A 115343-nucleotide genomic window follows, 5' to 3' on the forward strand; every position below is an offset into this window, starting at 1 on the left:
TACCACTTTGAGCTTTGTACGACTGAAGTCATGGGTTGTTCAGAGCATCCCTAAGCGGCAGTTCTCGGATAGCTTCGCTTAGCTTATATGCCTCCACAGGCATTTTGAGCACGCCGAGATTATCTCGGTCCATCCATCCCGGCGGCAGTTCTAGGGTGGATTCAATGGACCTTGCCATCTCGTCATCTATGGCCATATCTCCAGTGGCCATTTTTGAAAGATAATTAGCATTAGTCAGCGCGGACAATTTGTTGGCTGTGCTTTCATGCCCATAGTTGAGCCACCTTATCAGATCAAGGTTAGTTGATCGTATCGTTCTGGGCATCAAATTATCTCCTGTCTTCATATTTGACGCTGCCGCAATTCCGATGGCTACTGTCGGACGCATAACGCCGTGGTTTGGGGCCGTAGTGGAGCGCCAGCGGAACGGAGGTCCCAGCCGCAGGCGACAACACCACCTTGTTATGGCGCCCCATTTGATTCAGGTGAATCCGATGGTTTTCCAGATTTAGACTTAAAACCACATAAGTTGCCAACAACTTCACCCTGCATTGTTTCTAGCCACATGGCGACGCTATAGTCACCTAATTGGTGGCGAACGATGTAATTTACTCCGGCTTTAGATTCGAGCTCTAAACATACCCGAGCATAAGAGCCCCAGTAATAATACTGGACTTCAAATGTATGACTTCCTGGAAGAATATTAATCTCAGTTGGCCGGCTACCACTAAATGGCGGACCTAATTTATTTCCATTTAAGGTGTTGAAAGTAATTGTATTATTTCTGCCTTTAATTGTTGAATGATCGGCAGATATATCTGAAATTATTTTTGAATAAGAGGATGATTCAGATATGTTGATCCCTTCTTGTATGTGAGGAGGAACTGCACACGCAGTAAGCAAGCCAAAACAAAGAACAATAATAGAAAGTCTAAGCATATAATTCCCTTTTTGATCGTGTATCACAGGCCTACAGAGCCATAACAGCGTATTAGAAAGACCGGGCCGTATAATGCCGGGCCAGCTAACTCCCAAACATCTCGCCCAGACCTCGTAGGTTTTCCCATATATTCATATAGTTACCACACTCTTCCCACCCACAATCCAACGGGATTAAGAGGCCCTCGAAATGCGCTGCTCGCACTCACAACCTCCTAACCCCCACCTCCCCCAAATACATAAACCGCCCCGACGTACAGGTCAGCACCACCACCTGCGCATCCCTCCCCGCCGCAGCAATCGCCGCACCCATGCTCTGCAATCGGCTGGGGTCGGAGAAGCCCAGGGCGTCATCGATGATCACCGGTACGCCGCCCTCGTCGGCGACGATGCGGGCGGCGGCCAGGCGGGTGAGGATGCCCAGCTGTTCCTTGGCGCCGACGCTGAGTGAGTCGAAGGGTACGGTTCGGCCGCTGCGGGTGACGCTGAGGATTGTCCAGTCCTCGGCGAGCGCGATGTCGAAATCGCTGCCGAAGACGATCTTGCCCAGGTTCTGGATGCCCTCTCGCAGGGGGCGCACGTAGGCCTGGCGGGAGGCGTCGCGGTGTTCGTTAAGTGTCTCCCACAGCAGTTTGGCGGCGGCGCCGCGGCGCTCGGTGGCGGCCAGGGTGTCCTCTGCTTCCGCCTGCGCCTGCTCGGCAGCTTCCAGTTCTTCGAACAGGCCGTTGGCCTGGGCGCGGTCCAGGCGGCTTTTGAGTACGGCCTGTTCCTGCTGCTGGTCGATGATGTCGCGCTCGGCCCGGCGCAGGGCGTGGCTGGCGTTGTCCAGTTGCAGCTTTACGATGCCTGGATCTGCGGCTTGCAGCTCTGCCCGCAGCTGTTCCAACTCCTCGGTGATTGCCGCGAACTGCTGCTCCCGCGCCGTTACAGCCTGCTCCAGCGCCGCATCCGGCTCGGCCTCAACCGCCTGCGCCAGGCTGTTGCGCTTCTCTTCCAGCACGCTGGTCAGCGCATTCACCTCAATGCTGGCCTGATGCAGGCTGGCCTGGGCGCGGGTAAGCTCGGCGCGCTGTTCCTCCAGCCGACCATTTTCCTGGTCCAGCTCGGATTCGAAGGCATCCAGTGCTTCACCGGCGGTTTCCAGCTGCTGCTTGGCCTCGTGGGCGCTCGCGGGCAGAGGCTGGCTGGGGTCGCGCTGTTGCAGGGCCGCCGCACAGGCCTGCTGCAGCCGCGTGCAATCCGCCTGCAGGGATGCCTCATCCGCGCCTTGCAGCATGTCCTCGATGCGCTCGCGCAGGGTATTCACAGCCTGCTCCGCATCCACCCGCCGTTCATCCAGCGTGATGGCCTGCTCGACGCTGCCCACTTGGAAGCGCGCCAGCAGGGTATCCAGTTCCTGCTGCCGTGCCTCCACTTCCGCCAACAGTTCGCCGGCGGAGGCTGCGGGGGCGATGCGAATGCGCGCCAGCTCGGGAATCTCCAGCTGCAGGGCGGCCGCGACTTGCCGCTCCAGTGTTTCACCCGCGCGCAGCGCAACGGGCTCACCATCCAGCTGCCAGTCCAGCGCCTGCTGGGCCTCGATGGTAAGGCGGGTGGCGGCGTTGTCGCGGGTGCGGGTGGCCACGTCCAGCGCGCCGGCGGCAGCCTGTATGGCCTTGCGCCCCGCACGGGTAATGTGGATGCCCGCGAGGGTTTCGCGTGCAGCCAGCAGTTCGCCGCGTTGGGCATTCACCTTTTCCAGCAATTGTTCCACGCGTTTCAGTTCGGCGGCATCCTGCAGATAGTCGGCATCCCGTCGGGCCTGCTGCAGGGCCTGTTGCAGGGCGCGGCGCTGGATTTGCAGTTCCCGCTGGGTGGCCTCGGCAGCCTGCACGGTGCGCTCCAGTTGCGCCACCTGTTCGGCCAGCGGCTGCAGTGCGCCCTGCTGTTGTTGCAGCTGCTGTTCCCGGTGGGCGATATCCGCCGCCGCCTGCTGGCGCAGCTGCCACTGGTTGCGAGCGTTGTGCAGCAGGTCCTGCAGGGGCTTGGCATCATGCTCTTTCGCAGCCAGGCGGGACTGCAGGCCGTCGATGGCCGCCCAGCGCTGGGCGTGTTGCTCCTGCGCCGCTGTCAGTTCAGGCACCGCGCGCTGCAGGCGGGCAATCTCTCCTGAAACGTTCTCCAAGCGGCGCAGGTCGTCGTCCAGGTCGCGCAGGGTGGCCTGCAGTTTCTGCACGCGCTCCTGGTGTTGCTCCACCCGCTGCTGCGCGTCGGTGTAGCGCGGCTTGCCGCTCTTCAGGGTGAAGTAGCGCTCGTATTCGGCCTGCACCGCGTCGAACAGCGCGCTTTCCTCGCCGCTGACCCCGGCGCCGCCGGCGGCGTTGTCCAGGGCCCGGGCCAGGCCGTCGGAGTCCGCCAGTCTGACGCCGCCGATCTCTTTGCCCTGCTCCACCAGCAGGGCGTCCCACAGGGCCATGTCCATGTGGCCACTGAGGATTTCCCAGGCGCGGTTGTGGGCGTCGTCGCCGGCGAGCTGTTCTGCCCGCGGCGCGAGGATGCGCAGTTCGGTGCCGTGTTTGCGGTTGTAGGTTTTGCGGTACTCGAAGTGGTAGTCGCCGCAGCGGACTTCGGCGGCGACGCTGCTGCCCACGTCCTCGCCCACGGGCTGCACGGCCTGTACTTCCTTTTTCTTGGAGCCCGACTTTTCCCGGAACAGCATGCGCAGGGCTTCCACCAGGGAGGATTTGCCGACCTCGTTGGGGCCTTCAATCAGGGTGACGCCGCCATCGAATTCAATGTGGCTCGCGCTGACGCCGCGCCAGTTTTCCAGGGTGAGGGTGAGCAGCTTCATGCGCCGTCGCTCCTGCCCTTGTCGGCGGCGCCTTTCGCACCGCTGGCTGTGCCACCCGCCAGCCGGTACATCAGGCGTAGGGCGTCGGTGGCGGTGTCGTCGCTGGCGGCCCGGGCCAGCAGGGCCTTCCAGGTAGCGTCGGCATAGCCGCTAAGCGCAATGGCATTGTCGTCCAGGGCGTCAGGGATGACGGCGAGGTCCGTGGTGCGTTCCCGGCGCTTGAGGCTGGCGAACAGGGGGGACTGGGTTTCCAGCAGCGCGTCCAGCTGCGCCGCCAGCGCCAGGTTGACGCTGCCGGTGAAGCCCACCTTGAGCACGGTGCACTCCTTGCCGCGCACGGCGTCCAGCCCCTGGGCAAACGTGGCGAGGTCTTCCGGGCCATCGATATCCCGCTGCAGGGCCTGGAACTCCCAGAAACCGGTGGTGAGCGACGTCAGCCGGCAGGCCTCGTTGTCCAGCTCCACCAGCAGGGCCTGGTTGGGTGCCACTTCATCGAAGTCCGTCACCAGTGGCGTGCCGGAATAACACAGGCGGCCGCTGCTGCCGACCTTGGTGAGGGAATGGCGGTCACCCAGGGCCACGTACTGCACACGGCCTTCCGCCAGGGCCTGCTCCAGCAGTGCCTGGCTGATAACGCCCGGCTGGCTGTGGTCCGGCGACAGGGAATCCACCTGGCCGTGGCCGAGCAGGATGCGGGTGACGCCCGGGGCGGGCTCCAGGGCTTTCAGCGCCTGGGCGCAGAGGTCCACCCCCGGGCGCTTGCTGAACCAGGGCGCGCCCACCACCTCCACATTGGCCAACCCCGGCACGGGCATCGGCTCGCTGTTTTCTACAACGATGATGTGGCTGCGGGCCTGCTCGCGGAAGGCCTTGCTGCGGAAAAGGGTGGAGGCGTCCAGCGGGTCGTGGTTGCCGGGCAGCAGGAACACCGGCACCGGCACGCTGTTCAGCGCATCCAGCGCCCGGCTCAGGGTTTGCGCGGAAAGCTGGTTGGACTCGAACACGTCCCCCGCCACCACCATAAAGCCGGCCTCGTGCTCCTCGGCCAGCTGGCCCAGGGCACGAATGGCATCAATGCGCGCCTGGCTGTAGCGCGCCGCGGCTTCCTGGCTGAGGAAAGCCCGCGTCATGCCGATCTGCCAGTCGGATGTGTGGATGAATTTCACGTGTTGTTATGCCCCCCGATTGCGCGAGTATGGGGCAGATATTGACCCTTGCCTACGCACGCTGTGATTGACTTTGATGTCCGTCACAGTACTGGCGCTTGGGCGGGCTGGCCATGGTGGATGAGCGTACAGGTCGCGTTTTCGCGCAGGTTCTTTTTCCTCAACTGTTGGACTGTGCGCGTTGCCTGAACCTCACGGGGCCAACGCATTTGTCAGCGTGAGGGTGCCAGCGCATTTACTGGAAGGGCGAACGCGCGTTGTATCCAAAGCGTCAAACAGGGTCGGGTGGCGCAGCCCCGGGAGGAAATTCACTGAACTGCGGCAACGTGTCAGAGATCTCGTACCAATCGGCCTTTGAAGCGACGTGCATATGCGCCTGGGGCAAGCGTGTCGGGCTGCTGTTCAGAGCGCCGTATCTCACATGCACCATACCGGTAGCCGGCTTTTCACCATAGAGCGTGGAGCCACACAGTCGGCAGAAGCAAGACACGGTGTCTTTGCTGCGACTGAATCTCTTCAGGTGCTGCTCCCCCTTGGTAATTGAGAAAAGTGCCTTGGGGATACCACCTATGGCAGTTCCCGACGCACCGGATGCCTTTCTGCACAGCGAACAATGACAATAGCCCGAATACACAAATGCATCCTGAACACTGAACTCCACGCGTCCGCAGAGGCAACTTCCGCTGATCATGTCCATGTTGGCGCCCTTATATCGAATGCAGTAAAGCCAGCATCGTATCGGCGGACTCACTGTCGATATTTCTGAGGAGTGACTGTGACTTCGCATCAAGGGTGACGGTGGCGTTCCTGAACAGCTCTTCGCCCGCAGGCGTGATCTTCACCAGGCTCACCCGAGCGTCTCTAGCGTTGGTTTCCTTGCTGACAAGGCCGATTTTCTCCATCGGCATCAGCATTCTCGTGATCCCCGATGCCGTTCGCGCGAGCGATTCAGCGATGTCTATGCGCCTCAGTGCGTGATTGGGCGCCTTCATCAGATTCAGCAATACCATATATTCCGCTAAGCCAATGCCGTGAATGGCACCCAGACTATTGTCCAGATGTTTAGAGATCACGGCCGATTTCAGCCACAGGCTTTTGCTGATTGCGCCGTATTTGCCTTCAACGTTCATGACGATATACTTCTCATATACTTGATTAGTACAGTATATGTGATAATACTACAGTGTCAATACACGATTTCATTCCTACGTCGGTCGATCACATCGCGGTGATGAAAAGCAGGGATCTGACGCGTTTCGGGGGACTGCTTTGATGGTTTGCCGGGGCGTATTTGATGCACGTTTTCGGCGGTGGATTGGGCATGATTCAAACGGTTGATGCAAACTGCCTTGGCAGGTTCAGATCGGGAGGCTATGCTTTGTCGACACTCGCGTTCGATTCACTTAAGTATGCTCGACGCCTGAGAGACGCAGGCGTGCCGGAGTCCCAGGCGGAGGTGCAGGCGGAGCTGATGGCGGAAGCATTCGGGTTCTATGCGGAGAACATCGTCACCAGGGAGTACCTGGACGTTGCCCTGCGCGCGGCGTTTGCGGACCAGGATGCGAAGTTTGAGAAGCGGTTTGCTGCCATTGAACGGCGGTTTGCGGCCATTGATCAGCGGTTTGTCGATATTGACCAACGGTTTGCGGCGATCGATCAGGGATTCGCGGGGATCGCCCACCAGTTCGTGGATCTGAAAACAGAGCTGGCAACGATGATCAACACGCGCATGAATCAGCAGGACGTCAAGCTCGCCTCTATCGAAGCCACCATGAACGGCAACTTCCGGGTGCTCTCGGCGCTGATGGGCGTGACGTTGCTCGCGGTGGCGGTGCCGACCCTACAGGGCTTACTGTAAACGTCTTCCGATCCGCTTTATACCGCGCGGCATTGCCGCGCGGCGCGAACGGAATGATTACATCGTTTCCGGGGCTTCCACCACCAGGCTGATGGCGCGGTCCAGCTCGAACACCACAAGGTCGCCCACACTGGCTTTCTTGAGGTTTTCCGGGTTGCGCGCCGCGAACTCCATCACGTTGCCCTCGGGGCCCTTCAGCGAGAAGGTTCCGGCCTCCAGGTCGATGGCCTCCACCGTAGCGGTGATGACTTCGATGTCAGCCAGCACCACGCCGGGCTTTTCGCCCTCAGCGGCGGTGGCGGCAGCTTCCATACCGCCCTCCATGGCTGCCATGGGCTCGTCGGGGTGCACCAGGGACAGGCTGATTTCCTCCATGACCGTCATGGTGACGACGTCACCCACGGCGACCTGGTCGAGGTTGCGCACGTTGTCACCGGCAGTGAAGGAGACGGATTCACCCCCCTCGGTGGTCAGGGTGACCTCCCGCGTCTCGTGATTGATCGCAACCACCGAGGCCGATGCCTCGACCATGCGGCTGGCGGATACGGTGGGCAGCGCGTCGTCAGCGGCGGAAACCCATGTGGCGAAGGCGAGCAGCGCCGTGGAGAGTAGCAAACGGATTGTTGTCATTCGAGTCGTCCTGCGTTGAGTAAAGTCTGCGAGCGCGCACCATCACGCGCCCCCTCTGAAATTAGCACAAAACCGTGATCATGCCTTGTGCCGCGGTCACTGCGGCTCCACAACCGCCTGGCCATGCTGCAGGCGGTCGGCACCGCGCACGACAATGCGCTGGCCCTCCGCCAGCTCGCCCTCGACAGCCACCAAGCTGGCATCGCCCGCGCCCACGACAACACTGATCCGCTCGGCAATATCACCCTCGCTGACGCGGTAGACATAGCTGCCCTCGCTGCGAATGACCACCGCATCCCGCGGTACCGCCAGGGTCATGCTGCTCTCCGCCAGCGGAATCTCCACCTTGACCAGCTGACCGGGCATGATGCTGTCGCTGTTCGCCGAGGGAAGATCAATGCGCAGCTCAAAGGTTTGCGACACCGGGTCGCCGGCTGCGATGCGCGTGCGCACGACACCCGGGTGCACCCGGTCGCCTGCGACAACATCGAGGCGATCGCCCTGCGCCACCCGGGCCCGGTAGCGGATGGGCACGTCCACCCGCACCTCGAGCCGGTCCATGTCAACGAAGCGGCCGATCATCTCACCGGGCACTACGTACTCTCCCCCCAGTTTGTCCCGCTCCACCAGAACACCCGGAAAGCGGGCGCGGACTTCGGAACGTTCGATTTCGTGATCCAGCTGACGGATGCGGGCCTCCAGGATGGCCATATCCTTGCGCGCAATGTCCCGGCGCGACAGGGCTTCATCAAGCAGGAACACGGACAGGTTCTGTGCCTCGCTGAGCGCGGCATAACGGTCCACCACTTTGCCGTGATAGGCAGCGTTCACCGCCTCCCGCTCCAGCAGCCCCTGCAGTTCTTCCCGCCGCAAGCGCAGCGGTGCCTGGTCGAGCCGCGCGATGGCCTCCCCCGCTGCAAGTCGGGTACCTGGCTCGGCAACCCAGTCCAGTTCACCGGCGACCGCCGCAGTCACCGCCACGTCGTTGCGGCTGAAAACGCTGCCATTCAGAGGCAGGCGTGCGCCCATGGCTACACGCTCCACCCTGCCGGTTTCCACCACCGCGGGGTCTTGCGCCAGCCCCGGCTGCGACAGCGACATCAACAGCCACACCGGCGCCCACATCACCCGGCACCTACAATACTCCCGCAACCGCCTCATCACATCTGCCCCCCGGGCACGTTTGCCGCCTCGGCAGCAGCGTCTGGCAGTGACGGTGCCCTGGCCGCACCCATGCCCAGTAAACTCGGCATCAGCAGCAGGGTAAGCGCGCCGCTGGAGATCATGCCGCCCACAATCACCGCGGCCAGACCGCGATAGATCTCGGAACCCACCCCCGGCATCAGCATCAGTGGCAGCATGCCGAAAATGCTGGTCAGGGTGCTCATGAAAACGGGCCGTGCCCTGGTCAGCACCGCGTCGTGGATCGCCTGCCGGCGCGTGGCGCCTTCACGCTCCCGGCTGCGTGTCTGGTCGACGAGCAGAATGGCATTGTTGACCACCAGACCCAGCAGAATGATAAACCCCACCATGGTCAGCATATCGAGAGATTGGTACGTGAACAGATTGAAGGCCTTGAGGGCCATTACGCCCCCGGCAACGGCTGGCGGCATGACCAGCAGCACCAGCAGACTGTCCCAGGCGGAGCGAAAGACCGCCGCCATGATGGCAAACAGAATCAGGGATGCGATGGCAAAGTTCACCAGCATCTTGCTCACCGCCTCCTGCAGGCGGTCGGCGCTGCCGCGGTAGGCAATGGACGCGCCCGGCGGCAACATGGCCTGTAGTGCAGGGTCCAGCTCTGCGCGCAGTCGCTCTATGGCTTCCTCCAGCGTCACGTGCTCCGGCGGCAGGACGTTGATGGTGACGGTACGCAGGCCATCAACGCGCTGCAACTGCACCGGGCCCACGGTGTATTCAATGCTCGCCAGCTCACCGATGGCCTGTACGCCGGCCAGCGGCGTCGCAATCGGCGTGCTCCCCAGTTCTTCCGGTGTACTCCATCCCGGGCCGTGCACGAGCATATCGTAGCGCCGATTGCCGTCGAAATATTCACCGGCATAGAGCCCATCGGTCAGTGCGCGCACGGCGTCGGCCAGCATCATCCGGTCCAGGCCTGCCAGACCGAGTCGCTTGTCATCGGGCACGATGCGCAACTCCGGTTGATCCATGGTCAGTGCGGGCTGCGCGTAGGCACTGCCCGTTTCCCACATGCCCATGACCTGCTCCATGCCAGCGCTGGCCACCCGCATCAGGGTTTCAAGGTCTGCGCCGCGAATATCGATGGCGATGCTGCGACCACCGTCGTCAACCTGGATCATCGAAGCGCGACGCACAAACGGCCCGACGTCGGGCAAGCCGGCGAGGATCTCCTCGCGCATGATACGGATCAGGGGATCCGTGCCCTCCGGCTCGGCCGGATACAGAAACACCGTCCCGTAGCCGGGACCGACGCCCACGTTGTAGCCGCGCACCCTGGGCTCCCGCTCACCGCTGTAGTAAGGCTGCAGGCGCCGTTCGATTTCACCGAATACCTCACTTTCGATGGTATCCAGGCTGGTACCCGGCGGCAGGTCAAGATAGCTTTCCACGGCGTCCACGTCGGCTTTGGGCAGGAAATCGACCTTGGGTAGCAGCAGTACCACCACCAGCGCGGAGAAACCCAGGATCGACAAAACCCAGCGCATGCGGGCCCGATCTGTCAGCGTGTGTTGGTCAATCCAGTCCGCGAGCCGCAGCCAGAAACGCTGCAAGGGGTCCGCGGGAACTTCGGTCAGGGCGGCGTGTGCCGTGGCCATGGGGAGCACGGTCAGGGACACCAGCAGTGACATCAGCACAGCCGCGGAGAGCGTGATTGCGAGATCCTTGAACAGCTGGCCTTCCAGTCCCTCGAGGAAAATAATGGGCACGAAAATGGCGACCGTGGTGAGGGTCGAGGACAGCAGTGCCGGTGCCACCTCGCCGGCACCCGCCTCCGCCGCGTCACGCCGCCCCATGCCTTGCTGCCCGAGGCGCATGATGTTCTCCTGCACCACAATGGAAGCATCCATGGACAGCCCGACGGCAAAGGCCAGCCCCGCGAGTGAAATGACGTTCAGGCTGTGGCCGGTAAACTGCAGCGCCAAGAAGGCCCCCATCAGTGACAGGGGAATACTCAGCGCAATCACCAACGTCGCTCGCATCACCCGCAGAAACAGAAACAACACCACACTGGAGAGCAGCAGACCCAGCAACAGGTTGCTCTGCACCAGCGCGATTGCACGCCGGATATGCAGGGAAGAGTCGAAGCTCAACTCCAGCGTCAGCCCCTCGGCAGCCAGTGGCCCCTCATTCAGCTCGGCTATCACCTCTTTGAGCGAATCCAGCAATTCCACGGTATTGGCACCGTTGCTGCGATTGAGCCGAATGTAATACGACGGGTGGCCGTTGCGCCGCGAAAAGCTGTTGCGCTTCATGAAGCCCGCCTCCACAGCGGCCACATCCCGCAGGTACACCGGCTGTGCATTGCGCCAACCCACCACCAGATTGCCCAGCTGGTCGATACCGAAACTGCCTGCGATGCGGACGGTATACTGCCGCCGGCCGACGTCGGCAAAGCCTCCGGACACATTGGTGGCGCGGCGCAGCGCGCGCGACACATCATCAATTGAGACACCCATGCCCGCGAGCCTGTGGGGATCGATATTCACCGCGATCTCGCGCTCGCGGCGGGACTGCAGATTGACCTCGGCAACCCCCGGTACACGCGCCAGCCGCGGCTCGATGAGCGTGGTCACCAGGTCTTCGTAGGCACTGACATCGCTGTCGAGATCGTCAGCGCGAAACAACTGCAGTGTGGCCGCGGCGTTACTGCCGGTGGTCCCGGCGCCGGCACGCACGATCGGCTCATCCGCATCGGCGGGCAGGGGCGGCGCCTGGTTGAGATTGGTGATCACGTCAATCAGCCCCTGCTGCATGTCCCAACCGATCTCGAAGTTGAGTTCAATGTAGCCCTGGTCGCGGGCAATGGAGCTGACCATGCTGGTCACGCCCTGAATGTTGGCGAGGACACGTTCCTGCCCCTGAATGATCTGCTCCTCGATTTCCTCCGGCGCCGCGGCGCGCCAGCCGGTGAAAATGAAAATACGCGGAGGAGACAGCTCAGGGAGCAGCTGGATGGGCAGACGGTAAATGGCCAGCGCACCAAACCCGAGCACCAGCATGGCGGCAACCAGAGTCGCTGCGGGGTTGCGCACGGCGAGTTTTATTATGTTCACGGTATCGCCCCCTGCGAAACCGAGCTTTGGCCTGCAGTATAGACTCGCTCACTGCGGATTTTCAGCTTTTTTTCCCGTGACTAGCGCACCCTACTCAAAATGCGGGGTAGCGCTGCAACACCGCCTCATCCGGCTGCCAGTCAACGCAGTCCAGCAAATCGTCAGCGACCTGGGTAATCACATCGCGCAGCTCCAGTGGCTCGAGCAGCGCCGCGGGAATTGCCTCCTCGCCCCAGTGGGCGCCCAGCAGATTGCCTGCAATCGCGCCGGTGGAATCGGAGTCGCCATCGTGATTCACCGCAATCACCAGCGCCTCGTGCAGGTCCGTCGCCACCAGCGCGCAGTACACGGCAATGGCCAGCGCCTCCTCCGCCACCCAGCCTTCACCGAGCTGGGCGACGGCCTCGGCATACGGGGTGTCCGTTGCGGCGAGGTCTGCCGCGCGCTCCAGCGCTGCGGTGGTTTCCTCCGCATCCAGCTGCCCGGCCAGGTGATCCAGCGCGACATTCAGCGCATCGTCGATATCGCCCCCATCGCGCAATACGCTGATCATGGCGGCCAGGGCGCCGCCGGCATACCAGCCGCTGGGGTGACCGTGGGTGAGCGCCGAGAGCTCACAGCCCAGGGTGAAGGCTTCCTCCGCCGAGTCGGCGAAAAGGCCCACCGGCGCCATGCGCATCACGCCGCCACAGCCCTTGCTGTTGTTGCGCGCCGGCTCCCCGGGTGTTTCGGTGTGGGTGAGCGCCGTCAGGCAGGTAGTGCCCGGGCCGCGCCGGTTGTGCAGTGCGGCCACTTCATACAGCCAGCCGCTGTCCGGATGCAGGGCATCCAGTTGGAAGCGGTTGACCTGCCCCTGGGTGAGTAGCCAGCGCTGGTAGGCCCAGGCGGTGACCTGCGGGTATTCGATCAACCCGCTCTGGCGGTAGCGCATGAGGCCGCGAATCAGGCCCTCAGCGGTGAACAACGTCATCTGGGTGTCGTCGGTGATGGCGCAGGGCAAGCCGTAGGCCGGCGCGTAGTGGCGGATGCCGTCGGGGCCGAAGCGCGCCAGTATGGAGTCCCGACTGTCGAACTCCACCGCCGCGCCCAGGGCATCGCCCGCGGCACCTGCCAGCAGGCAGCCCCGGAAGCGACTGCGCAGGCTCGGCTGGGAGTCCAGGGAAAGATCGTCTTGCATGGTGCCTCTCGCGCATGTGGGCGGCACAGCATAGTCAAAAGCGCTGCCCGGCAAAAGCCTGCCGCAGCCTCCCTGCCACAGCCTGCCGTTGGCGCGCTCTGCGAGCGGCGGCCAATTCCTGTAGACTGTCGGGTTCTTCATCGGGTTTGCCTTCGCTACTCCGCTGCAAACCTGTCACTTCGCCGACCATTGGAGGCGCATCATGGACAAAGATCCGCAAAAGGGTTACATCGCCCTGCTGGGCTGGAGCCTTAACGCAGTTGAAGCCGCAGAAAATTTTGACCGGCGCTACGTCGTCGTCGCACCCTCATGGGCCGAGGACTACTGCACGCAGCACAACATTCCCTATGTGTCGTGGAACTTCGAGCGCCTCAACGACCGCTCGCTGGAAATCGCCGAAACGCTGAAATCGATGGGGGTGGACGTTGCCATCCCCCTGTACGAAGAGACCGTGGAATGGGCCGGCGCCATCAACTCGGTGCTGCTGGACAATCCGCGCCTGTACGGCCAGTCGCTGCTACTGCGCGACAAGGCGCTGATGAAACGGCGCGCGCAGCTGGGCGGCATCCGCGTGGGTATTTTCGAGGAGGCCCATGACAAGGGTGACGTCATTCGCTTCCTGAAGCGCGTCAACCAGACGCTGCTGAAGCTCGACGGCGACCCGAACGATCCCATCCACCTCAAGGCCTTCGACAAGGCCGGCTGCCTGGGGCACCGCGTGATCCGCACCCCCGACGAGGTGGACTCCATCCCCGACGAGGAATTCCCGGTGTTGATGGAGTCGCACCTGGATGGCTGGGAGTTTGCCGTAGAGGCATGGATTCACAACGGCAAAATCGCCTTCCTCAACATTTCCGAATACGTCACGCTGGGCTATTCCGTGTTTGTGCCCGCATCGCCGGACCTGGAGGCCTACCGTGCGCAGATCACCGCGCAGATTGAAAAACTGATCAAGGCCTTCGACATTGAGTTCGGCCTGATTCACCCGGAGTACTTCGTCACCAGCGACGGTGAGATGTACTTTGGCGAAGTGGCCTACCGGCCGCCGGGCTTCAAGGTGTTTGAACTGCTGGAGCGGGTGTATGGCTTCAACGCCTACCAGGCCAGCATGCTGGTGTTCGACCCGAAAACCACCGCGAGCGAGGTCGCCGCGTTTTTCCCGCGGGAAATCGAGGACGCCAGGGGCTACGCCGGCTGCTTCGGCGTGTACCCGCGGCGCCGCGTGGTGAGCACGCTGGAAATTCCGCAGGAAGTGGAAGATCATCCCTACTTCGAGTCGCACGAGCTCACGCCGCCGCTGGAGGAGACCGTCACCAAGCGCACCGCCTTCGGCACCCACTGGGGCCTGGTGTACTTCAAGGGGCCGGACGCTCACCAGCTGCGCGACCTGCTCAAGCACCAGGAAGAGCTGGATTATTACGTCTAGAGGGCGGCACCGCCGGCAGTGACAGCAACTGACGACATATTGAACGGCCTGCTGGCCAACCTGGATGAGGCGACCACCCTGCTGGCGACAGCGCGGGACTTTGCCAAACCCGCCAAGCTGCCGAGGGTGCTGGATACCGCGCGTCGCGTGATGATGCAGCCCGGGGGCTGTGCGGCGGTGGCGGCGCGTGCCCGCTCCATCGAAGAGGCCGGCGTATTTGCCGGCTCGGACTGGGCAACGCCGCAGATACTGGTGCCTGCGCTCACGCCCCAGGCACTGGGCAGCAGCAACGCGCATACCGTCGTCATCGAGGCGCTGTCCGAGCTGCGCCTGCTGGGTGTGGCCATGGGCGACTATCGCCACCCCCTGCTCACCGCAGAACAGGCGCACCATTACCTGACCCAGGTGATCGCCATCAATCTGAACCTGCTGTTCGGCGCACCCACGGAGGCGGAGCGCACGACACAGGGAGCGCTGGCCCAGGTGCCGCGCAGGCTGTTCCAGTACCTCACCGAACGTATCGGCTACGAGCATGTCATCGACCAGCTGATCGACGAAATCTGGCGCATTCTGCAGCAGCGACCGATTCAGGTGGACAGCGTGAAGCAGATGATCACCCAGATCGCCAGCTGCCAGGCAAACCCGGACATCGACCTCGGCAGCAGCGGACAGGGCGCCAACCGCCTGGTCAGTGCGCTGTTCAGCCCCACGCGCGGCTGCGCGGAGGATCCCGGTGTGTCGGTGTATCGGGAGCGCCTCGACAGCATGGACCCGAGCGGCCTGCAGAGTGAGGCCACCGGCTGCGCGCGCGCCATGCACGACACCGGGCTGGTGTCGCCCTATCACGCGGTGCTGCTGCGCTTCCTGCTGGAACACAACGATCACCTGCTGGCCGAGGCGCTGGGTCTCTCCGCCACCGGTCGCGACTGCCTGCTGTGTTACCGGGACCTGGTGCACGCACTGGTGCGCAGCTGCGTGCAGCCCGCCACCGCGCAGGCCGTGTATGGCCTGGCGCTGATGCTGGAACGGGGAATCCTCTACCAGCCCGCCGCCGCACCCGCCCTGCTGCGCCAATTGGGGCTGCAGTTGTCAGAGGCATCCCGGGCGCGCTTGACGCTGGCCTTTGGTGAGGAAGTCGCACCCGCCGCGCGGCTGCTGGAGGGCGTACTGTGCATGCTGGGCCAGCCGCTGGGCGTTGGCCAGGGTAACAACCCCACCTGCCAGTCGGCGCGCGCGCTGTCCATGTGGGCCTACAGCGACCCTGACTACCTGCTGCAGATGGTTGTCTGGGCGGCGCGTGACGACGAGATCATCATGCACTTCGAGGGGCAGCCGATTTCCTCCAGGGAAAGCGCTGATGGCCTCGCCACCGCCCTGCCGCTGGATCTGGACCCGGTGTCGCTGCTGGTCGTCCCGCACCTGGACCGCATCTACGCGGAAATGGGGCGCCGCTGCCTCGGCCGCGAGGGCGACCCGCACCGCTGGGTGAACCCGGAGTTCCACGGCTGGTGGTCGGGCCGCGGTTTCCGTATCAATGTCGATGTCGCCAGTGGGCAGCTGGCGGACCTGGACGCCTTTCTGCGCCACTTCTATGCCAGCTACCATCCCTACTATAATGGCGGCCTGCCGGTGATCCATCCGCAGCCCGCCGGCATCGCCGTCACCGACAGCGCCGCGCGTTTCGTTGGCTGGCACGCCATCACGTTGCTGCGCGTGAACATCGATCCGAGCGATACCATGCGCGTGTATTTCTACAACCCGAACAATGACAGCGGCCAGGACTGGGGCGACGGCGTGAAGGTGAGCACCGCCGGCAACGGCGAGCGCTTTGGCGAATCGTCACTGCCCTTCGAGGAGTTTCTTTCGCGCCTGTACATCTTCCACTACGACCCGCTGGAACCTGGAGAGCTTGCGGAAGTTGCACAGGAAGAGCTTGACCGGGTAACCGCACGGGTGCACCGCAGCTGGGGCGCCGACCGGATTCCACCCACCGCGCTTCAGGCCAGCGAGGGTGCGCATGTTTGAACAAGCACTACAGGACGACCTGAGCCTGCTGGCCCTGCCGCTGTACCTGGCTGCCGTGCTGCTGGAAGCCTGGTACGCCCACCGCCACCACCTCAACCGCTACCGCTTGGGCGACACGCTGGCCTCCTTGTCGATGCTGGTGGCGTCGGGCATTGTCGAGTTGTTGCCCCGACTGCTGGCCCTCACCGCCTTCGTGTACCTGCATGAAATCAGCCCCTTGCGGGATGTGGTGGGCCGCCAGTGGTGGGCCTGGTTGCTGCTGTTCTTTCTCGACGATTTCACCTATTACTGGTTCCACCGCGCCAATCATGAAGTGCGCCTGCTGTGGGCCGGGCACGTGAATCACCACTCCTCCCAGTACCTGAATTTCGCCACGGCACTGCGCCAGGGCGTGGGCGAGCGCCTACACAAGTTCCTGTTCTGGATGTGGCTGCCCCTGCTGGGCTTCGACCCGGCAATGATCATCACCGTCATCAGCCTGAGCCTGTTCTACCAGTTCTGGATACACACCCGCGCCATCGGCAAGCTGCACCCGTGGATCGAAGCCGTGTTCAACACACCTTCGCACCACCGGGTGCACCACGCCTCCAATGTGCGCTACCTGGACCGCAACCACGGAGGCGTGCTGATCGTCTGGGACCGGCTGTTCGGCACTTTCTCTGAAGAGCGCGATGACGACCCGGTGGTCTATGGGCTCACCACCAACATCGACTCCGATAACCCCTGGACGGTGTTGAGCCACGAATACCGCGCCATCTGGCGCGACCTGCAGCAGGCACGCAACTGGGATGAACGGCTGCGCACGCTGTTTCTGGCGCCGGGCTGGTCTGCGCGGGGGCCCGATAAACGCGCGGCCGTGCTGCGCGAACAGGCCGGCATGCACTAGGCGGGGCGGGTCGGCTCCACCGCGTCGTCGTCACCCTCTGGCGTAGCCACACCCAACAGTTCCGCTTCGGACTCTGCCGTGAGGTTCTGCAGGCGTTTTTTCCAGCGCCGTTTGGCGTGGCGGCGGAGGTTGGGGATGTCGTCGCTCTCGTCCATGATCGGCTGGCCGATCAGGGCCTCGATCACATCCTCCATGGTCACCACACCCAGCCAGCTGCCATACTCGTCGTACACCAGGAACATGTGCTGACGTTCGCGGATAAAGCGCGTCATCACCGATTCCACGTTCGCGCGGTCGGTGACGATGGTGGCAGGCTTCATCAGGTTCGCCACCCGCTGGCCTTCATCGGCGCGAATGACATCGTGGCGAAACAGGATACCCAGTGGCGCTTCATCTTCATCCAGCACCGGGTAGCGCGAGAACTGGTGCTCCTGGATCTGCTCGATAAACTCGGCGACCGTCTGGTCTGGCGACAGCGTCTGGCACACCACGCGCGGCGTCATGATCTGGCGCACGTTGACTTCGTGCAGGTCCAGCACATTGGAAATGACCCGCTGCTCGTCCTCGTCGATCTTGTCCAGCTCGCGGCCGAGCAGCGACAGCGCCTTGATCTCCAGGCGGATATCATGCTCCGGCGGCTTGCCACCGAACAGCTTCATGATCTGGTCGGACATCCAGATGGCCGGCTTGAGAATAAAAATCATGCCATTGAGGATGGACGGCAGCACCGGCGCCATGAACATCCAGTAGCGGGCACCGATGGTCTTGGGCATGATTTCCGAGAACACCAGAATCAACAGGGTCATGATGGCGGAGGCCACCCCGAGAAAGCCGTCGCCGTAGATTTTCACCACCTGCGCACCCACACCGGTGGCCCCCACCGTGTGCGCCACCGTATTCAGCGTGAGGATGGCCGCCAGCGGCTGGTCGATATGGTCCTTCAGCACTTTCAGCTGCTCCCAGCGCCTGGGGTGCTGCTGCTTTTGCTGGGCGATGTAACTGGGTGTGATGGACAGCAGCGCCGCCTCCAGGATGGAGCACACGAAGGACACGGCGATGGACAGAATGGCGAACGCGAGAAGCAGGGTCATGGACGGGTGTTGGATTCCAGCAGCGGTTGGGTCGGGGATACGCCGGACTGTACGCACTTCGCCGCAGCGCGTCCAGCGCCACACGGCGAGCGCGCAGGCATCAGTTACTCGACAGCGGCGCGCGCCTCATCCACTGCCTGAGCCACCAGCGGAATGATGTCGCTGAGCACCAGGTTTACCGGAGCGCCGGAATCGCGGCGGGTGTAGTCGTCAATGGCGACGTAACCGCCGATCTTGCGCTCAATATCAATCCACGACACGGCGCCAAAGGCACCCGGGTCGTAGAACACCGTGGGGGTTTCACCGGCGGCCTCTGGCGCCACAATCCACCAGCCCATGCCGTAGGGCACGCCGAAGGCACCGCCACGATCAACCTGCATGAACGCCACCGAGTCTTCAGACATCACCCGGTTGTCGCCACAGCGTCCACCGTTGAGGTGCATGAGCAGCAGCTTGGCATAGTCCTGCAGGCTGGAGATGGCGCCGCCCTCTATGTTCGGATTATCCAGCCCCTGCAGGCTGTCCGGGCTGCCGGTCCAGGCCGCCAGGTTTGACCACATATTGCCAAACTGGAAAACCTCGAGATCACAGGGCTCGGCAATGTAGGCATCAAACACCTGACGCCAGGTGCTGTTGCTGACCTGCTCCGCCACCGCGCCGGCCAGCTGCCACTGGGACCCACCGTAGTCAAAGGTACTACCCGCCGGCACCGTGCCTTCCAGTTCGGTGCTGTAAATGGTGCGCGCGCAGGCTTCCAGCGTGCCTGCGGGGGCGTACTGGCACAGGTGGGCACCGTAGACGCCCAGACTGCCAAGCCCCGGAATGCCCGAGGTGTTGCTCACCAGCTGGGCGACCGTGCGGTCTCCGTACACGCCCTCCCAGGGCAGGTAATCGGCGATGGGCGCTTCCACGGAAAAGTTCAGGTCCGGGTCGTCATTCAGGGCCATCAACAGCATGACCACCGGCACCTTGCTGGTGGATGCCAGCAGTACAACCGTGTCCAGCGTATGATCGCCGAACGCCGCCTCGTGCACAGTGCCCTGCCGCTGGTCCACCAGCGTCACCGAAATGCCGTCGAACACCGTACTGTCGTCGAGGAACTGCTGGAAACGCGCATCGACTGCGGAAAAATCGTAAGCCGGCAATACCTCGACCGGCGGCGCGGGTGTGTCGCTGCCGTCACTGCAGGCGCCGAGAGCGAGAGCGGCGAGCGGCCAGAGCAGCCGCCGCAGGGTCTTTTCTTGCATCACGTGGGGTGTCCCTTGTTATTGTTGGAGGGCAGCAGCTACCCGGTTTAGGGCCTGCGCACAGCCTGTAGATCGATAATTCAGCCCCAGAATTGACCGCGTGTAAAGCCGCGAATTCTCAACGCCGAAAATCCGCTGTGCTGTCCGCGGCCATCCAGGCGAAGACCACATAGGCGGCCACGTTCTGGTCCAGCGCGACCGGGTCGATCTTGTCCAGCGTGTCATCGTGGGTGTGGTGCAGGTCGAAGTAGTCCATGCCATTCTGCACCAGACGCAGGGAGGGCAGGCCCGCCTCCACCATGGGAATCAGGTCCGGGCCCGCGCCAGCGGTGTCCATGTCACCCGGGGCAATGCCCAGCGGCGCCAGCAGTTCGGCCATCAGGTCGACGACTGTCTGGCCGGCGGGCGAGACCTGCGCCGTGAGCTTCCAGATGCGCTCCGCGCCGAAGTCGCTCTCGGTGCCAATCACGTGCTGGGCGAGCTGCTCGCGGTGTGCCCTGAGGTACTCCTGGCCTCCCAGCAGCCCCACTTCCTCCGCGCCCCACAGCACCAGGCGCAGGGTGCGCCGGGGCCGCTTGCCGCTATCCAGGATCATTTTCGCCGCGGCCGTGGTGATGGCTACGCCGGCCCCGTCGTCGATCGCGCCGGTGCCCAGATCCCAGCTGTCCAGGTGGCCGCCGATGATGACGATTTCCTCCGGCCGCTCGCGCCCGACAATTTCCGCAATCACGTTGCCGCTGGGCGCGCCGGGGCTGCTCTGCGGGCGCAACAGGAGACGCACGCGCACCGGAAGCTCACGCTGCAGCACCCGCTCGATCTGGTCGGCATCCGGGTTCGACAATGCCGCCGCCGGAATCTGCGGCACGGCCTCGGCGTAGCGCATCTGGCCGGTGTGGGGGAAACGATGGTTGTCGGTGCCGATGGAGCGGATGAGAATCGCCTGCGCGCCCTTCTCTGCCGCGACACTGGCACCGACACGCCGCAGCTCGCCATAATGGCTATAGGACGAGCCGTCCTGCGTGCGCTGCATGGCGTGGCTGACGTAGGCAATCCTGCCTGCCAGGCTGCCCGGCTCCGCCGCGCGCAGCGCCTGCAGGCTGGGGAAGGCAACCAGCTCGGCCTCAATGCCCTCTTCCGGCGTGGCCACCGAGCCGCCGAGCGCGGTGATGGACAGTGGCTGGGGGAACGGCGCCAGCAGGGCCGCGCTCTCCTCACCGCGACGCCAGCCGGGAATCTCGAAGGGTTCAATGCGCACGTTGGCAAAGCCCATGCGCTGCAGGCGCTGCACAGCCCAGTCGCGGGCCCGGGCCTCGCTCTCACTGCCAGCCAGGCGCGGCCCCACTTCGGTGGTCAGCGCCTCCACAATATCCCAGGCCATGGTGCCACCGAGTGCACGGTCGCGCAGTGTGCGCGCATGCTCGATGCTGGACGCTGTGAGGCCCACGGCCTCGGCGGGTTGCTGCGCGACCACCGGCAGGGAGGTCAGCAGCGCCAGCACGACGGCGGCCGCGCTGTTCAAACGCCCTGAAAAAGCTGAAAAATTCATCAATAACGACCTAAAAACGCGAATCTGACAGCATTATCGCGCAATACGGCGGCCGCCGCACCCTGCCATCGACAACATTGCGCACGCAACCGAAAACCTTGTGCTACGCTGTAAAGATTCCACGAGACCCCATGCCCCGGGGCTGCCGCCATGACACGTACACCTGCACCACTGCGCTGGTTTGTAATCTGGCTTCTGGCCTGCGCTGGCTGCCAGTCTGCCTTCGCCACACAGCCAATCACCCTGCAGGCCAACACCGAGACCGCCGTCCGCCTGCAGCCGGAAAATCTTGAGCTGCTGTTCGATGCCGCCGCGGACGGTGTGCCCGAAAGTATCGCGGCGCGCTGGGCCGCAGGTGACTTCAGCCCGGCGAGCGCGCTGAATCTTGGCTTGCAGAGCCGCGGCGTGTGGGCCCGCCTGGTGATCGACAACACACTGGAACAGCCTGCCGCCATCGTGCTCAGCCACAATTACGCGCCCACGGACCTGGTCGAGGTGCGCCACCCCCGCCTCGACGGCAGCTGGTATCAGCAGCGCAGGGGCGATTTACACCTGGCGGGAAGCCGGGAAAGCCCGAGAACACCGTCCTTCCTGCTGCAACTGCCCGCGCGTTCAACAACGCCGATCTATATCTTCGTGGAAACGGAGTCCAACCTGAATTTCGACATGTCGGTGTACGCGCCCAACGCCTACAACCGCATTGAACAATCCCTCACCCTGATCTACGGCGCACTGTTCGGCGCCGTGTTGATTTCCGCGTTCTACCTGGTGTTGAGCGCGGTCATGGTGCACAGCGGTCTGGCCGTCATTCTGGGGGGTTACCTCGCGGTCTACGCGGCCTACGTGAGCTTCCTGATGGGGTTTGCCCACTACGCCATGCCCGATGCCCTGATCCCCTGGACCAACCAGCTGCACATGCTTGCACTGGCCCTGCTGATGTACCTGGGCGCGCGTTTCTACCGCGGTTTCCTGGACCTGAAACACAAGGCGGCGAAGGCCGACAAGGCGGTCGCACTGCTGCAATGGCTCGCGCTGGGGCTGGCTCTGCTGCACCAGATGCCGCCCATACTCGCGCTGGCGCTCAGCCTGGTCGTGATTGTCATCGGGCCGATCTGCACCACCTGCCTGGCCCTGTACCTGTGGCAGCAGGGGGTCAAGCAGGCTGGTATCTTCACCCTCGGCTGGGTGCTGGCACCTATCGCTGCTGTGTTAAGCACGCTACGGGTGAATGGCCTGCTGCCCAACGCCGACTGGCTGATCCACCTTCCTGCGATCAGCCTTCTGATGACGCTGGCCTGCTTCAGCTATGCTGTCCTGCGGCGTTTTTCCCTGGAGCGGGATCTGGTGTTCATCGATCCCCTCACCGGGCTGCTCAACCGCCGCGGCCTCGATGCGCAGGCGGCCGAGGAATTCGAGCGCCGCGAGCGTTTTGGCACGCCGCTCACGCTGCTCGTGCTGGACATCGATCATTTCAAGGTGGTCAACGACACCCACGGCCACGATGTGGGCGACAAGATTCTCTGTGCGCTGGGGGATTGCCTGACACGGGTATCGCGGGACCTCGACCTTGTGGCGCGCCTGGGTGGCGAGGAGTTTGCCATCCTCTGTGTGCAGACCGACCTGCGCGAGGCCACCGTGCTCGCGGAGCGCCTGCGACTCGCGGTCAGCGCACTGGAAGTGGCGGGCCAGCGCTTCACCGTGAGCATGGGCGTGGCGCCGGTGCGAGACAACGACAGCAGCGTCTGGGATACCCTGGTGCGCGCCGACGACCTGATGTACCAGGCCAAGCACGAGGGCCGCAACAAGGTCGTTGCCGCGGGGCAGGCCGCCTGAGCTGCCCGGCGACGCGCGCTAGCGGGTGCGCTGTGAGGCGATCGTACCGCCGTCCACCACCAGCTCCGCGGCGATGCAGAAAGTGGTTCGTTTGATCCGGACACCCGTTAATGTGCATTTAAGTGTACATTTAACAGTTGGATTGTGGCACAATCCTCTCAAGGCTGACGCATCGGAAATTGACCATGGAAAACCTCCTGACCAACAAAACTGCATCACTCACCGAATTGCGGGACCCCAAGAAAGTCATCGAAAAAGCGGGCGACAAACCCGTCGCAATCCTGAATCGCAACCAGCTGGAGGGCTACTTCGTACCCGCCTCAGCCGTCGCGAAAATCGCGTTTACTCCTGCTGATCCGAAAGAGGTTGCAGACCTGCTGCGCAAACGTCGCTCCAATCTCAAGCCGACGCTTGCCTACCTCAAAGACAAATAAACGTGATCTTCCTCTCACCGCGTGATGTGGTTGAGATTCATGAGTTCGTTATCGAGGGCCACGAACTCCAGGGCATGGCCGGCGATAAATCCATCGAGGCTATTATTGCCAGAATCGACAACCGTATCGCCTTCGGCATGATCCGTGACGTCTTTGAACTGGCTGCCTGCTATGCCTGCTACCTGTCCGTCGGGCATGCTTTTCACGATGCCAATAAGCGGACAGCATTCGCGGCAATGGACGTGTGCCTTTGCTTGAATGGCATATCGCTCGATTACGAGGCGGAAGATATCGGCGCTCTGATCGTGAAGGCGGCACAAGGCATAGTCGATGAATCCGAGCTCGCAGATTGGTTGCGGCGTCGGGCGGTGTAATGGGGAAGAGCCGCGGGGCAGGTCGCCTGAGCTGCCCGGCGACGCGCGCTAGCGGGTGCGCTGTGAGGAGATTGTGCCGCCGTCCACCACCAGCTCCGCGGCGGTGATGTAACTGGCTTCATCAGACAGCAGAAAACGCACCGCGGCCGCCACTTCGCGTGGTGCGCCCATCCTGCCCAGCATCACCGGGCGCTCGAAATGTCCCGGCTCCAGGTGGTCGACCACCGGCTGCATCATCGGCGTGAGGATGTAGCCCGGCGTTACCGAATTGATGCGAATGCCATCGCGCGCCAGATCATCGGCCAGCGAGCGCACCAGCGACAGCATGCCGCCCTTGGACGCCGTGTAGGCCGGGTTCATGTGATTGCCGAGCGTCGCATTGATCGACGCGATGCCGACCACCGCCGAGCCGGGTTGTTCCACGAGCGCACTGCGCAGCTGCTGCACCATGAACGGCAGGGCTTTCAAATTGACGCTCAGCACGGCATCCCACGCCGCTTCGGTCAATTCCTCGACGGGAACAGCCAATGAGATACCGGCGGCGTGCACCAGACCTCCGATGCGGGGCAGCGCCGCGCGGGTTTGCTGCAGGGCGGGGGCGATATTGCCGACCTGGCTGAGGTCAACGCCCACCCCGACCGTCGCAACGCCAAAGCGCTGTGCGATATCGGCCGCGACCGTCGCGCTGCGTTCTGCATTGATATCCCATATCGCCACAGGGCGGCCCACTTCCGCCAGCGCCTCGGCGCTCGCCAGACCAATGCCGGAGGCACCGCCGGTGACAATCACGCCACTGTCAGGGCTTGTTGAGTTGCTCATGTGCACTGTCTCTTTGTCATCGTCACGGGCAATCTAGAGCACTGGACCCCGCTAACCTAGTCGAGTCGGGCAGAAAGCGTCCGCCAGTTCAAATGTGTGAGCCTGCCTGATGATAGTGCCACCCCCTGTGTCTCGCGGCAAAACCCCGAACCCTGTACTGTGTTCTCTCCAATCTGATTGAGGACATCACCGTGGCAGATGCACCCGCCTACATCGTGGCCAACTTTATCGTTCATGACGCCGCTGAATACCGCAAATACGAAAAAGGCTTCTTCCCGATTCTCAAGCGCCACGGTGGCAGCTTCTTCACCTACGATGACAATCCAGACACCCTGGAGGGCCCGGAGCCCCGCGAGGGACGCATGGTGTTGTTCCAGTTCCCCAGCGAAGCGGCGGCGCGGGCCTGGTACGCAGACCCGGACTACCAGGCACTGTCTGAATTTCGCCGGGCCGGGACTGAACTTAAATTCCTGACGCTGCTGCACGGCCTGCCGCCGCGCGCGTAATCACGAAATAATGACGATTCCAGACCTGCCCATCACCAACCCCGACTACGGTACGGGAGTCTATCGGCGCCGCATCCGGCTGGTGCCCGGTGAGGGCACGATGCTTGCCGAATTGGAAGACAACAACCACGGCTTTCGCGTGTGCATTGAACACGATGGACAGCGTATCACGCGGGTCACTGGCGATGCGTTGCGCACGCCCCTCTCCACCTGCCCGGGCGCCCTCGCCCAATTGCAGCGGCTGGTGGGCGCTGATATCCACAGCGATGCCACACAACTGAGCCGGCGCGCGGACCCGACAAGCAATTGCACCCATTGGCTGGACCTTTGCATACTCGCGATCAACCATATCCCGCGTGGTGCCGCTGTCCGGCAATACGATGTCGCCGTCACCGATGAACGTGACGGCGTTTCGGAGCTCAGCGTGCACTGTAACGGCATGGTCGTGCACCGGTGGTACGCCAGTGGCCTTGCGCTGGCAGGCCCGGAACCGTTAGCCGGGCACACTCTCTTCCGCGGCTTTTCCAGCTGGGCGCGAGACTGTTTCAGCGGCGACGCCCTGGAGGCGGCGGTGGTGTTGCAGCGCGGTAATTTCGTGGCACAGGCGCGGCGCTTTGCCGACGTGCCCGGAACGGCAAATGAGCCGGTTGAAAACCACCGGAATGGCAATGTGTGTTACAGCTACTCACCGGAGATTGTCAAGCAAGCGATCTACCGGTCAAGCAGCGTGCGAGACTTCACCGCAACGCCGGAATTACTGTTGAAGTTTGTGTAACAAGCGGGTGGTCACGGCCGCTGGCAAGCTGCTGCGGCCCAATGATTGCTCACACCGCCTCTTGCGCTTCGCGCTGACGCGCGCGCACTTCCACTTCTTCCATTTCCTCAAAGTACGCGCCCTCGCTGATTACGTTGGACAGCTCCGGATAATCCACCGCCAACACATTGCGCATACCTATCACTTCACGCGCCGCCTCCGGGGTCAGGTGCAGAATGTCCTCGTATTTCAGCATGAAATAGGGCTCGGACGTTCGCCCGATCAACAGTCCGCGCTCCATGCGCTCGATGATAGCTGTCATGCACTCGGGGTAGTGCAGCGTAGCGCGCATCAGCTGGCTCGACACGAGCGTGCTGTTGATGATGGTCAACTTGCCCGCGAGCCCCGGACTGAGCACGCTGTGGACATTGGTGATTTTCATCGCCGTGGGCACCATTTCGTTGATGATGTCGAAGGGTGCCGCCGCTAGAATGTGCTCGAAGACGTCGTGGATCTGGGAGCTGCGCATCTGCCAGTAATCCAGGTCGCTTTCCGGCTCGTGCAACTCGATGATGTTGGGTTCAAACTGCCGGTCGTGCAGGTAACGGTAGTAGATGCCGCCCACGCTCTCCGGCGGGTAGTGCCTGAAGTCATCCCGCTCCATGGTGGAGAGATAGCGTTCCGACAGCCAGTCCGCGAAGCGCGGATTCACCTTTTTTTCCTCGTCGAAGAGTCGCTGCACCTCTTCGTAATCCTCCACTGCCCCCAGCGCTTCGTAAAGTGCGGGCAGGCTGTAGGTCGGGGGCAGGTCGCGCCCGTTGCGTCCGAGCATGCGCAGGGCGATGCCTTCCCGCACCCGCGCATCGTTCAGGTACCTCGAAGAGCTGATCAGGATGGAGCTCGCGGAGGTGGGTGCCGTGGCCCCTTTCATCAGGTAGGGTGTTTTCTTGTCTGTCATCAGTGACTCCGTCACATTGCCGGGGAGACGCGCCGCCTCAGGCCGCGGCCGGGCTAAGCATTTCGCCGGGTACGGCACCTGTGGACTTGCCATCGGCAAAGGTCACCTCGCCGTTGACCATGGTCAGGCGCATCGGCGCCGGGTCACGGGTAAAGCGCCAGGTGGTGCCACCGTTTTCGTCGGGCACATCGAAGGCCTTCCTCATCGGCCGTCGATCTACCTCTTCAAGGTTAAACACCGTGATGTCTGCGCGTCGGCCCACCTCGATCCGGCCCAGTTCCTGCAGGCCAAAGAAGTCTGCGACCTTGCCGGTCTGGGCGTGCACCGCCTCCTCCACGCTGATCCAGCCCTTCTCCCGGCAGTAGTAGCTCAGCAGGCGAATGTTTTCGCCGCCCCCACAGAGCATCTGCCCGTGGGCGCCGGCGTCGGAGATGTTGGGAACCGTCCACGGATCCTTGATCAGCCGCACCACCATCTGCTCGTCCTGCGGGAAGGGCGCCATGTGCACCGTGGAGTGGACAGAGTTCTTTACCAGCCATTCGGCCATGGCATCGGAGGGATGCACCCCCAGCTGCTGCGCATAGTCGGCGAGGGAGATATCCACCGGGCCCACGCCGTTTTCCGAGTTGATCAGCAGCAGGCTCTGGGGGTTGGCGAAGGGCGAATGCTTCCAGACTTTCTCGTCCCAGCTGGCCCGCGCGCGTTCGCGCCAATCCGCGTCCTGCAGCAGCTCGAGCTTCTCTTCCTCGCTCTCCGCCAGCACCACCTCGTGCCAGACATAGTCATTGGACTGGGCAAAAATCAGCGACTTCTTGATGCTGATAACACTGGTCGGGGGCACGTGGGCAAAGCCTGCCCGGATATCCCGCCCCTCGCGCTTGAAGCGCTCACGCAGGGGGCCGACCTTGTCCTCGATGTCTTTCTGAAACGTCAGGGTCGGCGCCATGCCTGCCACCTGCGCGCGAATCGGGCGATCGCCGATCAAGCGGTCAATGCGCGCAATGGAATCCGGGGCCGTCTTGCGCATGAAGGTATCGACGATCACCTGCAGCGTGGCACCTGGATACTTCGCCAGCACATCCAACAGCGCCTGCCACTCGGCGTCATCCGCTCTGAGGGTTGGCACCGGACGGTCCTGGCCATCGTGGTCCAGCAGGTTGGACGACATGCCCAGGGCACCAGCGGCCAGGGCCTCGTCCAACATCGCACACATGCGCTGCACCTCCTCAGCCGTTGCGACGCGCTCCCAGGCGTCCATGCCCATCACGGCCAGACGGATCGCGAGGTGGCCAACAAAAGCACCATAGTTGGCGGGAACCCTGACCTTGCTGGTCATGGACGCCTTGTACTCCGGCCAGCTGCGCCAGTCCCAGGGCAAATGCTCCAGGAAGGGTGCCACAGGGATGTCTTCAAAGAAGGAGAAGATGTTGATCATCTCCCTGCGCACTGCCGGGTCATCGGAGACCGGCGCTGCGGTAAAGCCGCAGTTACCGAGAATGGTGGTGGTCACACCATAGCCGGGTAGCGGATCGAGATCTGGCTGCCACCACATGTTTGCATCGAAGTGGGTGTGGGTTTCGATAAAGCCCGGCGACACATAGCAGCCACTGGCGTCTACAACCTGTTCATCGCCCTCGGGCTGCAGGCCACTCGCCACCTCGACAATGCGCCCGTCACGGACGCGCACATCCGCCGCAAACGCGGGGGCGCCGGTGCCATCAACAACCATTCCGCCAGAAATCAGGGTTTTATTATTCATATCATCATTCCTCAAAAGATGAATTGACGCATCCATCGGGCACCCGCGCGCACAGGAACGGTCGGTTTCCGGAAATGCGCCGTAAACGCCGGGCTCGGGACACCAATGAGCCTATCGAATATTTTTAGCAGCGATTATTAAATATCGTTGAGAATAAAAGGCCTGAGCGATGCGGGTCAAGCGTTGGCAGCTGAAGCTGACGTCGGCAAGGTGATCGCTTGATCTATGGGACGAAACAGCGTGGCCTCTTTCCGACGCGCGCTGCCGACAGCCGGGCTGACCGGGTACAGCGTCAGGTCAAACTTGAGCGTCGGCGCCAGCATCGGGTCACGCGGGTCGATGGGCCTGCGGTTATCCATCCACTGTGTGCATTCCTGCGGCGTCAGCATCACCGGCATCCGGCTGTGCCACGGACGAAAAGCCGCTGCGGCCTCCGTCGTCACCAGTGTGCAGGACAGCAGCGGCTCGGTACCGCCCTCCCACACATCCCAGAGCGCGGCCACGGCGATGGTCTGCGCAGCGTTGGTAATCACCCAGGGCTGTTTGCCGCCGTTCTCCACACGCCACTCGACAAAACTGGACATCGGCACGATGCCCCGCTGCTGCCGGAACGGGTGTTTGAACGCAGGGCTGCTGGCCAGCGACTCGGCGCGGGCATTGAACATGCTGTACCGGGTGCTTACCTCTTTCGCCCAGGAGGGCACCAACCACCAGCGGGCGCTATCCGCACGCCCCTCACGCAACAGCACCACGTCCTCCGTCGGCGCCACGTTGTAGCGGGGTTCCGGAAGCTCAAGATCAATATCCAGACGCTGCAGCAATCCCTGCAGGCCGGGCATATGGGTGATGTTGAAGCGGCCGCACATCGCTATAAGATAGTACAAAAGTGGTGCATCTGTGCTTAGTGCGGCTAAACAAGCTGTGACGCCGAGCGCAAAGCAAAGTATTTGGAGCAAGATTGAGGGCCTTAACCCACTGTGGCTGGGCGGTGCGGCGTTCCGATGGCATCATCAATCGAGTTTAGTGAGAACCGGTCTATCCCCCGTTAATTGGGGAGAGCCGCCTTGCTGGGGATATGGCGGAGAGAGAGGGATTCGAACCCTCGATAGGTTTTACCCTATACGCCCTTAGCAGGGGCGCGCCTTCAGCCACTCGGCCACCTCTCCGTACAGACCGTACCCGGGGTGGTCGCTGCGCGTCGGCAGCCCCTCAGGAACGGCGCGCATCATACCCCACACTGATCGCAATTTCAAAGGCTTGCCGCTGCAACGGGGCGATTATCGAGGCGCAGTGAGTGTGATGCGCGACTGCGCAGCCGCCTCCACGTCCTGCCGCTGGAACAGCACCGGGCGGAACTGTTTATTGCGGTACAGCTCGGTCTGGTCGGTAAAATGCGGTGAGGCCGGATCACCGGACTGACTGTAAGTGAGCAGGGCTTCGGCGACCGGGCCGCTGTCCTCGAAGCCGACGGTCAGAATAAAGCTGCTACCGTGCACCACCGGGTAGCCAGCGTCGGTAAGCAACCTGCTGCCGTCAATCGGCGTGGGCGTCAACTGGGCGATGGGGTGATGAGGAATGTCGGACACCATCAGGTTGGCCACACCCTCGTAGCGGTTCCCACCGTGAACCGGGATCCCGCGCTCACCGCGGTAGGCAAACTGGGCTTCTCGCAGGGGCGCATCCAGGGGGTAGCCTGCCGACGCCAGGACAGCCGCGGCATGTGCAAGTTTTTGCATAGCCAGGTCGCTGTCAGCCAGGGTATTGGGGGTGGTGACCGGTGCCGCTGCATCGAAGGGGACGGCAAACAGGTCACCCTGACGCAGGCAGTCTTCGTAGGTGTAGCCTGTCAGCCATTCCCTGAACAGCACAGCACCCCGGCTGTCGAGATCGAAACGGCCGTTGAAACCGCGCAACGCCGCACAGGCGTCAGCCAGGTCCGCCGCCGCGCTGCAGGCTTCCAGCAAGGGGGGCACCAGCAGCAGCGCCGCCAGGCTCTCGTTGTCGAACAGGAGTTCCTGCATGCGCGCAAGGGTGAACGCGCCCTCTTCAATCAGCTGCGCGTTCATGCGTGTGCGCAGACTGCGGGCAGTGGCCTCCGGGCCATACAACGGCGAATACCCGGTGAGGGGCGCGCTGACATTGCTCAGCCAGTAGCTGTCGTTGGCGTTGAACACGTAGTCTTCGCGCTCCAGCAGGGGCCGCCTCTCGAAGGGCTCGGTACCGGGAATCGGTGCGTCGCCCTGCTCCACCCATTCGAACCTAGGGTCACTGCCGTCGAGCAGTACAAAGCCCTTGCTGTCGTACACCTTCGCCGTCAGCGCGTCATTCTTGAGCTGCTGGCGCCAGAGGGCAATCGCCTCGTCACTCAACCGCCCCACCGTGGAGTTGTCGAGGTAAACGGCGCGGCCATCGGCGCTCGCCGCAATGGTGTTGACCCAGGGCATGGCGTTCCAGCGTTTGTGTGCGGCAATGAAACTGTCCATGTCAGTCGCCAGGTTCATGTCCCGCCACTGCGACAACAGGGCGTCGTTGCCGACGTTGGCGTCCCGCGCGGTGAAGGCAACACTGGCGTCCCAGGGCATACCTGGCAGGGTGAGCATCGGCCCGTAGTGGCTGAAATACAGGGTATGGGCTTCAGGCTGCAGGCTGCCATCCGCCTGCAGGACCGGCACGGACACGGCCACTTCACGCATGGCGCGCTCTTCGCCGTTATAGCGGTAGACCGTGGGCTTACCCGGCACCAGTTGCAGGCGGTAGAACACCAGACGCTGGCTGGCAGACACGGTATGGCTCCAGGCCACGCCGCGATTGAAGCCGATCGCCACGCCCGGCGCGCCGAGCAGATGCCCGCCATACACATCCAGCTTGCCGGGGATGGTCAGGTGTTTTTCCCAGAAGCGGTTGTCGCCGTACCAGGGATAGTGCGGATTGCCCAGGAGCAGGCCGCGGCCGTTCGCACTGCGCGCCTTGCCGAATGCCCAGGCGTTGGACCCCATGCCCTGCAAGGCAGCGGCGTCCGCCGCGCGCGCAAGTCGCTGCTGGCTCACCACGCGTTGTGCCAGAGCCGGAGCTGTAGCCGGGGGCTGCGCGGCCACGAGCGCATCGGCCATGCGCGGCAGGGTTTGCGCCATCAGCACCATGCGCGCCATCAGGTCGCTATCGGCAACCGGCTGCAACCAGGCGGCGCCATCGCACCAGGATCCAACACGCCCCTCGGGGTGTTCCGTCAGGAAGCGGTTATAGCCATCCGCATAGCCGCGCAGCCAGGCGCGGTTGTCGTCGTCCTGCCGCGCAAGCGCCGCTACGGCCTGGCTGCGAATGTCCAGCGCGGCGACGACCGCATCGCTGGCGACGTTCGCGCCTTCTTTACCGGGGCCCAGATAGCGCGCCAGCTCACCGCGTGCGGCCAGCAAGGCATGGCTGATATTGCAGACATGGTCTTCGGCCGCAGCATAGCCCTCACCGTAACCGAGGCTGGCAAAATCTGCTGCAGTAATATGCGGTACACCGTAAGGGCTGCGGAGTATTTCCACCGCGTAGCCCGCGGGTGGGACCACAGGTACTGGTGGGCGGGCCGGTACTGCGGCCTCACCCTGTGGTTCGTTCGCGGGAGCGGCGGGAGGGAATGCCGGCGTCTGGCAGCCGGCAACCATCAACAATGCCAGAACGGCAAGGGGGCGAAAACAACGCATCATGCAGGACGCACTCCTGTGCAGGGAAACAGGGGGTGCGGGTTACTCCCGGGAGTCGTCCTCCGGGGCCGCTGCCTCGTCACCCTCCTGGATGCGATTGTAGATTTCTTCACGGTGAACTGCGACATCTTTCGGGGCGTTCACCCCGATGCGCACCTGATTGCCCTTGACGCCCAGCACGGTGATCGTGATGTCGTCGCCAACCATCAGTGATTCACCGACCCGGCGGGTCAGTATGAGCATAACTCCTTGCCTCCTGTCGCCCGCCAGCGCGCTTCCGGGCGGCGCTAACCATGCGCTGCTGAACCCTAAGTGTTAGCCTAGATTGGGGAAAACGCAACTGCGGGTTTGTATCACTTTGCAATAGTCGCGGGGGGCGCCTGGTCGAGTTCAAAGGCCGAGTGCAGGGCGCGGACCGCCAGCTCCATGAATTTTTCCTCAATGATCACGGAAATCTTGATTTCCGATGTCGTGATCATCTGGATGTTGATTCCCACCTCGGAGAGCGCGCGGAACATGGTGCTGGCCACGCCGGCGTGGGAGCGCATGCCCACGCCCACGATCGACACTTTGGCGATGCGGCTGTCAGCACGCACCTCGCGCGCATTGAGGTCTGCCGCCACCTGTTCCAGCACGGCCTGGGCGCGCGGCAGATCGGCGCGACCAACGGTGAAGGTCAGGTCGGTGGTGTTGTCCTCGGCCACGTTCTGCAGAATGACGTCGACCTCAATGTTTGCCTCACCGATGGGACCCAGTATGCGGTAGGCCACACCGGGCATGTCCGGCACGCCGAGGATGGTGAGTTTGGCCTCATCGCGGTTGAAGGCGATACCGGCAATTGTCGGGGTTTCCATCACAGACGCATCCTCCAGCGTGATGAGGGTACCGGGGCCGTCCTTGAAGCTGTGCAGCACCCGCAGCGGAACTTTGTATTTGCCGGCGAATTCCACCGAGCGAATCTGCAGCACCTTGGAGCCCATGCTGGCCATTTCCAGCATTTCCTCGAAGGTAATGCGATCCAGGCGGCGTGCATCGTCGACCACTCGCGGGTCGGTGGTATAGACCCCATCCACATCGGTGTAGATCTGGCATTCGTCCGCCTGCAGAGCCGCCGCCAGCGCGACAGCGGTGGTATCCGATCCGCCGCGCCCGAGCGTGGTGATGTTGCCCTGCTCGTCCACCCCCTGAAAACCGGCTACGACAAGCACGAAGCCGGCCGCCAGGTCTGCCCGCAGGCGGCTGTCATCAATGTCGCGGATGCGCGCCTTGGTGTGTGCATCGTCGGTAAGGATACGCACCTGGCTGCCGGTATAGGATTTGGCGGCGATACCGCGCTGGTTCAGTGCCATGCTGAGCAGCGCGGTGGTCACCTGCTCGCCGGTGGACAGCAACACGTCCAGCTCACGCGCCAGCGGCTGTGGCTGGATCTCCCGCGCCAGGCCCAGCAGGCGGTTGGTTTCGCCGCTCATCGCCGACACCACCACAACCACCTGATGGCCGTCGGCCCGGAAGCGGGCCACCTTATCGGCAACCTGCTCAATGCGCTCGATACTGCCGACGGAGGTGCCGCCGAACTTCTGGACGATCAGCGCCATGTCAGGCGTTCTGGGCCAGGGTTTCCGCCACCCAGTCAGGCACTGCACCCAATGCCGCGGGCAGGCCGGCCACATCGCTGCCACCGCCCTGCGCCATGTCCGGGCGGCCGCCGCCCTTGCCACCCAGGCGCCCCGCGAATTCGCGCATCAGGTTGCCGGCACTGACCCGGTCGGTCAGATCCTTGCTGACGCCGGCCGCCAACGCCACCTTGTCGCCATCTACGGCTGCCAGCAGCACCACGGCACTGCCCAGCTTGTTCTTTACCTGGTCGAGGGTATCGCGCAGCGATTTGGCATCGGCACCCTCGACACTCGCGGCCAGCACCTTGATACCGGCCACCTCGACAGCCTGGGTGGTCAGGTCGCCACCGGCCGACGTGGCCAGCTTCTGCTTCAGCCGCGCGAGCTCTTTTTCCAACTCACGGTTCTCATTGCGCAGGGCTCCCACACGCGCCGCCACTGCATCGCGCCCGGCCTTCACCACGTCGCACACCGCGTCCAGCTGGGCCTCGGTGTGGGCGATGGAGGCCAGCGCACCGGCGCCTGTCACCGCCTCGATACGGCGCACGCCCGATGCGATGCCGGACTCGGAGAGGATACGGAACATCCCGATGTCACCGGTGCGGTCCACGTGGGTGCCGCCACAGAGCTCCACCGAGTAATCATCTTCACCCATGGTCAGTACGCGCACTTCGTCGCCGTATTTCTCGCCAAACAGCGCCATGGCGCCCGCCGCGATGGCGTCGTCCATGTTCATCAGGCGGGTGCTGACCGGCGTATTGGCGCGAATCTGGGCATTCACCTGATCCGCGATCTCGGCCAGCTCCGCGTGCGTCACGGCCTCGAAATGGGAGAAGTCGAACCGCAGGCGCTCGGAATCCACCAGCGATCCCTTCTGCGTTACGTGCTCGCCGAGCACCCGGCGCAGGGCGGCGTGCATCAGGTGCGTGGCCGAGTGGTTCAAGCGGGTGCGCTGGCGCACGCTGGCATCCACGCTGGCGTGCAGGCGGTCGCCGACCCTGACGCTGCCCTGCAGCACCTTGACGTGGTGCAGGTGCTGGCTCTGGGCCTTGGTGGTATCGGTCACTTCCAGCCGCACACCGTCGGCCTGCAGGTAGCCGGTATCGCCTGCCTGACCGCCGGATTCAGCGTAGAACGGCGTGCAGTCGAGCACGACCACGCCCTGCTGATCTGGCTGCAGGACCTCGACCTCGGCGCCGTCGCAGAGCAATGCCGTCACCCTGCCCTCGCCTTCCACCTGCTCGTAGCCGGTAAACTCGGTGCTGCCTTCCAGTTTGAGGACGGCGTTGTAATCCACCCTGAAGCTGCCGCCTTCCTGCGACCGGCTGCGCTGTGCCGCCATCGCGGCCTCGTAGCCCGCCATATCCAGTTCCAGGCCGCGTTCCCGTGCGATGTCGTTGGTCAGATCAACCGGGAAACCGTAGGTGTCGTAGAGCTTGAACACCACGTCACCGGGGATCACGCCGCTGCTGATGTCAGCGAGCGCGTCCTGCAGGATCTGCAGGCCGTTATCCAGTGTCTTGGCAAACTGCTCTTCCTCGGCCAGCAGCGCTTTCTCCACCTGTGGCTGCAGCTTCGCCAGTTCGGGGTAGGCATCGCCCATCTCGGCGACCAGTGTGGCGACGAGTTTGTGGAAGAACGGCGCGCTGGCGCCCAGCTTGTTACCGTGACGTATGGCACGGCGGATGATGCGGCGCAGCACATAGCCCCGGCCCTCGTTGCCCGGCAGCACGCCATCGACAATGAGGAAGGCACAGGAACGTATGTGGTCGGCAATCACCCGCAGGGAGTTGTGTGCCAGGTCGTCGACCCCGAGCTGCTCGGCGGCGGCGCGAATCAGGGCCTGGAACAGGTCGATTTCGTAGTTGCTGTGCACGCCCTGCATAACGGCGGCAATGCGCTCCAGGCCCATACCGGTATCGACCGAGGGCTTGGGCAAGGGGTGCAGCTCGCCGCTGGGGTCGCGGTTGAACTGCATGAACACGAGGTTCCAGATTTCAATGTAGCGGTCGAGGTCGTCGCCCTCACTGCCGGGCGGGCCGCCGGGTACCTGCGGGCCGTGGTCGTAGAAGATTTCGGAACAGGGGCCGCAGGGGCCCGTGTCGCCCATCTGCCAGAAGTTGTCCTCATCGAGGCGCGAGAAACGCTCGGCACTGACACCCATCTCCTGCAGCCAGATGTCTGCGGCCTCATCGTCGGACACATGCACGGTCACCCACAGGCGCTCGGGCGGCAGCCCCAGCGTTTCCGTGAGAAACGTCCAGGCAAACTGAATGGCCTCGCGCTTGAAGTAATCACCGAAGCTGAAGTTGCCGAGCATCTCGAAAAACGTGTGGTGACGCGCGGTATAGCCCACGTTTTCCAGGTCGTTGTGCTTGCCCCCGGCACGCACGCAGCGCTGGCTGCTGGTGGCGCGCACATAGGCGCGCGGCTCGGTGCCCAGGAAGGTGTCCTTGAACTGGTTCATGCCCGCATTGGTGAACAGCAGTGTGGGGTCGTTGCCCGGCACCAGCGAACTGCTGGGCACCCGGGTGTGGCCCTGAGCCTCGAAATAAGCCAGGAAAGCTTCGCGTATGTCGCCTGTTTTCATTGGAACCCTGCCATCTGTCCTTCAGCAAATCCGCGGCCCGCGAGGATATGCAGGTGCAGGTGGAATACGGTCTGGCCGGCGCCGGCACCGTTGTTGATGATGAGGCGGAAAGCTTCACCCACGCCCAACTGCTCCGCGACCTTGCCGGCGGCGAGCAGCAGATGCCCGAGCAGGGCCTGGTCATCCGGCGCCGCATCCACAAGGCGCGGAATGGCCCGCTTCGGAATCACCAGCACATGCACCGGTGCCTGGGGGTTGATGTCGTTGATGGCGATGCAGTGCTCGTCTTCGTAGAGCCGCTCCGAGGGAATCTCGCCGCTGATGATCTTGCCGAAAATGGTCTCCGTCATTGCCCTACCCCAGCTTCTCGTCGGCGGTGAGCTGGCGCGCCTCGCTCTCCAGCATCACCGGAATGCCATCGCGCACCGGGTAGGCCAGACCACTGGCCTTGCAGATGAGCTCGTCTTTTTCCTTGTCGTACTCCAGCGGGGCCTTGGTTACGGGGCACACCAGAATACTCAGCAGCTTCTCGTCAATCATGACCGGTCCTGAGGCATACAAAGGGCCTGCATTATACGGATTTTTACGGGCCGTAACATGCCGCAGGCCGGGCACGTCGGCCGCGCAGGTCGCGCCGCCCTCAGGGCGCGGCGGGAGCCTGCGCGGCGCGCATCGGCGGCACCAGCAGCTGCGGATCGATACGTGCATTGCGCCAGGACATGCGCCAGTCTAGGTGCGGCCCCGTGGCGCGCCCCGTAGCGCCCACTTCGCCGATGATATCCCCCACCGCAATCTGGTCCCCGACCTGCACGCTCACCTTGCTCAGGTGCAGGAATGACGACGACAGTCGATAGCCGTGATCGAGGATGATGGTGCCACCCGAGTAGAACAGGTCAGGCTCGGCAAGCGTCACCACGCCGGCGGCGGGCGCGCGCACGATGGTGCCCGTGGGTACCGCCACATCCACCCCGTAGTGCGGGCTGCCGGGCTGCCCGTTGTACACCCGCTGGCTGCCATACACCCCGGAGATGCGCCCCTCGACCGGCCAGTGGAAACCGGCCAGGGCGCCGGCCAGCAGGTCCGGGCGCCGCAGATGCTGTGCCTTGGCGGCGTTGACCAGCTCGCGCTCACGGGCGATGCGCGCCAGCTGCTCCGGCGGCGGCGTGACCGTGCGCTGCGGCACACCCTCCACGCGCTGGATATTGTATTCGCGGGCCGCAATCTCCAGGGTCTGGCGGCAGTCGCCCACCTGCAGCACCGCGCTGGGCGCGGCATCACGGCTGAAGCCGGCGACAAATGTGCCATCCGCCAGCACATCCAGCGCATCGCCATCGAGCAGGACCCGGGCACCGGGCGCGGCCTGCCCCCAGACCAGCCCACCCTGCTGCAGGTTGCCCTGCACATCCACGCACGCCGCCAGCGCGCCATTGGCACTCGATGCCACCAGGGCTGCCATCAACCAGGCTTTCATTGTCACACGCTCCTTTCCTGACAGGGTCTGGACGCTAGTGTAGTGAAAGCCGCACCGTTAGAATATGCCCAATGAGCCGTTATCGCCCACCCCGCCGCCGCGGATCGCCCTACATCACGCCCGAGGGCGAGGCGGTGCTGCGCGCGGAGCTGCACCAGCTGTGGAAAGTGGAGCGCCCACAGGTCACCGACGTGGTCCATGAGGCGGCAAAAAATGGTGACCGTTCGGAAAACGGGGACTACATCTACGGCAAGCGCCGGCTGCGGGAAATCGACTCGCGCGTGCGCTTCCTCAGCAAGCGGCTGGAGGAACTGACCGTGGTGGACCGCGTACCGGCCGACACCGGCAAGGTGTTCTTTGGCGCCTGGGTAACGCTGGAAGACGAGGCCGGCGCCGAACGCCGCTACCGCATCGTCGGCCCGGACGAATTCGACCTCGCGGCCGGCAAGCTGAGCATGGACTCCCCGCTGGCCCGCAGCCTGCTCGGCAAGCGTCTTGATGATGAGGTGCGCCTGCAGAGCCCGGCAGGTGAGCAGCACTTCATCATCGTGGACATCCTTTACGGCGAGGCCGCAGCGCGCGCGACCTGAGCCGCACGCGCCATTGGCAAGTCAGCCGCCCGGCGTATAGCCGTTGGTGAAGCAGGGCTGGTCCGGCGCGCAGGTATCCACAAAGCGGCCCTCACCCTCCGGACGCAGGAACGCCGATTTCTGCGCCTGGGCAGCGGGTTCCCGGCGCGGCAGGCTGTGCGGGTCGTTACCGAAGTCCGGCTCGACCGGCGGCGTATTGGTGATCGGTGGCGGCGCCGTGCCACCCTCCAGTGCACCACCCTCCACCGGGCCATCGTCCCACAGAGTCAACACCGAACCGGTAAAGTCTCCCGCCGGCACAGCTTCCAGCCCCACGTAGGGGTTGCTGTCAGGGTGACGCCCTGTCTCCAGTGCCGGAATCCGCAACCGGGCACCGATGCTGCGCGCCATGAACTCCGCAGACCACATGCTCACCTGATGGTCACCATAGGCCACCTGCAGTAGTACTGCGTGCTGCGGCGTGTTGGGCAGCGGGTGCTGTTCGATATGCACCGCGTAGCCGCTGGACTCCGCGCGGTCCCACAGCATCTGCGCCATGGACAGCAGGAAGCTCTGGTCTTTCACGCTGGGGTAGCCGCCGCCATCAGCGCCGGTGCCACTGCCGCTGAAAAACGGGGTGAAGGCGTTGAAGTCGACACTGCGGCGCAGCAGAAAGCTGTAGGACATGCCGGGGACCCCGAGCACACCGCGGGTCACATCCTGGATCACGCCCATCAACGCGCCACCGAGAATACCCCCCTGGCTGTTGCCGTCGTAATACACGGTGCTGTTGTCAAACACCGGCTGGCCAGCGGCCTGGAAGGCGGGGTCGGCAACAAAACCAGCGTCGCTCTTCAACAGCCTGGCGAGGAACATGAAATTCAGCAGGCCCTGCTGCTGGCGGTCGAAGAATGCCTGCATCAGGCTGAAGTCCTGCAGTACCTGAATCGCAAACGGCACGTCAGCATTGGCGAAACCCGCCCAGTCCGTCGCACAGAACATCATCTGGTGATCCAGCGCCATGATGTCGACGTTCTGCCGTGTGCCACCGCGTGCCTCGTTGGCGCTGCCGAGCAGACCGTGGCCATAGAGCGAGGGCCGCGCCTGCGCCTTGGGTAGCTGGCTGAAATCCTCCGCCACCGAGCGGGGAATGCGGCACACGAAGTTGGCGGCAAACAGGCTGTCGCCGTTCAGCCGGTCCGGCAGGCCATCGTCCGGCGTGGCGTAGTGGAAGGCTGAACCCGGCGCGCCGTCGTCGGAATTGAGGAAGTTCGGCACAAAAAACGTGCCGGCGATTTCCCGCGCAATCTGCTCGTCCTGGCCGTCGGCGCAGCCTGCCGGGTCGCAGGGTGCGTAGTCGGTCACGGTGCTGATGGCGTAGTCGGGGGCCGCTGCGCCCAGGTCGGCAAAGGCCTCGTCACGGATATGCAGCAGGCGTTCAGTGATATTGCGCACGCTGGCTACGGTGAAGTCCCAGGCCAGGTAGAGTTCGCTGCGCTCGACGCCCGCCTCCTGCAGCTCGCTGAACATCGCCTCCATGGCCGGACGGCGCTCCTCGATGGCCGCGTTGTCGGTCAGGATGTCGTCGCGAAAGGCGCGGAACACCTCGGGCGCCGGCAACAGGTCACCGTTGCTGTCACGCAGGTTGCGCAGCGCCACAATATAGCGCTCGCCGCGCTCGAACTGCACCATCGGGCGGATGATGAACATCTGTTCTGCGGGGTCATCGGTGTTGGCGTCAAGCTCGGCGAACACCAGGTGCTGCTCGCCGGTGCTGGCGCGGATCACCACCACCGGCGAATCCGGCGCCGTGGCGGCGGACAGATCCGTAATCGGTGGTGCGCCGGTCTGCGCCAGGTCCACGTCGGGAACCTGTGCGAGGATCATCTGCGACGGCGAGAAGCCGTCATTGCGGTTCCACTCGCTGGGGTCCACCCGGTCGCCGCGGCGGTTGGCGGGCATTGAGGCCTGGCTCAGGTTTACCCGGCGTCCGGTGTCGAGGCTGTCATCGGCCACCGTGAACACATCGCTGGGCCAGGGGAACATGCAGTTATCGGTGTCGAGCATCTCGCAACGGTCGGCGTTGGGAGTCGCGATGCTGATCGGCGGTGGCTCGGGGGGTGCGGGGCTGGTGTCGGTGCCATCAGAGCAGGCCGTCAGGCCCGCCAGCAAAGACAGGGAGAGGACGCTGCGCAGGATTGTCATGTAAACCTCCAGGGTCTCGTTTTTGTTATGCGACCCCCGGAGCCTAGCGCAGCCGCCGCGGCTCAGTCCAGCGCGGCGTAGACCATGGATTCCAGCTGCCCGCGCAGGTTGAAGGTGCTCGACGGCATAAGCTGGGTCATGAAGATCACCACCAGCTCTTCCTCCGGGTCCACCCAGAACAGCGTGCTGGCCAGACCGCCCCAGAAAAAGCTGCCCAGAGAGGCCAGGTTGCCGTTTTTCACCGGGTCCATCTTGTTGGCGAACCCCAACCCGAAGCCGACGCCCTCGTATTCGGTTTCGCTGAAGCTGCCCATCGCGTATTGCTCAAGATCGACATCGCCGGGCAGATGATTGGCCGTCATGTAGTCCAGGGTGCGCGAGCCCAGAATGCGCACGCCATCCAGCGTGCCCCCCTGCAGCAGCATCTGGCAGAAACGGAAGTAGTCCCCGACGGTCGACAGCAGCCCGCCGCCGCCCGAGTAGAACTCCCTGTCGCGGAACTGGCTGGCCTGGCCGTCGTCGTTGCACACCAGCTTTTTCGCCGCGTCGCGCTCATAGCAGGAGGCCAGCCGGTGCACCTTGTCGGGTGCGACGTTGAAAGCGGTGTCCACCATGCCCAGCGGGCCGAACAGGTGCTCCTGCAGGTAATCCGGCAGTGACTGGCCGCTGATCACCTCAATCAGGTAGCCCAGCACATCGGTCGCCACAGAATAGTTCCAGCGCGTTCCGGGCGAGAACTCCAGCGGCAGCTGTGCCAGCTGCTCGATCATGTGCTTCAGCGTGTAGCCCGGCGCCGGGTTGCCAACCTGCAGCTTGCGGTAGGCGTAGTCCAGGTTGGTCTCGCGAAGAAAATCGTAGGTCAGGCCCGAGGTATGCCGCAGCAGGTCGCGGATGGTCATGGGCCGCTCGCAGGGGGCCGTGGCAAACAGCGGAAACGCACCGGCGGTGCGCACCGCCAGGTTGCGCCACTCCGGGATAAAGCGGTGTACCGGGTCCTCCAGCGAAAACAGCCCGCGCTCGTAAAGCATCATCAGGGCGACCGAGGTAATCGGCTTGCTCATGGAGTAGATGCGGAAGATGGTGTCCTCGCGCATCGGCGTGTCGCGCTCGAGATCGCTGAGCCCCGCCACATCCAGCAGCCCCACGCGACCGTAGCGGGCAACCAGCGTAATGCTGCCCGGCAGCTTGCCGGGCTCGATGTAGCGCCCGCGCAGATGCTCTCCAATGCGCGCCAGCTGTGCGGCGTTGAGGCCCAGAGTCTCGGGGTTTACCTGTTCCATACAGTCTCCTGATCGCGTGGCAGATAACGGTGCCCGGCAGTGTGCCAGACTGGTCACAAGGGGTACAGAATATTGCCGCTCGGGTGCCCGGCTGCTACCATTCGCGCCTTCCTTCACACCCTGCTGCCACGCCCGCCCCGGAGCCGCCATGACCCGTCCTTCGCTGTCTGAACTGGAACATTCCCAGGAGTTTCTGGGACGCCACATCGGGCCCACGCCGGCGCAGCAGGCAGAGATGGCACGAACACTTGGCTTCGACAGCCTCGAGGCCCTGATTGACGCCACGGTGCCGGCGCGTATTCGCAACCAGGCCCCCATGGACCTTGCCGCACCGCAGACGGAGCAGGCAGTGCTGGCACGGTTGCGCGCCATTGCCGGCAAGAACCGTGTGCTGAAGTCCTACATCGGCACGGGCTACCACGACACCTACACACCGGCCGTCATCCAGCGCAACGTGCTGGAGAACCCGGGCTGGTATACCGCCTACACCCCTTACCAGCCTGAAATTTCCCAGGGGCGCCTGGAAGCGCTGCTCACCTTCCAGCAGGCCATCATGGACCTCACCGGCATGGAACTGGCGAATGCGTCGATGCTGGACGAGGGCACCGCCGCCGCAGAGGCCATGACCCTGCTGCAGCGGGTGAACAAGAAAAACCGCAGCAGCACGTTTATTGTCGCCGAGGACTGCCATCCCCAGACCATCGCCGTGGTCCGCACCCGTGCAGAGGCTCTGGATATCAACGTGGTGGTCGGCGACCCCGCGCAGCTCGCCGGCAGCACCGAGGCCTTTGGCCTGCTGCTGCAATACCCCGGCACCTACGGTCATGTGCGCGACCTGGAGCCCCTCATCGCCAGGGCGCACGACGCCGGCACGCTGGTCACCGTGGCCGCGGACCTGATGTCCCTGTTGCTGTTGAAGTCACCCGGCGCACAGGGCGCCGATGTGGTGGTGGGCAATTCCCAGCGCTTTGGCGTGCCGATGGGTTTCGGCGGGCCACACGCCGCCTTTTTCGCCACCCGGGATGCCTTCAAACGGTCTACACCCGGACGCATCATCGGCGTCTCCATCGATCGCCACGGCAACGAGGCGCTGCGCATGGCCATGCAAACCCGCGAGCAGCACATCCGCCGGGAGAAGGCCACCAGTAACATCTGCACCGCCCAGGCGCTGCTGTCCATCATGGCGGCGTTTTACGCCATGTACCACGGCCCGGTGGGCTTGCGGCGCATCGCCGAGCGCATCCACTACCTCACCGCTGTGCTGGCCAGCGGCCTGCAGGCAGCGGGACTGCCGGCAGACAACGACGCCTATTTCGACACGCTGACCATCAGCGTGGGGGACCGGCAGCAGGCCATCCTGCAGCGGGCTCTGGACGCCGGCATGAACCTGCGGATTATCGGCACGCACACGCTGGGCATAGCGCTGGATGAAACCACCACGGCCGAGGACGTGGACCGTTTGCTCGCCGTCATGACGGGCAAAGAGCCCGCCAACCCCTGCCGCGAGCAACCCGCCCCCGCCTCAGGCATTCCCCAGCCATTGCAGCGCGCGGTGGATTACCTGCAGCACCCTCTGTTCAACGACTACCACTCCGAGACCGAAATGCTGCGCTACATGCGCCGCCTGGAATCCCGCGATATCGCCCTCAACCAGGCGATGATTCCGCTGGGCAGCTGCACCATGAAGCTCAACGCCACCACGGAGATGTTGCCGGTGACCTGGCAGGAGTTCGCCGGCATCCACCCGTTTGCCCCCGCCGACCAGACCGAAGGCTATCGGGAGCTGCTCGCGGAGCTGGAGCACATGCTGAAAGAGTGCACCGGTTACGATGCCATTTCACTGCAGCCCAACGCGGGTTCGCAGGGCGAGTACGCCGGGCTGCTGGCGATTCGCCGCTACCATGAGAGCCGCGGCGACGACCAGCGCGACGTGTGCCTGATCCCCTCCTCGGCCCACGGCACCAACCCCGCCAGTGCCGCGCTGGCCGGGATGCGCGTGGTCATTGTGGAGTGCGATGCCGATGGCAACGTCGACCTCGACGACCTCAGCGCCCGCGCCGAGCAGTACAGCAATGAGCTCGCGGCCATCATGATCACCTACCCCTCCACCCACGGCGTGTTTGAAGAGACCGTGGTCGATGTCTGCGACATCGTGCACCGTCACGGTGGCCAGGTGTATGTGGACGGCGCCAATCTCAACGCCCTGGTGGGCCTCGCCTCTCCCGGCAAGTTCGGCGCCGACGTGTCGCACCTGAACCTGCACAAGACCTTCTGCATTCCCCACGGCGGCGGTGGCCCCGGCATGGGGCCGATCGGGGTGGGCGCGCACCTGCAGCCCTTCCTGCCGTCGCACCCGGTGGTGCCGGTACCCGGGCTGCCGGAAAGCAACGACGTGGTGTCCGCAGCGCCCTGGGGCAGCGCCTCCATCCTGCCGATCAGCTGGGCCTACATTGCGCTCATGGGCGCCGAGGGCCTGACCCAGGCCACCCGCGTGGCCATTTTGAGTGCGAACTACATTGCGCACCGCCTGAAAGATCACTACCCCGTGCTCTACACAGGCCGCAACGGTACCGTGGCACACGAGTGCATCGTGGACATTCGTCCGCTGAAGGAAGCCAGCGGCATTTCCGAAGAGGATATCGCCAAGCGTCTGGTGGACTTCGGCTTTCACGCGCCCACGATGTCATTCCCGGTCGCAGGCACTTTGATGATCGAGCCGACTGAATCCGAGTCTTTGGCGGAGTTGGACCGCTTCTGCGACGCCATGATCGCCATCCGCGAAGAAATCCGCGCGGTGGAAGAAGGCCGCCTGGACGCCGAGGACAACCCCTTGCGCAACGCCCCGCACACCCTGCTGGATGTCACCGCCGAGCGCTGGGACCACGCCTACACCCGGGAACAGGCTGCCTACCCCCTGCCCTCACTGCGCCAGCGCAAATACTGGCCGCCGGTAAACCGGGTAGACAACGTGTACGGCGACCGCAACCTGGTGTGTTCCTGCCCGAGCATTGATGCGTATCGGGAGCCGGTGGGGGTCTAGAGAAGCGGGTATATTGAGCGAGCCGACCCGAGTATTCCTACTTTGCGGCGCCCTCTAACGGCGCGAATTGGGGTGCTTGGGTCAACTCATGCGGGCTTTATCCATGCTTGCCCTGAGAGGTTGATCTCGATTGTTGATAACCAAAGAACGATGAGGATGTTAAATATCACCGTCACCCAGAATGTCACTCTGAATGACGACTTTTTGGACTTGTGTCGAAAAAATCTCTGAGCGAGAACAGCTCCCGGCCACCCTCCCAGAAAGGCCAGACAGTGCAAGGTATGCTCAGATGTCCTCCACCTGCCGCTGCGAGCCGCTGATTTATCCAGCCCATACACGGCAAATGTCAGAGCACTCACGAACACGTATGCGAGCAGGAAAACCGGGGCTAGCATTGTCGCCGCCGCAATGAAGAACGCCCCGACTGCCAGCAGCGGAAAAGTGACACTGCGACTGTTCTTGCGGTTACGCCGCTTCGCACCAGGGAGCAAGACGTGCGCGGCTCGAGAACGACCTTGCCTGTCTACACCTGCCTCATACGTAACGATCTGGCCTACCTCGGGACGGCGACTGCTCTGGCCACATGCAGAAATATGCAAGAAGACATCTTTCTCGCCCGTCATCGGCTCAATGAATCCAAAACCCTTCTCGTCATTCCATGACCGAATCTTTCCCTTTTGACGCATTAATTTTCTTCTTGGTGGTTGTTTATCGAAGTGGATGGCACATCTGCGGTAACGGTCAAATGTATCAGCGCCGTATTCACTGCGGCAAACTTCCGCAAACGTTGCCCTGCAATGCATCTGGTTTCCATTACTGGTATGTTGCCACCCGCTTCCCTCAAACCCATAGGAAAACTGCAATCACCAGAACCACAGCGGCCACAGAAACCCAGCGCGCATGCCGGCGGAATAGCGTCTCCGCCTGATCACCTGCCCAGTAAACCAGCAGAGCGAGTCCGAAGTAGCGCAGGCCGCGGGCCAGCGCAGAGGCCAGCATAAACAGCGCGAAGGAATAACCGGTGGCACCCGCGACCAGCATCGCCATCTGGAAAGGTACCGGCGTCACGCCTACGCTCAGCACAAACCAGAAACCGTGGTCGGCCATCGCCATACGTGCACGCTCGAACTGATCCGGGTTGGCGAACCACTCAAGCAGCTGATCACCGAGAGCGTCGAAGAACCACAAGCCGACGCCATACCCGACACTGGCGCCCAGCAAACAGCCGATCAGGGACAGCAGGGCAAGCAGAAACAACTGATGTCGCCTGGCCTGCATCAAGGGAATCAGCAGCGCCTCCAGGGGAATCGGCACAACTGTGGACTCCAGAAACGAGGCCAGCGTCAGCCCCCAGAGCGCGTGCCGGGACTGAACCAGACGCTGACCGAAGCGGCGCAGTCGGGAACCGTCAACCTGGCCTCGCTCATCGCTCACGGCTCCGGGCGCCACCAGAGCCAGGTGAGCACCACCACAAAGACCGTAGTGATGATAGCGGCAAACATGACCGGCGCTCCGGATAGCCACAGCAAGGTGGTGCTACCGCCCAGCATCAGCGTTGCCAGCCATTTTGCGCGTCGGGAGACGGCACCGTTGTCCTGCCAGGCAATGATGTGCGGCCCGTAGTCCGGGTGCTTGAGCAGCCAGTCATTGAGTTCCGGCCAGCCGCGGGACGCGGCCCAGGTGGCGACCAGCAGGAAGGGCACTGTGGGCATGATGGGCAAGAGGATACCCACCGCCGCCAGCAGCAGTGCGATAACCGCTATAAAGCGCCAGAAGAAGCTGTGCATTGCGCGCGCCCGGGTGGAAAGACTAACCAAACGCCGTGGCAGCGATCTCGAAGGACCTGAGCCGCTGCTGGTGGTCGTGGATGGATGACATCAGCATCAATTCATCGGCACCCGTCGCGGCAACAAAGGCCCCCATGGCCTCCGCAACGGTGTTGCGATCACCCACTGCCGAGCAGCGCAGCATGTCCGTCAGCATGTGCTGCTCCTGGGACGTCAGCGTGTCGAAGTAGCCCGCCTGCGGCGGCGCGAGTTTGCCCTGGGTGCCGCGACGCAGACGCACGAAGGTTTGCATCATCGTAGTCTGCAGCACCTGCGCCTCGTCATTGGTATCCGCCGCAAACACGTTGTAGCCCAGCATCACGTAGGGTTTGTCCAGCTGTTCCGAGGGTTCGAACTTTTTCCGGTAAAGCGCTATCGCCTGTTCCATATAGGCGGGAGCGAAGTGTGAGGCAAACGCAAACGGCAGGCCCAGCATCGCCGCCAGCTCGGCACCGTACAGGCTGGACCCCAGAATCCAGAGCGGCACCTCGGTGCCGGCGCCAGGGGTGGCGACCACCGCCTGCCCGGGCTGCGCCGGCTTCAGGTAGTACTGCAGTTCGAGGACGTCATTGGGAAAGTTATCGACGCTGCTGTTCATATTGCGGCGCAGGGCCTGCGCCGTGCGCGGATCCGTACCCGGCGCGCGCCCCAGGCCCAGGTCGATACGGCCCGGAAACAGCGTGGCCAGCGTGCCGAACTGCTCGGCAATCACCAGCGGCGCGTGGTTGGGCAGCATGATGCCACCCGAACCGAGGCGTATCGAGGTGGTGGCATTGGCCAGGTGCGCAATCACGATGGACGTTGCCGCGCTGGCGATGCTCTGCATGTTGTGATGCTCGGCAACCCACAGGCGGTGATAGCCCCAGCGCTCCGCGTGCTGCGCCAGATCGCGCGCGTTGTGCAATGCGTCCGCGGTGGTGCTGCCCTCGGGAACAGCGGTAACATCAAGTATGGAGAGTGGAATCATCGGCGGAGTATAGCGGGATGTATCACCCCGCGTCATTCTGCCGCGGCAATTCGCCAGCGCATGCGTTTGCCTCCTGGCATCGCCCCGTTGCGTGTCGCCCCCTCAGCCGCCCGCTTCCGGAAAAGGTCCCTGCCATGACGATCAGCCCCGCACTGCAAGCCATCATCGATGCCATACCAGCGGACTTCGCTGATCCGGCCGCAGACTATCGAGCCGTGCGCGCGATGTTTGCGCCGTTCCATGGCCGTCCGGTCAGCGCTGACCTGAAGATTACGCTGCGCCACTACGGCGGCGTTCGTTGCGGTGACTATGTCCTCCAGGGCCACCCCAGTGACCGCATCGCCTTCCACTGCCATGGCGGTGCTTTCGTGTCCACACCGCTGGATGAATACCATTTTTATGCGGAAATCATTGCGCGGCAAATCGATTGCCGGGTGATCATGCCCGACTATCGCCTTGCGCCGGAACACCCCTACCCTGCCGCGCACGACGACTGTTTCAATGCCTATTGTGGACTGCTCGATACCGGCGTCAGCCCTGGCAATATTGTGCTGATTGGTGAATCCTGCGGCGGCAGCCTCGCACTCGGGCTGTTGCTGCGGCTGCGCGACGCGGGCCTGCCCATGCCGGCCTGCTGCATATCGCTGACCGGCTGGTTCGACCTATCGGTTGCCGAGTCTCCGACCCGCGGGCGGGACCCTTTCCTTACACCCGAGTGGGTGCGCAACCGGGGCCGGGACTATGTCGTCGGTCAACTCGCGCTGGATGACCCCCGCGTGTCCCCGGCCTTCGCCGCGATGCACGGCCTGCCGCCACTGTATCTGCAGATTGGCGAGTATGACACCGTGCGTGAGGGCGCGCTGCTGCTCGCCGCAAACGCCCTGCGCAGCGGCGTGGAGGTCACGATGGAGGGCTGGCCCGGAATGATCCAGGGCTGGCATGGCCTGGTGAACGAGAGGGTGCCGGAGGCGATTGCCGCGTGGGCTGGGATTCGCAAGTTCGCCCATGCCAAAACGCGCGGCACAGCCGCAAGTTCGCACACGGGCTGAACCCGTCAGGGCAGCGCGGCCTCCTCGCTCTCCTGCCAACCGTAACGAACCGCCTTTGCGGTGAGTGAAGCACCGGCCGCCAACTGCACCGGGCCGGTGTAGAGCTGCCAGGGTCCATCGTCCACGCGGATTCCCAGGGATGCGCCTTCCGTCGCAGAATGCACCAGCACCCGGCCCTGTGCATCGTAGGAAAACGCTGGCATTGCGGTTTTCGGCTGCTCGAGATCCGGCCAGAACTGCCGCACCATGTCCTCCTCCGGCAGGGCTCCCCAATCCGTGGACTGCGCTTGCCAATCCGCAAGCGCGGCGCGCATGCGCTGCAGGACCGGTGCATGTGCCGGATCCTGCGCCAGATTATGCAACTCGTGAGGATCGTGTTGCGTGTCGTACAGCTGCTCAAGCGGGCGCGGTTGGAACCAGAGCGCCTGCGCTGGCGTCAGCTGGTCGGCAGCGTGCAGTTCCCACAGCGCCCGCATACTCTCAAGCTGATCCCGGAAGTCCAGGTGCACGGCGCCGGGGGTGCCCGGGTAGCCATTGAGAATGTATTTGTAGCGCGCATCGCGAACGCTGCGCTGGTGATCGACCTGACTGTCCACGCGGTCGCGGGCGGCGTAGACGTACCGGTTGGGCACATCCGCCAAGGGGCCGGCAAATGCGCGGCCAACAACGTACGCCGGCAGATCGACCCCGGCCATACCGAGGATGGTCGGCGCAATGTCCACAAAGCTCACCAGACGCTCATCAATCGTGCCAGGGGCAACATCCGGGGGGCGGTACCGCTCGGGCCAGCGAATAATCAACGGCACCCTGATTCCCGAGTCGAAAAGCTCGCGCTTGGCGCGGGGCAAGCCATCTCCATGATCCGTCGTCCAGATGACGATGGTATTCTCAGCGAGACCGTCAGCCTGTAACCGGGCGAGTACCTCGCCCACACGCAGGTCCATGGTGTGAATATTATTGTAGTGGCGCGCGATGTCACGCCTGACCGGTTCAACAGCGGGAAGGTAGGGCGGCACCGTCACCGAATCCGGCGTCACCACATCGTCAACGCCCCAGTTGAGATAGATATGCAGCGCCTGCAACATCATGTCCGGGATGCTGTCCGGCCAGCGCCAGCGGGGAAAGAGGCCGCTCTCGTGCGTTTCCAGAAACGTCATGAAACCAAAGAAGGGCGTGTCGCCTGGCACCTCATGCCAGGGAAATGGCGCGCGTGTTTCACTGTCCCAGATCGTAAAGGGGCCACTGCCCAGAGACGTGCCCGAAAACTGGTAGTCGAGCTTGTTGGTGACGAATGTGAAATAGCCTGCGCGGCGCAAAAGCTCTGGGTAGGCTTTCATGTCGGGTGGCGGCACGGCCTTGTATTGCAGTGGCCAGTGTGAACTCGCGGCGCGCATATGCTGGGCGCCAAAGCTGTTCTGGTGCGCGCCCATGATGTGGGCGGCGCGGCTGGGCGCACATACACCCGCGGTGGTGAAGGTATTCGGGTAGCGCACACCCTCTACTGCCAGACGATCAATATTGGGTGTTACCGCAAGCGCGTCACCGAAGGCTCCCACCCGCGCGCTCATATCCTCGGCCATCAGCAGGAGGATGTTGGGACGCTCATCTGGCATACCCTGTGCCGGCGACAACCCCCACGCCAACAACATGAATACGGCACATTGCACACCCGAAAGTTTTACCATCAGTTGTCTCCACTGCGGCTGTTATCCGTCGACAAAGCCGCCTATACTGGCCTGACCACCTTGCCAAAATAGCAGTCTGGCGCTCTGCGCGTCAATTCGCAGTGGGCACACGACCGCCACTGTTCAAACCTTGTCGGCGGGTTGAATCGGACGTATTGTCGCCGTTGAGATGGAAACCGGTTTATGAACAGAGAGACCCTGCGCCGCTGCCGTGTGCTACCCGTGATCACGGCCACCGACGTTGACACAACCGTGCAGTTGTCCCGCACACTCGCCGGCAGTGGACTGCATGCCCTTGAGATCACCCTGCGCACCGCGACCGGGCTGGACTGTATTCGGGAGGTCAAGGCTGAACTACCCGACATGCTTATCGCCGCGGGCACCGTCACCAATCCCGATGAACTTGACCGGGCACTGGCAGCGGGAGCGGACTTTGCCGTCAGTCCCGGGCTTACAACCGCTTTGCTGCGGGCGGCGCGGGATCGTGACGCCTTCCTGCTACCGGGCGTCGCCTCGGCGTCAGAGGTCATGCAGGGCATGGAATTCGGTCTGGACACGTTCAAACTGTTTCCCGCAGAAGCGGTTGGGGGCATCGCGTTGCTAAAAGCACTGAGTGGACCGTTTCCTGCGGTCTGCTTCTGCCCCACCGGTGGCCTCAACACGCACAACTTTCGTGAGTACCTGGCGCTGCCCAACGTGGTCTGTTGTGGCGGATCCTGGATGCTCTCTCCCGAACTGGTCAGCAGCGGTGACTGGCAAGGCATAGCAGCGCTCGCCGCAGACGCCATGCGGCCATGACCCGGGGTACAGCCATCTACGGGGCTGGGCTGTCGTGGTCACCCTGGATCAACCAGTGAAGCGCATTGCTGAGCAGCCGGCGATATTCGGGAATGGCGTAGGTATCGGCGCTGTGGCCGATCGCGGAATAGACTGCCGCACCCTCTCCCACCCTGCGAACCCAAATGATCGGATGGTCCCCCATGCGGAGTTGCTCTCGCACCAGTGCCTGCTCCTCGATGTAGCTGCTCTCATCCAGCGTCGCCAGCACGGTGGAGGTGTCCCGGGGTGAATTGGAGAAACTGTAGAACTCATCGTTCAGCCAGATCGACGCAGGCAGGCCACTGAGCACAGGGTGATCCCGGTTTTCAAACACCAGCTGCGCCCGGGGCTGCTGTGGAATCCGTGTGGCGCCGTTGAAAGCCGCACCAATCACCTCGTTTACATACCAATCCCAGCTGAAATGGTTGTCACTCGCGCTGTGCAAACCGAGCCATTTGCCGCCGTTTTCAAGCCACCGCCGGAAATGTGTCTGCTGCGGCGGCGACAGGACACTGCCTGTGTTGTTATTCCAGACCAGCACATCGAACTGACTCAACTGTTCGGGATTGATGACGGCACCGTTGTCCGTGACGTAGATGGCGTAGCCGAGTTCTTCGGCGAGCTCGACAAGCAGCGCGTTCGCAGCAGGAATTGCTTCCGTGTGCACATAGCCACTGGTCTTGTAGAACACGAGAATCGCAGGGCTGGCCAGAGTCGGCAATACGGGTGCCTGGGTGTCGTACTCCGGTGCGCGAAACAGTCCCATCGAGCGCAGGGTGAAGTATCCCGCGGCAACCAGCAGCACTGTCGCGGCGAGCAGTCCCAGCAGTACACGCGCAAGCCATGTTTTCATTGACGTCATCGTGTTTCCTCGCTGGACGCAGGCCGGTACCAGATCGGCGAAGACCACGCACGTTCCTGTACCGTATCCGGCACTGATTCGTCGCAGCAGCCCTTGAATCCGTCCGGCAAGGCTTCGACGTCATCACAGTTCACCGCGTTGGCCACGCAGATACGCCGGTGCCACCGACACGATGGCGTCTCCACCACCCTGGCATAATACAGTGCGCTCGTCGCGGGGCTGAACTCGGGGTCACGCCATACGGTACACAGCTTGCGATAGCCCCGGGCGAGCGGTTGACAGGACTTCAAGTCTACCTGCGCCCCGCTCTCTACCGAACCCGCCACATCATGAATCTCTTCCCGGCTTTCACCCTCGGCATCCACCCAGGCCTTGATCACCTGCAGCCGCTGCAGCGCCCCACCCGGCAGGCTGGCTGTTCCGGTGTCAGCCATGGCCGCCAGCAGAAACGCCGGCGCCCGACCGTTGCGGTCTGCCGCTCGCAGTTCTCCGCCCATCGGCACACCGTTGGCATAGCCCTGTGCCACCAGGTCCACGCGCTCACAGAGATCGTCCTCGTAGTTCCACCCACCGAAGAAGCGCAGCTGAATCCGCGGACCACTTGTGGCGTAGGCCTCACGTCGCTGCATGGCGCGGTATAAGGCGTCCCGGGAGTTCTCCTCTGCGTAAAGCACGGCAAGTCCACCGGGGTTTTGCTCCACCCGATCGGGCAGTTGCGCAGCCGCACCCGTGCCACTGATATGCTGCGCGCCGTGGTGTCCGGGATGATTGTCCTCTGCCACGGCGCCACCCGCAGCCACGTGGCTGTCCGTGCCGCCAATAAAGCCGATCGCAAAAGGATTCTCTCCGAGCTCGCGTTGCAGGCGCAGGCCTTCGCGCAGGGCCTCTCGCAGGTAACGGCTGTCATCGGCCGGTGCCTCGCCAAGGAAAGGCAGGTATTTCTGAACAAAGCTGCTATAGGGAAGCTTTTCGAAACCGCAGAGCTCATCCTCGGCGCCAACCCCGCCATAACACTCCGAGTCACCCTTGTGCTGAATCAATTCCGCGAGGCGTTCGTAGCGTGCGCGCTGCGCAGCGAGGGCGGGCGTCATGCGGACGCCGGCGGTCGTCATCGGTGAAAACATCCGCCCCTGGCTCAGATTGGCATTGTGGGGGATGGTAACTGCCTCGCAGCCGTCGATGCTGTCACGGCAATGCTCGTCCAGCGCTGCCCAAAGGGCCTCCGGCGTTCGCGCATCCCGCGCACTCACCGGCGCTGCGGGCACGGCACTGTTACGGAAAATCACATTGCGATGCAGGTTGGCGCCGCCGTCGAGCCCGCTCCATTCATAGCCGATGAAGGTGGAAAAGTCGCAGGGGGCATTGTGCTGCTGCGCCGATAACACGATGTCTGACCACACCTCGGCACCGGCCAGCGCGCACTGCACATCGCCGGGCCCACACAGCGTGTCGACAGGCAGATAGCGGCCAACCAGACCCATGGCCATGCGGGTCCAGGGGCTGCTGTGACACATCCAGGCACCGGGCCCGTCATAAGCGGGGTTCTCGCAGACACGCACGGCGTCCAGCGCTTCGGCGTGATCCGTGACGGCCAGAAAATCCAGCGGGCGCTGCAACTGCACGGAGCGCAGGCTCTCGCCCAGCGCATCGTAGGGCGGCAGGTCGATACGGTGACCGCGCGCGAACTGATACGCCTCATCGGGACCCAATCGCGTATTTCCCATGCGCCAGCTGGCGTCCTGGGAGAATCGGGTGTGGACGTGGAGATCGCCAAAATACGCACGCCGCTCGGCGCTAAAGTCATTGCATGCTGCAGCACACTGGGCGCTGCTGCCCAGCAAAAGGGCAGCCACGCCAAGACTGGCGGGAAGGCGCTTCACGCCGGAACACCCCACCTGTGCGTAACGCTAGAAATTGAATTTCACCCGGAGACCCGCATAGCGCTGGCTGTCGCGTGCCAGCACCTGCCCGAGCGCCAACTGCCCGGCATATAACTGTCCGAGGTTGGCCAGTGACATCACGTAATCGTCATCAAACACGTTGTTGACAAACAGCGTGACCCGATAGGCCGCACGCTCACGTTCCACAATGCCCACGCTCAGGTCCATCAGGTCGTAGGACTCGTATTGCGTCAGCGGGTCACCGGAGAGGCTGAAGTTCACCTCATCCTGCCAGCGGTAGGAGAAGTTGGCGAAGCCGTCGAAGGGCAGCGAGGAAAAGGGCACCGTGTACTCGCCCGACAGCGTCAGCTTGTAGTCCGGTGAGTTGTTCAGCTCGGCACCGGCCAGATCCTGCACCGAGGCGCCCGGCGCGATTTCCACGCAGCCCTGCTCAACGGTTTGCCCCTGGTAACAGCGGGCGTTAGGAAACTCCTTCACCGTTGCATCAATCCAGGCAAAACCGGCCCGCAGCAGAAAGTTCTCGCCCAGCAGCGCTACGGCATCCACCTCGATACCCTGTGTCTCCAGTACACCCACATTGGAGATATCGAGCACAACCGAACCATCTTCCTGGATCAAGGTGTTCTGCGACTGGAAGTCGTCGTATTCCGTGTAGAAGGCCACCACGTTGAACTGCAGCCGCTGGTCAAGCACCGTTGTCTTCAGTCCCACTTCGAAAGAATCGGAGGTTTCTGCGGCAACCGGGTTATCCGCCTTGTCCTGATTGAAACCCGTGGCAATATCATAAGCCTGGCCCTTGTAGCCGCGGCTGTAGCTGGCAAACAGCATGCTCTGTTCATTGAGGAAGTGCTGCAGGGACAGCTTGCCCAGCACCACGGAATCCGAATCGTCTGCGCGGTAACGTGCATCGCTGGGGAAATCTGTAAAGTCGGCCGAGATTTCCTCCCGATTGTAGCGCAGACCTGCTGTCATGCTGGTGGCATCGGTGAAGCGCCAGGTACCCTGGCCGAAGGCGGCATAGCTTTCGGTGCCGGCCTCGGCTTCCCAGTCTGCCGTAAGGATACGTCGCGAAAAGCTGCGATCCGTCTGCGCGTCGGCATAGTACAGGCCGAGCAGATAGTCAAAACGGTCATACAGTGGCGACTGCAGGCGCAGTTCCTGCGAGAAAAAATCGGTTTTCACCTCGGACGCCGAGGAGATGCCGCCCTGCAGCGCGCCACCGGTGAATGCACCGGCAACGTTCACGTCCGAAAAGTCCACGTCTTCGTTGTTGCTGAAATCCCAGCTGTCGAAGGCCGTGATGGAGGTCATGGTGTAGTCATTCACGTTGTAGGTGAGCTCGAGGCTGCCGGACACATCGTCACTTTCTCCCAGTGACTCGTCATCCTGGCGAATCAGGCGATTGCCCGCACCGGGCTCGATACCCACCGCCGGGTCACCGGGCACGAAACCGAACACCCTCGCCTCCGGGTTCAGCTGATTCCAGTTGATACCGCAGCAGTTTGCCTTCTCCTCGTTGTAAGCGAGGATGAACGAGGCGCTGAGATTCTCTGTCGCATCCCAGACAAACTTGCCCCGCGCTCCCGACGAACGGCTACCGTTGAGATCGTTGCCGGTGGTGAGATTGGTCAGGTAACCGTCACGATCGTCGTAGTAGGCCATCAGCCGGTACGCGAAGGTGTCGCTGACCGGGCCGGACAGCGTGCCCACAGTGCGCAGCTGGTCATCGTCTGTCGCCACCAGCTCCAGACTGCCCTCCAGCTCGTCTGAGGGATTCTTGGTGGTGATACTCACCAGACCTGCCGAGGCGTTCTTGCCGAACAGCGTGCTTTGCGGCCCGCGCAGCACTTCGATGCGCTCTACGTCGACAAGGTTGGCCAATGCCTGCCCCGGCTGCACCTTGGAGACATTGTCGATCAGTACGGCCACGCTGGGCTCAACGCTGATACTGAAAACATTGGTCCCGATGCCGCGGATGCTGATGGTAGTCTGCTGCTTGTTGTTGCCCGAGCTCATGGTCAGCGACGGCGATATGCGTGTGATATCGGCAAACTCCTGCATGCCCAGGGTTTCAATTGCGCTGGCACCCACCGCGGTCAACGCGAGGGGCACATCCTGTGCACTTTGCTCGCGCTTCTGCGCAGTCACAATCACCTCTTCAAGGGTCTGCTGTGCGAGCGCCGCCGGGACCGCCAGGGGAAGGAGTAGAGAGACGGCCAAAGTCGTCTTGCAGGAGGATTTCAAAGTCATAGTGTGCCCCATAAACTGCGTTATCGTTTTATATTGGTATTACCACCTTACCAGAATAGCCAACATTCCTGCCGCTGACAACACAGGTCCGGGATATTCGCCAACCCTGCGCGCTCGCGGCCAGGCGTTGTCTAGAAGGTCATACTCGCGAGGAACGCGTAAGAAGATTCAGCGCTCGCCAGCGGCTGCTGCGGTGCGTCGTGTTCGACAAAGAAGTGGCGCACACCCGCATCCAGCGCTGCCGCCGTCAGCACTGGAAAGTTCAGGGTGCCGGCTCCCACATCGGCAAACGTGCCATCTACCGCCATGTCTTTCATGTGACAACTGTTGAAGCGCTTGCCATGATCCCGGAAGTAACGCAGTGGGTCCTGGCCGGCCTTGCTGACCCAGTAGAGGTCGAATTGAAACTGTACGGAGTCGGGGTCCGTGTTGGTCAGTAGGTAATCAAACGGCAACATGCCGTCCACTGGTGTGAAGTCGAAGTCATGATTGTGGTAGGCGAAGGTCATGCCGTGGCTGGCGCACAAGGCACCTGCTTCATTGAAAATATCCACCAGGCGCGCCAGCGCTGCGCGGTCTTTCATGTCGGCCGGCGATACCGCCGACAGCACGATCGATTCGTAGCCCATCACCGCCGCTTCCGGCAACATTGCCCGCAGGTTGTCCAGTATACGATCGGTTCCGGAGAGCTGGAAAAACAGTTTGATCGCCTCGTCCCTGGGCAAACTGGCAATATCCACGTTGTCGGGTATTTGCGGCCGAAGCCGACCAAACGGTGCCCGCAGGCCCAGCTGCTTCAGTTGACCTTGCACCGCGTGCGGCTCGCGACCATAGAGGCCGCCCACGGTCGAAAACTCCACTTCGCGGTAGCCCATGTCTGCCACTGCACGCAGGGTGCCCTCGAAATCTTCACTCATGGGACCATGCACCGTGTAGAGCTGCAGTCCAATCACCTCCAGCCGGCGCTGGGGGGCCGCGATGGCGGGCAGCAGGCTCGACACATACAACCCGCTTCCCAGCGCAGCGGCCTGTGTCAAAAAACGTCGTCTATTCATTATTGTCATCCCCCCCGGAGTGCGCCTCTTCGTTGACGCAACGACTTATTTTGGTCTTACCACCTTGCCAATATGCACAACGGAGGACGCAAAGGCAAGCCCCGTCGACCTGAGGTACCGGTGGTACGGGGCCAGCGGTGTTGGCTTTCAACCCTTGCGGCTTGCCGGAATGCGTTGATCTCCCCGGTAAATGATCAGGGTATCCACGGTTCCGTCGCTCTCGACCACGAACTCCAGTTTCACGCTGTCTTCACCGCCACCCGCAACGAACACATTATCGTCCAGCTGCGTCAGAAGCCCCCCACCCTGCATGGTAGCCTCCATGTGCAGACCCTCAGCCTGTTCACTGATGGTGATGGTAATGAAGCTCACCGAGTACTCACCCAGGAAAGGCCCGAAGCCACGGTCCACCGGCACTTCGCGCAGTGCCTCCACCGTCCAGGGCTGGTTGCGCGCCGCACTGCTGGCGCGAATATTCGCCGCCTGCTCGACGGAGACCGCATCGGCTGTATTGCCCCAGGCGCGACGCAGGTAGGTCATCAGCCCGGCCAGCACCTCATCCGTCAACTCGGGCAGATGTCCGTGGGCTGGCATCACACCGTTAAAACTCTCACCGTTGACTTCCAGCGGGCCCACCAGGCCCTGCAGGATAATGCGCCCCAGCCACTCCGGCGGCCCTGTTACCCATTCTACGCCGGCAAGGGCGGGTGCCAGCCCGGCAATACCTGCGCCATCGGCGCCGTGACAGGATGCGCACTGGACGTAAAAGGTTTCACCGCGTTGCATCAACCGGCGCTGTTCCGCCGTCAACGGCTCAATGCCCTGCGCCAGCAAATCCCCGGGCCAGGTGAAGGCACGACGTCCAGACAGTCGCGCCTCACTCAGTGCATCATTTACCGTGTCGTCACCGACGGCAAAAATGGGGGGCACCTCGGCCAGGCGGGCCGGCTCAAAACCGGTTTGCCGGGTCAGGCCACGCAGCGCCTGCAGCATGGCAATCTGCTGCCAGGCTCGGCCGCCATCGGCGCTCGCCACGCGTTCCAGCAGCGTGTTCAGCTGGGGGTTAGCCAGCTCGGTAGACTGCATGTCACCGCGCAGGTGGCGGTAGGCATTTACCGCCAGGGTGCCCAGCGCCTCTGCCTTCGCGGAACTCTGGCCGACAAAGGCCGGATCGGTCATAAGAAGCGCGAGAAACGGCATTTCCTGACCCGTGACCGCGCGGATCACCGCCTGCCTGACGTACACGCTGTCGATGTTTGCAATGAGCGCCTGCCGCAACTGATCGCGCACCGCATCACGCTCGGCATAGCGACCGAGTGCGAGGGCCAGCTGCATCTGTACCCGCTCCGGCGCCTGCGCGAGACTGCCGGCGAGCGCCAGCATGTCCTCGGCGGAAAGCAGTTCGCTACCGGCCCTGAGCGCCTGTACCTGCCGCCAGGGGTCTTGCCCCTGTACGACCTCCAGCACCAGGTCGCGCTGCAGTTCTTCGCGGCCAGCCAGTGCCCACAGGGCATGAATGGCGGCCCTGCTGTCATTGCCACGTACAACCCGGCTGAGCGCTGCGGCGAGAGGCTCGTCGCGCGCTAGCAGGAGGCGCTGGGCCGTCTCCCGTACCCAACCGTTGCCACTTGCGAGCAGTTCGACGAGTTCCTCGCCGCTGGCGGCGGCGAAGTCCGGCACGCTACTGGCGGCTGCGCGATCGCTGCGCACGATGCGCCAGATGCGGCCCATGCCCAGGGGTTTGTCGAGCTTGCGATGCAGAATCTGCTCTCGCAGTTCATCAGTGAGATACTGGGTGTCCTGTACGATGCCGCGGTACATGTCGATAATGTAGAGATTGCCGTCGGGCCCGTTCATCGCATCGACAGGACGGAAACGCTCGTCCGTGGACCCCAGGAACTCGCGCTCGCCCCATTGCTCGTCGGGGTACAGGACGTGCTCTGCCCGCAGGTTGATACCCTCCTCCCGGATGCGCAGGTGGGCCACGACGTTTGCCGCGACTTCGGGCACGAAAACATCGTTGGCATACTCCGGGCCGAACTGGTCCCCCCGGTATACCGCGAGACCGCTTACCCCGGTCGCCTTGTGCAGCCGGCCATCGGGGCGCAGCGTCCCCTCGAGGTAGGCGCGGTTAACACCGGGGTTGACGCGCACGGAGAACACTTCACTGGGGTCCGTCAGGTTGACTCCGATTCCGGCGTGACCGGCAACCCCTTCCGAGGTGACCAGATCTTCACCGGTAACGAAGTCAGCCTGCAGCCAGGTGGAGTTGTGGTTATAGAAAAAGCGCCCGCGATCATCGAAGTCCATGCCCCACTGCCCACGGTTGGGCCCCTCGCGAACCGTCAGCCGGTCCCCGTGCAAGCGGAAGCTGCGACTGGACTTGGCGTTATACAGCCAGTTGTCGAGACCAACGATCAGGCCATTCTCGAGATGCTCAACATTACCCTCATCAAAGTTGGGGGCGTAGTCGCCAATGCGCCGGGGCTGCTCGCAGGTGGCATCTGCTGTCGGTAGCTCACAGAGCCAGAGGTTGGGTGGTTCGCCAACCAGGATACCGGCGTTGGTGACCGCGACCGCGCGCGGATTGACCAGTTTTTCCAGAAAGGCAACCGACTCATCCATGCGACCGTCACCGTCTGTATCCCTAAGGCGCACAACACGGCCCACGGGCTCATCCCTGCCATTGCCGTAGGCGTCCGGCATGTAGCCGCGCATCTCCACAACATACAGACGGCCGAACTCATCCCACGCCATGGCAACGGGATCCTCGACCAATGGTTCCGCGGCGACCAGCTCAACGTCAAATCCCGGGGCGATGCGAAACCGCTGCAAGGCCTCAGCGGGCGAGAGGACGGGCGCCGGATCGTTGTCCAGTGTCTTGTAGAAATCGTCGCGCCCTTCATCGACACCAGCGGCACCCCGCCGCAACTCAAACCACCACCAACCCCCCGCCACGAGGGAAGCAGCCAAAACCGCAAGCAGCACTTTTTTCATAAATGACCCATATCGTATTATTGGTTTCCGCTCTGCCTGCGGCGTGTCACGCGCCCAAGCGCCAAACCAGTGCCACGCGCACGGTCCGACCCGCTGCGGGAAAGCCAACCGCCGTTTGATAGCGCTCATCCAGCAGGTTGTCGATGGCAAGTTCGGCGCTCAGTGCTGGCCTTGCGCGCCAGTGGACACGCCAATCAAGGCGCTGGTAATCATCGAGCGTACTCACCACCGTCTGCCCCGTATGCAGAGAGGCGGCGGGGACCTCGCCATTCCACTCCAGATTGAACCCCGTGCGCCAGCGCGGCAGGAACGCCCAATCCAGCCAGGCGCCCCCCTTCCACTCCGGGCGCCCGAGTAGCGCGGTATCCTCACCGACAACGTCGATATCTGTGTAGGTCGCATGCACTTGCAGCGAAACGCGCTCATGCGGCGTCCAGTTGAGCAGCCATTCCACCCCACGGCTCTCTACCTCGCGCCGGTTCACGTTGGTGAACGCCTCTGGATCGAAATCGATCAGGCCCTGATACTGGTTAACAAACCCCGTTGCGGTAACACGCAGGGATGCAAGTGCCTGCCATTCAAGACCCAGGTCCCAGGCATCAACCGTCTCCGGCATCAGGTCAGGGTTCCCCACCAGCGCGTGCCCCAGGGCGAAAAAGCTGGGCAATTTGAAGCCCTGCCCCCAGTTTACGAGCACAGTCAGCGAGGGCGACACCATATAGCGGGCCCCCAGCCGTGTTGTGTTCTCGGCCGCGAAGCCATCTGGCTCATCACGGCGCAGGCTCGCCTGCAGCAGCAGGGCACTCACCGGTCGCACCCGCAGATCCACGAACGCGCCGGTCGTGCTGCGTGAGAGCGCGTAGTCCGTTGGCAACCTCACGCCAACGTCCAGGTAGCCCTCACTGTCACCGCGCTCATCGCGATAATCGGCGCCAACGCTGACAGCATGGGCTTCTGACAAGGTAAACGTGTTCACCCAGTTCAACTGGTCGCGCGTGAACTCCGTGTCGCTGCCATTGGGCGGCACGTTGGTGTAGGGCGCTACACCGGGCGAGCGATAGTCTTCCGACTGGGTAAAGTGGCTGCCCGCGATCCGGCTCTGCCACATGTCACTGAACTGCGCATCCCAGACCAACGCCGCGGTGGTGTTGCGAAAGTCCGCACGATCCAGCGCGTCGCTGGTGGCGAACAGCGGGCCGCCGCTCTGCTCCGGGTAACTGCGGCGCTCACCCTCCCTGTGGCTCAGCTGCAAGCCCAGGTCGTGATTCGCATGCGGCTGCCAGCGCGCTCGCAAGCCGGCGCTGTCCAGGTCGCGTTCGCTGCCCGCCACTGCTTCCGCGCCGTTGCGCGAGCTCAAATCGAGCGCGACACCCAGATCACCCGCGGTCACAGCCGAGGTGAAGCTGATGTCCCGAAACCCCCGCTCTCCCAGCTCCGCGCGCAGCGTTGGCAACCGGGGTTCACGGGGGTCGCGGCTGATAATATTGATCACGCCACCCATGGCATCCGAGCCGTATACCGCCGATTGCGGACCGCGCACGATCTCGATACGTTCGATGGTCGCCGGATTGATATTGCCGATATCGTGACTGCCGCCACGTGAATTGGTCGGGTCATTCAGCGCCACACCGTCCAGCAGCACCTGCGTGAAATTCGCCTCCCCGCCGCGGATCGACACCGAGGTCAGGCCACCGCCGCCACCCTGCTCTTCCACCAGCACGCCGGGCACGGTGCGCAGCACATCGCCGAGCTGCTGCTTGTTCAGGCGCTGTAGATCAACGGCATCCATCACCGTCGTGGAGGCGGTCAGTTCCGACAAGGGCGATGGCACATAGCTCCCGGTGACCACAATGGTTTCCAGCTCCTCTGCCGCGACGGCGCAGGACAGGCTCGCCGCGACGACCAGGGCCCCGGCCTGACGTCTGCTTACACGCTCAGACATGATTCACAGCTCCGCGCTGCTCGGCCCAGCGCTGTGCCTGCATGCTCAACTCTGCGGCCCGCAGCGCATGCTCCTGCAGCATGGCGTGCTCGCTGCGGTGCAGACAGTCGAGAATAAGCTGGCCGAAAAACGGAAAGCCGGTTTGCCCGAGACACTCTTCCGCAGTTTCACCTTCGGCGTTGACCAGAATCAGTTTCGACGCCGGCGCCTGTGCCGTAACGTCCAGATACTTGCGCAGTTCCAGGGTACCCTCGGTGCCGACGATGAAAGTGCGACCGTCACCCCAGGTGCGCAGGCCTTCCGGGGTGTACCAGTCAACGCGACAATAGAATGATGCACCGTTGTCACCGGTCATCGACACTTCACCGAAGTCCTCCAACCCCGGCTTATCCGGATGACTGAAGTTGGCAACACGGGCGTAGTTGATGGTGGCATCCTCGCAGCCGGCATAGGTGAGGAACTGCTCGACCTGATGGGAACCGATATCCGTGAGAATGCCGCCGTAGGCGGTCTTATCAAAGAACCAGTCTGGGCGGGTCGACCGGGAGAGGCGATGTGGCGCCAGGTTGAGAACCTGCAGCACCCGGCCGATAGCGCCAGAAGCAATCAGCTCACCCGCGCGCCAGGCGGCATCGTTGTGCAGGCGCTCGGCGTAGTACACCGCGTACTTGCCGCCGGTTCGCGCCAGCACATCCTTTACCTGTGCCAGCTGCTCAAGGGTGGTGAACGGGGATTTATCGGTGAAATAATCCTTACCCGCCTCCAACACGCGAATCCCCACTGCCGAACGCCTGCAGGGAACGGCCGCCGCACACACCAGCCGTATTTCAGGGTCATCCAGAATATCTTCAAAGCGATCCACCGCGCGGGCCTCCGGGTAGGTCGCAAGAAACTTCTGCAGTCGACCGGGATCGGGGTCATACACCGCTTTCAACGTTGCCCCCGCATCGCGCAAGCCGTTCACCTGACCGTAGATATGCCCGTGATCCAGAAATGCTGCGGCGATGACGAATTCGCCGCTGTCGACAACCCGCCTGGCACTGCCCGTTGGCGCGTAACCCGCGCCGTCCCTGATGTTAACCAAAACCTGCTCCCTAGAAGACGTTCAACGCAATCCCGGTGCTGTACACAACGCTCGCCAGAACCGCCAGGATGCACAGCAGCATCGCGCTATTGTAACCAACTGCGCGCAGGCCGCGGGGGCGGTCAGCACCGAGATAGGCGCGCTTGTTGTTGAGCAACAGCCAGCCTACGTAGGCGATGGGCAATAAAAACCCGCAAATTGCCGAGGTCGGCAGCACCACATAGGCGCCCATGGTTGACCAGAGGAAAACACCGAGCACCGCCGGCGTGGGCAATAACAGCGCCAGCCTGTAGCGCCTCGAGTGAAAGCTCCAGCCGAACAGTTCTGCGGCGGCAGCGCCACAGCACAGCATGTGCATCACCAGTGAGCCGACGGCCATGCCCAGCACGCCTAAGGCGAACACCAGGCGGCCCGTTACGGGCCCCATGCCGGCATCGACAAACATCTGGCCCGCCTGCGCCGGGCTGAGTTTGCCCTGGATATTCAGCTCGCTGCCATGAAACGCTGCCGCGGCTGCAATGGCCACCAGGCTGGTGACGAGGATATAGGGCAGCACCAGACCCAGAACAATGTCGTAGCGCGCCAGCTCGCGGTGCTCCCGCCCCCAGCCGCGCTCCAGCAGCGTGTAGCCGTATACGAAGGTCATATTGATACCCACGGCCGTGCCGAGCGCTGCCATGACCGTGGTTACGCCCGCGGTGTCATTGGGCAGCGAGCGCGGCACAAACCCGGCCATGGCCGCCCCCCAGTCCACCTGCCCATTGAAAGACGCCGTGGCAACCACCCAGGCGAACGCCAGCACGATCATGGACGTGAGCAACTTGATTGCGGTTTCGAAGATCCGCACAGGACGGCCCCCCGCGCCATAGTTCCATGCGGTAAATGCGCACATCGCCCACACCAGCAGCGCCAGCAAGAACAGGAACCCTTCCCGCAGGCGACTGTCTGCGCTGTCCTGCAGGCTGAAGCCGGTACCCACCGCGATGATTTCCTCCAGCATGCCGGCGCTCAGCGGATAGTGGGAAAACCCCCAAATCACGCTGGATGCCAGAGCAGCTGCTGCCCACGCCCAGGCGAGGCCTCTGTTCACATGACCGCGCATGGCGCGATAGGGGCGCTCGCCGGTGCTCAAGGTCTGGTAGGACAGCGCAAACAGCATGATGCAGCCGATCAGCATGGAGGCAGGTTGCACCCACAGCAGTTCGTAGCCGTAGACGGCGCCAATGGTCAGCGAAGTAATGGCACTACCTCCCCCCAGCGTCATTGCGCCCTGCAGCCAGCCGGGCCCACTCATCCGCAAATAGACCGGTATGCGGGCCAACAGCGGCTTCCCGGCAAGTGCCTGCAAGGTCTGGCTTTCCACACTCGGTACGGTCACGGGGCTTTCCTTCTTTATGGCGTGGGGCTAGCGGTACGAGCGGCTCATATCAACGCTGGCCTCAATGGCGGCCTTCTCGCGCAGGGTCGAATGCCGAATCTTTTCATCCAGAGCCGCCTGGTAGCGTGCCGCGTCAATGGGCAGGTCCACCGCCTCACCTGTCCACGCTGACAGCAAGATGGCGTTGGCCAGCGACAGCGATGCCAGGCCGTCTTCGGCGGGTGCAACCAACGCCTCGCCGTTGCGGATACCCTGCACAAAATTCGCCAGAATACGCGCATGCTGGTTGACCTGGCGGTCGGGTGTGATGTCAGTCGTCCGGCAGTCGGGCATGCCGAACATCTCACGGGTTTCATGGCTGTACACCGAGGTCGCCGGGGAGTTGCGTGTGTGCCAGAGGCGCTCGCCATCAAACAGCAGGCTGCCGCAGTCACCCACGATTTCCAGCCGATTGCTGCCCGGTGCCTCGCCGGTAGAGCCAATAAAAACACCGCTGGCCCCGTTCGCATACTCGAAAAAGGCCGTGGCCTCGTCTTCAACTTCAATGGCGTGATATCGACCGAAGCCACAAAACCCGGTTACGCGCTGCGGCATGCCGCAGAGCCACTGCAGAATATCCAGATTGTGTATGCACTGATTGAGCAACAGCCCGCCACCCTCTCCGCGCCATGTTGCGCGCCAGTCACTCACCTGAAAATACACGTCCGGGCGGAACCAGTTGGTCATATTCCACTGACAGCGGGTGATGGAGCCGAGCCCACCGTGTTGGAGGATGCCACGCATGGTGAGGAATAGCGGGTCGACACGCTGATTGAGCATCACGGCAAACACCTGCCCTGCACCGGCTGTCGCAAGCAGCTGCTCGCCCTCCTGCACCGAGAGCCCTATCGGTTTTTCCATCATCACATGCAGGCCGGCCTTGAGCGCATAGTCGCCCGCTTCCCGGTGCGTGAAGGTGGGGCTGGCAATCAGCACGGCGTCACACAACCCGGAATCGACCAGCTCCCGGTAGTCGCTGAAATGGGGCACCGCCAGTTCCGTGGCGATAGGGTGTGGCTGTCGGCTGCACACGGCGGCCACCCGACACGCGGGGACCTGACCGCCGACAATGTGCCTTATGTGCTGCTGGGCGATATTCCCCAGACCGATGATACCAAGGCGTACCTGCTGCGTAGAACTCATGACACCTCGCCTGATGGGCTTTTCGGACCACTGACTTGCCTCGCCCGGCCTGCTCGTGCAGACTGGGCATCTGGCAAGGTGGTAGGACCAATCTAGGGTCTCAATTGAAGCCCACCGTGTCAACAAATGTGCGTCTCCGGCAGGTAACCGGACAGATCCGACTGACAGGTAACTCGACTATGCAGGAAACATGGCGCTGGTTCGGCCCCAACGACCCAATCAGCCTTCAGAGCATCCGCCAGGCGGGCGCAACGGGCATTGTCACCTCGCTGCACCATATTCCTACCGGTGAAGCCTGGCCGCTGGCAGACGTGCTGGAACGCAAACAGCTGATTGAGGACGCCGGTCTGAACTGGGCTGTGGTCGAAAGCATTCCGCTGCACAATGACCTGAAAACGCGCACTGGCAATTACAGGCAGCTGCTTGAGAACTATCTGACCTCGATCCGCAACGTGGGTCTTGCCGGCATCAAGGCCGTTTGCTACAACTTCATGCCCGTTGTCGACTGGACCCGCACCAACCTCTCTTACACCCTGCCCAACGCCAGCCAGGCGTTGCGCTTTGAAATGACCGACTTCGCTGCCTACGACGTTTACCTGCTTGAGCGGCCCGGTGCCGAGAACGATTACGAGCCGGCCCTGCTTGAGCGTGCACGCACCCGCTTCGAAGCCATGAGTGAAACCGAGCGGGACCTGCTGGAAAAAAACATCATCGCGGGATTACCGGGCGGAGAAGGCTCGTACGATCGGGAGGGGGTGCGCCGGGCGATTGCGGAATTCATTGCGCTGGGAACAAACGGCATGCGCGAGAGCCTGCTGCACTTTCTACGCGCCGTCGTCCCCGTTGCAGAGGAAGTGGGCGTGCGCCTGTGCATCCACCCGGACGATCCGCCTTTTTCCCTGTTCGGCCTGCCGCGCGTGGTCTCCACGGCAGAGGACGCCCGCATCATCCTGTCCTCCGTGCCCAGCCCAAGCAATGGGTTGACGCTGTGTGCCGGCTCCTTTGGTGCCCGCGCAGACAACGACCTGATCGCTATCGCACGTGAATTCGGCGAACGCATCTACTTCGTGCATCTGCGCAACATACGGCGGGAATCTGATGGCTCTTTTTATGAATCCGACCACCTTGATGGTGACAACGACATGGTCGGCCTGATCAGCGCGCTGCTTGACGAAGAGGCGCGCCGCACGCGAGAGGGGCGCGCCGACCCGATTGCCATGCGTCCGGATCACGGTCACCTGATGGGGGATGAAATCGGCAAGCCGGGTGTAAACCCCGGCTATTCCTATACTGGAAGATTAAAAGGCCTGGCCGAATTGCGGGGTGTTACCCACGCCCTGACGGCGCTGCGCCGGTCAGCCGGGAACCCCGCGTCATGATTGCCCCCCGGTGCTGCACGACCTGTGCCGCCAGCTGTTGCGCCGCTGTCATGGAGGCGACCAGGGACGCGCCTTGAAGCCGCGCGGCGAGGTAGCCGGCGGCGAAGGCGTCTCCCGCACCGGTGGTATCTACCGCCTGCACAGCGGGCGCCTGCACCTCTTCTACGTCACCTCCCGCCGAAACCCCCCAGGCACTCAGAGCCGGCGTCTTGATGATCAGCTCATCCAGCTTGAAACGGCTGTAGAAAGCGCAGCACTGCTCCACCGTCGCCACCTGCCAGAGCAGGGTTTCATCTTCCAGCGTAGGCAGCACGACATCACACAGCGGCAGCACAGCGAGATAATGCTCGCGGGCCTCATCCAGCGAATGCCAGAGCCGCGCGCGCACATTGGGGTCGAAAACCACCCGACACCCTCTCGCCCGCAAGGCCCGCAAATACGTTTGCAGGTTATCGAAACCACTGCGGCACACCGCCAGGGTAATGCCGGAAAAATAAAAGACGTCAGCCGCGGGCAGCGGCGGCAGGCGGTCGAACAGTTGGCGCGCGGGGCTGGAATCCCGCCAGTAACTGAACTCCCGCTCGCCTGAGTCGGTGTTGCTTATGACGTACAAGCCGGGCTGCCGGCCCGGCACACGCCTTACGCTGGAGGCGTCAATGCCCTCAGCCGCAAGAAACCCGAGGATTTTCCCCGAAAACGCGTCGTCGCCCACCGCACTGAGATACTGCACGCACATCCCGGCCCGGGCCAAATAGACCGCTGTATTCAGCGTGTCTCCCGCAATATTCTGGGCGTAGAGGCCGGGCTCGCCGGCTGGCGCCAGCTCAATCATCGCCTCCCCGGCGCAGCAGATAGTGGTATGCCCCGACACAGGCCCTCCTTGCGTGATGTGACAGCAACCCCTTCGTCGGTATTGGTCCGGCCACTTTACCAGAAAAAGAGTCTGAGCTATTCTGCCCGGGCTGACAAGCGGTATGATCGCCTCCTGCGCACACGACATATTCATTGAGCGGTCACGCCAGACGGGCACGGAGGCAGAGCATGAAGATTCAGGCAGTCAAGGTTCAGCGACTGTACTTGCAGGTCGCCGATCAGCTGCGAGAGTTGATCAACAGCGGCTCGCCTGCGCCGGGCGAACGACTGCCCTCAGAACGCGATCTCGCCGAACAGTTCGGCGTGGGCCGGCCCACCATACGCGAAGCGATGATCGCGTTGGAAATTGCCGGTGTCGTGCAGATCCGCTCAGGGTCCGGCGTTTACGTGCTGAAACGCTCCGGGAACAATCTCGCGGCAGAGGAAGACCACGGCGCCGGGCCTTTCGAAATTCTGGAGGCACGCCTGCTTATTGAGGGCGAAGCCTGCGCACTGGCTGCCGAACGGCTTGATGCGCAACAGCTGGCACGCCTGGACACCCTGCTCCAGGACATGGAGCAGGAAAACCTCCAGCAGACGGTCACCGAGCGCGCCGACGAGGAATTCCACTGCCTGATTGCAGAGGCCGCGGGCAACAGTGCCATCGCCACCACCGTTCGCTGGCTCTGGAAACTGCGCAACGAGTCCGAGATCAGCACCCACTTTCACCAGCGGGTCCGGCAGGAGGGCAGCCGACCGATCATAGAGGATCACCGCAAAATTGTGGCGGCACTGAAGAAGCGGAACCCGGCCGCCGCACGCCGGGCCATGCGCAAACATCTCCAGCGCGTGATCGACTCCCTGCTGGAGCAACGTTAGGAAACCACTGTGTCAAACCCTCTGGTTATGCATCCGCAGCGACTCTTTGCCAGCTGTCCAACACAGCGTGCCATTGCCACCGAGCTGTACGAAGCCGTCCGCAGCCTGCCGATTATCAGCCCACACGGACACACCGACCCCCGCTGGTTTGCAGAGAATATGCCCTTCGCAAACCCGGCAGACCTGCTGATAAAACCCGACCACTATTTGCTGCGCATGCTCTACAGCCAGGGCATCGACCTGGAAACCCTGGGGCTGTCCTCCGCGGAGGCCGGGGATGGCCTTGCGAGTGCCGACCCCGAGCAGGTGTGGCAGGTTTTTGCGGCGCACTATCACCTGTTTCGAGGCACGCCAACGCGCCTGTGGATGGATCATGTGCTGGCCGAGGTTTTTGGTGTGGAGGAGCAACTCGGCGTCGACAGCAGCAGCCGCATCTATGCCAGCATCAGTAACCAACTGGGCAAGCCGGAGTTCCTGCCGCGAGCGCTGTTCGAGCGTTTCAATATCGAAGTACTCGCCACCACGGAATCCCCCCTCGACCCGCTCATCGCCCACCAGGCCCTGCAGGCTGACCCATGGCAGGGTCGCGTCATCACCGCATTCCGTCCCGATCCGGTCGTGGACCCCGACTACGAGGGCTTCGCGGGCAACGTACAGCAGCTGGCCGCGCTGTCGGGTGAAGACTGTGACACCTACGCCAGTTATCTGCGAGCCCTGCGAGAGCGGCGTGCTTTCTTCAAATCCATGGGTGCCACGTCAACCGATCACGGCCACCCGAGCGCGCACACAGAAGATCTGCAAGCCGCTGATTGCGAGCGCCTGTACCGCGCCGCCCTCAAGGGCGAACTCACGTCAGGGGACGCCGAGCGCTTTCGCGGCCAAATGCTGCTGGAAATGGCCCTGATGAGCATTGACGACGGACTCGTCATGCAGCTGCATCCCGGCGTCTATCGGAACCATAATCCCCAGCTGTTCACGCGCTTCGGGCGTGACAAAGGTGCCGACATTCCGCTGCCCGGGGAGTTTGTCCGGCAGCTGAAACCCCTGCTGGACCGCGTTGGCAACCGCAGTGACTTTACCCTGATACTCTTCACCCTGGACGAGACCACCTACGCCAGGGAGCTGGCACCTCTCGCGGGGCACTATCCCGCGCTGAAGCTCGGACCGGCCTGGTGGTTTCACGACAGCCCCGAGGGCATGCTGCGCTACCGGCAGCAAATCACCGAAACAGCCGGGTTCTACAATACGGTTGGCTTCAACGATGACACACGGGCCTTTCTCTCCATTCCGGCCCGACACGACGTTGCGCGACGCATCGATGCCCGGTTCCTCGCCCAGCTCGTCGCTGAACATCGTTTGCAGCTGGATGAGGCGCACCAGTTGATGCAGGACCTGACCTGCAATCTCGCGCGCGCCGCATACAAGCTATAAGGAACTGCCGTGAAGCGACTGTCTGTGGATACATGCCGTCTGCTGTCCAACGCAGTGCTGCGGCCCGACTACGACCGGACCACGCTGCGTCCCGGCATCCTCCATCTCGGCGTGGGCGCATTTCACCGTGCACACCAGGCTGTCTACACCGACACCGCATTGCAGCGCAGCGGCGGGGACTGGGGCATCATCGGTGTGAGCCTGCGCAGCGACAGTGTGGCACAGCAGCTCAATCCTCAGGACGGCCTGTACACCGTGCACAGTGAGGATGCCGATGGCGAGCAGACCCGTCTGGTGGGCTCAGTACTGGAGGTGCTGGTGGCACCGCAGGCAGCGGCCGCTGTTGACGCCTGGATGGCCGAGCCGTCGATCAGGATCATAACGCTCACGATTACCGAGAAAGGTTACTGCCTGGGTGCCGACGGCTGGTCACTCGACCTCGCGAACGCGCAGATCGTGCAGGACATGCAGGCTCCCGGGGCAGCACGCAGCGCCATCGGCGTGCTCGCACGGGGACTGCTGCAACGCTTCAATCATGGCGCCGCACCCCTCAGCATTGTCAGCTGCGACAATCTTACCGAGAACAGCGCTCGGCTGCGCCAAGTGCTACGGCAGTATCTGCAAGCCTGTCACCCCCACATCCTGCCCTGGCTCGATGAGTCCGTCGCCTTCCCCTGCTCCATGGTGGACCGCATCGTACCCGCCACCAGCGCCAGCCGTTTGAGCGAACAAGCCCGCCTGCTGGGTTTGCGGGATGAGGCTGCGATTGTCACCGAACCCTTCACGCAGTGGATTATCGAAAACAGCTTCGCCACCGAGATACCTGACTGGCCGTGCGCCGGTGCGCAGCTGGTCGCCGACGTGCGTCCCTTCGAGGCCGCCAAGCTGCGCCTGCTCAATGCCAGCCACTCCGCAATCGCCTACCTCGGGCTGCTCCTGGAAAAAGACACGGTCGCCGACTTTATGGCGGAGCATGCGCTGAAACAGTTTGTGCAGCGGTTGATGTCTGCAAACCTGATGCCGGCACTACGAGTCCCATCAGACTTTGACCTGGGCCACTACGCCGAACAACTCCAGCGCCGCTTCGAGAACCCCAGGCTGCATCACCGTTGTGCGCAAATTGCCATGGATGGCAGCGAGAAAATCCGCCAACGCTGGGTGGAGACCCTGGAAACGCTTCCTGGTGACTCCCTGCTGCTACGGGCGCTGGCCGGCTGGTGCTATCTGGTATTGGCAACCGACATTGAGCTTGACGATCCGCGACGAGGCGAGCTGCTTGCGCTACGCCGCAATACGGCCCCACTGGGCCAACGACTGCGCGAGTTACTGCGCTGCATCAATATCGACCGCGCTGACGATCCCGACTGGCAGGAACGTCTTGCTTGCCTTGAGCGTCACTATGCGAGCATTGCCGATGGCGGCATTCGATCGTTGCTGACCTTGCCGGCACCGGGGAGGCCCAACGCCTGACCGTACTCGGCAACTTGCCATACCTCGACAGCAGCCCCCCAAGCCCGTATAGTGCCGGCCCGCTGTACGCCACCGCATAGCCGCGCTGGTACATCCATTCCCCCTTGCACGCGCGCAGGAATACGCTCTTGATTACCACCGCGAATATCACCATGCAGTTCGGTGCCAAGCCGCTGTTTGAAAACATTTCCGCCAAGTTTGGTAACGGCCACCGCTATGGTCTGATCGGTGCCAACGGCTGCGGCAAATCCACTTTCATGAAGATCCTCAGCGGTGCGCTTGTCCCCACCGCGGGCAACGTATCGATCGAGCCCGGCTGCTCGGTGGGCATCCTGAACCAGGACCAGTTCGCCTTAGAGCACTACAGTGTGGTCGATGCCGTGATCATGGGTGATGTGGCGTTGTGGAAGGTAAAGCAGGAGCGCGAGCGCATCTACGCCCTGCCGGAAATGAGCGAGGAGGACGGCATGCGTGTGGCGGAGCTGGAGGTACAGTTCGCCGAAATGGACGGCTATACCGCGGAAAGTCGCGCCGGCGAACTGCTGCTGGAAGCGGGCATTGATGAATCCCTGCATTTCGGGCTGATGAAGCAGGTGGCACCGGGCTGGAAACTGCGAGTATTGCTGGCACAGGCACTGTTTGCCGACCCGGACATCCTGTTGCTGGACGAGCCGACCAACAACCTCGATATCCACAGCATCAACTGGCTGGCCGGCGTGCTGAACCAGCGCAAAAGCACCATGATCATCATTTCCCACGACCGCCACTTCCTGAACGCGGTGTGCACCCACATGGCGGATATCGATTACGGCGATTTGCGCATCTACCCCGGCAACTACGAGGCGTTTGTGGCTGCCTCCACCCTGATTCAGGACCAACTGCAAGCCGGTAACGCGAAAAAATCCGCGGAACTGGAAGAGCTGCAGAGCTTTGTGAATCGCTTCTCGGCGAATGCGTCCAAGGCCAAACAGGCCAGCTCACGCGCCAAGAAAATGGAGAAAATCAAGCTGGACGAGATCAAGCCCTCCAGCCGGGTGTCGCCCTACATCACCTTCAAACAACACAAGAAGCTGCATCGGCAGGCCCTGCTGCTGGAAGGGCTCGCACACGGCTTTGACGGCGCGCCGCTATTCAGCGGTGGACAGATGATTCTGGAAGCGGGTGCGCGCCTCGCCGTGATTGGCGAAAACGGTGCCGGCAAGACCACATTCCTGCGCTGCCTGCTGCAGGAGATCCAGGCCAACAGCGGCGCGGTAAAGTGGTCGGAAAATGCGGTCGTCGGCTATTGCCCGCAGGACAGCAGCGCCGATTTTGAGGGAGACCTCACCATCTTCGAATGGATGACCCAGTGGCGCATGCCACGGCACGACGACCTGGCAGTACGCGGTATGCTGGGCCGGCTACTCTTTACCGCCGACGATGCGAACAAAAAGGCCAGCGTGTGCTCGGGGGGCGAGAAAAACCGACTGATGTTCGGCAAGCTGATGATGATGGACAGCAACGTGCTGATCATGGATGAGCCGACGAACCACATGGACATGGAATCCATCGAGGCGCTGAACAAGGCGTTGGCCAACTACGACGGCACGCTGATCTTCGTCAGCCATGACCGGCAGTTCGTCTCCTCACTCGCGACTCGCGTGGTTGAAATCAAGGACCAGTCCCTGATCGACTTCCAGGGAACCTACGATGAGTATCTCTCCGACAGGGCCAGGGCAGAGGCCAGGGCCGCCTGAGCAATGCGGCGAGCCCTTCTTTCACGGCACAATCCACAGGCAAATGCATGAGAACCATCGATATCACCCGCGAACCGGTTGAGCTGTACAAGATCCTCAAATTCGAAGGGCTGGTGGCGACGGGGGGCGAGGCAAAACTGCTGATTGCCGACGGTCAGGTGCGCGTCAACGGCGAAACCGAAACCCGCCGACGGCGCAAAATGCACAGCGGCGATATGATCGAGTTTCGGGGCGAGCGCTTTACCTTGCATCTGGCATAATGGGCCCGGCGCACGTGGAGCACCTTCGCTAAGGGTCGACCCCGGCGCACACTTTTCGGGCCAGCAGTACCAGGGGGCAAACCGTGTCTCAACAACACCTGCAGCAATTGCGTCAGCTGATGGCCTACGAGGCCTCGCGGAATGCACCTCCCGCAGATTTCCCCCGGTTGCCCCCCCTGCCCTCGGCTCGCTACACCGATGCGGCCTTCCACGCCCTCGAACAGGACATCCTGTTTCGAAAAACCTGGCTACTGGCTGCGCATCTGGACGAAATCCCTGAACCCGGCTGCTTCCAGCGTTGGGATATCGCAGGTGCACCTGTGGTGTTGGTGCACGCTGATAACGGCGATATCCACGCGCTGATCAACCGCTGCAGTCATCGAGGCGCTCCGGTGGCCATGGACGAACGGGGCAAACGGAAGCGCCTCACCTGTCCCTACCACGGCTGGAGCTACAGCCATGAGGGCGAGCTGCTCGCGGTGCGTGAATCGCGGGACTTTGCTGCGCTGGATACCGAGGCACTGAGCTTGCAGCGCTTGCGCTGCGAGCGGCTAGGGAAGCTGATATTTGTCAATTTTGATCCTCAGGCGGTGAACCTGCGCGAAAGCCTTGGGGCACTCGTGGAGGAGTGGGCCGAGTTCGACCTGGACAACTGCCGTCTCTCCCGGCGTGATCGCTTCTCCGTGCGCTGCAACTGGAAGATCGCCATGGAGGCGAACCTCGAGGTCTACCATGTACCGAGCATTCACGGCAAAACCGTGAGCCCGGTGCTCGACGCCAGGCGCAATGTAAACAGCTTCTACCCCGGCGGCCACAGCAGAATGGTCGCCCCCATTCCCGAGGGGCACGCACAGCCGGCCTGGACGTCCAGGTGGCCGGACATTCCGACAGCGGGAGACATCGCCAGAACCTGCACACAGTCCTACAGCGTGTTCCCCAACCTGGTGATGCCGCTGAACCAGTTTGTGATACCCCCTATCCAGTTCTGGCCGGATGGTATCGACCAGTGCATTGTCGAGACCTGGACCATGGCACCGGACTGGGGGGCCGACACCGACCGCGGCCCCGACATGTGGACTGAGGATGACGGAGCACGGCCCAGCCGTGTCCTGCGCGAAGACATCGACATGTCAGAAGCCATTCAGGCAGCCCTGGACCCTCGATCAAACAGGGGCATTCCATTGAGCTACCAGGAGGCGCGTATTTATCACTGGCACCAGTCTGCCGACGCAGTCGTCGGCGCCGCGCAGATACCTGAGGGTCTCAGGGTGCAACCCGTTCTCGAAGACGCATGGCTGCACCCCAATGAACCACGCCTGCGCGGACCGGGCTAGTTCCTTGCACGCCAGCTCTGCCCGTCCTCCGGGTCAGCGATAATCTCCTTGCTCCTGGCACACACGGCTGCAACGCGCTCCGCAGACAGTTGAGTGTGGACAGCAATCGCTGTGGCGTGATGATGATCCGGCGCGCCCTCCTCTGCGGCATCGCGCAGGAACTGCAGAATAACGCCCTCCTGAATCTTGAACTTCACCCACCGGTACAAGGCCACGTGGGCGATGAGGGCCACCACGACGACCACGAAAACCACCGCTTGCGCACTCATCATTCACTCCAGAGCGTCATGTGACAGGGAACCCCTTTTACCGTTTCATCCATTCGCTGTATTGTAACGCCGTTAGTCATTCGGCGTTTCTTCAGGTCATCACTGAACCGTTTGCGGCGTTTGAAGCTCAGTTGTGAACGCCACGCGCAGACGCCGCGCCGCGGTGATACATCACGTCCTGAAGGAGATGTTATTTCGATGAACTACGATGTCGCCATTGTCGGCGGAGGCCCTGCCGGAAGCACACTGGGATCCCTCCTGAAAAAGTATCACCCGGATCTCAGCGTGGCGATCTTTGAGCGCGAACAATTCCCCAGAGAGCATGTCGGTGAGAGCCAGCTGCCGCCGATAGGCAAGATCCTCGCTGAGATGGGCTGCTGGGACAAAGTAGAGGCCGCCAACTTCCCCATCAAGATCGGAGCAACCTACCGCTGGGGAAACAGCCCTGACCTGTGGGATTTCGAGTTTTTGCCGATCAAGGATTTTCGTGATGAACCGCGTCCGGCCCGATTTGTCGGCCAACGCCAGCAAACCGCGTTTCAGGTTGACCGCGCGCGCTACGACAAGATCCTTCTGGATCACGCGGAAGAACTCGGCTGTGACGTTCACTATCAGTGCCACGCGACTCCGGTCATTGAGCAGCCGGGTGAAATCTCCGCCCTGTCCCTGGGCGATGGCCGCAACGTTACCGCAAGCTACTATGTGGACGCCTCGGGTAGCGCCGCGGCCTTGCGCCGACCACTGGGTGTTCAGGTTGATGTCCCCACCTCACTGAAAAACGTCGCGTTCTGGAGTTATTGGGAAAACGCAGAATGGGCTGTGGAAATCGGCACCGGCGGCACCCGCGTGCAGGTAATGAGCATCGGCTCCGGGTGGATATGGTTCATTCCCTTATCCCCCACGCGCACCAGCATCGGTCTGGTCTGTCCCGCCGCCTATTACAAGGAGTCCGGCCTCTCGCCGGAGACCATTTACCTTGAATCACTCCCCAAGGACCCGCGCATTGCCGGCCTGATTCGCAATGCAAGGCGCGAGGAAAAAGTGTACGGCACCAAAGACTGGTCATTCCTGGCGCAGCAATCTGCCGGTAAAAACTGGTTTCTTGCGGGGGAGTCCGTTGGCTTTGCCGACCCGATTCTCGCGGCCGGAATGACCCTCGCGCAGACAGGTGCACGGGAACTCGCCTATATCATCCCGGAGCTGCTGCGCGATGCAGACAAGAACAACTGGCTGAAACAGTGGTATGAACACACGCAGAAGAAACGTATTGGCCAACACATTCGCTTTGCGGATTTCTGGTATTCCTCCAACGGTCAATTCACCGACCTGCAGGCCTACACGTCAGAAATTGCGAAAGACGCCGGCTTGCAAATGAATCCCCAAAAGGCCTTCCAGTGGCTGGGCACCGGCGGTTTCACCAACGACACGACGGGACAAGCCGGAATTGGCGGCCTGGACCTGGCAGGGCTGAAGCAGATCACACAGAAATTCACACGCGGCGCCGTAAACTGGCAGCTGAACAAGTACAACCGCTTCAAACTGAACCTGCGCAATGCCACTCGCGGCCACGCGCCCCTCTTTGAAAACGGCAGGATCACTGTTGACGCGAGCTATACGCGCGGCCAGAAAACCCTGGTGCTCAGCGGTATGTACGCACTGGTGGTGGAGGTACTGAAAACGCATAAAACCGCACAGTCCATCTACGAAGCCCTGCACCACTACTTCCAGCAGCGGCGCGACCTGGGTGCTCCCTTACAACTGCTGGTGCACCACGCGTTACAAGCGCTGGAAGTGTTGCTGCTGGAAGGTTGGGTGCAGGGCAGCGTAAAACCGGGGTTACCCTACCTGAAGCTGGAAACACCCGAGGAGGGGCAAATCATTCATACCAATCGGGACTAGGCTGTTACAAAGGAAGGTGTCAGCTTTCTTTACAGCCGCGCTGAACCTGCAGGTACAAAAATTTTTTTTTGTCAATTTTTCAATAGCTTACAAGAGTAGGCATGATCAATGCAGTGCAGTGTGGACAACATCAGAAACGAACGGGGTTAAGTATGAATCATTTGAAGAAAAACGCGCTGGCTGCCGCATTCGTTGTGGGCGCCACGTTCTCATCCCTGACGAGTGCAGCTCCGATGAGCTACCCCGGCACCGGCGGGGCCGTGCCGCCTTCAGGCACCGTTGGTCTTTTCGCCAGCTCTGTTTCAGTAGCTGAAACAGGCATCATCAATGATGTGTCCATCTCCCTTAACGACTTCAGCCATACATGGATTGGCGACATTGATGCCACACTGGTTTTTGACGACGGCGCAAACCCCAGCATCACCGTGGCACTGTTCGGAGATGGGTCCTTGGGGCCCAGTAACGACGCAGGTGGCACCTACACATTCGCCGATGGCGGCGCTGCGAACTTCGTCGGTGCGGGGAACCCAATTCCCTCCGGGACCTACGCTGCGCTGAACAGTTTCTCAGTGTTTGACGGCCTATCCGCGGCGGGCACCTGGACACTGAACCTGAACGATCGAACGGGCGGAGACGCGGGCAGCCTCGGCAGTTGGACGCTAAACATCGATATGGGAGACGTTGCCGCACCAGTGCCCGCGCCCGCCACATTGGCACTGTTTGGCCTGGGCCTTGTCGGGCTGGGCTGGTCACGGCGCAAAAAGTCGAACAGCTGACCTACACCTTCTCAGGCACCACTCAAAAAGCCCCTTTCTGGGGCTTTTTTGTTACTCGTGACTCCGGAACCGCCTAACCGCTGACGTGCTGAACGCTCAACGCGCCGTGTTTCGACCTTCAAGTTGCCATTTGGCTGATGCGGTAGCGATGGATCATCACAGCGCTCGCTCCGGTTTCTCGCAGGCCTGCCTTCCTGTGATACATGGCGGCGCAAAGCCTTTTACCGATTCAGCGTTTGCCTGTATCGTAAAACGATTGCAACCAACTCGCTGAGGCATATTCCCATGGCTGACTACATCCCCCCAAAACTGGATTGGGTACGCGAGCACGTAGCGCTCTACGAGGGCAGCGGCGGCACCCAGGGTACCACCCTGCTGGACACCGGCATGCCCTGCATCCTGGTCACCCACACCGGGCACAAGACCGGCGGCATCCGCAAGATCCCCCTGATGCGCGTGGAGGTGGACGGGAACTATGTGCTGATCGGCTCCATGGGCGGGCAACCGCAGGATCCCGCCTGGGTGGCGAACCTGCGGGCCAATCCGAGCGTGCAGATACGCGACAAGACCGAGGTCTTCGACATGCGCGTGCGGGAAGTGACAGACCCGGAGGAGCGGACGCGGCTGTGGGCCGCAAGCGTGGAGGCGTACCCGCCCTATGACGACTACCAGGCCAAAACCACCCGCGTAATCCCGGTGTTTCTGGCAGAGCCGCGTTAGCCCGGCTTCAGGCTTTCGTCGCTACCCGAACGCCCTGCTTGCTTTTTGCTTCGTACATGGCTTCATCGGCCCGTGCGAGGGCGACCTCCAGGGTGTCACCCTCCTTGATAGCGGTGATACCCAGGGAAATGGAGACATCCAGTGGTTTGCCGTTGTCATTGAAACCGGCATCCAGCACTTCATTGAAGGCGCTGACTGCGTAGGTCTCGGCGCCCTCCGCGCCCGTATCCGGCAGCAGGATCACGAACTCGTCTCCGCCAAAACGGCACACCACGTCCGTGACCCGGGCGCGGGATTGCAGAATGTCGGCAACCTTGACCAGCACCAGGTCCCCTGCGGCGTGCCCGTAGGTGTCGTTGATCTGCTTGAATTTGTTGCAGTCGACAAAGACGATGGAGAGCTTGGCGCCACTGCGCTCCCAGCGCGCAAACAACTCCGCGGCGCGCTCGTCAAAACCGTTGCGGTTATAAACGCCGGTGAGCTGGTCCTTGATCGCGAGGTCGGTCTTGTTGCGGATTTCCGTGCGCAACACCTCGGCTTCTGTTTCCAGCCGGGTCAGCTGCTCGGACAAGGCATCCACTTTTTCCTGCGCCTCCTTGTGCTGCTGCCGCTCCGCCTCCACGTGCTCCGCCATGTGCTGCGTGATGTTTTTCAGGGTCTCCTCGAACGCCTGGCGCATGGCCTCCATATCACCGCTGCGGCTGGCCGTGCCCAGCACACCCACGTCGGCCACCACCTGACTCTGCAGGGACTCGGACCGTTCCACTGAACGTTCGCCGCCGCGAGTGACATCGACCACCAGTTCCTCAAAGCCACCGAGACGCTCACGAAGGGTGTCCAGAAAGTCGCTGGTTTGCAGGCGCTCCTGACGAATTCGACTGTCGATGCTGTCCATTTCGCGCGTGACTTCACGCATCAGTGACTGTGCCTGCTCCACAATCGTGACGTTGGGTAGCGCGTCGCGCAGGGCCTTGCTGCGCACCTGCGAACCGTTGATGACATCGATGTGATCCACCAGCCGGTGTACGAGGCTGGTGAACAACTCGAGGAAATGATCGTAATCATCGCTGTCGGAGGCACGCCGCTTGAACAGGCCGCGCACGCCACCCTCCGAGCGCGACTGCCGCGCGGCCACTTCTTTCAGGGCCTCCGTGGCGGAGGACAGCAATTCGCCCAGCGCTTGCTGCCGCGCGCCCTGGGAGGATTCCCCGGAAATCTTGCGCACCAGGTCCGTCATGCGCTGGTGATCTTCCGTGCGCAGGGGCATGGACTTGATGATGGAGGAGAGCCCCGAGAGGTCATGCGAAGCCGGCAAAGCGCTGCCGTTGTCCGGCGACTCCCCGGTAACGCTCATCACGACCTTGGCCAGATGATCCGAGGCGGCAGCCAGTTCACGGCCATCCGCGTTGTCGTGAATCAGGCGCCGGATGCGCGCGAGAGCCTCGTCGATCGTGTCACTGTTGCCCTCCGCCATGCGCGCGAGGCGCAGTGTCAGACGTGTGAGTGCTTCAGAGCGCTGCATAGAGGTATCCGTTCGATATTTTTTCTTTACACGCTTTCATCCAGTGCTACGTCCAGGTAGTAAATAAAAGCGAGGATCTCAGCAAGCGTAATATAAAGACTTTCGGGTATTTCGTCACCTATGGGGATCTGACAGAGCAGTTCCACCAGCTTCTGGTTCTCATACAGCGGGATATCGTGCTCGGCCGCCAGCGCCCGAATGCGCTCGGCCAGCACGCCCTCGCCACTCGCCACCACCGTCGGCGCGCCGATGCCGGTGTAGCGCAGCGCAGCTGCACGCGAGGGGGGAAGGTGGTCGCGCGAATCATTCATGCGCGCAGATCCAATGACGAGGACGTTACAGGGGGCGCGGTGGAACCGGCCGTGGGCGGGCGACTGATCAGACCGGCCAGCGAGAGACCGCGATTCTCCAGCGCCGATTCCAAGAGCCCGCTGCTTGCCTGCACCAGGCGCCGCACAGCCGGCCGGTCACTGATCACCTCCACCGCCAGCTGGCCCTGGGTCAGCCGCGCCTCCACAGCAATCTGCCCCAGCCTGGGCAACTCGAGATTCAGCTGCAGGCGCCAGCGTTCCTGCTCGTCAGGGTCACCCGGCTGCGGCGCTTCGCGCTCAAGCTGCAGCTGCAGCTGTCGGTATTCCTCCTGCCACAGGAACGGCAGGGTGAACAGCCAGCTGCGCGCAGTGGCGGTGTCCCCCGGCAGGGACGCCAGTTGATTGGTGGTGATGGCGGTCAACGCGGATTCGAGTTCCTGCCGCAGCGCAAGTAGCGCGGCTGCATCGGCAGCGCGCGTGGGAATGGCGTTGACCCCTTCGAGTCGCGCATCCACATGGGCCAGCACGCGGGCAAGGCTGGATTTCAGGTCGGTGGGCGCAGGGGCCGGCTTGCCGGCACTGTGCAGCAACTGCGCTTCGCTGAAGGTGCCTGAAGCGGCCACCGCTGCGCGCAGGCCCGCAGGCTGCAGCAGCTCGGCAGCGCGGGGAACAGCACGCAACAGCTGCCGCACCAGTGCCAGGCTCTCCGCGGGCAGGGCACGCACGGCGCCCTCCGCCGGCTGCAGTTGCCCCACTACACGTGCCAGGGCGTTCACTGTTTCGAGGCCCGGCGCCGCGGCACCCAGCAGACGCACATTGCCACTCCGCTCCGGCGCCGCCGCAGCGCCGGGCGGCGCGATAATGCGCAGTACCGCCTGGGGCTGCAGCTGGCGCACCTCCAGCAGCAGACGCGCACCCTGCTGTACGGGAATGTCGGCGGTGGCAGTGATTTGCAGCCCTCCCACCCGCAGCACCAGCTCGCCGGAGGGCCGCTGCCCGGAGACCAGCGCCGACAGCGTCTGTCCCACCTGCCAGTTCTTCAGCCAGAGGCCGAAGTTCTTCTGGTCCGTGCGGGCGGCGGTCAAGGCCAGCTGGATATCTTCCACGTCGTCGCTTCACCGGTCGGGAGTCACGCCGAATGTAGCATGAAACCCGGCGGACTCGCACCGCGAGAGAGCTGACGCGCACGTGGGGTTGTCTGTATACTCCTGTTACACAGGGAGTTTGGTGTTACAAACGGACTAGGCGCTTCGCCTCCTGAAGACCTCGGAGATACAGCTTTATGGATCTGGCTACACTGCTCGGACTGCTGGGCGCCATGGGCGTGGTAATGGCAGCGATCATTACCGGCGGTTCTCCGATCATCTTCATGAACGTGCCCTCCATTCTGATCGTCCTGGGTGGTACGGCGCTGGTCGTCATGATGAAGTTCACCCTGGGGCAGTTTTTCGGCGCGTTCAAGGTGGCGGCCCGCGCGTTCATGTTCAAGCTGGACGAGCCGGAAGACCTCATCGCAACCGTGGTTGAGCTGGCGACCATCGCCCGCAAGGAAGGCATGCTGGCGCTGGAAAACGCCGAGATCAACAACGAATTCCTCCGCGACGGCGTGCGCATGCTGATCGACGGCAACAACCGCGAGGTGGTCAGCGCGGTGATGAGCAAGGATCTGCAGCAGACTATCGACCGGCACAAATGGGGCTCCAAGGTGTTCTCCGCCACCGGGGATGTGGCACCCGCGATGGGCATGATCGGAACGCTTATCGGCCTGGTGCAAATGCTCTCCGCCATGGATGACCCCAAGTCCATCGGCCCGGCCATGGCCGTCGCCCTGCTCACCACGCTCTACGGTGCGGTGCTCGCCAACATGGTCGCCATTCCCATCGCCGACAAGCTGGATTTGCGCAAGGCGCAGGAAGGGCGCATCAAGGCCATGTGTATCGACGGCGTACTCGCAATTCAGGAAGGCCAGAACCCGCGCATCATCGAGTCCATGCTGAAAGCCTACCTGGAGCCCAAGGAGCGCAACAAGGAAGCCGCTGAGGCATGATCGACTTCGAGGAAGAGGAAGAGTCCAAGCCGGGGGCGCCCATGTGGATGGCGACCTTCGCCGACCTCATGTCGCTGCTCATGTGCTTCTTCGTGCTGCTGCTGTCCTTTTCGGAAATGGATGTGCAGAAGTACAAGCAGATCGCCGGGTCGATGAAAAATGCCTTCGGCGTGCAGCAGCAGGTGAAGGTGGAGGACATTCCCAAGGGCACCAGCATCATCGCCCAGGAGTTCAGCCCCGGCAAACCGGACCCGAGCCCCGTGGACACTATCCAGCAGGTCACGGCGGACACCACCCGACCTTCGCTGGAGGTCGGCAACCCGGATGCACCGCCGCGCGAGCTGAGCGACGAAGAGGCGCGCGAAATCGTCCAGCAGGAAATTGAATCCCTGCTGCTGGAAACCGAGCAGGATGCAGAGAAACTGCGCGAGATACTCAAGGAAGAGCTGGATACGGGAAAAGTCGACATCGAGACCAACCAGCGCTCCATTGTCGTCCGTATCCGCGAGAACGGCTCCTTCCCGTCGGGTTCGGCGGTATTGAACCAGGATTTCCTGCCCACCATGGAGCGTCTGCGGGATGCACTGGCGACCATCCCCGGCAAGATTTCCGTCGAGGGCCATACTGACGATGTGCCGATCAGCGGTGGTCAGTTCCGCTCCAACTGGGATCTGTCCGCCAGCCGGGCGCTGTCCGTGACCCATGAATTGCTCGAGGACGGCGTACTCTCCGACGAGCGTATTGTCGTCGTCGGCTACGCCGATACCCGCCCCTTCACCTTCAACGACAACCCCGCCGGCCGGGCGCTGAACCGGCGCGTGGAGCTGGTGATTCGACAGGGTGCGGAAACTGCCGAGGAGACCGGCCTTGATAACATCCTTGAAGGCAACCCGGAAATACTGGACATACTCGGCGTAGGCGCCGGGCGCTGAATCAGACCCCTATCTCATGTGGACAAGCCGACCATGACACCATCCAGCAGCGAACGCAGAAAGTATTACCGTATCAACGATGATGTCCTGCTCCACTACCACGCCGAAACCAACAGCGATGAGGATACGTCGCGCGGCGTTCAGCTCGAGGTGGCCACCGGGGCCATTCTTGCCGAGATCGACCGCGAACTGAATCACACCATCAACCGTGTGTGGACCCACGACCCCGATGTGGGCCGCGCGCTTGGCCTGCTCAACCGCAAGATTTCGGTGCTCGGCTCCCTCGCCGCCTCAGCGGAAGGTGGCCCTGGCCCTGTCTCCTACCAGCGCACTACCGTGAGCCTGAGCGGCAGCGGCATTGCCTTCGAGGCCCGCGAAGCCCTGGCGGCTGGCACGGTGGTCATCATCGAAATCGGCCTGCTGCCATCACAGTCCAGCCTGCGCCTGCAGGGCCGCGTCGTGGCATCGCCGGAAACAGTGGCCAGCGGCAGCGGCTATTGGACACGGGTCGAATTTGATGAGGATCTGGATCAGCAAGAGGAGCTGATTCGCCATGTGGTACAGAAACAGGGGATGCTGCTGGCGGACAGCCGCTGATCAGCAGCGCTCGTCAATATTGCCGCCGAGGCGCTTTTTCCGCGGCGTGGTGCTTGCCGCGGGGGTTGCGTTGTTTTCATCCTCGGGAGCGGGCCTGGGCTGCTTCCTCGGCTTGTCGTCGCGCTTGATCGGGCGTATTCGCGTCAGGGGGGTCAACCCCCGGTCGTCCACCGGTTCCACCATGGCACTTCTCCCACTGGCAGCCGCCCAGCCTTAGCGGGCCTGTGATCGCTCGTCGTTGATGCCTGCGTCCAACGCCAGCACCACCAGCACAACACGCCGGTTTTCGGCGCGTCCGGCTTCGGTGTCATTACTCGCCGCCGGGTTCTGTTCCCCGAAGGCTACCGCAGAGAGACGGGCGGGATCAATGCCGCTGCTTTCGAACAGACGCACCACTGAAGAGGCGCGGGCCGCAGACAATTCCCAATTGGACGGGAACAGGTCGTTGCGTATGGGAACATTGTCGGTGTAGCCCTCCACGCGCACACGATTGGGAATCGGGGCCAATACGCCCGCGATACGGCTCAGCACGGGCACCGCGCGCGCCAGCAGCACACCACTGCCGCTGGGAAACAGCAGCGTTGAGTCGATCTCCAGCGCCACCCATTCCTCATCGACCGATACCCGTACCTGCTGCGACGCCAGCTCGCCCTCGACCTCGTCGCTCAGGGAGCCCGCCAGGGCATTGAGGTCCGCGCCCCCCTCCTCCGCTTCGTCCGTGCCGGAGGGCACGCGCAGTGGCACGGAGATGGTGTTTTGCGCCAGCGCCTGCGGCACCTGTTCGGCAGGCACACTGCTGCGCACCAGCTCACCGACCTGAATCGGGTCCAGCGAGCGCTGCGGTGCGCCGAAAGCGGTCACGATGGAGTCCGACAGCACCCGATAGCTGCCCTCGTTGGCCGAGGACAGTGAATACATCACCACGAAGAAGGCGAACAGCAGGGTGATGAAATCCGCATAGGACACCAGCCAGCGATCCTGGCTGTCGGATATCTCAGGCGGCCGGCGTCGACGCATGGGCTACTGCAGGTATCCTTCGAGCTTGCTGCGAATGGCGCGCGGGTTGTCGCCGTCGGCAATCATCACGATCCCGTCGATCACCATTTCCTGATACTGCAGCTGATCCGCCGAGATCGACTTCAACTTGTTGGCAATAGGCAGGAAAAACAGGTTGGCAAAGCCGACCCCGTAGATGGTGGCGACAAACGCCACCGCGATGCCCGACCCCAGTTCCGCAGGATCCGACAGGTTCTGCATAACGTGAATCAGGCCGAGCACGGCGCCGAGGATACCGATGGTGGGCGAGTAGCCCCCCATTGCTTCATACACGCGCGCCGCCCGCGCCTCGCGCACATGGGCATTGTCCACCTGCACTTCGAGCACGCCGCGTATGACATCGGGGTCGAAACCATCCACCAGCAGGCCAAGGCCCTTGTTCACAAAGGCATCGGAGCCACCGGCGGTGAGTTTTTCCAGTGCCAGCAGGCCGTCACGCCGCGCCGTCCGGCTCCAGCCCAGGACTTCTTCCATCAGGGCCTCCCGCGGGAACTTCGGCGGAAACAGTATCCAGCGCAGGCGCTGCAGGGCCAGGGCAAAGTCCGCCAGCGGGGTCTGCACCATCACCGCGCCGAGGGTACCCCCGGCGACAATCATGAATGCCGTGAGCTGCATCAGGGCGCCCACCTCGCCGCCCTCGAGCATGTTGCCCACCACAATCACGCCAACCGCCAGCGTCACCCCGAGGAGGGTGAGCATGTCGAACGATACTCTGGGCGAACCGGGTTTCCCCGCCACTAGACGCTCCTCACTCTTTCCAGGCTTCCAGGGTGATGCGCAGGCGGGCAACCGCCTGCCCGTGCAACTGCGACACCCGTGACTCGGAGACGCCGAGCACCAGGCCGATTTCCTTCAGGTTCAGGCCATCACCATAGTACAACGACATCATCAGTTGTTCTTTTTCCGGAAGCTGCGCAACAGCCTGTTGCAGCGCTTCGTGAAAGCCGGCCTCGCCCACCTGACGCAGGGGGTCACCGTGCTCGTCACCCGCAGAGGACGCCACATCGTCATCCAGTTGGCACATGCGGGCACAGGCCAGCTCGCCGGCCAGGCTCTGGTAGTCCTCCAGCGACAGCGAGAGTTCCGCCGCAATTTCGGCCTCGCGGGCCGGCCGCCCTTCGCGCAGGCTGACGCTGTTGATCGCCTGGGCGACGCGGCTGAGGTTGCTCTGCACGCTGCGCGGCAACCAGTCGCTGCCGCGCAACTCATCGAGCATCGCTCCCTTGATGCGTATACCGGCATAGGTGGCAAAACTGGCCCCCTGCTCCGGGTCATGCTGCTCGCGGGCCTGTAGCAGGCCGATCAGCCCGGCCTGCATCAGGTCGTCCAGTTCAACACTGGCGGGCAGGCGCGCCGCCAGGCGCAGGGCGATCTGCTTGACCAGCGGCAGATACTCCCGCACCAGCCCATCGACACCGGTCTGCGCTACGTGTTGATAAGCCGCTGTACGATCCATAAGCCGGCGTCAGCCTGTCTTCTCCCGGGCGGCCAGCATGCGCTCGATGAAAAAGGCCATGCCGCCCCCCAACTGTTGCGGCGGTTCAGCCTGAATCCGCCGGGCAATGTCCTGCAGCGCGCGCGCCGAGGGGGAGCGCGGGTACTCCAGCACCACGGCGCGCTGGGCCTGCACGGCTTTGCGCAGGAAGTTATCGCGCGGCACGCTACCCAGCCAGCGCACATTGACGTCCAGGTAGGCATCGGTGGCGTTGCACAGCTTGGCAAGCAGCTGCCGGCCCTGCAACTCGGAGTCCATCATATTCGCCAGGATATCGAAGCGCTTGACGCCGCAGTCGCGGTTCAGCACCTTGATCAGGGCATAGGCGTCGGTCAGCGAGGTGGGCTCGTCACAGACCACGACAATCACCCGCTGGCAGGCACTGGTGAAGGTGAGGACGGCGGTATCAATACCGGCGCCGGTATCCACGATCAGCGTGTCCACCGGTTGTTCCAGTTCGCTGAAGGCCTGCACCAGCCCGGCCTGTTCGGCCGGTGTCAGGTTGGCCATACGGGCTACACCCGAACTCGCCGGCACCACGGTGATGCCGCCGGGACCGGTGAGTAGAATATCCTGCAGGGTCTTTTCGCCGGACAATACGTGGCTGATATCCCAGCGCGGGCGCAGGCCCAGTGCAATATCGACGTTGGCGAGGCTGAGGTCGGCATCAAACAGCAGGACTGACTGGCCCTGCTGGGCGAGTGCCACAGCAAGGTTCACGGAGACGTTGGTCTTACCCACACCCCCTTTACCACTGGTTACTGCAATAACATTCGTGGGGGCCTGCTCGCCCATGTCAGGTTTTCCTGTTGTTCATTCAACTTGCCATGGCTGTTACACCAGGCCTTGATGCGGGCACCGCATCGGCGCGCCGCCGCTGCCGCAGCCAATCCGCGGCGAGTGCAATCAGCTCTCCTGCCCTCGCCGGTTGCAGGTCGTCCGGCACGCGCTGGCCGCTGCTGGTATACGCCACCGGCAACGCCGCGCGGATCAGGGTGTCCAGAGTACCACCCAGACCCGCTGCCTCGTCCAACTTGGTGATGATAGCACCGCTCAAGCCCTGCCTTCCAAGAGAATGCACCAGTTCCCGGGTCTGGGCCACACCGGCGGACGCCGACAGCACGGCCAGCACCGTCACCGGGACGGAGCTCGCCCGCAACAGCGCGATCTGGCTCAGGAGACGCGGGTCGCGCTGGCCCATACCCGCAGTGTCGATGAAGATATGGCGGCGATTGCGGAAATCACGCAGTGCCGCGTAGAGTTCGGGCCCCGTGCCGACGCTGAGCACGGGCACATCCAGCAACTCGGCGAAGGTCGCCAGCTGTTCCTGGCCGCCAATGCGGTACTGGTCCATGGTGATCAGCGCCACCTGCTCGCGCCCGTCAGTCAGCGCAGCCCGACCCGCCAGTTTGGCGATGGTCGAGGTTTTGCCGACACCGGTGGTGCCGACGCAGGCGACCACCCGGGTGCCACCGGGCAGCCCGTCGGGCAGGGTCAGCAGACGCGACTCCAGCGCCGCCAGGGTGCGCTGCCAGAGCGCCTCTAGGCCGCCGCTGGCGGGCAGTGCGTCCGTAATGCCCTCGCTGAGCGCGCGGGAGAAGCCCATGCGCGCCAGCCGCTGGTTCAGGGTCGCGCGCACCGGTGCCTTGTCGGCACTGTCGCGCCAGTTGCGCTGCTGCAACTCGGCCTCCAGCAGGGAGCGTAGGTTGGCCAGCTCGTTCTGCAACTGCACCATGCCCAGCTCGTTCTCGACCGGGGCCGGCGCCGCGGGCGGCCGCTCGCTCTCGGCGGCGGCCTGTTCCACCGCCTCCAGGTTGCAGGCTGCAACGACCTCGACACCGTCGGCAACCCGGCGGTTGCTGAGAATCACGGCCTCGGCACCGAGTTCCTCGCGCACCAGCGCCAGAGCGCTGCGGCTGTCACGGGCACTGAATCTGCGTATGTTCATTGTTTCTCTCCCTGTAGCGCACCGGCGCTACCGCCAATGGTGGCAACCACCTTGATCGTTTTGGTCGACGGTATCTCGTCGTAGGCCAGAATGTAGAAATTCGCCATGCGCCCGCGCAGCAGCCGCGACAGGAACAGCCGGATATTGCCCGCCACCAGCAGCACCGGGTTCTTGCCCTCGGCTTCCAGCTTTGCCGAGGCCGCGAGCACCTGGCGAATGACGCTGTCCAGCAGAGATGGCTCGAGACCGCCCGCACCCTGCTGGATAGAGCCCAGCAAGATCTGTTCCAGTTTGGAGTCAAGCGCCATCACGGACATCTCGTCCCCGGTACCATTGATGTTCTGGAAGATGGAGGGCCCGAGGGCGATACGCACCTTGGCCGTCAAAGCGTCAGAATCCTGACCCTTGCCCGCCTGATCCGCCAATGCTTCGGCGATGGTACGCATGTCGCGCACGGGAATACCCTCCTCCAGCAGGTTCTGCAGCACCCGGGTCACTTCGCCCAGCGACATGGCGCTGGGCACCAGGTTCTCCACCAGTTTCGGGGACGAGCGGGCCAGCTTGTCCAGCAGTTGCTGCACACCGTCCTGCCCGATCAGCTCGCGCGCGTGGTTTTTCAGCAGCTGACTCAGGTGGGTGGCGATCACGGTGCTGCTGTCCACCACCGTGTAACCCTTGGTCTGGGCGTCGCCACGCTGGCCGGGGTCAATCCAGACCGCGTCGAGACCGAAGGTCGGGTCGCGCGTGGCCACCCCTTCGAGTTCACCGAAGGTCTGCCCCGGGTTGATCGCCAGTTCGCGACCGGGGAAGACCTCGCCCTCCCCCACCACCACGTCGTGCAGGCTGATGCGGTAGGCGTTGGGCGAGAGGTCGAGGTTGTCGCGGATGTGCACCGAGTGCACCAGAAAACCCAGCTCCTGCGACAGTTTCTTGCGCACGCCCTTGATGCGGCTCAGCAGGTCACCGCCCTGGTTGCGGTCGACCAGCGAGATCAGGCGGTAGCCGACCTCCAGGCCGATTTCATCCACTTCGGCAACATCGTCCCAGCTCAGCTCGGTATTCTCCGGTGTGCGCTCGGGGCGCACGGGCTCTGGCTCGGCTTCACCGACCTGCTGCGACTGCCAGCGCAGGTAGCCCATGACCCCAAGCAGCAAGGCGATGGGTACGAACACCACACCCGGCATGCCGGGCACAAACCCGATCAGGCCGATGATGCCCGCGGCGACAAACAGGATGCGCGGGTTGCTGGTGAGCTGCAGTGTCACCTCCGCACCCATGTCCTGGGCGCTGGAGACGCGGGTCACGATAATGGCCGCGGCGGTGGACAGCAGCATGGAGGGAATCTGCGCGACCAGGCCGTCACCGATGGTGAGCAGGGTGTAATTCTGCGCCGCGTCCGTGGCGCTGAGGTCGTGTTGCAGCATGCCGATGGCGATACCGCCGAGCACGTTGATCAGCAGAATGAGAATGCCGGCGATGGCGTCGCCGCGGACGAACTTGCTGGCACCGTCCATGGCCCCGTAGAAATCCGCCTCCCGCGACACTTCCTCGCGCCGGCGCAGGGCATCATCCTGGCTGATCAGGCCTGCGTTCAGGTCGGCGTCGATCGCCATCTGTTTGCCCGGCATGGCGTCCAGGGTGAAGCGCGCGGTCACTTCGGAAATGCGCCCGGCACCCTTGGTAACCACCACGAAGTTGATCACCACAAGGATGGTGAACAACACCAGGCCGACGGCATAGCTGCCACCCACCACGAATTCGCCGAAGGCCTCGATCACCCGACCGGCTGCCGCGGTGCCAGTGTGGCCTTCCAGCAGGACCACCCGGGTCGAGGCCACATTCAGGCCCAGGCGCAGCAGCGTGGCAATCAGCAGCACCGTCGGAAACGCGGCAAAATCCAGCGGCCGGGAGGAGTACACCGCGGCCATGAGGACAATGATCGCCAGCGCGATATTGAAGGTGAACAGCAGGTCGAGTACCAGCGGAGGCAGTGGCAATACAATCATCACCAGCATCAGCATCAGCACGATCGGCGTGCCGGCACCGGTCAGTAATGCCTGCCAGGACAAGCCTGGCGCGCCCGCTGCCACCGCCGCCGGGTTCTCAGTCGCCATCCGCGGCATCCTCATCCATCAGGTCTTCGTACTCGGGCGGAATCTCCAGCGCGGTGGGACGCGGTACATAGTCGGTCGGCCCTGCCCGGCGCAGCTGGAACAGGTACGCCAGCACCCGCGCTACCGCGAGGTACAGGCCGCGCGGAATTTCCGCGCCGATCTCGGTGGAGGCGTACAGGGCCCGGGCGAGCAGCGGCGCTTCGAACAGCGGCACCTGGTGCGCGCCCGCCACGCTGCGGATCTGCAGGGCAATCAGGTCGCGGCCCTTGGCCACCACCCGCGGCGCGCCAGTGCCCTCGGCACTGTAGGCGATCGCCACCGCGTAGTGCGTGGGGTTGGTGATCACCACGTCGGCGGTGGGGATGTCGCTCATCATGCGCCGCTGGGCCACTTCCCGCTGCAGGCTGCGAATGCGCTGCTTGATTTCCGGCCGGCCGTCGGTCTCCTTCATTTCGTCGCGCACTTCCTGGCGGGTCATGCGCAGTTTGCGATGGAAATCCCACAGCTCGAACGGCACGTCGAACAGGGCGATCAGGGCCATGGAGGCGCTGAGCAGCAGCAGGCTCCAGGCCAGCAGCGCCGCGGTGGACTGGCTGGCGGCGCCCGGAGCCAGGCTGCTCAGCTGCAGGATATCGCGCTGCAGCAGGCCGAACAGGGCGAAGGTCACGGCAAGGATCAACAGGAACTTGAGCAGGGCCTTGGCCAGTTCCAGCAGGCCCTTCAGGGAGAAGACGCGCGCCAGGCCCTTGACCGGGTTGATCTTGTCGAAGCTGAAGCTCATGGACTCGGCGGAAAACGCCCAGCCCCCCATCAGCAATGGCCCGGCAAACGCCGCCACCAGCGACACCAGCAGGAAGGGCGCCAGCAGCAGCAACGCGGTGGACATCATGTGCATGAAGTGCACGGGCAGATGCACGGCGTTGAAGGTCAGCTCCCGGTCGGCGGAAAACGCCTCGGTCGCCAACTGCAACATGCCCTCCACCATGGCCGGGCCGAGGGTCAGCAGGCTCGCCGCAGCGGCCAGCAGGGTGATGGTGGTGTTGAGTTCCTTGGACCGCGGCACCTGTCCCTTGCGCCGCGCTTCCTGTTTGCGTCGCTCGGTGGGTTCTTCGGTGCGTTCCTGCCCGGACTGCTGCTCGTCTGCCATCAGAACACCATCAGTGCCTGGTCAATGCCGGCTTCCAGGAAGCGCCGCATTGCGGACAGAAAAGCGGGCATTCCCAGCAACAGGAACACAAAGCCCACCAGAATGGTCACCGGGAAACCCACGGCAAAGATGTTCAGCTGCGGTGCCGCCCGGGTGATGACGCCGAGGGCAATATTGGTCATCAGCACGGCGGTCAGCGCCGGCAGGGCGAGCACCAGCGCACTGGCGAAAATGCCGCCGCCCAGCCCTGCCAGGTTGGCGAAAGTGCCGGGATCAAAGCCCGGCTGGCCGGGTGGCAACAGCACCAGGCTGTCGCCCAGCGCGGCCAGCAGCAGCAGATGACCATCGATGGCCAGGAACAGCAGCGTGGAGAGAATGACGTTCAGCTGGCTGACCACCGGGACCTGCACCCCGTTCTGCGGGTCTATCGACATGGCAAAACCCAGGCCCATGCTCATGGCCAGCGTCTCGCCGGCCACCACCACCGCGGCAAATACCATCTGCATGACGAAGCCCATCGCGGCACCGATGGCCACTTCCCGTGCGGCGAGCAACAGCCCCTCGCCACTGAGCGGGTTGGCGACCGGCGCCGCGGGCATCAGCGGCGCCACCAGCGCTGCAATCAACACCGCCAGCAATACGCGCACCCGCACGGTGATGTTGGCGGCACTGAACACCGGCGCCACCAGCATCAGCGCTGAGACGCGCAGGAACGGCCAGTAGTACAGCTGCATCGCCGCCAGTACCTGATCGATGTCGAGTGGCAGGCCGCTCATCCGAGCATTCCCGGGATTTCCGTGTACAGGCGCTGGGTGAAGGTGATGGCCACCTGCAGCATCCAGGGCCCGGCGACGAACAGCGCCACCACCAGTGCGATCAGCTTGGGGATGAAGCTCAGGGTCATTTCCTGAATTTGCGTGGCCGCCTGGAAGATACCGATCAACAGGCCCACGGCGAGGGCGGACAACAGCAGCGGCGCCGCCAGCAGCACCGCCAGCCACAGTGCGTCCATCCCCACATCCAGTACGGTTTCCGGCGTCATGGGCAGCTACACCACGAAACTGTTGACCAGCGTCGACGCCACCAGCGTCCAGCCGTCAATCAGCACGAACAACATGAGTTTGAAAGGCAGTGACACCAGCATCGGCGACAACATCATCATGCCCATGGACATCAACACGGAGGCAACCACGAGGTCGATGATCAGGAACGGCACGAACAGCAGAAAGCCGATCTGGAACGCGGTTTTCAACTCGCTGGTGAGGAAGGACGGCAACAGCACCACCATCGGCACCTCTTCCGGCGTCTGGAACGGTCCGTAGCCACCGAGTTCGGCGAACAGCAACAGATCGTTCTCCCGGGTCTGGCCGAACATGAATTCGCGAAACGGGTCGCGCGCCGCCGCCAGTGCCTGGTCGAAATCGATGGTTTCGTTCATGTAGGGCAACAGGGCGTTCTGGTAGGCCACGTCGAACACCGGCGCCATGATGAACAGGCTGAGAAACAGCGCCAGCCCGAGAATGATCTGGTTCGACGGTGTCTGCGCGGTACCCATCGCCTGGCGCAGGATCGCGAGCACAATCAGGATTCGCGTGAACGAGGTCATGGTGATCAGGGCTGCGGGCAGCAGTGTGAGCACCGTCATCAGCAGCAGAATCTGGATGTTCATGGAATAGTTGCTGCCGCCCCCCGAGGTGGGAGTGACCGACACCAGTGGAATCGTGGCCTGCGCCTGCGCCAGCCCGGGCATCACCAGCAGACCGAGCAGCACGGCAGCGGCTGCCCACAGAAGATGCAGTCGCGCCCGCGTCATTTGCGCGTTCCCAGCGGATTGACACTCTGCAGGATGGCGGCGAAATCCGTGCGCTGCGGCGCGTTCGCCACGTCGGGCACCACCGGCTCGGCAAAGACGTGCAGTGTCCGCACGCTGCCCGGCGCCACACCGAGCAGGATCTGCTCGTCCCCCGCACGCAGCAGCACCACGCGCTCCCGGCTACCGACGCTGGCGCTGGCCAGCACCGCCAGCCGGGCATTGTTGCCGCTGCCGCCGCGACTGAAGCGGCGCATCAGGTAGAGCATGCCGAGAATGCAGCAGCACACCAGGAGCAGGGAGCCAAGTACCTGCACCAGATAACCGGCGCTGAACAATTGCGGGCTGTTCACCGGACTTTCTTCAGACGTTCAGAGGGGCTGACCACATCGATCAAGCGCAGACCGAAACGCCCCTCGAGTTCCACCACTTCGCCGCGGGCAATCAGCGTGCCGTTGACCATCAGGTCGAGGGGCGCATTGACCTCACGGTCCAGCTCCACCAGGGCACCCTGGTTCAGCGCCAGCAGATCCTTGATGGACATCCGTGTGCGCCCTATCTCCACCGACAGGGTCACCGGCACGTCCAGCAGCAGGTCGAAATTGATCTCACCGCCGCCGGCTCCGCCGGCAGTGCCGGGCGACAGCTGCTGCAGCGTCTCGCCAGCGGCTTCGCCGGCGCCCTGTTCGTCCTGTTCACTCATGATCTCATCCTGTGCTTTTACCCGCCGGCGCATCGGTGCCGGCAAATCCCGTGATCTTGATCGCCTTGTGCCCCTCGTAGGCGCCGTAGCGGCCGCTGGCCAGACGCACACCTTCCACGCAGAGATCCACCTCGTCGGGCACTGCAATATCGATGACCGAACCGACCCGCAAACCGAGGACTTCACCCAGGGTGAGTTCGCGGCTGGCAAGCATCACCGCAACATCCACCTTCACCGCGGGCAGTTCCCGACGCAGGTGCGGGCCCCAGCCCTGCCCGGCGTCCTCCGCCGCGGCTTTGCGCGGTGCGCTAAAGCGCTGTTTCCAGGGCTCGAGTGCCGCGAAGGGCAAGAGCAGGGCGACGTCTGTCGTCAACGCGTTGAGGGTGACGGCAAACACCATCTGCACCAGCTTGTCGCCGGAGGGCAGCGAGGCGATGGCATCCACATGGGGCGCGGTATGCGCTTCGCCCGGCTCCAGCGGCAGTTTGTCGGCCCAGGCGGCGACCAGCGACCCTGTCACCTGTTCTGCGACACGCTCGGCCAGCCGCAGCTCGCTGGGCGTCAGGGCTGTGCGCGGCAGGTTGGCGACGCTGCCGCCGCGCACCCCGCCGAAATAATCGTTGACCAGTTGGGACAGCAGCGGTGCCGGACACACCACATGACCGTGGCCGGCCAGCGGTGCCAGCTCCAGCGTGGACACCGCCACGCTTTCCGCCAGCGATGCCAGAAGCTCCTCGCAGGAGAGCACCCGCAAGCCCGCGGCCGCCACCTCGAACTCACTGCCGAACACATCCTCCAGGCCCTGTGCAAGCTGTTCAGCCTGCCTCTCCTGCAGGGGGGGCAACAGCGTCAGCTGGTTGAGCAGCGATTGCTCGCGAGCGGTGAAGTCGAAGGCGCGATAGCCGCCACTGTCAGCGGTATTGCCGCCGGTCAGAGCATCGAGTTCGCCTTCGGAGAGCAGATCGCTGCCAGCCATACCGGACCTATTGCAACACGAAGGATGTGAAGTAGACGTCCTGCACGGCATCCTGCCCGGACAGCTTGAGCACCTCATTGACGGCCTTCAGCACATCCTGGCGCAGCGTCTCCTTGCCCTCCACCGTGCGCAGCGCATCAAAATCCTGGTCGCTGAGCAGCATGATCAGCCGGTTGCGCACCGCGGGCATGTTGCGCTGGGCGTTTTCCAGGGCTGCGGGCTCGTAGGCCATCAACTGGATATCGGTCTGGATATAGCGCATACCGCCCTTGTGGTCGAAATTGACCAGGAACTTCTCCAGCGGCATGTACGCCGCCTCACGCTCCTCGACCTTGGGCGCTGCGGGCTCTGCCCCCGCCACCTCAGTCGCCGCGTCGTCATTGTTGCCCAGCAACAGGAAGGCCGCAGCCCCCCCGCCACCCAGCAGCACGACCACCACCGCAATGATGGCAATCAATTTACCCTTGCCGCCGCCTGACGCCTTGTCGGCATCACCCGCGCCATTACCCTTGCCGAGATTGAGATCTTCTTTTGCAGCCATGCTTGCTCCTCGCAACTGACCGGCAGCCCTGCCGAATGCCGCCATAGGTCAGCAACATCCCCTGAAGCAAGAGCTATACCAGAAAAATTATTTCTAATGATTACAAACAGTTAAGGCGCAGAGTGTGCGGCGAGTGCCAGTATTTTGACACCCCGCGCCCGCGTGGCTGCCCGGGGGCAGCCTGCGGGCATACTAGACTGAAAAAGGCGGGAAGTTAAATGTAGTAGTCGACCAGGCGCGCGCCGGCAGCGGCGGGCTGGGACGCGGATTCCGCGGCGCCGGAGAGAAACCCGTCGCCGCTGTCGTCAGCTGCTGCCTGGCGCGACCCGCCGACGGCGTCACGCTGGCTGTCGCCACTGCCCTGCGACTGGCTGGACACGTCACTGTGGGCCAGCTGCAGGCCGCTCTGGGCGAGCATTTCACGCAAGCGCGGCAGGGACTGTTCAATGGCATCCCGGGCTGCGGCGGAATCCGCCACGAACAGCACACGCGCCTGGTCGCCCTCAGTGGTGATAGACACCTGCAGGCGACCCAGGTCCGCGGGGTGCAGCTGCAGCGTCGCCTCGTGGCCACCATTGCGGGCGAACACCTGCAAGCGGTTGGCCAGTTCGCCGGTGAACTCCGGATCCTGGGGCGTGTGTGTCATTGCCAGCTGGGCGGGCGTGCGCGGAGCGGCAGGGGCCTGGGCGTCGGCCTGCGCAGCGGCACCCTGTGCCGCGGCCGTTACCGGTGTGTTGAGCGCAGCAGCGTCCACATTGCCGGACGCGGAGGCCAGACGCGGGGCATCAACAGCGCCTTCCACGGCGCGCTGGCGCAGGCCCTGCAGCACTGCCGCCTCCTCGCCGCGTGCACGCTCAGCCGCCGCCAGCATGCCGGACTCCTCCGCCGCTGTGGCGGTTGCTGCGGGCGCAACCACCCTCTCCGCCCGGCTGTTGGCCTCGCGTGTGCCCGCTCCCGGCAACAGGTCAGCGGCAGCCTCAGGTGCCGCCGGTACTGACGAGCCCAAAGGCGTTGCTGCCCCGGTGGTGACATTGGCGCGGACGCTGCCCTCCAATGCTCCCGGTAAATCGCCGCGCAGCGCCGCTTCAGCGGTGGCGACAGGCAGGGGAAGGGCCGGGTTCGCCGGTGATGGCGTCGCGTCTCCCGGCAGTGCCGCGTCACCGGCGCCCGCCGCAACCAGGTCACTCGTGGCAGCCGATGCCTGGCCGGCGCCCTCCAGACCGGGCTCCGCGAGTGCCTGCAGGGAAAGCGTAAAGGACTGCCAGGCAGCGGTGGGCGGCTCCGCCGCAGCGCCCGCGGTGCCGACCGGCGGGGGGGCAAGAGCTGCCTCTGCGGCGTCAGGCGGCAAAGTGCTGCCGCGGGAGGGCGCGGCATTGCCGCCCCTGGCGTCGGCGGCAGGCTTGTCCGCTGAGGCCGCGCGAGCGGCTGCGAACATCTGCGAAAATCCGTTTTCAGCGCCATCCTGAGCTGTATTACCGGGCGCAGCGGCGGCGTCCGAGCTGGCAACAGGCAGGCTTTGCAGTACCGTGATCATGTAGGGTCTCCCGTGTTACAGGAGATTCAGCAAATTACGTGCCAGAGCCGGGGGGCTCCTGACCGGGTGGCACAAACCCGGCGTTGAACCGCTCGTCCACGGCGCGCTGTTCCACGCGCTCAGCATGTTCCTGGGCGAGAATGCGCCGGCGCGCGACAAAGTCCTCGAGGGTGGAGGTCTGCAGCGATTTCTGCATCCAGTCCTGGCGCTGCTGCTGCAGCTTCTCGGTGCTCTCCGCGACGGTGCTGAGCTGCAGGCGAATGGCGTCGTTTAAGTTGGACAGGAACTGACGATAATCCTGCAGTTGCGCCGCGGCCATACCCGACGCCGACATCTCGCGCAGCTGCTGTTCGTATTCGTCGGCGAAGCGCCTCAGCTGATTGAGCTGGTCGTTGTTGCGACTGTGGTGCGCCTGCTGTTCCTGCAGGTTGCGCGCCGCGCCGGCCTGGTCGGCGCGAGCCACGGTGACGACCTTGTCGAGTTTATCCGGAGCGGTCATGACTGGCCTCCGAGGCCTGCGGCCCGGGCGGTGTCGAGCAGTGCGTTAAGGCTGTGCTGCATATCCCGTTTCTCATTCCAGGGTTGGCTGATCAGCGCACGCAACGGGCCTATCGCGCCCAGGGCCCGGTCGATGGCCGGGTCGGTGCCGCGTTCGTAGGCACCGATGGTTATCAGGTCTCGATTCTCCCGCCACACAGAATACAACTCCTTGAGCTGCCGTGCCAACTGTAGCTGTGCCGGGTCCACCACATTGACCATTGAGCGGCTGATGGAGGCTTCGATATCGAAGGCCGGGAACATGCCGGAGTCCGCCAGCTGCCGCGACAGCACAATGTGGCCGTCGAGAATGGCGCGTGCCGAATCGGCGATCGGGTCTGCCAGGTCATCCCCCTCGACCAATACCGTGTAGATGGCAGTGATGGAGCCCTCCTCGGTATTGCCCGCGCGCTCCACCAGCGCCGGCAGCAGCGAAAACACCGAGGGCGGATAGCCCTTGGCGACCGGCGGCTCGCCGGCGGCCAGGCCGATTTCACGCTGTGCCTGGGCAAAGCGGGTCAGCGAATCCAGCAACAGCAGAACATTCTTGCCCTGCCGGCGGAAGTGCTCCGCGATGGCGGTGGCGCGCCAGGCGCCGTGCACCCGCATCAGGGGCGGGTCATCCGCCGGCGTTGCCACCACCACCGCACGCCGCAGCCCCTCAGGCCCGAGGATTTCATCCACGAATTCCCGTACCTCGCGCCCGCGCTCGCCCACCAGCCCGACCACGATGACATCCGCGGCCGTGTGCCGGGTCATCATGCCCAGCAGCGTGCTCTTGCCCACCCCGCTGCCGGCAAACAGGCCCAGGCGTTGCCCGCGGCCAATGGTCGCCAGCGCGTTGATCGCCTGCACGCCAACATCCAGCGGTTCGCGCACGGAGCCGCGTGCCAGCGGATTGATGGCACCGCCGCGCAGGGGCGCGTAGTCGCGGAACATCACCGTGGGGCCACCGTCCAGGAGATGGCCAGCGCCGTTGATAACACGGCCCAACAGGTGCTCGTCGACGCCAACCCGGTGACTGAAGCCCAGCGGGCGCACGCGCGCACCGAGCATCACCCCGTGCAGGCTGCCCTCCGGCATGAGAATCAGCCGACCCTCGGAAAAGCCCACCACCTCGGCTTCCACGCTGCGCTGTTCTTCCGCCTGAATACTGCAGCGGCTGCCCACCGCACCGGTGCACCCGGCCACTTCCAGCCGCGTGCCGACCATACGCACCAGGCGACCCTCGCGAATGGGCGTTACCGCACTCACGCGGGCGCCCAGGCCGGCGATCTGGCGCTGCAGGCGGCTCACCCGCTCGGCCTCCAGATCCGCCACTGCGCTCATGTCTCTGTTGCTCCACCCACGGCACCGCGGCTCTCGCGCAGCGCCCGCAACACTTCCTCTAGCCGCCGCTCGGTAGAAGCATCCACATAGCTCTCGGCGGTGGCCACACGACAGCCTCCACGCAGCAGCGTGGCGTCGGTGTGCAGGGTGACCGCCAGCTTCGGCAGTTCGTTCGCCAGCCACTCCCGCACCAGGGCGGCATCGGCCGGATGCAGGTGCACATCTACCGGCCCCTCGACCGCCTCCAGAATCTCCAGTGCCTCCGCCAGCACGTCCTGAATGGCGCCCGGCGAGGTCTCCAGTTCACGTCGCACCACGGCGGTTGCCACGCGCACGACAAGTTCGGAGAGCTCACGCAGCAGATCGGCCTCCTGCTGGCGAAACGGCGCGGCCATGTTGCCCAGCAGGGCAGCCAGTTCGGCTGCCGTGGCCGCGGCCCTGGCGCGCCCTGCCGCAAGCCCCTCGGCGTGCCCGGCAGCATAGCCTTCAGCACGCGCGCGCTCGGCGATGGCCGCGGTATCCGGTACCGCGGCCGCGGGGGCCGCATCCTGGAGTGGCGGTGGCTGCCAGCTGCGCGGACGACCGGGGTCAGACAAAATCATCGCCCCCTTTGCCCAGCGTGATTTCGCCTTCGTCCGACAGGCGAGCCGCTACCGCAAGAATTTCCTTCTGCGCCGCCTCCACTTCGGACAGCTTCACCGGGCCCTTGGCCTCGAGGTCTTCGCGCAGCATATCGGCGGCGCGGGAGGACATGTTGTTGAAAAACTTGTCCTGCAGGCGGTCGTCCACGCCTTTCAGCGCAATCACCAGGCTGTCGACCGCGATTTCGCGAATCAGGCGCTGCATGCCGCGGTCGTCGAGTTCCATCAGGTTGTCGAACACGAACATCAGCTCACCGACTTTTTCACCGAGTTCCGCGTCGGCCTCCTTGAGCGCGCCGAGCAGTTCCGACTCGACGTCAGCCTTGACGTTGTTCAGGATGGCCGCAGCACTGGTCATGCCGTTGACCGAGCGCGGTGGGGTCTTGCGCACCTTGCCCAGCTGCTTTTCCAGCACCTTGTCCAGCTCTTCCATCGCCGCCGGGTCGATGACCTGCAGGCGGGCCACGCGCAGCAGTGCCTCACTGCGCACCGGCTCGGGAATGTTCACCAGCACCTGGGCCGACTGTTCTTCATCCAGCGAGGCCAGCACGATAGCGATGATTTGCGGGTGTTCGTCCTCCAGCAGCTCGGCCACGGCACCCGGGTCCATCCACTTCAGGGCCTCGATGCCGGAGGTCTGCTGCTTGCCGGGCATCACCTTGGCCAGCATGGAACGCGCCTTGCTCTCGCCCAATGCATTGGTCAACACCCGACGGGTGAACTCGGGGGCGCCGAGGCCCAGCGGGTTCAGCGCGCTGGCATCTTCGTGAAACGCCGCGAGTACCGCCTCCACCTGTTCATTGGAGATGGACGAGAGGGAGGCCATGGCCTCGCCGATCCGCTGCACTTCGCGCGGTTCCATATGCCGCATGATGGCGGTGGCAGACTCCTCACCAACCCCCAGCAAAAATACGGCGGCGCGCTGCGCGCCGCTCAAACCGGCCCCTGCGGCATCAGCCATCGCCCGCCACCCACTGCTTCATCACGTGCGCCGCCCGCTGCGGCTCGCCCTCTGCCACACTGCGCGCCATCTGCAATTGCTGCTGGTAACCCGTGTTGCCCGGCAGCCCGCGCCGGTTACCCGCCAGGGTCACCTGGTCGTCGCTCATCAGTTCACCCGCAGCGCCGCCCTGGGCATAGCCTGCCTCACCGTAGCCGTCGTTGCCCAGGGCGCGCTGCCCCGGGCCGATAGCCGCCGGCACCGGCGCGACGGAAAACTGCATCAGCGGACGCACCACGAAGAGCAGCAAGGCCCCGAGGCCCGCCGCCACGCCCAGCCCCTTCAACAGCCGCCACAACCAGTCCTGCTCGAGAATCGACGGCTCTGGCGGTGCCTCCAGGGCCGGCGGCTCGACGAAGGAGGCGTTGATCACACTCACGGTGTCGCCGCGCTCTTCGCTGAAACCCACGGCCTCGCGTGCCAGACGCGTGATCTCCTCAACCCGTTCCGGCGCCAGCGGGGCGCGCGCGACCGAGCCATCCTCGGCGGTGGTTTCCACGTGGTCCAGCACCAGCGCGATCGACAGCTTGCGCAGGGTGCCCGGTGTCTCACGAATGTGGCTGATGGTTTTGTCCATTTCGTAGTTGCGTGTTTCGCGACGGGTGGAGCGGGTGGGCGCCGTGTTCGGCACCGCCGCCGCCTCCGGCGGCTGGGCCAGTACATCCGGATCTTCCGGCGGCTGATTGGCCAGGGTGCCGGGCACGCCGCCCTCCAGCAATCGGGTGGTCATCTCCTCCGAGGTCTGCTCACTGCGCAACACCGTGTCCGGGGCATACACCTCGCTGGTGCGCTCGATGCGGGTGAAGTCGATGTCGGCGGACACCTGGGCGTGAACACGGCCCGGCCCGAGGATGGGCTCCAGAATATCGACAATCCGCTGGCTGTAGCGCTGCTCCAGCTGCTGCGCCATCTGGAACTGTTCCTTGCTGTAGCCGAAATCGTCCGGATTACCCTGGGAGGACAGCAGGCGGCCCTGCTGGTCGACCACCGAGACGGTCTCCGGCTTCAGGTTGGGAACGCTGGCGGACACCAGATGCACGATACCCGCAAGCTGGCGCTCGGAGAGCACCCGCCCACCGTACAGGTGCAACACCACCGAGGCGGCCGGCTCCTGGCGCTGGCGCAGGAAAGCGCTCTGCTTGGCCATGGCCAGGTGCACACGCGCACCGCGCACGCCGTCCAGGGCACTGATGGTCCGCGCCAGCTCCTGCTCCAGCGAGCGGTGATAGCGCGCCTGTTCCATGAAACTGCTGACGCCGATTTCCTGCTCCTGGTAGATGCTGTCGAAACCGATGTCGCCCGAGCGCGGAAAGCCCTCGGTCGCCAGCAGTAACCGCGCGCGATGCACTTCGTCGGCGGCTACAGTCACCATGCCTGTGCGGTCGTCCAGCCGGTAATCGATGCCATTGGCGTCCAGGGTGCTCATCGCCGCCGTGGTGTCCTCGGCCGCCATGCTGCCGAACAACGGCTTGTAGTTCGGCACCAGCATCCACTGCACCAGGCCGATGCCCAGGGCGATGGATGCGGCGAGGCCGACGAGCAGCGCAATCTGCCGGGATACCGGCTGGCGACTGTAACCGTTGAAGCGGGCGACAAGTCCGCCGCTGTTCTCTGCCATGAATCAACTCACTCCTGAAGGGGCTATGATAAACCAGCAGGCATCAGACCTGCATGCTCATCACTTCGCGGTATGCGGTGAGCAGTTTGTTGCGCACTTCACTCAGCGCCTGGAACTCCAGGCTGGCCTTCTGCGCCGTCACCATCAACTCGGCCAGCGACACACCCGGCTGGCCTTCCTCGAAGGCCGTGGCCATCGCTCGCGAGGTCTGCATGGCCTGATTCACATCGTCGATGGATTGTTTCATGAAGCTCGAAAAGTCGGCGCCGCCCGCCGCAGCGGCCGACTCGCCGCCCGCCTCGGCCGCCATGCTGCGCATTTGCGCCAGTACCTGGTTGATTGCCATTTCGCTCATGGTGTGTCCTCTCCTACTGTGCGTGGGGTACAGCCAACCCCAGTTCGCGGAAGCGCGCCAGCTTGTAGCGCAAGGTGCGCGGGCTGATACCCAGCCGCTGTGCGGCTTCCTTGCGATTGCCATCGACCGCGGACAACGCGGCGACGATCAACTCGCGCTCCCGCTCTTTCAAGTCGCCTTCCAGCAGCGGTTCGGCGGGCGCCTCGGACGGCCCCACCGGGGAAGGCCCCGGCACTGACGCTGCCGCCGGCGCCATGGCCGCGACGAAATCGATATCCTCGGGGCCGATCTCCGGCCCCACCGCCAGCAGACTGGCCCGCTGCACGCAGTTCTCCAGCTCGCGCACATTACCGCGCCAGCTGTGGACCGCGAGGCGCTGCAGGGCGGCCTTGCTGAATGCGAGGCCGCTGCGCGGTGCGGCATAGCGCTGCAGGAAGCGCTGCGCCAGCGGCAGGATGTCCGCCGGCCGGTCGCGCAGTGCGGGCACTTCCAACGGAACCACACTGAGGCGGTAATACAGGTCTTCCCGGAAACGCCCCGCGGCGACCTCGCCCGCCAGGTTGCGGTTGCTGGTGGCGATGACCCGCACATCCAGCGGTATCACCCGGTTGCCGCCGAGGCGCTCGACCTCCTTCTCCTGCAGCACGCGCAACAGCTTGGCCTGCAGGCCGAGGTCCATTTCGGAAATCTCGTCCAGCAGCAGGGTGCCACCGTTGGCCTGCTCGAATTTGCCCGGTCGCGACTGGTGGGCGCCGGTGTAGGCGCCTTTCTCGTAGCCGAAGAGCATGGACTCCAGCATATTTTCCGGAATGGCTGCACAGTTGATGGCCACCATCGGGCGTTCCGCCCGGCTGGAGCAGGCGTGCAGATAGCGCGCGACAACTTCCTTGCCGGTACCGGACTCACCGGTGACCAGCACCGTGGCATCGCTGTGTGCCAGGCGCTCGGCCAGACGACACACGCGCTGCATGGCGGGATCCTCGGCCACCATGTCGACACCCGGCTCCGGCGCCGGCTCGAAGCGGGCCAGCATCTCCAGCAGCACCTCTGCGGCAAAGGGCTTCAGCAGATAGTCCGTTGCGCCCTCCCGCATCGCCGCCACCGCGTGCTGCACCGAACCGTGGGCGGTGATCATGACAAAAGGCAGCTCCGGACTGCGGGCCCGGACCTCGCGCAGCAGGCGCTCTCCCCCCATGCCAGCCATCTGTACGTCGCTGATGATCAGGTCCACGGGCTGGCGCTCCAGCTGCTGCAGCGCGTCGGCACCGTCACAGGCGCTCCAGACGCGATAGCCACCGTATTCAATGGTGTCGCACAGCGCCTCGCGCAGGGTGCTGTCGTCCTCGACCACCAGAACTTTCAACGCGGCTCCCACGGTCAACACTCTCCTTCTGCAATCGGTAATTCCAGCACAAATTCCGCGCCGCCCTCGGGGCTGTCACCGAGGCGGATCTCACCGCCCAGTTCGCCGACGGTGCGCGCCACCACCGCGAGACCCAGCCCGGTACCGGCCGAGCGCGTGGTGAAGAACGGGTCAAAAATGCGTTCGCGCAACTCGGGTGCCACACCCGGGCCGTTGTCGCGCACCCGCAGCAGCATGCGCTCACGATTCAGCGCGCCGGCCCAGACATCCACATGCACGCCCTCCCCGCCGGCCTCGATGGCGTTCACCACCAGATTGGCGAGAGCTCCGGCAAGGGCATCACGGTCGCCCTGCAGTGCCAAAGTGCGATCGACCGGGGTCACCGACAGCGTGGCGCCCGCCGCTTCCAGGCGAGCGAGGACATGGGCCTGAAAGTCGCCCAGCACGTCCTGCAGGCACACGCGCTCCGTGCGCGGAGGGGCCCCGCGCACAAAGCCCAGCATGCTTTCGATCAGCCCTTCCATATGCACCAGCCGTTCAGACAGGCGGTCGCAGATGCGCTCACGCTGCGCGACGGCCAGGTCCGGACGGCGCAGCTGCGCCAGATACAGGGTGGTGGACGACAGCGGTGTGCGAATCTGGTGGGCGAGCCGCGCCGCCATTTCCCCCAGCGCGCGCAGGCGCTGCTCGCGGCCCACCTGGGCCTGCAGGTCATGCAGTTCGGTGGTGTCGGTCACCAGCACCAGGGTCTCGCCCTGCTGTGCCAGGTGACGGCTGTGCAGTGACAAATGCCGCTCGGGGGCGTTTTCCCGAATACGTGCCTGCACCGCGGGCCAGTCCTCGCCCAGCAGCGGCTCACCAAACAGGGCGACGGCCTCCGGGTTGGCATCGCGTACCTGCTGACGCTCGTCTATCAACAGCACGCCCCCGGGCAACATGGCCATCAGCGAGGCCAGCCGCTCGAGCAAGCGCTCCTTCTCTGCCAGTTCGTCGAGCCGCGCCGAGCGCGAGGCCGCGAGCTCCTCGTTGAGCCGGGCTACCCGCGACTCCAGGTCGCGGTAGGACGCATCCAGTTGATGGGAGACTTCCGCGAGGCTGCGAAAGGCCTCTTCCAGATCGTGTTTCTCGAGGGGTACAGCCTGCTGCATGATTGAGTTCCACCGAGCGCTATCACGCCAATGCCGCTCTTGAAGCAAAAGACGTGCCCAAAGTGGAAACCCGTTTTAATTCAATGGATTGAAGAACTTCGCATACACTGTGGGGCGCCGCGCGTCAGGAATCTGACACCTGGTCGCGCTGCAGCTCGAACTTGCGCATTTTCTCTACCAGGGTGGTGCGCTGCAGCCCGAGCAGTTGCGCCGCTCGCGCCACCACCCAGCCGCTGCGGTCCAGGGCCTGCAGGAGCAGGGTGCGCTCGGTGTCGGCGAGGTACTGCTTCAGGTCCAGCCCCTCCTGACCCAGCGGCGTGGGGTCGTTAGGTGCCCCGGCGGCAGGGGCCGGCTGTACCTGAGAGGCACTCGCCGGGGGTGTACTGGCGGACGGGGCCGCGGCACCCGAGCCGGCGGCGGGGGGCGGTACCTGCGGCGGCGGCCGGGCCGGGTCGAAGCCTTCACAGAATTTCTGCGGCAGGTCGCCAAACCCCACCTCAGCGCCGGGAAACAGAATGGCCAGGCGTTCCACCAGGTTGTTGAGCTCACGCACATTGCCGGGCCAGCCGTACTGCTGCAGGGCGGCCATGGCGTCCGCCGCGATCGACACACTGTCGCGCTGCTCCCTGGCCAGCTGCGCCAGAAAATGTGCCACCAGCACCGGCACATCTTCCGGGCGATCGCGCAGGGCGGGCACGTCGATGGGAAACACATTCAGGCGGTAGTAAAGATCGGCCCGGAAACGGCCGTCTTCAACACGCTGCTCGAGATCCTGGTGTGTGGCCGCGATCACCCGGACGTCTGTGGCCTGGGACGTGGCGCTGCCCACACGCTCGAAGCAGCGCTCCTGCAGCACCCGCAGCAGCTTGACCTGCATCGGCAGCGGCATGTCGCCAATCTCGTCGAGAAACAGCGTGCCGCCTGCGGCCAGTTCGAAGCGGCCGCGCCGGGTGTTGATAGCGCCCGTGAACGCGCCCTTTTCGTGGCCAAACAGCTCCGATTCCAGCAACTCCGCGGGGATCGCGCCGCAGTTGACCGGCACGAATGGCCCGCTCGAGCGCGGCGAGGCATCGTGAATGCCGCGGGCTACAACCTCCTTGCCGGTACCGGACTCACCGAGGATCAACACCGTGGCATCGCTGGGCGCCACCTGGGCCACCAGCCGGCGGATGGTCTCCATGGCGGTGCTGGGGCCGACGATAGGCGAAGCATTGTCTGGGTGCTGAGGCAAACGTAACGATCCGTAAACAAGGTGGCAAGGGCGTGCAAGCAACGGCGCCGAGTCTGCTCAGACGAAGCGGACCTGTCAACTTATTGACGGAAAAAAGGCGGATTAGTCGCCCACGTGGGCGCGACGGAAGGCTACCTCGCGGCGATGGTGACGGAAAATCAGCTTCTCCAGCCAGACCCGGGCGGCACCGGTGAGGCCCACAAAGCGCACCGTGTTGCGTCCCGCCGCCTGCTCCTCGGGCGTGGTGACGACCTCGCCGTAGCAGCAGAGGGGCTTGGGCAAACCGCGCTGGATGTAGAGTTCGAGGAAGATGCGGGCCCCCGCCGGCGGCCCCTCGCCCTGCCAGCTCACCTGTTCGGCAGAGACCTGCACGGCGCTCACAGGGGGAATATCCAGCTCGTGATACACCAGGGCGCTGACCAGATCGAGCACCAGGTTGAGCTTGAGATCGAGCCGGGCGATGTCCTGCTGGATGCCCGGAGGCGCGTCGTTGTCGTCCTTGGTATTGAGGCCGTCGCCCACCGCCGATACGGCGCGCAGAAAGCTCTCGTTGGAGGCGTTGACCATGGCCAGGTGCGTCTGCTCCGGCTCGTAGTCGACGGGCTTCCACGACAGGGCGATGTTATCGCTGTAGACGAGGCCGGTGACGGCGTTTTGGCTGCTCATGCCCAGTGCTCCGCAAAAGTTTTACGATAACACAGGCCGGTGGCAACGAAACGCCCCGCGTCAGGGTTGTGACTTCACCTGCTCGTAGTGACCGATGGCGGAGCGCGTGCGCACCTGTGCCACCCCCTGCTGCAGCACCGCGTCGCGGGCCTTGCTCAGGTGGGCCATCATTTCCTCGTTGAGGTGCAGGATGGCCGCCAGCGCTTCGGCAACCAGTTCGGCGTGCTCCGTCGACACCGCTTCCTTGAAGCAGCGGGCCAGGTCGTCACGGCGGTCCTGCTCGCGGGCAGCCACAGCATCCCAGTCACCGACCTCGGCGAGGGCCACCATTTCGCGGGTGACGGTGAGGACGCGGGCGAGGCGGCGGCACTGGCTGAGTGCGGCGTCCGACCCCTCGGCAGCCAGCAGCCCTTCGGTCGCGACAGCGCCTTCGGCAGCCGCCGGGGTGGGGAATGGCACGATCATCCTGCGGGACGCCGCAGTTCGGCAGGAATACTCTCCCAACCGTCGCGAATGGTGGCCAGCAGATCGCGGACTTCCGTCAAGGCCGCCGTGTCGGAGGCCGCACTCGCCTCGAGCAGCCGCCCCTGCATGTACTCGTATAAATCGCTGAGTCGACCCGCCAACTCGGGGCTCTGCTCATGATCCAGGCTCACCCGCAGGTTGTCGATGATGGTGATGGCCTTGCCAATCAGCTCGCCCTGACGCCCGGTGTCTCGACGCTCCATGGCACCTTTGGCCGACGCGATGCGATCCATGGCCCCATCCAGCAACATGCTGATCAGTTGATGGGGCGAGGCATCCGTCACGCCGCTCTGCACCCCCACTTGCTTGTAGGCGCTAAGCGCCTGCCGGGTATTCATACCTGGAATCCTGCCTGTCATTAATTCGAAAAGCGATCACTGGGCAGCGGAATGTTTGCCAGCTGCTCACTGACAAAACTGCCTGTGCTGTTGATCTGTGCGAGCAGACCGTCCAGCGCATTAAATTGGGCGCGGTAGCGGGCCTCGAGTACCTCCAGACGGCGATTGAGCGCCTCGCGGTCATCACTGATAGCGTCCACACTGCTCTGCAAGCCATCGGTTCTGGCGTCAAGCAGGCCGCCCGTGCCCAAAAAACCGCCGAGTAACCCACCAAGGCGCTCTGCGATACCGGTCTCGGCGCGGCCGAACAGGGAAACCAATCCCGCGTTGCCATCTTCCAATGCGGCGTTCAGTCGCTCGGAATTGATGGTAAGAGTTCCGCTTGCTGACGTGGTGATGCCCAGCTCCGCCAACGATCCAAATGGGCCATCCGGGTTTTGTACCGAGGCCGTAACAGCGTTTCGCACCTGGCTGATCACCGTGCGCGCTGAAAAATCCCCCTGCAGTGCCCCGGCGGCCCCGGTTGCAGGATCGAAGCGTGTGAGGTTGGAGGCAGTGGTGATGAAGGTGTTGTAGGCGTTGACGAATTGCTCAATGGCACCGCGCGCCACTGCGCGGTTTTCACTGACCGCGAGAGATGCGGGCGCACCGTCGGTCGTATCCTTGAGCGTGAGGCTGACACCGTCAAGCACGCCGGTCACGGTATTGCTGGCACTGGTTAGCGCCAGACCATTCAGGGTAAAGCTGGCGTCACTGGCGGCCGCCGTTTGCGTGAGGTTGGCCGCGCCTGTGTTGAATGCCAGACGGGACAACCCTGCCAGGTCCGCGTTATTGCCGTCGCCGGCATCGGCCACGGAAATCTCAATAGCATTGGCAGCACCCGTATCGGAGGCACTGAAAAGCAAGCGTGCACCGCTGCCATCATTGACGATAGCCGCAGACACCCCGATACCGGCGGCATTCACTGCGTCCCGAACACCCGCGAGCGTATTGTTGCTGCTATCAATCGTAATGCTGGCGCTTGCACGCTCGGGATTGACCGTAAAGCCATTGACCACTTGCGGACCTGGCACGGAGGGTGTTGCATCAACCGTGCCGAAACGGATCGTCAGCGTACCCTCACCAACAACATCGTCCGCCGAGCCAAAGCTCCCGGACGCCAGCGACTGTGCGCTGGCGAGGGAATCAATCGCGATACTGTAGTTACCCGGGGCCGCGGCGGAAGAGGCGGTCGCCGTAAACGCCGAACTGTTGGAGCTGGTGGCGGTGCGCTGCGTGAAGGTACTCTCATTCCGCAGTGAGGCGGAGCGTGCTTGCAGGTCAGCCAACACGCCCTTCAACGTACCGAACCCGGAGAGTTCACTGGTGAGCGACGTTTCACGCCGTAGAAGACGATTCTCGACTGGCGCACGCTCTGCGGCTACCAGCTGGGTCACCAACCCTTCGATATCCAGTCCGGAGCCTACTCCGGTTACTGAAACCATTCACTCACCTCGTTGCCACCTGCGGGGCATGAAACATTTATGTGTTACAAGCTTAGCAAATTAAGTGCCAAATGCGGCACACCGGGCCTTCAGCCCTCCTGATCCATAAACACGCCCTTGGAGGGCAACTCAGAGCCGCCCAATTCGGCCTGCTGCCTGGCGAGAAAACGGGCCAGTGCAACGGCTTCTTCGGCAGGAATCTGTCGGACAACTTCATCAGTCGCCTTGTCCATAACCGTAATAATCGTCGAGCCCAACTCCTGGTCAACAGAAATTTGCAGCGAGCGATTCACTGTCTGTATGTAGTCTGTTATGTCGCGCGTCGCCTGTGCAAGGTCCTGCGCCGTATCACGCTGCTTTGCCTGCGTGGCTTTCCCATCCTGCGCTGGCGGCGAAGCCTTGCCGCTGGCGGCGACCTCTTGCCGGGGCACGGCACTCTGCGCCGGTGCAGCTGCATTGCCCGCAGGGAGCGGGGGCGCTGCGTTCACGTTCGAAGGCGTGATTGAACTCGCCATGATCCTATCCTCGTATCTGCGCTACTAAAGACCCCACCAGAAGCACAAAAGGGTGAGGTGGAAACCACCTCACCCCAATGCAACTAGCGCATGGTCTCAGCCACTTACTGCAGCAGAGCCAGCACGTTCTGGGGCTGGGCGTTGGCCTGCGCAAGCACCGAAATACCGGCCTGCTGCAGGATCTGAGCGCGCGCCAGGTTAGCCGTTTCTTGCGCAAAGTCCGCATCCCGAATCCGTGAACGCGAAGCGTCCAGGTTTTCGGAGGTGGTCTGCAGGCTCGTGACAACAGATTCAAAACGGTTCTGGATGGCACCCAGGTCGGCGCGGGAGCCGTTGATTGCAGTCAACGCAGCATCAACCGCGAGCAGTGCGCTATTTGATCCCGAGACAGTTGAAATGTCGACGGCGCTAATTGCCGTGCCAGTACTACCAATAGTCGCAGAACTGGCTGACAAGCCGCCAGTAAACGTCACGGCGCCTGTTGTGCCAGCTGGCGCTACGTACGTGATGTCTAATGTTCCTGCAGAGACTCCTGCAGCGCCGAGGCCATAGCTGTCCAGACCTGCGCCGGTCGCACCACCAGCAGCAAAGTTTGCAACGTCAATGTTCCTACCATCCGCAGCACGCAGCTCAACGCCAGCGCCCGTGTCCGTTGCAGTCACACCAGTGACCGCACTTTGCGCATTGATTGCGGTTACTGCGTTTGCTCGGTTGGTCACGAGGTCAGTCGTGCCAGCTATCGTAATTGTCAATCCGTTTATGTCAACGGTTGAATTCCCAGCAGCCGTTGGGGCAGAGCCACTAACGCCAGCTGCCTTTACTGTCTCGTTCGCTGTCGCGGTGAAACCTAGGCCAGACGCGTTCAGCGCGTTCGCCAAAGCTTTCGCATCACTCGCGATCGTTCCCAGCGAAGTACTGTTACCGTCGATTACGACCGTTTGTGCTGTTGTTGCCCCAGTCGCGCTTGGGGACGTGATCGCCTGAGCAGACAACTGAAAACCTTGGAACTGACCAAGGTCGGAGGACCGAGCGCTCGTGATGCTGTCTACAGAGATCGTCTCACCCGCATTGGCACCAACCTGAAACACTTGTGAAGAAAACGTCCCGTCAAGAAGTTTGACGCCGTTGAAATTCGTCTGGCTGGCGACACGGTCGATCTCCGCAACCAACTGCGTTACCTCCGCCTGTAGCGCTTGGCGATCAGACGCTGAGTTGGTGGCGTTCGCAGACTGCACCGACAACTCACGAATCCGCTGCAGGTTATTGGTCACCTCAGCGAGTGCACCCTCGGCCGTCTGCGCCAGAGAAATACCGTCATTGGCGTTACGCGCAGCCTGGTTCAGGCCGCGGATCTGCGCGGTAAAACGCTCGGAAATCGCCAGGCCGGCGGCATCGTCCTTGGCGCTGTTGATACGCAGGCCGGAGGACAGACGCTGCAGCGACGTGGCCACATCGTTCTGGGAGCTGTTGAGGTTCCGCTGAGCAGTCAGCGACGGAATATTGGTATTAATAATCTGAGGCATGGTTTCATTCCTTCTCGTTTCGCGCCGGTTTCCCCTGTGGAATCAACGCTGGTCACCGTCCATCGGCCCGGGGAAAGTACTCCCCGCTCAACCAGTTAGCGGACGGTCTTGAAGGAACTTTAGGCGAAGTGTCAGTTTTTTTTACTAGAGGAAATTGAACAGGGACAGGCCCTGGATACGCACATAGCTCTGCTGTGCCGCCTGCAGGGCAACCAGCTGCAGGTTGAGCCGGCTGATGGCCTCGGTAACGTCCAGATCGCGCACTTCCGAGAGGGTCTCCTGCAGCTGCAGGGTGAAGGCGTCGTTGCTTTCGCGCAGGCTGTCTATGCGGTTCAGGCGCACACCCAGGTCCGCCTGCTGCTCCAGCATGCGGCCCAGCGCCTGGTCCAGGTTGGCGAGGCCGCTCGCCATGGCGTTATTCACCGACGCCGAGGCAGCGGGGCCGGTGGTGGAGGATTTCAGGCTGTCGATGATGTTCTGCACACTGCTGAACACGTCCTGGCGCGGTGCGGCGGGGACGGTAAAGCTGTCGCCGTCCGCCGGCGCGCCCTCGAAGGTCACGCTGGCCCCGTTGAAGCTGATGCTGGCGCCGGACTGGTAGGGACCGCTGGCCACCACCGCGGCGCTGCTGTCCGTTACCGTGAAGGTGACCGGGTCCGCGGGCGTCGGCTGGCTGAAGCTGATGGTGTAGGTATCGCGCTGGTAATTGGCCGCGGCACTGCTGGCATCCACAATGGCGGTGCCGGCATTGCCGGCGTCGGCGCGGATGTCAAAGCGACCGTTGCCAGCCGGTATGTCCATGAATACGGCGCGGCCGGAGTCGCGCACCGCCAGCTGCGTATTGGGTGCCACCTGCAGGAAGCGCTGCCCTTCGTCGCCGTTGTACAGCACCTGTCCGCCGCTGCGGCTGAAGGGCTGGGTCTGGGCCTGGAAACCGGCAAACACGAACTCGCCGTTGGCATCCCGGGTGTTCGCCAGGCTGACCAGCTCATCCAGCCGCCCTTCCATCTCGGTGGCGATGGCGCGGCGGGTTTCCGGAGTCTGGGTGGCGTTGTTGGCCTGCACGGTCAATTCGCGCACCCGCTGCAGCACGTCGGTGACATCCTGCAGCACCGTGTCGGCGAGGGCGATCTGGCCTTCGGCCAGGTTGGCATTGCGCTGGAACTGGTCGAGCTGCTGCAGGTCTTCCGTCAGGTCCAGAATCTGCACCGCGGCGATGGGGTCATCCGCCGGGGTAGTCACGCGCAGACCACTGGCCAGCTGCTGCTGGGTTTTCTGCAGCTGGGCCTGCTGGTTGAGGATGTTGCTGATCCCCTGCTGGAAAATCTGGGCGGTTGAAAGGCGCATCAGTCAGCTCCGGCGTTAGCGACGCGTGGCGTCGAGCAGGGTCTGGAACACGGTGTCCGCCACGGAGATCACCTGTGCAGCGGCCTGGTAGGCCTGCTGGAACCGCAACAGGTCGGCGGCCTCCTCGTCCAGGTTCACGCCCTGTACGCTGTCGCGGGCGGAAATTGCCTGTTGCAGCAGGGTTCCCTCGGCGTCGGCGGCGGCGCTGGCCTGCCGGCTGCGCACGGCCACATCGGCCACCAGGCCTGCGTAGCTGTCCTGGTAGCTGGCGGTCCCGCCGTCCAGGATCGGCGCGGTTTGCAGGGCTCCAAGCGCCAGCGCATTGCGGTTGTCGCCGCTGCCGTCGGTGTTGTTGGCAATACTCAGGGTATCCCCGGCGGCCGGCGTGCCCGCCAGCTCGAAGCTGAGGCCACCCAGCGTGACGGCAAGGCCCCCGCTGTCGGTCGCCGGGTCGTAGGCAATGGGACCGCCGGCGCTGCCCGCCACATCGTAGCCGGGCACGCCCGGGCCCAGCGCATCGGGGTTGAAGGTGAGCGTGATGGCGCCGGCCAGCGGCAGCCCCGCGACGCTGTCCACGGCGAGCGACGAGAGGCGCGCATCGCCCAGGTTGGCGCTGCCAGTGCTGCTGCGCACCGGGCTGGCGGCCGCAAAGGCCGCTGCGTTGGTCAGCTCCACCGCAAACAGGTTGGCCCCCTGGGCTACCGGCTGCACCAGGAAGCTGTCACCGGCCGCCGGCGTACCGCTGATGTTGATGTCCACGCCATCGATGCTGAATGCCGGGCCGGCGCCGGTCTGGGTGGCGCCGGTCTGCTGGTTGCGCAGGGTCCACTGGCTGCCGTCGAAACTCAGGCGGTAGTCCGCCCCCGTGAGCTGGCCCACATCCGCGAGTGCCGCAGTGACCGTGGCACTGCCCGTGTTGCCGGTCGACCCCGACACCGCAGGTTGCAGCGGCCGGAAAAAATTGCCCCCGAGCTGGCCATTCAGGTCCATGCCCTCGCTGTGCTGGGCATTGAACGTCGCAGCAATCCCCGCAGCCAGCAGGCCCAACTCATTGCGCGTGCTGTCCAGCACGCCGCCCCGGAAGGACAGTGCAGCACCCAGCTCACCGCCGCTCAGGAAGCGGCCGATATCGGTGCTGGACGCCAGCCCGGCAATGCCCACATTCACCCGTGTGGCATCAAAGGGGTCGCGGAAGGTCTGCAGCTGGCTGGCGGTGAAACCCACCACCAGCGCCTGACCGTTGCCCACCAGCACGTTCACCGCACCGTCATCCTGGGTCACGGTGGTCACACCCACTTTTTCCGCCAGGCGGTTGATCGCCTGGTCCCGGGCGTCCAGCAGGTCGTTGGGCGGCTGCCCGCCGCTTTGCGTGGTGGCACGCACCACCTGCTCGTTGAGGGACGCAATGTTGCTGGCCAGTGCGTTGATGTCACTGACCGTGGTGGTGATGCGCTGGCTGACTTCGCTGTTGAGGCCACGCAGCTGGGCATCCAGCGTCTGGAAGCGCCCGGCCAGCTCATTGGCTTCGCCCAGCAACACCTTGCGCTCGGGAATTGAGCCCGGGTTGTTCGCCACATCCTGCAGCGCGCCAAAAAAGCTCTCGATGCCGGGGGCAATGCCGACAGAGGGGTCCGCCAGCAGGCTGTCAATGCGGGAGGTGAGGCTGCTGAGGGTGCTGAACCCGGCGCTGGAGGAGCTGCGGCTGCGTACGTCCTGGGCCAGGAACTGGTCGTAGCTGCGGGTGATGGAGTCCACCTTCACACCGGTGCCGAGGAAACCCGCGCCGGTCGCTTCCGGCGGCAGGGTGGCGAAATTCACCCGCTGGCGGCTATACCCCGCCGTGTTCACGTTGGCGATGTTCTGGCCGGTCGTAGAGAGCGCCCGCTGCAGTGAGAGCAGCGCAGAAGTCCCGATGTTGAGCAGATCCGCCACAGTGAGCCTCGGTCAGGGTTCAGGCGGCCTCGGGCCGCCGGTCAGAAAGGGTTGGCGGCAGCTGAGCGGAATTCTTTAG

104 protein-coding genes and 1 tRNA gene (1 of these 105 running past the window's edge) are annotated in these 115343 nt (G+C 63.4%); 26 read left to right on the forward strand and 79 right to left on the reverse strand.

Translation table 11 applies throughout. The features are described from left to right. Positions 1 to 28: 28 nt before the first annotated feature. From AACZ17_RS07605 to AACZ17_RS07625, 5 genes are all read right to left on the reverse strand, one after another. A complete protein-coding gene (locus AACZ17_RS07605; RefSeq protein ID WP_290744888.1) occupies positions 29 to 325 on the reverse strand; it encodes a hypothetical protein in 297 nt (98 codons plus the stop codon). Positions 326 to 462: 137 nt separating this feature from the next. Further along, the gene (locus tag AACZ17_RS07610) at positions 463 to 939 is read right to left on the reverse strand and encodes a hypothetical protein (RefSeq protein WP_290744890.1); all 477 of its coding nucleotides are present in this window, start codon (positions 937 to 939) and stop codon (positions 463 to 465) included. 205 nt (positions 940 to 1144) lie between these two features. Continuing rightward, entirely contained in the window at positions 1145 to 3769 is a 2625-nt protein-coding gene (locus tag AACZ17_RS07615; protein ID WP_339638036.1) for an AAA family ATPase, read from the reverse strand. Then, positions 3766 to 4935: an exonuclease SbcCD subunit D gene (locus AACZ17_RS07620; RefSeq protein ID WP_339638037.1), complete on the reverse strand. Its 1170-nt coding sequence runs from the start codon at positions 4933 to 4935 to the stop codon at positions 3766 to 3768. Before AACZ17_RS07620 ends, AACZ17_RS07615 begins: the two co-directional genes overlap by 4 nt. A gap of 707 nt (positions 4936 to 5642) precedes the next feature. After that, positions 5643 to 6065, reverse strand: coding sequence for a MarR family transcriptional regulator (locus AACZ17_RS07625; RefSeq protein WP_290744896.1), 423 nt, complete (start codon positions 6063 to 6065; stop codon positions 5643 to 5645). A gap of 305 nt (positions 6066 to 6370) precedes the next feature. On the opposite strand from AACZ17_RS07625, the gene AACZ17_RS07630 reads away from it, so the two are divergent. Then, the gene (locus tag AACZ17_RS07630; RefSeq protein ID WP_290744898.1) at positions 6371 to 6793 is read left to right on the forward strand and encodes a hypothetical protein; all 423 of its coding nucleotides are present in this window, start codon (positions 6371 to 6373) and stop codon (positions 6791 to 6793) included. Between the two features lie 57 nt (positions 6794 to 6850). On the opposite strand, the gene AACZ17_RS07635 is transcribed toward AACZ17_RS07630, so the two are convergent. The 4 genes from AACZ17_RS07635 to AACZ17_RS07650 all read right to left on the reverse strand — a co-directional run bounded on the left by AACZ17_RS07635 (position 6851) and on the right by AACZ17_RS07650 (position 12856). Continuing rightward, entirely contained in the window at positions 6851 to 7423 is a 573-nt protein-coding gene (locus AACZ17_RS07635; RefSeq protein WP_290744901.1) for a hypothetical protein, read from the reverse strand. A gap of 96 nt (positions 7424 to 7519) precedes the next feature. Next, positions 7520 to 8524: an efflux RND transporter periplasmic adaptor subunit gene (locus AACZ17_RS07640; RefSeq protein WP_339638041.1), complete on the reverse strand. Its 1005-nt coding sequence runs from the start codon at positions 8522 to 8524 to the stop codon at positions 7520 to 7522. A gap of 59 nt (positions 8525 to 8583) precedes the next feature. Continuing rightward, entirely contained in the window at positions 8584 to 11679 is a 3096-nt protein-coding gene (locus tag AACZ17_RS07645; protein ID WP_290744907.1) for an efflux RND transporter permease subunit, read from the reverse strand. Positions 11680 to 11773: 94 nt separating this feature from the next. Beyond that, positions 11774 to 12856, reverse strand: coding sequence for an ADP-ribosylglycohydrolase family protein (locus AACZ17_RS07650; protein ID WP_290744911.1), 1083 nt, complete (start codon positions 12854 to 12856; stop codon positions 11774 to 11776). A gap of 202 nt (positions 12857 to 13058) precedes the next feature. Here AACZ17_RS07650 and AACZ17_RS07655 point away from each other — a divergent pair, with 202 nt between their 5' ends. From AACZ17_RS07655 to AACZ17_RS07665, 3 genes are read left to right on the forward strand one after another with little or no spacing between them, the layout of a single operon-like run. Beyond that, positions 13059 to 14282: a carboxylate--amine ligase gene (locus AACZ17_RS07655; RefSeq protein ID WP_290744914.1), complete on the forward strand. Its 1224-nt coding sequence runs from the start codon at positions 13059 to 13061 to the stop codon at positions 14280 to 14282. An 18-nt stretch (positions 14283 to 14300) separates the two neighbouring features. After that, the gene (locus AACZ17_RS07660; protein ID WP_290744917.1) at positions 14301 to 16307 is read left to right on the forward strand and encodes a hypothetical protein; all 2007 of its coding nucleotides are present in this window, start codon (positions 14301 to 14303) and stop codon (positions 16305 to 16307) included. Continuing rightward, entirely contained in the window at positions 16300 to 17193 is an 894-nt protein-coding gene (locus AACZ17_RS07665) for a sterol desaturase family protein (RefSeq protein ID WP_290744920.1), read from the forward strand. Before AACZ17_RS07660 ends, AACZ17_RS07665 begins: the two co-directional genes overlap by 8 nt. Here AACZ17_RS07665 and AACZ17_RS07670 read toward each other — a convergent pair. From AACZ17_RS07670 to AACZ17_RS07680, 3 genes are all read right to left on the reverse strand, one after another. Then, entirely contained in the window at positions 17190 to 18284 is a 1095-nt protein-coding gene (locus tag AACZ17_RS07670) for a hemolysin family protein (protein WP_290744923.1), read from the reverse strand. The genes AACZ17_RS07665 and AACZ17_RS07670 overlap by 4 nt on opposite strands. A gap of 104 nt (positions 18285 to 18388) precedes the next feature. Beyond that, entirely contained in the window at positions 18389 to 19531 is a 1143-nt protein-coding gene (locus tag AACZ17_RS07675; RefSeq protein ID WP_290745190.1) for a serine hydrolase domain-containing protein, read from the reverse strand. Positions 19532 to 19649: 118 nt separating this feature from the next. Then, positions 19650 to 21077, reverse strand: a complete 1428-nt coding sequence (locus AACZ17_RS07680; protein ID WP_290744926.1) for a M20/M25/M40 family metallo-hydrolase — start codon at positions 21075 to 21077, stop codon at positions 19650 to 19652. 150 nt (positions 21078 to 21227) lie between these two features. Here AACZ17_RS07680 and AACZ17_RS07685 point away from each other — a divergent pair, with 150 nt between their 5' ends. The 3 genes from AACZ17_RS07685 to AACZ17_RS07695 all read left to right on the forward strand — a co-directional run bounded on the left by AACZ17_RS07685 (position 21228) and on the right by AACZ17_RS07695 (position 23718). After that, entirely contained in the window at positions 21228 to 22910 is a 1683-nt protein-coding gene (locus AACZ17_RS07685) for a diguanylate cyclase (protein WP_290744930.1), read from the forward strand. Positions 22911 to 23095: 185 nt separating this feature from the next. After that, the gene (locus tag AACZ17_RS07690) at positions 23096 to 23344 is read left to right on the forward strand and encodes a hypothetical protein (RefSeq protein ID WP_290744933.1); all 249 of its coding nucleotides are present in this window, start codon (positions 23096 to 23098) and stop codon (positions 23342 to 23344) included. A 2-nt stretch (positions 23345 to 23346) separates the two neighbouring features. Continuing rightward, positions 23347 to 23718 (forward strand): type II toxin-antitoxin system death-on-curing family toxin, encoded by a 372-nt coding sequence (locus AACZ17_RS07695; RefSeq protein WP_290744936.1) that lies wholly within the window; start codon positions 23347 to 23349, stop codon positions 23716 to 23718. A gap of 48 nt (positions 23719 to 23766) precedes the next feature. On the opposite strand, the gene AACZ17_RS07700 is transcribed toward AACZ17_RS07695, so the two are convergent. Then, positions 23767 to 24537, reverse strand: coding sequence for an SDR family oxidoreductase (locus tag AACZ17_RS07700; RefSeq protein WP_290744939.1), 771 nt, complete (start codon positions 24535 to 24537; stop codon positions 23767 to 23769). Between the two features lie 191 nt (positions 24538 to 24728). Between AACZ17_RS07700 and AACZ17_RS07705 the strand changes: the two genes are divergently transcribed. After that, entirely contained in the window at positions 24729 to 25043 is a 315-nt protein-coding gene (locus AACZ17_RS07705; protein WP_290744942.1) for a DUF1330 domain-containing protein, read from the forward strand. 10 nt (positions 25044 to 25053) lie between these two features. Continuing rightward, entirely contained in the window at positions 25054 to 25818 is a 765-nt protein-coding gene (locus AACZ17_RS07710; RefSeq protein WP_290744945.1) for a DUF2889 domain-containing protein, read from the forward strand. Positions 25819 to 25867: 49 nt separating this feature from the next. Here the strand turns inward: AACZ17_RS07710 and AACZ17_RS07715 are convergent, their stop codons facing one another. The 11 genes from AACZ17_RS07715 to AACZ17_RS07765 form a co-directional block, all read right to left on the reverse strand. Continuing rightward, positions 25868 to 26755 carry a Coq4 family protein gene (locus AACZ17_RS07715; RefSeq protein ID WP_290744948.1) on the reverse strand — a complete coding sequence of 296 codons (888 nt, stop codon included), beginning with the start codon at positions 26753 to 26755 and terminating at the stop codon, positions 25868 to 25870. 37 nt (positions 26756 to 26792) lie between these two features. Beyond that, on the reverse strand, positions 26793 to 28514 hold the full coding sequence (locus AACZ17_RS07720; RefSeq protein WP_290744951.1) for an amidohydrolase family protein: 1722 nt from the start codon (positions 28512 to 28514) through the stop codon (positions 26793 to 26795). Between the two features lie 176 nt (positions 28515 to 28690). Then, a complete protein-coding gene (locus AACZ17_RS07725) occupies positions 28691 to 29398 on the reverse strand; it encodes an SOS response-associated peptidase (protein ID WP_290744953.1) in 708 nt (235 codons plus the stop codon). A 192-nt stretch (positions 29399 to 29590) separates the two neighbouring features. Further along, positions 29591 to 29680, reverse strand: a tRNA-Ser gene (locus AACZ17_RS07730). A 111-nt stretch (positions 29681 to 29791) separates the two neighbouring features. After that, positions 29792 to 32209, reverse strand: a complete 2418-nt coding sequence (locus tag AACZ17_RS07735) for a penicillin acylase family protein (RefSeq protein WP_290744956.1) — start codon at positions 32207 to 32209, stop codon at positions 29792 to 29794. Positions 32210 to 32248: 39 nt separating this feature from the next. Beyond that, complete coding sequence (gene csrA, locus AACZ17_RS07740; RefSeq protein ID WP_290744959.1) at positions 32249 to 32449, reverse strand: carbon storage regulator CsrA; 201 nt, start codon at positions 32447 to 32449, stop codon at positions 32249 to 32251. 110 nt (positions 32450 to 32559) lie between these two features. Beyond that, complete coding sequence (locus AACZ17_RS07745) at positions 32560 to 33801, reverse strand: aspartate kinase (protein ID WP_290744962.1); 1242 nt, start codon at positions 33799 to 33801, stop codon at positions 32560 to 32562. Between the two features lies 1 nt (position 33802). Continuing rightward, positions 33803 to 36412, reverse strand: coding sequence for an alanine--tRNA ligase (gene alaS, locus AACZ17_RS07750; RefSeq protein WP_290744965.1), 2610 nt, complete (start codon positions 36410 to 36412; stop codon positions 33803 to 33805). After that, on the reverse strand, positions 36409 to 36762 hold the full coding sequence (locus AACZ17_RS07755; RefSeq protein ID WP_290744968.1) for a histidine triad nucleotide-binding protein: 354 nt from the start codon (positions 36760 to 36762) through the stop codon (positions 36409 to 36411). Before AACZ17_RS07755 ends, alaS begins: the two co-directional genes overlap by 4 nt. A gap of 4 nt (positions 36763 to 36766) precedes the next feature. After that, a complete protein-coding gene (locus AACZ17_RS07760; RefSeq protein WP_290744971.1) occupies positions 36767 to 36952 on the reverse strand; it encodes a Trm112 family protein in 186 nt (61 codons plus the stop codon). A gap of 100 nt (positions 36953 to 37052) precedes the next feature. After that, entirely contained in the window at positions 37053 to 37883 is an 831-nt protein-coding gene (locus tag AACZ17_RS07765) for a M23 family metallopeptidase (RefSeq protein ID WP_290745193.1), read from the reverse strand. A gap of 71 nt (positions 37884 to 37954) precedes the next feature. Between AACZ17_RS07765 and greB the strand changes: the two genes are divergently transcribed. Beyond that, complete coding sequence (gene greB, locus AACZ17_RS07770) at positions 37955 to 38473, forward strand: transcription elongation factor GreB (RefSeq protein WP_290744974.1); 519 nt, start codon at positions 37955 to 37957, stop codon at positions 38471 to 38473. A gap of 21 nt (positions 38474 to 38494) precedes the next feature. Here the strand turns inward: greB and AACZ17_RS07775 are convergent, their stop codons facing one another. After that, the gene (locus tag AACZ17_RS07775; RefSeq protein ID WP_290744977.1) at positions 38495 to 40657 is read right to left on the reverse strand and encodes a hypothetical protein; all 2163 of its coding nucleotides are present in this window, start codon (positions 40655 to 40657) and stop codon (positions 38495 to 38497) included. A 62-nt stretch (positions 40658 to 40719) separates the two neighbouring features. After that, positions 40720 to 41937 (reverse strand): serine hydrolase domain-containing protein, encoded by a 1218-nt coding sequence (locus AACZ17_RS07780; RefSeq protein ID WP_290744980.1) that lies wholly within the window; start codon positions 41935 to 41937, stop codon positions 40720 to 40722. 148 nt (positions 41938 to 42085) lie between these two features. On the opposite strand from AACZ17_RS07780, the gene gcvP reads away from it, so the two are divergent. Continuing rightward, positions 42086 to 44977 carry an aminomethyl-transferring glycine dehydrogenase gene (gene gcvP / locus AACZ17_RS07785; protein ID WP_290744983.1) on the forward strand — a complete coding sequence of 964 codons (2892 nt, stop codon included), beginning with the start codon at positions 42086 to 42088 and terminating at the stop codon, positions 44975 to 44977. A gap of 86 nt (positions 44978 to 45063) precedes the next feature. Here the strand turns inward: gcvP and AACZ17_RS07790 are convergent, their stop codons facing one another. From AACZ17_RS07790 to AACZ17_RS07805, 4 genes are read right to left on the reverse strand one after another with little or no spacing between them, the layout of a single operon-like run. Then, a complete protein-coding gene (locus tag AACZ17_RS07790) occupies positions 45064 to 45780 on the reverse strand; it encodes a DUF1294 domain-containing protein (RefSeq protein ID WP_290744986.1) in 717 nt (238 codons plus the stop codon). Between the two features lie 37 nt (positions 45781 to 45817). Beyond that, positions 45818 to 46411 (reverse strand): VTT domain-containing protein, encoded by a 594-nt coding sequence (locus AACZ17_RS07795; RefSeq protein ID WP_290744989.1) that lies wholly within the window; start codon positions 46409 to 46411, stop codon positions 45818 to 45820. Further along, positions 46408 to 46764 carry a YbaN family protein gene (locus AACZ17_RS07800; RefSeq protein WP_290744992.1) on the reverse strand — a complete coding sequence of 119 codons (357 nt, stop codon included), beginning with the start codon at positions 46762 to 46764 and terminating at the stop codon, positions 46408 to 46410. The genes AACZ17_RS07795 and AACZ17_RS07800 overlap by 4 nt, the downstream gene beginning before the upstream one ends. Positions 46765 to 46786: 22 nt before the next feature. Beyond that, positions 46787 to 47770: an LLM class flavin-dependent oxidoreductase gene (locus AACZ17_RS07805; RefSeq protein WP_290745196.1), complete on the reverse strand. Its 984-nt coding sequence runs from the start codon at positions 47768 to 47770 to the stop codon at positions 46787 to 46789. 134 nt (positions 47771 to 47904) lie between these two features. On the opposite strand from AACZ17_RS07805, the gene AACZ17_RS07810 reads away from it, so the two are divergent. Next, complete coding sequence (locus tag AACZ17_RS07810) at positions 47905 to 48819, forward strand: alpha/beta hydrolase fold domain-containing protein (RefSeq protein ID WP_290744995.1); 915 nt, start codon at positions 47905 to 47907, stop codon at positions 48817 to 48819. A gap of 5 nt (positions 48820 to 48824) precedes the next feature. On the opposite strand, the gene AACZ17_RS07815 is transcribed toward AACZ17_RS07810, so the two are convergent. Continuing rightward, positions 48825 to 50504 (reverse strand): sulfatase, encoded by a 1680-nt coding sequence (locus AACZ17_RS07815; RefSeq protein WP_290744998.1) that lies wholly within the window; start codon positions 50502 to 50504, stop codon positions 48825 to 48827. 183 nt (positions 50505 to 50687) lie between these two features. On the opposite strand from AACZ17_RS07815, the gene AACZ17_RS07820 reads away from it, so the two are divergent. Continuing rightward, complete coding sequence (locus tag AACZ17_RS07820) at positions 50688 to 51302, forward strand: bifunctional 4-hydroxy-2-oxoglutarate aldolase/2-dehydro-3-deoxy-phosphogluconate aldolase (protein ID WP_290745000.1); 615 nt, start codon at positions 50688 to 50690, stop codon at positions 51300 to 51302. A 16-nt stretch (positions 51303 to 51318) separates the two neighbouring features. On the opposite strand, the gene AACZ17_RS07825 is transcribed toward AACZ17_RS07820, so the two are convergent. The 9 genes from AACZ17_RS07825 to AACZ17_RS07865 all read right to left on the reverse strand — a co-directional run bounded on the left by AACZ17_RS07825 (position 51319) and on the right by AACZ17_RS07865 (position 65974). Continuing rightward, positions 51319 to 52185: a ThuA domain-containing protein gene (locus tag AACZ17_RS07825; RefSeq protein ID WP_339638054.1), complete on the reverse strand. Its 867-nt coding sequence runs from the start codon at positions 52183 to 52185 to the stop codon at positions 51319 to 51321. Then, positions 52182 to 54065, reverse strand: coding sequence for a DUF3604 domain-containing protein (locus AACZ17_RS07830; protein ID WP_290745006.1), 1884 nt, complete (start codon positions 54063 to 54065; stop codon positions 52182 to 52184). Before AACZ17_RS07830 ends, AACZ17_RS07825 begins: the two co-directional genes overlap by 4 nt. Before the next feature lie 27 nt (positions 54066 to 54092). Continuing rightward, positions 54093 to 56336: a TonB-dependent receptor gene (locus AACZ17_RS07835; protein ID WP_290745008.1), complete on the reverse strand. Its 2244-nt coding sequence runs from the start codon at positions 56334 to 56336 to the stop codon at positions 54093 to 54095. Between the two features lie 131 nt (positions 56337 to 56467). After that, positions 56468 to 57391, reverse strand: a complete 924-nt coding sequence (locus AACZ17_RS07840) for a sugar phosphate isomerase/epimerase (RefSeq protein ID WP_290745011.1) — start codon at positions 57389 to 57391, stop codon at positions 56468 to 56470. Positions 57392 to 57538: 147 nt separating this feature from the next. Next, positions 57539 to 60388 (reverse strand): c-type cytochrome, encoded by a 2850-nt coding sequence (locus tag AACZ17_RS07845; protein ID WP_290745014.1) that lies wholly within the window; start codon positions 60386 to 60388, stop codon positions 57539 to 57541. A 46-nt stretch (positions 60389 to 60434) separates the two neighbouring features. After that, a complete protein-coding gene (locus tag AACZ17_RS07850) occupies positions 60435 to 62330 on the reverse strand; it encodes a TonB-dependent receptor (protein WP_290745017.1) in 1896 nt (631 codons plus the stop codon). Then, a complete protein-coding gene (locus AACZ17_RS07855; protein ID WP_290745020.1) occupies positions 62323 to 63414 on the reverse strand; it encodes a Gfo/Idh/MocA family oxidoreductase in 1092 nt (363 codons plus the stop codon). The genes AACZ17_RS07850 and AACZ17_RS07855 overlap by 8 nt, the downstream gene beginning before the upstream one ends. 10 nt (positions 63415 to 63424) lie before the next feature. After that, on the reverse strand, positions 63425 to 64792 hold the full coding sequence (locus tag AACZ17_RS07860; RefSeq protein WP_290745022.1) for a divalent metal cation transporter: 1368 nt from the start codon (positions 64790 to 64792) through the stop codon (positions 63425 to 63427). A gap of 27 nt (positions 64793 to 64819) precedes the next feature. Next, on the reverse strand, positions 64820 to 65974 hold the full coding sequence (locus tag AACZ17_RS07865) for a Gfo/Idh/MocA family oxidoreductase (protein ID WP_290745025.1): 1155 nt from the start codon (positions 65972 to 65974) through the stop codon (positions 64820 to 64822). A gap of 179 nt (positions 65975 to 66153) precedes the next feature. On the opposite strand from AACZ17_RS07865, the gene uxuA reads away from it, so the two are divergent. After that, on the forward strand, positions 66154 to 67353 hold the full coding sequence (uxuA, locus tag AACZ17_RS07870) for a mannonate dehydratase (protein ID WP_290745027.1): 1200 nt from the start codon (positions 66154 to 66156) through the stop codon (positions 67351 to 67353). On the opposite strand, the gene AACZ17_RS07875 is transcribed toward uxuA, so the two are convergent. After that, positions 67301 to 68224, reverse strand: a complete 924-nt coding sequence (locus tag AACZ17_RS07875) for a sugar kinase (protein ID WP_290745030.1) — start codon at positions 68222 to 68224, stop codon at positions 67301 to 67303. The two genes, uxuA and AACZ17_RS07875, sit on opposite strands and share 53 nt — an antisense overlap. A 170-nt stretch (positions 68225 to 68394) precedes the next feature. On the opposite strand from AACZ17_RS07875, the gene AACZ17_RS07880 reads away from it, so the two are divergent. The 6 genes from AACZ17_RS07880 (at position 68395) to AACZ17_RS07905 (ending at position 75315) form a co-directional block, all read left to right on the forward strand. Next, positions 68395 to 69084, forward strand: a complete 690-nt coding sequence (locus AACZ17_RS07880) for a FadR/GntR family transcriptional regulator (protein WP_290745033.1) — start codon at positions 68395 to 68397, stop codon at positions 69082 to 69084. A gap of 27 nt (positions 69085 to 69111) precedes the next feature. Next, complete coding sequence (uxaC, locus tag AACZ17_RS07885; RefSeq protein ID WP_290745199.1) at positions 69112 to 70515, forward strand: glucuronate isomerase; 1404 nt, start codon at positions 69112 to 69114, stop codon at positions 70513 to 70515. 9 nt (positions 70516 to 70524) lie between these two features. Then, the gene (locus tag AACZ17_RS07890; RefSeq protein ID WP_290745036.1) at positions 70525 to 71985 is read left to right on the forward strand and encodes a mannitol dehydrogenase family protein; all 1461 of its coding nucleotides are present in this window, start codon (positions 70525 to 70527) and stop codon (positions 71983 to 71985) included. 128 nt (positions 71986 to 72113) lie between these two features. Further along, positions 72114 to 73721, forward strand: coding sequence for an ABC-F family ATPase (locus AACZ17_RS07895; protein WP_290745037.1), 1608 nt, complete (start codon positions 72114 to 72116; stop codon positions 73719 to 73721). A gap of 47 nt (positions 73722 to 73768) precedes the next feature. Continuing rightward, entirely contained in the window at positions 73769 to 73981 is a 213-nt protein-coding gene (locus AACZ17_RS07900) for an RNA-binding S4 domain-containing protein (protein ID WP_290745040.1), read from the forward strand. 83 nt (positions 73982 to 74064) lie between these two features. Then, positions 74065 to 75315 carry an aromatic ring-hydroxylating dioxygenase subunit alpha gene (locus AACZ17_RS07905; protein WP_290745043.1) on the forward strand — a complete coding sequence of 417 codons (1251 nt, stop codon included), beginning with the start codon at positions 74065 to 74067 and terminating at the stop codon, positions 75313 to 75315. On the opposite strand, the gene AACZ17_RS07910 is transcribed toward AACZ17_RS07905, so the two are convergent. Then, positions 75312 to 75584, reverse strand: a complete 273-nt coding sequence (locus AACZ17_RS07910) for a hypothetical protein (protein ID WP_290745045.1) — start codon at positions 75582 to 75584, stop codon at positions 75312 to 75314. The genes AACZ17_RS07905 and AACZ17_RS07910 overlap by 4 nt on opposite strands. A gap of 198 nt (positions 75585 to 75782) precedes the next feature. On the opposite strand from AACZ17_RS07910, the gene AACZ17_RS07915 reads away from it, so the two are divergent. The 3 genes from AACZ17_RS07915 (at position 75783) to AACZ17_RS07925 (ending at position 78979) form a co-directional block, all read left to right on the forward strand. Then, positions 75783 to 77483, forward strand: a complete 1701-nt coding sequence (locus tag AACZ17_RS07915; protein ID WP_290745048.1) for an NAD(P)/FAD-dependent oxidoreductase — start codon at positions 75783 to 75785, stop codon at positions 77481 to 77483. A gap of 101 nt (positions 77484 to 77584) precedes the next feature. After that, complete coding sequence (locus AACZ17_RS07920; RefSeq protein WP_290745049.1) at positions 77585 to 78259, forward strand: PEP-CTERM sorting domain-containing protein; 675 nt, start codon at positions 77585 to 77587, stop codon at positions 78257 to 78259. A 285-nt stretch (positions 78260 to 78544) separates the two neighbouring features. Continuing rightward, positions 78545 to 78979 (forward strand): nitroreductase family deazaflavin-dependent oxidoreductase, encoded by a 435-nt coding sequence (locus AACZ17_RS07925; RefSeq protein ID WP_290745052.1) that lies wholly within the window; start codon positions 78545 to 78547, stop codon positions 78977 to 78979. A gap of 7 nt (positions 78980 to 78986) precedes the next feature. On the opposite strand, the gene AACZ17_RS07930 is transcribed toward AACZ17_RS07925, so the two are convergent. Genes AACZ17_RS07930 through AACZ17_RS07940 form a run of 3 tightly spaced genes read right to left on the reverse strand, consistent with a single transcriptional unit; the run spans position 78987 to position 81918 of the window. Beyond that, positions 78987 to 80501 (reverse strand): GGDEF domain-containing protein, encoded by a 1515-nt coding sequence (locus tag AACZ17_RS07930; RefSeq protein ID WP_290745054.1) that lies wholly within the window; start codon positions 80499 to 80501, stop codon positions 78987 to 78989. A 26-nt stretch (positions 80502 to 80527) separates the two neighbouring features. Beyond that, the gene (locus AACZ17_RS07935; RefSeq protein ID WP_290745056.1) at positions 80528 to 80812 is read right to left on the reverse strand and encodes an EscU/YscU/HrcU family type III secretion system export apparatus switch protein; all 285 of its coding nucleotides are present in this window, start codon (positions 80810 to 80812) and stop codon (positions 80528 to 80530) included. Beyond that, entirely contained in the window at positions 80809 to 81918 is a 1110-nt protein-coding gene (locus AACZ17_RS07940; RefSeq protein WP_290745058.1) for a flagellar hook-length control protein FliK, read from the reverse strand. The genes AACZ17_RS07935 and AACZ17_RS07940 overlap by 4 nt, the downstream gene beginning before the upstream one ends. Positions 81919 to 82094: 176 nt before the next feature. Here AACZ17_RS07940 and pomA point away from each other — a divergent pair, with 176 nt between their 5' ends. Genes pomA through AACZ17_RS07955 form a run of 3 tightly spaced genes read left to right on the forward strand, consistent with a single transcriptional unit; the run spans position 82095 to position 84388 of the window. Next, on the forward strand, positions 82095 to 82859 hold the full coding sequence (gene pomA, locus AACZ17_RS07945; protein ID WP_290745059.1) for a flagellar motor protein PomA: 765 nt from the start codon (positions 82095 to 82097) through the stop codon (positions 82857 to 82859). Then, positions 82856 to 83791 (forward strand): flagellar motor protein MotB, encoded by a 936-nt coding sequence (locus AACZ17_RS07950; protein WP_290745061.1) that lies wholly within the window; start codon positions 82856 to 82858, stop codon positions 83789 to 83791. Before pomA ends, AACZ17_RS07950 begins: the two co-directional genes overlap by 4 nt. A 33-nt stretch (positions 83792 to 83824) precedes the next feature. Beyond that, entirely contained in the window at positions 83825 to 84388 is a 564-nt protein-coding gene (locus AACZ17_RS07955) for a PilZ domain-containing protein (protein ID WP_290745063.1), read from the forward strand. Here the strand turns inward: AACZ17_RS07955 and AACZ17_RS07960 are convergent, their stop codons facing one another. The 34 genes from AACZ17_RS07960 to flgJ all read right to left on the reverse strand — a co-directional run. Continuing rightward, positions 84389 to 84571 carry a hypothetical protein gene (locus tag AACZ17_RS07960; RefSeq protein WP_290745065.1) on the reverse strand — a complete coding sequence of 61 codons (183 nt, stop codon included), beginning with the start codon at positions 84569 to 84571 and terminating at the stop codon, positions 84389 to 84391. 30 nt (positions 84572 to 84601) lie between these two features. Next, entirely contained in the window at positions 84602 to 85405 is an 804-nt protein-coding gene (motD, locus tag AACZ17_RS07965; RefSeq protein ID WP_290745067.1) for a flagellar motor protein MotD, read from the reverse strand. A 3-nt stretch (positions 85406 to 85408) separates the two neighbouring features. Further along, positions 85409 to 86143: a flagellar motor protein gene (locus tag AACZ17_RS07970; protein WP_290745202.1), complete on the reverse strand. Its 735-nt coding sequence runs from the start codon at positions 86141 to 86143 to the stop codon at positions 85409 to 85411. Positions 86144 to 86192: 49 nt separating this feature from the next. Continuing rightward, positions 86193 to 86900 carry an RNA polymerase sigma factor FliA gene (locus tag AACZ17_RS07975; protein ID WP_290745069.1) on the reverse strand — a complete coding sequence of 236 codons (708 nt, stop codon included), beginning with the start codon at positions 86898 to 86900 and terminating at the stop codon, positions 86193 to 86195. A gap of 9 nt (positions 86901 to 86909) precedes the next feature. Next, positions 86910 to 87734: a MinD/ParA family protein gene (locus tag AACZ17_RS07980; RefSeq protein ID WP_339638063.1), complete on the reverse strand. Its 825-nt coding sequence runs from the start codon at positions 87732 to 87734 to the stop codon at positions 86910 to 86912. 22 nt (positions 87735 to 87756) lie between these two features. Next, a complete protein-coding gene (gene flhF / locus AACZ17_RS07985) occupies positions 87757 to 88887 on the reverse strand; it encodes a flagellar biosynthesis protein FlhF (protein ID WP_290745071.1) in 1131 nt (376 codons plus the stop codon). Then, entirely contained in the window at positions 88884 to 90908 is a 2025-nt protein-coding gene (gene flhA / locus AACZ17_RS07990) for a flagellar biosynthesis protein FlhA (RefSeq protein ID WP_339638135.1), read from the reverse strand. The genes flhF and flhA overlap by 4 nt, the downstream gene beginning before the upstream one ends. An 82-nt stretch (positions 90909 to 90990) precedes the next feature. Continuing rightward, on the reverse strand, positions 90991 to 92148 hold the full coding sequence (gene flhB, locus AACZ17_RS07995) for a flagellar biosynthesis protein FlhB (protein ID WP_339638064.1): 1158 nt from the start codon (positions 92146 to 92148) through the stop codon (positions 90991 to 90993). Continuing rightward, positions 92148 to 92924, reverse strand: coding sequence for a flagellar biosynthetic protein FliR (fliR, locus tag AACZ17_RS08000; protein WP_290745077.1), 777 nt, complete (start codon positions 92922 to 92924; stop codon positions 92148 to 92150). The genes flhB and fliR overlap by 1 nt, the downstream gene beginning before the upstream one ends. Continuing rightward, complete coding sequence (gene fliQ / locus AACZ17_RS08005; protein ID WP_290745080.1) at positions 92921 to 93190, reverse strand: flagellar biosynthesis protein FliQ; 270 nt, start codon at positions 93188 to 93190, stop codon at positions 92921 to 92923. Before fliQ ends, fliR begins: the two co-directional genes overlap by 4 nt. A gap of 6 nt (positions 93191 to 93196) precedes the next feature. Beyond that, a complete protein-coding gene (gene fliP / locus AACZ17_RS08010) occupies positions 93197 to 93961 on the reverse strand; it encodes a flagellar type III secretion system pore protein FliP (RefSeq protein ID WP_290745083.1) in 765 nt (254 codons plus the stop codon). After that, positions 93958 to 94311 (reverse strand): flagellar biosynthetic protein FliO, encoded by a 354-nt coding sequence (gene fliO / locus AACZ17_RS08015; RefSeq protein ID WP_290745085.1) that lies wholly within the window; start codon positions 94309 to 94311, stop codon positions 93958 to 93960. The genes fliP and fliO overlap by 4 nt, the downstream gene beginning before the upstream one ends. Further along, positions 94308 to 94661: a flagellar motor switch protein FliN gene (fliN, locus tag AACZ17_RS08020; RefSeq protein ID WP_290745087.1), complete on the reverse strand. Its 354-nt coding sequence runs from the start codon at positions 94659 to 94661 to the stop codon at positions 94308 to 94310. Before fliN ends, fliO begins: the two co-directional genes overlap by 4 nt. Positions 94662 to 94665: 4 nt before the next feature. After that, positions 94666 to 95637 (reverse strand): FliM/FliN family flagellar motor switch protein, encoded by a 972-nt coding sequence (locus AACZ17_RS08025; protein WP_290745090.1) that lies wholly within the window; start codon positions 95635 to 95637, stop codon positions 94666 to 94668. A gap of 7 nt (positions 95638 to 95644) precedes the next feature. After that, the gene (locus AACZ17_RS08030; protein ID WP_290745093.1) at positions 95645 to 96178 is read right to left on the reverse strand and encodes a flagellar basal body-associated FliL family protein; all 534 of its coding nucleotides are present in this window, start codon (positions 96176 to 96178) and stop codon (positions 95645 to 95647) included. 214 nt (positions 96179 to 96392) lie between these two features. Beyond that, positions 96393 to 97712, reverse strand: coding sequence for a flagellar hook-length control protein FliK (locus tag AACZ17_RS08035; protein WP_290745095.1), 1320 nt, complete (start codon positions 97710 to 97712; stop codon positions 96393 to 96395). Between the two features lie 34 nt (positions 97713 to 97746). Next, on the reverse strand, positions 97747 to 98211 hold the full coding sequence (gene fliJ, locus AACZ17_RS08040; protein ID WP_290745098.1) for a flagellar export protein FliJ: 465 nt from the start codon (positions 98209 to 98211) through the stop codon (positions 97747 to 97749). After that, entirely contained in the window at positions 98208 to 99578 is a 1371-nt protein-coding gene (locus AACZ17_RS08045) for a FliI/YscN family ATPase (protein ID WP_290745100.1), read from the reverse strand. The genes fliJ and AACZ17_RS08045 overlap by 4 nt, the downstream gene beginning before the upstream one ends. After that, positions 99575 to 100174: a FliH/SctL family protein gene (locus tag AACZ17_RS08050; RefSeq protein ID WP_290745102.1), complete on the reverse strand. Its 600-nt coding sequence runs from the start codon at positions 100172 to 100174 to the stop codon at positions 99575 to 99577. Before AACZ17_RS08050 ends, AACZ17_RS08045 begins: the two co-directional genes overlap by 4 nt. Next, positions 100167 to 101180 (reverse strand): flagellar motor switch protein FliG, encoded by a 1014-nt coding sequence (fliG, locus tag AACZ17_RS08055; RefSeq protein ID WP_290745105.1) that lies wholly within the window; start codon positions 101178 to 101180, stop codon positions 100167 to 100169. The genes AACZ17_RS08050 and fliG overlap by 8 nt, the downstream gene beginning before the upstream one ends. After that, a complete protein-coding gene (gene fliF / locus AACZ17_RS08060; RefSeq protein ID WP_290745108.1) occupies positions 101173 to 102837 on the reverse strand; it encodes a flagellar basal-body MS-ring/collar protein FliF in 1665 nt (554 codons plus the stop codon). The genes fliG and fliF overlap by 8 nt, the downstream gene beginning before the upstream one ends. Positions 102838 to 102880: 43 nt before the next feature. After that, a complete protein-coding gene (gene fliE, locus AACZ17_RS08065) occupies positions 102881 to 103192 on the reverse strand; it encodes a flagellar hook-basal body complex protein FliE (RefSeq protein ID WP_290745111.1) in 312 nt (103 codons plus the stop codon). Positions 103193 to 103205: 13 nt separating this feature from the next. Then, complete coding sequence (locus tag AACZ17_RS08070; protein WP_290745114.1) at positions 103206 to 104567, reverse strand: sigma-54 dependent transcriptional regulator; 1362 nt, start codon at positions 104565 to 104567, stop codon at positions 103206 to 103208. A gap of 2 nt (positions 104568 to 104569) precedes the next feature. Then, positions 104570 to 105703 (reverse strand): ATP-binding protein, encoded by a 1134-nt coding sequence (locus AACZ17_RS08075; RefSeq protein WP_290745117.1) that lies wholly within the window; start codon positions 105701 to 105703, stop codon positions 104570 to 104572. Between the two features lie 124 nt (positions 105704 to 105827). Next, the gene (locus AACZ17_RS08080) at positions 105828 to 106934 is read right to left on the reverse strand and encodes a sigma-54 dependent transcriptional regulator (RefSeq protein ID WP_290745120.1); all 1107 of its coding nucleotides are present in this window, start codon (positions 106932 to 106934) and stop codon (positions 105828 to 105830) included. A gap of 102 nt (positions 106935 to 107036) precedes the next feature. Next, positions 107037 to 107600: a PilZ domain-containing protein gene (locus AACZ17_RS08085; protein WP_290745123.1), complete on the reverse strand. Its 564-nt coding sequence runs from the start codon at positions 107598 to 107600 to the stop codon at positions 107037 to 107039. 60 nt (positions 107601 to 107660) lie between these two features. Further along, complete coding sequence (gene fliT / locus AACZ17_RS08090; RefSeq protein ID WP_339638069.1) at positions 107661 to 108059, reverse strand: flagellar protein FliT; 399 nt, start codon at positions 108057 to 108059, stop codon at positions 107661 to 107663. Positions 108060 to 108061: 2 nt separating this feature from the next. Then, positions 108062 to 108463: a flagellar export chaperone FliS gene (gene fliS / locus AACZ17_RS08095; RefSeq protein WP_290745129.1), complete on the reverse strand. Its 402-nt coding sequence runs from the start codon at positions 108461 to 108463 to the stop codon at positions 108062 to 108064. Between the two features lie 20 nt (positions 108464 to 108483). Beyond that, positions 108484 to 109947 carry a flagellar filament capping protein FliD gene (gene fliD, locus AACZ17_RS08100; protein ID WP_290745132.1) on the reverse strand — a complete coding sequence of 488 codons (1464 nt, stop codon included), beginning with the start codon at positions 109945 to 109947 and terminating at the stop codon, positions 108484 to 108486. Between the two features lie 89 nt (positions 109948 to 110036). After that, positions 110037 to 110462: a flagellar protein FlaG gene (locus AACZ17_RS08105; RefSeq protein ID WP_290745135.1), complete on the reverse strand. Its 426-nt coding sequence runs from the start codon at positions 110460 to 110462 to the stop codon at positions 110037 to 110039. A 104-nt stretch (positions 110463 to 110566) separates the two neighbouring features. After that, complete coding sequence (locus tag AACZ17_RS08110) at positions 110567 to 111985, reverse strand: flagellin (RefSeq protein WP_290745138.1); 1419 nt, start codon at positions 111983 to 111985, stop codon at positions 110567 to 110569. A gap of 144 nt (positions 111986 to 112129) precedes the next feature. Further along, on the reverse strand, positions 112130 to 113332 hold the full coding sequence (gene flgL / locus AACZ17_RS08115; protein WP_339638070.1) for a flagellar hook-associated protein FlgL: 1203 nt from the start codon (positions 113330 to 113332) through the stop codon (positions 112130 to 112132). A gap of 15 nt (positions 113333 to 113347) precedes the next feature. Continuing rightward, positions 113348 to 115264, reverse strand: a complete 1917-nt coding sequence (flgK, locus tag AACZ17_RS08120) for a flagellar hook-associated protein FlgK (protein WP_290745144.1) — start codon at positions 115262 to 115264, stop codon at positions 113348 to 113350. A gap of 19 nt (positions 115265 to 115283) precedes the next feature. After that, positions 115284 to 115343: the 3' end of a flagellar assembly peptidoglycan hydrolase FlgJ gene (gene flgJ / locus AACZ17_RS08125; RefSeq protein ID WP_290745147.1), read on the reverse strand. The gene runs 963 nt beyond the window's last position; the window shows 60 of its 1023 coding nt (coding positions 964-1023); its start codon lies beyond the right edge, outside the window; it ends in the stop codon at positions 115284 to 115286.

Source organism: uncultured Haliea sp. (genome assembly GCF_963973825.1).
Classification (GTDB): domain Bacteria; phylum Pseudomonadota; class Gammaproteobacteria; order Pseudomonadales; family Halieaceae; genus Haliea.

Bases quoted from the DNA above. Each gene is read 5' to 3' on its own strand.
- AACZ17_RS07605 (WP_290744888.1), bottom strand. From the start codon at position 325: ATGCCCAGAACGATACGATCAACTAACCTTGATCTGATAAGGTGGCTC.
- AACZ17_RS07610 (WP_290744890.1), bottom strand. From the start codon at position 939: ATGCTTAGACTTTCTATTATTGTTCTTTGTTTTGGCTTGCTTACTGCG.
- AACZ17_RS07615 (WP_339638036.1), bottom strand. From the start codon at position 3,769: ATGAAGCTGCTCACCCTCACCCTGGAAAACTGGCGCGGCGTCAGCGCG.
- AACZ17_RS07625 (WP_290744896.1), bottom strand. From the start codon at position 6,065: ATGAACGTTGAAGGCAAATACGGCGCAATCAGCAAAAGCCTGTGGCTG.
- AACZ17_RS07635 (WP_290744901.1), bottom strand. From the start codon at position 7,423: ATGACAACAATCCGTTTGCTACTCTCCACGGCGCTGCTCGCCTTCGCC.
- AACZ17_RS07640 (WP_339638041.1), bottom strand. From the start codon at position 8,524: ATGTCGCTGTCGCAGCCGGGGCTGGCGCAAGACCCCGCGGTGGTGGAA.
- AACZ17_RS07650 (WP_290744911.1), bottom strand. From the start codon at position 12,856: ATGCAAGACGATCTTTCCCTGGACTCCCAGCCGAGCCTGCGCAGTCGC.
- AACZ17_RS07655 (WP_290744914.1), top strand. From the start codon at position 13,059: ATGGACAAAGATCCGCAAAAGGGTTACATCGCCCTGCTGGGCTGGAGC.
- AACZ17_RS07665 (WP_290744920.1), top strand. From the start codon at position 16,300: ATGTTTGAACAAGCACTACAGGACGACCTGAGCCTGCTGGCCCTGCCG.
- AACZ17_RS07670 (WP_290744923.1), bottom strand. From the start codon at position 18,284: ATGACCCTGCTTCTCGCGTTCGCCATTCTGTCCATCGCCGTGTCCTTC.
- AACZ17_RS07675 (WP_290745190.1), bottom strand. From the start codon at position 19,531: ATGCAAGAAAAGACCCTGCGGCGGCTGCTCTGGCCGCTCGCCGCTCTC.
- AACZ17_RS07680 (WP_290744926.1), bottom strand. From the start codon at position 21,077: ATGAATTTTTCAGCTTTTTCAGGGCGTTTGAACAGCGCGGCCGCCGTC.
- AACZ17_RS07685 (WP_290744930.1), top strand. From the start codon at position 21,228: ATGACACGTACACCTGCACCACTGCGCTGGTTTGTAATCTGGCTTCTG.
- AACZ17_RS07690 (WP_290744933.1), top strand. From the start codon at position 23,096: ATGGAAAACCTCCTGACCAACAAAACTGCATCACTCACCGAATTGCGG.
- AACZ17_RS07700 (WP_290744939.1), bottom strand. From the start codon at position 24,537: ATGAGCAACTCAACAAGCCCTGACAGTGGCGTGATTGTCACCGGCGGT.
- AACZ17_RS07710 (WP_290744945.1), top strand. From the start codon at position 25,054: ATGACGATTCCAGACCTGCCCATCACCAACCCCGACTACGGTACGGGA.
- AACZ17_RS07715 (WP_290744948.1), bottom strand. From the start codon at position 26,755: ATGACAGACAAGAAAACACCCTACCTGATGAAAGGGGCCACGGCACCC.
- AACZ17_RS07720 (WP_290744951.1), bottom strand. From the start codon at position 28,514: ATGAATAATAAAACCCTGATTTCTGGCGGAATGGTTGTTGATGGCACC.
- AACZ17_RS07735 (WP_290744956.1), bottom strand. From the start codon at position 32,209: ATGATGCGTTGTTTTCGCCCCCTTGCCGTTCTGGCATTGTTGATGGTT.
- csrA (WP_290744959.1), bottom strand. From the start codon at position 32,449: ATGCTCATACTGACCCGCCGGGTCGGTGAATCACTGATGGTTGGCGAC.
- AACZ17_RS07745 (WP_290744962.1), bottom strand. From the start codon at position 33,801: ATGGCGCTGATCGTCCAGAAGTTCGGCGGCACCTCCGTCGGCAGTATC.
- alaS (WP_290744965.1), bottom strand. From the start codon at position 36,412: ATGAAAACAGGCGACATACGCGAAGCTTTCCTGGCTTATTTCGAGGCT.
- AACZ17_RS07755 (WP_290744968.1), bottom strand. From the start codon at position 36,762: ATGACGGAGACCATTTTCGGCAAGATCATCAGCGGCGAGATTCCCTCG.
- AACZ17_RS07760 (WP_290744971.1), bottom strand. From the start codon at position 36,952: ATGATTGACGAGAAGCTGCTGAGTATTCTGGTGTGCCCCGTAACCAAG.
- AACZ17_RS07765 (WP_290745193.1), bottom strand. From the start codon at position 37,883: ATGAAAGCCTGGTTGATGGCAGCCCTGGTGGCATCGAGTGCCAATGGC.
- greB (WP_290744974.1), top strand. From the start codon at position 37,955: ATGAGCCGTTATCGCCCACCCCGCCGCCGCGGATCGCCCTACATCACG.
- AACZ17_RS07775 (WP_290744977.1), bottom strand. From the start codon at position 40,657: ATGACAATCCTGCGCAGCGTCCTCTCCCTGTCTTTGCTGGCGGGCCTG.
- AACZ17_RS07780 (WP_290744980.1), bottom strand. From the start codon at position 41,937: ATGGAACAGGTAAACCCCGAGACTCTGGGCCTCAACGCCGCACAGCTG.
- gcvP (WP_290744983.1), top strand. From the start codon at position 42,086: ATGACCCGTCCTTCGCTGTCTGAACTGGAACATTCCCAGGAGTTTCTG.
- AACZ17_RS07790 (WP_290744986.1), bottom strand. From the start codon at position 45,780: ATGCATTGCAGGGCAACGTTTGCGGAAGTTTGCCGCAGTGAATACGGC.
- AACZ17_RS07800 (WP_290744992.1), bottom strand. From the start codon at position 46,764: ATGCACAGCTTCTTCTGGCGCTTTATAGCGGTTATCGCACTGCTGCTG.
- AACZ17_RS07805 (WP_290745196.1), bottom strand. From the start codon at position 47,770: ATGATTCCACTCTCCATACTTGATGTTACCGCTGTTCCCGAGGGCAGC.
- AACZ17_RS07810 (WP_290744995.1), top strand. From the start codon at position 47,905: ATGACGATCAGCCCCGCACTGCAAGCCATCATCGATGCCATACCAGCG.
- AACZ17_RS07815 (WP_290744998.1), bottom strand. From the start codon at position 50,504: ATGGTAAAACTTTCGGGTGTGCAATGTGCCGTATTCATGTTGTTGGCG.
- AACZ17_RS07820 (WP_290745000.1), top strand. From the start codon at position 50,688: ATGAACAGAGAGACCCTGCGCCGCTGCCGTGTGCTACCCGTGATCACG.
- AACZ17_RS07825 (WP_339638054.1), bottom strand. From the start codon at position 52,185: ATGACGTCAATGAAAACATGGCTTGCGCGTGTACTGCTGGGACTGCTC.
- AACZ17_RS07835 (WP_290745008.1), bottom strand. From the start codon at position 56,336: ATGACTTTGAAATCCTCCTGCAAGACGACTTTGGCCGTCTCTCTACTC.
- AACZ17_RS07840 (WP_290745011.1), bottom strand. From the start codon at position 57,391: ATGAATAGACGACGTTTTTTGACACAGGCCGCTGCGCTGGGAAGCGGG.
- AACZ17_RS07845 (WP_290745014.1), bottom strand. From the start codon at position 60,388: ATGAAAAAAGTGCTGCTTGCGGTTTTGGCTGCTTCCCTCGTGGCGGGG.
- AACZ17_RS07850 (WP_290745017.1), bottom strand. From the start codon at position 62,330: ATGTCTGAGCGTGTAAGCAGACGTCAGGCCGGGGCCCTGGTCGTCGCG.
- AACZ17_RS07865 (WP_290745025.1), bottom strand. From the start codon at position 65,974: ATGAGTTCTACGCAGCAGGTACGCCTTGGTATCATCGGTCTGGGGAAT.
- uxuA (WP_290745027.1), top strand. From the start codon at position 66,154: ATGCAGGAAACATGGCGCTGGTTCGGCCCCAACGACCCAATCAGCCTT.
- AACZ17_RS07880 (WP_290745033.1), top strand. From the start codon at position 68,395: ATGAAGATTCAGGCAGTCAAGGTTCAGCGACTGTACTTGCAGGTCGCC.
- uxaC (WP_290745199.1), top strand. From the start codon at position 69,112: ATGCATCCGCAGCGACTCTTTGCCAGCTGTCCAACACAGCGTGCCATT.
- AACZ17_RS07900 (WP_290745040.1), top strand. From the start codon at position 73,769: ATGAGAACCATCGATATCACCCGCGAACCGGTTGAGCTGTACAAGATC.
- AACZ17_RS07910 (WP_290745045.1), bottom strand. From the start codon at position 75,584: ATGAGTGCGCAAGCGGTGGTTTTCGTGGTCGTCGTGGTGGCCCTCATC.
- AACZ17_RS07915 (WP_290745048.1), top strand. From the start codon at position 75,783: ATGAACTACGATGTCGCCATTGTCGGCGGAGGCCCTGCCGGAAGCACA.
- AACZ17_RS07920 (WP_290745049.1), top strand. From the start codon at position 77,585: ATGATCAATGCAGTGCAGTGTGGACAACATCAGAAACGAACGGGGTTA.
- AACZ17_RS07925 (WP_290745052.1), top strand. From the start codon at position 78,545: ATGGCTGACTACATCCCCCCAAAACTGGATTGGGTACGCGAGCACGTA.
- AACZ17_RS07930 (WP_290745054.1), bottom strand. From the start codon at position 80,501: ATGCAGCGCTCTGAAGCACTCACACGTCTGACACTGCGCCTCGCGCGC.
- AACZ17_RS07935 (WP_290745056.1), bottom strand. From the start codon at position 80,812: ATGAATGATTCGCGCGACCACCTTCCCCCCTCGCGTGCAGCTGCGCTG.
- pomA (WP_290745059.1), top strand. From the start codon at position 82,095: ATGGATCTGGCTACACTGCTCGGACTGCTGGGCGCCATGGGCGTGGTA.
- AACZ17_RS07950 (WP_290745061.1), top strand. From the start codon at position 82,856: ATGATCGACTTCGAGGAAGAGGAAGAGTCCAAGCCGGGGGCGCCCATG.
- AACZ17_RS07955 (WP_290745063.1), top strand. From the start codon at position 83,825: ATGACACCATCCAGCAGCGAACGCAGAAAGTATTACCGTATCAACGAT.
- AACZ17_RS07960 (WP_290745065.1), bottom strand. From the start codon at position 84,571: ATGGTGGAACCGGTGGACGACCGGGGGTTGACCCCCCTGACGCGAATA.
- motD (WP_290745067.1), bottom strand. From the start codon at position 85,405: ATGCGTCGACGCCGGCCGCCTGAGATATCCGACAGCCAGGATCGCTGG.
- AACZ17_RS07970 (WP_290745202.1), bottom strand. From the start codon at position 86,143: ATGCTCACCCTCCTCGGGGTGACGCTGGCGGTTGGCGTGATTGTGGTG.
- AACZ17_RS07975 (WP_290745069.1), bottom strand. From the start codon at position 86,900: ATGGATCGTACAGCGGCTTATCAACACGTAGCGCAGACCGGTGTCGAT.
- AACZ17_RS07980 (WP_339638063.1), bottom strand. From the start codon at position 87,734: ATGGGCGAGCAGGCCCCCACGAATGTTATTGCAGTAACCAGTGGTAAA.
- flhF (WP_290745071.1), bottom strand. From the start codon at position 88,887: ATGAACATACGCAGATTCAGTGCCCGTGACAGCCGCAGCGCTCTGGCG.
- flhA (WP_339638135.1), bottom strand. From the start codon at position 90,908: ATGCTGATGCTGGTGATGATTGTATTGCCACTGCCTCCGCTGGTACTC.
- flhB (WP_339638064.1), bottom strand. From the start codon at position 92,148: ATGGCAGACGAGCAGCAGTCCGGGCAGGAACGCACCGAAGAACCCACC.
- fliR (WP_290745077.1), bottom strand. From the start codon at position 92,924: ATGAGCGGCCTGCCACTCGACATCGATCAGGTACTGGCGGCGATGCAG.
- fliQ (WP_290745080.1), bottom strand. From the start codon at position 93,190: ATGACGCCGGAAACCGTACTGGATGTGGGGATGGACGCACTGTGGCTG.
- fliP (WP_290745083.1), bottom strand. From the start codon at position 93,961: ATGACGCGGGCGCGACTGCATCTTCTGTGGGCAGCCGCTGCCGTGCTG.
- fliN (WP_290745087.1), bottom strand. From the start codon at position 94,661: ATGAGTGAACAGGACGAACAGGGCGCCGGCGAAGCCGCTGGCGAGACG.
- AACZ17_RS08025 (WP_290745090.1), bottom strand. From the start codon at position 95,637: ATGGCTGGCAGCGATCTGCTCTCCGAAGGCGAACTCGATGCTCTGACC.
- AACZ17_RS08030 (WP_290745093.1), bottom strand. From the start codon at position 96,178: ATGGCTGCAAAAGAAGATCTCAATCTCGGCAAGGGTAATGGCGCGGGT.
- AACZ17_RS08035 (WP_290745095.1), bottom strand. From the start codon at position 97,712: ATGATCACGGTACTGCAAAGCCTGCCTGTTGCCAGCTCGGACGCCGCC.
- fliJ (WP_290745098.1), bottom strand. From the start codon at position 98,211: ATGACCGCTCCGGATAAACTCGACAAGGTCGTCACCGTGGCTCGCGCC.
- AACZ17_RS08045 (WP_290745100.1), bottom strand. From the start codon at position 99,578: ATGAGCGCAGTGGCGGATCTGGAGGCCGAGCGGGTGAGCCGCCTGCAG.
- fliG (WP_290745105.1), bottom strand. From the start codon at position 101,180: ATGGCTGATGCCGCAGGGGCCGGTTTGAGCGGCGCGCAGCGCGCCGCC.
- fliF (WP_290745108.1), bottom strand. From the start codon at position 102,837: ATGGCAGAGAACAGCGGCGGACTTGTCGCCCGCTTCAACGGTTACAGT.
- fliE (WP_290745111.1), bottom strand. From the start codon at position 103,192: ATGAGCGAAATGGCAATCAACCAGGTACTGGCGCAAATGCGCAGCATG.
- AACZ17_RS08075 (WP_290745117.1), bottom strand. From the start codon at position 105,703: ATGCAGCAGGCTGTACCCCTCGAGAAACACGATCTGGAAGAGGCCTTT.
- AACZ17_RS08085 (WP_290745123.1), bottom strand. From the start codon at position 107,600: ATGAGCAGCCAAAACGCCGTCACCGGCCTCGTCTACAGCGATAACATC.
- fliS (WP_290745129.1), bottom strand. From the start codon at position 108,463: ATGAATACCCGGCAGGCGCTTAGCGCCTACAAGCAAGTGGGGGTGCAG.
- fliD (WP_290745132.1), bottom strand. From the start codon at position 109,947: ATGGTTTCAGTAACCGGAGTAGGCTCCGGACTGGATATCGAAGGGTTG.
- AACZ17_RS08105 (WP_290745135.1), bottom strand. From the start codon at position 110,462: ATGGCGAGTTCAATCACGCCTTCGAACGTGAACGCAGCGCCCCCGCTC.
- AACZ17_RS08110 (WP_290745138.1), bottom strand. From the start codon at position 111,985: ATGCCTCAGATTATTAATACCAATATTCCGTCGCTGACTGCTCAGCGG.
- flgL (WP_339638070.1), bottom strand. From the start codon at position 113,332: ATGCGCCTTTCAACCGCCCAGATTTTCCAGCAGGGGATCAGCAACATC.